The sequence below is a fragment of the Streptosporangium sp. H16 genome (genome assembly GCF_051918855.1).
GTDB lineage: Bacteria > Actinomycetota > Actinomycetes > Streptosporangiales > Streptosporangiaceae > Streptosporangium.
This window is the reverse complement of record NZ_JBPXMD010000013.1, coordinates 1-114545: the sequence shown is the minus strand read 5'-3', so window position 1 is coordinate 114545 and position 114545 is coordinate 1. Positions and strand designations below refer to the sequence as shown.

The window sequence follows — 114545 nt, the reverse complement described above, 5'->3', positions numbered from 1 at the left end:
GGGGACAGGCCGCGCCCCGACGTGATGGACCGGGGCAAACGGACGGTCGGCCTGGATCTGAAGTCCCCCGAGGGGGTGGCCGCGTTCAAGGAGCTGGCCCGCCACGCCGACGTGGTCGTCGAGGTCTTCCGGCCGGGCGTCGCCGAGCGCCTCGGCATCGGCCCGGCCGACCTGCACGCGGTCAACCCGCGCCTGATCTACGGGCGGATGACCGGCTGGGGCCAGGACGGCCCGCTCGCCACGACCGCCGGGCACGACATCGACTACATCGCCGTCTCCGGCGTGCTGTCGATGCTGGGCCGCGCGGGCGAGCCTCCCACCCCGCCGATCAACATCCTCGGCGACTTCGCCGGGGGTGGCCTCATGCTCGCGTACGGCGTGCTGCTGGCGCTGATCGAGCGGGAGCGGACCGGCGAGGGCCGGGTGATCGACGCCGCCATGGTGGACGGCGCGGCGACGCTGTTCGCGATGTTCCACCACGGCGTGCAGACCGGCGGCTGGGGCCCGCGCGGCACGAACCTGCTCGACACCGGCGCGCCGATGTACGACACCTACGAGACCGCCGACGGCCGGTACGTGGCCGTCGGGGCGCTGGAACCCCAGTTCTGGACCGAGATGGTCACCCTGATGGGCCTGGAGGACCTGCCCGACCGCGACGACAGGTCGCAGTGGCCCGCGCTCCGCGAGCGGCTGGCCGAGGCGTTCAGGTCCAGGACCCGCGCCGAGTGGGAGGCGGTGTTCGACGGCACGGACGCCTGCGTCTCCCCCGTGCTGGAGGGGGGCGAGGCCGCGGACCACCCGCACAACAAGGCCAGGGGCATGTTCGTCGAGGTGGGCGGGGTCAGGCAGCCCGCGCCCGCGCCGCGCCTGCTCGGCGTGCCCGAGCAGGACCTCTCCCCCGCCACCCGGCTGGCGGACCTGTCCTCCTGGGGGCTGCCCGACGAGACCGCGACGCGGCTGCGCGAGGCCGGGGTGCTGGCCTGATGGGCGGCGAGGCGGGCAGGGGGGCGACGGGCGACGGTCCCGCGAGCACGAAGGCGACGGAGGGCACGGCCGGCGTGGAAGACACGGCAGACACGGCAGACACGGCAGACACGGAGGGCACGGCAGGCATGGAGGGCACGCGGGACATGAGCACCGAGGACGGACCGGCGGGCACCGAGGACACCGGGGCCGCCGGGGCAGCGGGCGGGCCGGCGGGAATGGACGTTTTCGAGGCCCTCTACACGACCAGGGCGATGCGCAGGGTCAAGCCGGACCCGATCCCCGAGGAGGTCCAGCGGAGCATCCTGGACGCCGCGGTCCGCGCGCCCAGCGGCGGCAACGTGCAGAGCTGGCGCTTCCTGCTGGTCGACGACCTCGCGGTGAAGGAGCGGCTCGGCCCTCTGTACCGGGACGCGCTCGGGCGGCTCTTCGAGGGCCACTACCGGCCGATGCGCGAGAAGGCGGAGGCCGAGGGCGACACGCGGACGCTCAACGTCCTGAAGTCGGCCAAACACCTGGCCGACCACTTCGAGGGCTATCCGCTGCTGCTGTTCGCGTTCGTCCGCAACGACCCGTCCGGCGGCTCGATCTTCCCCTCGGTGTGGAGCGCGCAGCTGGCCGCCCGCGCCCACGGGGTGGGCAGCGCGCTGACCAGCGTGCTCGGCATCTTCCACGCCGAGAAGACGCTGCGGGTGCTCGGCGTGCCCGAGGGCAAGGGCTGGACCCTGGCCTGCACGGTCACCTTCGGCTATCCCACCGGGCGCTGGGGCGTCGCGCCCCGCCGCCCGGCGCACGAGGTGAGCTACCGCAACCGGTGGGGCCAGGACGTCGGCTTCGAGGTTCCCGAGCCCCTGTGGAAGCAGGAGGGCTGAGCCCGGCGCCCCAAGGCCCCCTTCCGGCGGATCAGCCTTCCCCTCAGGCTCGGCGAAACGGCCTCCCCCGGTAATTCGAAGGAACAGTCTCCTCCGAGCTTCAGCCGCCTCCCCTGAGGCACCGGCGCGTCCGATCGGGCCGCCCGGCCGGACGCGCCACCGCGAACCGGCCGGGCGGCCCGGCCCTTTTCCCGGCCCCGAACTCCCGCGCCCGGTCGGCTCCTCCGGCCCGATCGGCCCCGCTCACACCCCTCCGGCCCGACCGGCTTCTCCGCTCCGACCGGCCTGCTCACGGGGCATCCACGAGGGACTTCACGAGGAATACGCCTGCCGTAGCTGTACCTCTGTTCGTTGTAGGTGTTGATTCATATGTAGTAGATGTACTACATTCATTCACATGAGTACTGCATCACGTATCCGCACCCCGTCCCCGCCACCGGCCGCGCGGCTCCCCTGAGTCAGGAGGGTCGCCGGAATGTCAGCGGAAGACGTCTACAACCGGATCTCGGTGCTGAGGGCCGAGCGCGGCATCTCGCGCAAGGACCTGGCCGCCGCGCTGGGAGTCCACTACCAGACGATCGGCTATCTGGAACGCGGCGAGTACAGCCCCAGCCTGTTCCTCGCCATGCGGATCGCCGAGCACTTCGAAGTGCCGCTGGAAGTCGTGTTCTCCCTCAAACCGTTCCCCCGGCTCGGCAGCGGCCAGGCCGATTGACCCCCTCCCCGGCCGGAAAGCCGGGGTCTCCTTCGGAGGTATTCGATGAGCACATGGAAGGAAAGCTGGCGCCAGACCCGCGTGGAGGTCATGCAGCGCGACTACCTGCCCGGCTGGTACGCCACCCTGGGCCGCAGGCGGCTGATCGCCTCGGCGGTGGTCCTCGCGCTGACGCTCCTGTGGGCGGACGTCGCCGTCTCCTGGGCCGGCGCGCCGAGTGACGGCGCCGACCTGTCCGACTTCACGCTCCTGGCGCTCAGCATGGTCATCTACTTTCCCGCCGTCTCGCTTCTCAACGTCGCGACTCGTGGCGTCGTCGAGCTGTCCGAGCGCGACCTGGACGAGCGCCAGATAGGCGAGCGCCTGCGGGCCGTCGCCATCGCCCACCGGGTCACGATGGGCATCCTGGTCGCCGTCTTCGTCACGGCCATCGCGCTGGGCATGACGCAGGGCCGCGACTACTCCATGCCGGGAGACGCGTTCTTCGCCCTGGCACTCGCCCTGGGCCTGACGCACTTCGTGCTTCCGCTGGTCATCTCCGGCTGGCGGCTGCCCGACCCGCCCGGCGACGACGTCTGAGCCCCCAATGGGCGAACCGGCCGGAAGCGGCTCGTACGGCGGCAGGATCCCGGCACGACAAGGCACGACAGGAAGGTCCGGTACGGCCACGGGGGCCGCACCGGGCCGCTCCGGGGCCGCACCGCCCAGCGCGCCGGACGACCGGCCCGGCGGCGCCGGGAACGGTCCCGCTCAGCGCATCGGGAACGGTCCCGCTCAGCGCATCGGGGACAGCACCGCCGCGTAGATGTCGGCGCCTCCCGGGTGGTGCACCTCCACGTCGGTGGTGAAGGCCCTCGGCGGGGTGCCTCCCGACTCGGTGTGCTTCCACAACTGCTGCCACGCCTCCAGCAGGACGCCCGGCATCGGCCCGCGGGCCTCGATCTTCAACGACGGCACCCCGGGCACCCGTACCGCCACCATGCCCTCGGGCAGCGCCGCGGCGCTGCGCACCGCGACTCCGACGATCTGGGTGTAGGCACCGTGATGATCACTCTCATAGTCGGTGAGCACCGCGTAGATGTTCTCGTCGACCCGTCCCGGCACGTGGGCGAAGGCCCCCGGGGATCCCGCCCGCGCCCAGAGCGCGCCGAGCCTCCCCCGGCCCGGCTCCGCCTCGTCGGCGTTCGACGTCCGTACGGCATGACCTACGACGAGCATCTCGGGCCGATCAACCACGATCACAATGCCTCCTCATGGCCATCCACTTATTCGCGCAAACCGGATCTTAGCCTCCGGCCCGACCTGCCGGTCCTCTTCGGAGAAGCGGAAAAGGGGAACGCTCATCTTTGGCAATTCACGGGATAAGGTGGATCAACGTGAGATTTCTCAATGAGATGGCACCGGCCTACGACCTGACCTACAGCGACGTTTTCATGGTCCCGTCGCTCTCCTCCGTCGGCTCGCGGCTCGCCGTCGACCTCTCCAGCCGGGACGGCACCGGAACCACCATCCCCGTCGTGGTCGCCAACATGACGGCCGTGGCGGGACGGCGGATGGCCGAGACCGTCGCGCGGCGGGGCGGGATCACCGTGATCCCGCAGGACATCCCGATCGACGTGGTCGCCGACGTCGTCGACTGGGTCAAGAAGCGCGACCTGGTCCACGACACCCCGCTGACGCTCACCCCGCACGACACCGTCGGCGAGGCGCTCAACCTGCTGCCCAAGCGGGCCCACGGCGCGATCATCATCGTCGACTGGGACAACCGCCCGGCCGGTGTGGTCACCGAGAGCGACTGTTCCGGCGTGGACATGTACACCCAGCTCTCCCAGGTGATGTCCGATCACCTGCTCACGCTGCCCGCCGGGCTCGACCCGCGCGAGGCCTTCGACCGCCTCCACGGGGGTCGCCACCGGCTCGCCCCGGTCGTGGACGCGGAGGGCAGGCTGGTCGGCATCCTGACCAGGACGGGCGCGCTGCGCGCCACCCTGTACCGGCCCGCCGTCGACGACTCCGGCAGGCTCCGCGTCGCGGCGGCCGTCGGGGTCAACGGCGACGTGGCCGCCAAGGCCAAGGAGGTGCTCGACGCCGGGGTGGACTGCCTGGTCGTCGACACCGCCCACGGCCACCAGGAGAAGATGATCAGCGCTTTGAAGGCGGTCCGGGCGCTCGGCCCCGACGTGCCCGTCGCGGCGGGCAACGTCGTCACCGCCGAGGGCGTGCGGGATCTCGTCGAGGCCGGGGCGGACATCCTGAAGGTCGGCGTCGGCCCGGGCGCCATGTGCACCACCCGGATGATGACCGGCGTGGGCCGCCCGCAGTTCTCCGCCGTGCTGGAGTGCGCCGCCGAGGCCCGCAGGCTGGGCCGCCACGTGTGGGCCGACGGCGGTGTCCGCCACCCCCGCGACGTGGCCCTGGCCCTGGCCGCGGGGGCGTCCAACGTGATGATCGGCTCGTGGTTCGCCGGCACCTACGAGTCGCCCGGCGACACCCGCACCTCCGCCGACGGGCGCAAGTACAAGGAGAACTTCGGCATGGCCTCGGCCCGCGCGGTGCGGCTGCGCACGGCCGAGGACTCCCCCTTCGACCGGGCGCGCAAGGCACTGTTCGAGGAAGGCATCTCCACCTCCAGGATGTATCTCGATCCGGCGATGCCCAGCGTCGAGGACCAGATCGACGCCATCGTGGCCGGACTGCGCTCCTCGTGCACCTACGCGGGCGCCTCCACCCTGGAGGAGTTCCACGAGCGGGCGGTGGTCGGCGTGCAGAGCTCGTCCGGCTACACCGAGGGCATGCCGCTCCACCAGAGCTGGTGATCCACCCGCGGGAGCGCGGCGCCGCCGTACGCGTGGCGCCCGCTCTCGCCGGTCACCTCCCGCCGGTCCGCGGTGCCCTGCCATCGGGGTCGGCACGGGTGTCGGATCTGCGGTCCTCCAGGCACATCGGTCTGCTCCGGTAGCGGGTGAGCCTGTACACCGCCGCGAAGGCCGCGAGCACCAGCACCACCTCCACCACCACCACCACGATGAGCACGATCATTTCCGGCTCCTTCGTGACCCTGACACCGGTGTCCCGTCTCCCGCCTCCACTGGCGCCATCTTGTGGGAACCCTAACGGTAAGCCCTTACCAATGTCCTAATTGTACGGATTTCTTTCCCGATTCATGGAGGTTGGGCCGCCGCGGTTCCCGGATTCGCCGCCCACGGTTCCCGAGGTCCGCCACACGCGCGGTTCCCAGGGCCCCACCCGCGATTGCCGGAGTCAGCCACCAGCGGCCAGATCCCGGCGGGAGACGCGCATCGTCCCACGAACACGGGGTAGTCGGCCCGTCGAGCCATCTCCCACCCCCGAAAGGCGAGCGAACATGAACGGAACGCCCACCGGCCTGGACACGCAGGTCGTCGTGGACCGGAGGGTCCTGGCAGGCTACGACAACTACCTCGCGGCGCAGCGAACCGTGGACGGGCTCTCCGACGCGGGCTTTCCCGTCGAGAACGTGGCGATCGTCGGCAGCGACCTGAAACTCGAGGAGACCGTCACCGGCCGGATGACCAACGGGCGGGCCGCCCTCACCGGGGCCGGGAGCGGCGCGGCCTTCGGCGCCGTGGTCGGGATGTTCCTCGGCCTGTTCACCTCGACCACGCTGTCGTTCTTCGTGCTCGTGCTCTGGGCGGCCCTGTGGGGCGCGGTGATGGGCGCCGCGTTCGGGTTCATCAACCACCTGTTCACCGGCGGCAAGCGTGACTTCGCCTCGCGCAGCGCGATCGTCGCCGGCCGCTACGACGTGCTGGTCGCGGCCTCGCACATGGACCACGCGCGGGCCGTCCTGGAGTCCACCCCCGGTCCGGCCGACACCGTGGTGGTCGAGGTTCCCCCGTCCGCCGGCCTGTACGACCCGGCCGCCGCGGGGACCACCACGCCGAGCAACCCCGCTCCCCCGCGGACGCTCGCCACCGACGTCCCCCCGCAGCCGACCGCCCCCGACATCTCGGGCCGCCCGGTCTCCTCCGACCTCCCCCCGCAGCCGGTCACCCCCGACTTCGCCCCGCGAGCGGCCACCTCCGACCTTCCCTCGCACGCGGACGCCCCGGCCGGGCCCGCCACCGAGGACACCCCGGCCCCCGTGTCACCGAGCACCTCCCCGAGCGCCTCCTCGGTCACCTCGCCGGACACCGAGGAGCGCCCCGCCCCCGCACGGCCCGACACCTCCGAGCACCAGATCCCCGCTCAGCCCACCTCTCCCGACCGCTCCACCGCGTCGGCCGCCAAGGAGCGGCCCGGCTCCTGAGGCGCGTACCGGAAACTCCCGAGACACGCACGGAAAAACCCGGCGGGCGCCCCCACAGGGGGCGCCCGCCGGGTCGCGGCGGAGGCACGGCCGGGTGCCGCGGCTCAGCCCTTGACGCTGCCCGCCAGCAGGCCGCGGACGAAGTAGCGCTGCATCGACAGGAAGACGATCAGCGGGATGATCAGCGAGACGAACGCCCCCGAGGTCAGGCGTTGCCACTCGTTGCCCTTGGTTCCGGCCATCTGTGCCAGCCGGACCGTCATCGGGGCGCTCTCCGGGGTGCCCCCGGCGAAGATCAGGGCCACCAGCAGGTCGTTCCAGACCCAGAGGAACTGGAAGATCGCGAAGGTGGCGAGCGCGGGCCCGACCAGCGGGAGGACGATCGTGCGCAGGACCTTCCCGTGGCTGGCCCCGTCGACCCTGGCCGCCTCCATCAGCTCGCCCGGAAGCTCGGACATGAAGTTGTGCAGCAGGAAGACGCCCAGCGGCAGCGCGAAGCAGGTGTGCGCGAACCAGACCTGGATGAACCGGGCCGGCCCCTCCAGATCCCAGGCGGGCATCAGCTGAAGGCCGAAGACGGACACGCCCTCGGAGAAGAACGACAGCAGCGGGACGAGCGCCATCTGCAGCGGCACGATCTGCAGCGCGAAGATGCCGATGTAGATCCACTCGCGCCCGCGGAACGGCAGCCAGGCCAGCGCGTAGGCGGCGAAGGTGGCCAGGGCCAGCGGGAAGAGCACCGACGGGATCGTGATGACGATCGAGTTGATCAGGAAGCTCATCATCTGGCCGGAGGACGAGGAGGTGCCGAACAGGACCTCCTGGTAGTTCTCCAGCGTGAGCTGCGGGCTGGAGAAGAACGTCCACCAGCCGCTGTTCTTGATCTGGTCCTCCGGGCGCAGCGAGGACAGCAGCAGGCCGAAGGTCGGTGTGGTCCACAGGACGGCGATGACGATCGCGACGGCGCTGGCGACCCGGCCGCTCAGCCTCCGCCGTACGCGCTGCGGCGCGGTCGTCGTCTCGGGCCGCACCACGGTCTGGGTCAACGTGGCCATGTGGACTCCTTCGCCCGCCGCGTGCTCGCGGCGCCGGGCCTGCCTGCTCGCCCGGTCACCTGACGGCCTCTCTGCGCTGGCGGATCTGGTAGATCACGATCGGGGTCACCAGGACGAACAGGAAGACCGCGAGGGCCGCGCCCTTGCCCGTCTCCCCGTACCGGAACGCCTGGTTGTACATCTCGTTGGCGATGACGCTGGTGTCGAACTGGCCGCCGGTCATGGTGCGGACGATGTCGAACAGCTTGAGCGTGCCGATCGACTGCGTGACCAGCACCACGATCACGGCCGAGCGGATGGACGGCAGCGTCACCCGGAAGAACATCTGCAGCGGGGTCGCCCCGTCCAGCTTGGCGGCCTCGACGATCTCGGCGGGGATTCCCTTGATGGCGGCGGAGAGCACCACGGTGGCGAACCCCGCCTGGATCCAGACCATGACCACGATCAGGAACAGCGTGTTGAGCGGCGCCTCCTGGAGCCACTGCTGCGGCTCGCCGCCGAGGGCGACCGTGATCTGGTTGAGCAGGCCGATCTGGTCCTGCTCCTCTGAGCGGTAGGCGTAGACGAAGCGCCAGATGATGCCCGCGCCGACGAAGGAGATCGCCATCGGCAGGAAGACCAGCGACTTGGCGAGCGACTCGAAGCGGGTGCGGTCGACCAGGACGGCGTAGACCAGTCCGACCGAGGTCACCAGCAGCGGGACGAGCAGTACCCAGACGAGGGTGTTGCGAAGGACGGTCACCGCCTCGGGCTGGGTGAACATCCAGGCGTAGTTGTCCAGGCCGACCCACAGCTTGCCGTCACCGCTCATGAACGACAGCAGGGTGGTTCGCACGGCCGGCACGACCAGGCCGATGGCGAGGAGAAGAAGGGCGGGCAGGAGCAGGATCGTGGCGTGGGTCCACGCGCGCCGCCGCATCGGAGCGCGGTCGACCAGCACCAGGACCACCGCGACCACCACGAGGAAGGCGGCGACGCCGATCAGCAGCTGGACGAGTTTGGGCAGTTCGGCGGCGAAGTCGAAGTCCATCGGAGGATCTCCCGGAAGGATCGGGCCGGGCGACGGTCCGGCCCCGCGTCACGCGGGGCCGGACCCATCGGGATATGTCAGGACTTAGGCCAGGAGGCTTCGATGTAGTCGAGGACCGTCTTGGTGTCCTTGCCATTGATCCAGTCGGTCATGCCCTTCCAGAACGTGCCCGCGCCGACCGCGGCCGGCATCAGGTCAGAGCCGTCGAAGCGGAAGACCGTGCTCGGGTCCTGGAGCATCTCCATGGAGAGCTTGTCGATCGGGTTCTGGGCGTTGGCCGGGTCGACGCCCTTGCGCGCGGTGACGTAGGTCGCCAGCTTCATGCGGGTGGTGGGGAACTCCGCGCCGGCGAGGTAGGCCTGGACGGCCTGGACCTCGGGACGGTCGGCGAAGGCCGCCACGAACTCGCCCGCGCCGAGCACCGGCTTGCTGGCCGGGTCGTTGCCCGGCAGGTAGAAGGCGAACACGTCGCCGTCCTCGGCCACCTTGGTGCCCTCGGGCCAGAAGTTGGCGTAGAAGGACGCCTGGCGGTGCAGGGCGCACTTGCCCTCGGTGATCGGGACGCCGCCCTCCTGGAAGGCGGTGCTGGCGATCGACTTGACCGGGCCGTAGCCGCCGTTGACGAACTTCTCGTTCTTGAGGATCGCGCCGACCTTGTCGACCGCCGCGGTGACCTTGGGGTCGTTGAACGGGGTCTTGTGGCTCACCCAGTCGTCGTATCCCTCGGGACCGGCCTCCCTGAGCATGAGGTCCTCGATCCAGTCGGTGGCCGGCCAGCCGGTCGCGTCACCGGACTCGATGCCCGCGCACCACGGCTTGACGCCGGTGCCGGCGATCGTGTTGGTGAGCGTCATGAGCTCGTCCCAGGTCTTGGGGACGGCCCAGCCCTTCTCGGTGAACATCTTCGGCGAGTACCAGACGAAGGACTTCACGCTGGCGCCCAGCGGGGCGCCGTAGAAGACGCCGTCGACGGTGGCGTACTTGGCCCAGTCCTCCGACCAGCCCTCGGCGGTGAGCTTCTTGACCTCCTCGGAGGCGGGCTTGAGCTTTCCCGCCTTGGCGAAGCGCTCCAGGAGGCCCGGCTGGGGGAAGAAGGCGATGTCGGGGGGGTTGCCGCCGTCGGCGCGGACCTGGATCTGGGCCTCGAACTCGCCGGTGCCCTCATAAGTGATCTTCATTCCGACGCAGTCGGCGAACGGCTTCCACGCCTGCTCGAAGAGGTCGGCCTCCGTGTCACGGATCGGCGAGTAGATGCTGACGGTCTTGCCCTCGTGTTTGCCGTACTGGCTGAAGGCAGCGCATTCGGGAGCGGCGCTGGCGCCGCCACCCGCGGATGGCGCGGGGTCCGAGGATCCACAGGCGGTGACGACCAAAGCCAGCCCAATGGTGCCCGCCGCAAGGGCGGTGCGCCGAGGCCGAGAGAGGAGCGACATGGAACCTTCCTCCATATACACAATTGCCGGGGAGTGTGAGAGCGCTCTCTGGAAGAATTGTCTGCCCACCACGCGATGTCAAGAACTGTGATATTACGGTTACAGTTTCAATTTTCTTGACACGATCGGTGCGATACCGTGATGCTCCAGAGAGCGCTCTCACGTGACAGCCGAACAGAATGGGGCGGTGAGGACATGACCATGTCCGCCGAAAAGTCCTACGACCTTCAGGACTCCGGCGTGCTGAGGTTTCCCGAGGGTTTCGTCTGGGGCGCCGCCACCGCGGCCTACCAGATCGAGGGCGCCGCCCGGGACGACGGCAGGGGCCCCTCCATCTGGGACACCTTCTCCCGGACTCCCGGCAAGGTCCACGCCGGTCACACGGGGGACGTCGCGTGCGACCACTACCACCGCTATCCCGAGGACGTCGCGGTCATGCGCGACCTCGGCCTGCACTCCTACCGCTTCTCCATCTCCTGGCCCCGCGTGCAGCCCGACGGATCCGGCCCGGCCAACCCGCGCGGCCTGGACTTCTACGACCGCCTCGTCGACGAGCTCCTCGGCAACGGCATCACTCCCATCGTGACGCTCTACCACTGGGACCTGCCGCAGACCCTGGAGGACCGCGGCGGCTGGACCAACCGGGAGACCGCGGCGCACTTCGCCGACTACGCCGCGATCGCGCACGGCAGGCTGGGTGACCGGGTCGAGACGTGGACCACCCTGAACGAACCCTGGTGCTCGGCCTTCCTCGGCTACGCGTCGGGCATCCACGCCCCCGGTCTCGCAGAGCCCGCGCTGGGCTTCGCCGCCGCCCACCACCTGCTGCTCGGCCACGGCCTGGCCGTCCAGGCGCTGCGCGCCTCCGGCGCCACCACGGTCGGCATCACGCTCAACCTCTCCCCGGTGATCGGTGACGACACCCCGGCCGCCGAGCTCGTCGACGGCCTGCAGAACCGGATCTTCCTGGACCCGGTGCTGCGCGGGGAGTATCCCGCCGACGTCGTCGAGCGGGCCCGCCGCTTCACCGACTGGTCCTTCGTCCACGACGGGGACCTGGAGATCATCAGCGAGCCGATCGACCTGCTGGGCGTGAACTACTACCACCCGCAGACCGTGACCGCCCGCACCGGCGAGCCCGCCAACCCGGTCTACCCGGGCAGCGAGGGCATCGCCTTCGGCGGAGCCGACGCGCCGCGGACCGCGATGGGATGGCCGGTCCAGCCGTTCGGCCTGACCGACCTGCTCCTGCGGCTGTCGCGCGACTATCCGGGCACCCCACTGATCATCACCGAGAACGGCGCCGCCTTCGACGACGTCGTCGAGGACGGCGAGGTGCACGACGTCGGCCGTCTCTCCTACCTCGACGGGCACCTGCGCGCGGCGCACGCGGCCATCGAGGGCGGCGCCGACCTGCGCGGTTACCTCGTCTGGTCACTCCTGGACAACTTCGAGTGGGCCGAAGGGTACCGCAAGCGGTTCGGCGTCGTATACGTCGACTACGCGACGCAACGACGCACCCCCAAGGACAGCGCCCTGTGGTACCGCGAGGTCATACGCCGGAACGGGCTGTGAGAGCCCGGCCAACCCTGGAGAAGGTGGCCGCCCGGGCCGGGGTGTCCCGGGCGACCGCCTCGCGCGTGGTCAACGGCTCCACGCGCGTGGCACCGCAGATCCGCGACGCGGTCAACCGCGCCGTGGAGGAGCTGGGCTACGTGCCCAACCAGGCGGCGCGGAGCCTGGTCACCCAGCGGGCCGACTCCATAGCGCTCGTCTTCCCTGAGCCGGCGACCCGCGTCTTCTCCGACGACCCCACCTTCGCCGGGATCATCCGCGGGGTCAGCATGGAGATCGAGGAGGCCGACAAGCAGCTCGTGCTGATGCTCACCGGCATGACGGGCGGCTACCAGCGGGTCGAGCGCTACGCCACCAACGGCCACGTGGACGGCGTGGTCATCGCGTCCATGCACGGTACCGACCCGCTGCCGGGCATCCTCGCCAGGCGCGGGGTACCGGTGGTGTGCAGCGGCCGGCCGACCGTGCCCAGCAGCCTGCCGTACGTGGACATGGACAACGCCGGCGGCGCCGAGCGCGCGGTGCGGCACCTGATGGAGCGGGGCAGGCGGCGCATCGCCACCATCGCGGGACCACAGGACATGATCGCCGGGATCGACCGGCTCAACGGCTACCGCGCCGTGCTGCGCGACTCCGACCGCCGCTCCATCGTGGCGGTCGGCGACTTCACCCGGGAGTCGGGGGCGTCGGCGATGCGGCAGCTGCTGGCCGACGACCCGGAGATCGACGCGGTGTTCGTGGCCAACGACATGATGGCGCTGGGCGCGCTGCCGGCCCTGCGCCAAGCGGGCCGGCGGGTCCCCGACGACGTCGCGGTGGTCGGCTTCGACGACATCCCGGCCGCGTCCTACACCGAGCCCCCGCTGAGCACCGTCAGGCAGCCGACCGTCGAGATGGGACGCAGGCTCGCCCGCATGGTCCTCGACCTGGAGGAGAAGGCACAGGTGATGCTCCCCACCGAGCTGGTCGTCCGGGAGTCCACCGCGTCCTGAACACCGGCCGGACCCCGCCGCCCGGTCGTCCGGCCGCGACGACCGGGTACGTGCGCCCGGCACCCGGCCGGGGAGGGCCGGGCCGGGGACTACGAGGACGCCCGGACCACCAGCTCGGTGGACACGATCATCGGTTCGGCGGGACCGCCCTCGAAGAGGGAGAGCAGCAGGCGGACCATCGCCGCGGCCTGCTCGGCGTGCGGCGTGTGGATGGTCGTCAGCGGCGGGTCGGTGTAGCGGGCGGCCTCTATGTCGTCGTAGCCCACGATGGCGACCTCCTCGGGGATCCGCCGGCCCGCCTGGCGGAGCGCGTGCATCGCGCCGATCGCCATCAGGTCGTTCGCGGCGAAGACCGCGTCGATCTCCGGGTCGTCGGCCAGCAGCTGCCGCATCGCGACCGCCCCCGACTCCCGGGTGAAGTCGCCGACCGCGATGATCGAGCGGCGGTCGGAGTCGCGGAGCACCTCGCGGTACCCGGCCAGCCGGTCCTGCCCGCCGATCATGTCCAGCGGCCCGGCGATGGTGGCGATGCGCCGCCTGCCCCGCTCCAGCAGGTGCCGCACGGCCGCGGCGGCGCCCTCGACGTTGTCGTTGTCGACGTACGGTATCGCGACCGGCACGGCGGGCCTGCCGTAGGAGACGACCGGGACGCGCAGCCGGGTGAGCGCGACCGGCAGCGGGTCGGCGCCGTGGCTGGAGACCAGCATGACGCCGTCGACGTGGCCGCCGGCGATGTAGTGCTCCACCCGGGCGTGGCTCTCCGGCGACCCGGCCAGCAGCAGCACGACCTGCTTGTTGACGGCCTCCAGTTCCAGGCTGGCCGAGCGGATGACGGTGGAGAACATCGGGTCGTCGGAGAACACCCGGTTCGGCGACTCCGAGACGACCAGCGCGACCGAGTTGGTCGTCTGGGTCACCAGGTTCCTCGCCGCCCCGTTGGGGACGTAGCCGAGCTCGTTCACCGCGCGCATGACCAGGTCCCGGATGTCGGCGGTGACCGTGGTCTGGCCGTTCACCACCCGGGAGACGGTCGACCGGGAGACCCCGGCACGGGCGGCGACCGCCTCCAGGGTGGGTCGTCTCATCGTGTTCTTCCCCTACGGTCGGTTACAGTCCGTTACGCGTGATGACATCGCGATACCACAGCGCACTGTCCTTGAGCAGACGCCGCTGGGTGGCGAAGTCGACGTGCACGATTCCGAACCTACGCCGATACCCTTCGGCCCACTCGAAATTATCCAGCAGAGACCAGACGAGGTAACCCCGCACGTCCGCCCCGTCGGCGATCGCGGCGTGCACGGCGCGCAGGTGGCCGTCCAGATACTCGGTCCTGCGGGTGTCGTGGACGCGGCCGTCCTCCACGACGTCGTCGAAGGCCGCGCCGTTCTCGGTGATGAGCAGGCCGACCTCCGGGTAGTCGTCGGAGAGCCGCACCAGCAGGCGGGAGAGCCCGTTCGGCACGATCGGCCAGCCCATCGCGGTGGCGGGCACGCCGTCCGCGGGGCAGAACCGGATGTCCTCGCTGCCCGGCCACGCCGCGTCGGCCGCCTGGCCGGGCCCCGCCTCCACGACGCACGGGTTGTAGTAGTTGATGCCCACCAGGTCGATCGGCTGGTTGATGGTCGCCAGGTCGCCGTCCCAGATGTGGTCGAGGCCGCCGTTGCGCCCGACGATGTCGAGGAACCCCGGGGGGTGCTCCCCGCGCAGCGCCGGGTCGACGAACTGCCTGACCAGCAGGGTGTCGACCCGGCTGACCGCCTCCGCGTCCGCCTCGGAGATCTCGGCCCCCGGGTCGTCCACCTGGGCGGGGGTGATCACCGGTGACAGGTTCAGGACCAGCGAGATCTCCTCCGCACCGCCCTCGCGGAGCACCCGCGCCGCCATCCCGTGCCCCAGCAGCAGGTGGTGGGCGGCGCGGAAGGCCGCCGCGGCGTCGGTCCTGCCGGGCGCGTGCACCCCGTTGCCGTAGCCGAGGAAGGCGGCCACCCACGGCTCGTTGAGGGTCGCCCAGTTGCGGACCCGGTCGCCCAGCCGCGCGTGCACGGCCGCCGCGTACTCCTCGAAGCGGTGGGCGGTGTCGCGTTCGGGCCAGCCGCCCGCGTCCTCCAGCGCCTGCGGGAGGTCCCAGTGGTAGAGGGTGGCGTACGGCGTGATGCCCGCCTCGAGCAGCCTGTCCACCAGGCGGCTGTAGAAGTCGAGGCCGCGCGGGTTGACGGGCCCCTTGCCGTACGGCTGGACCCTGGGCCAGGCCACCGAGAACCGGTACGCGGCCAGGTTCAGCTCGGTCATCAGCCGGATGTCGTCGGCGTGGCGGAAGTAGTGGTCGCACGCCACGTCGCCGGTGTCACCCCCGACGACCTTGCCCGGGGTGCGAGAGAAGGTGTCCCAGATCGAGGGCTCGCGGCCGTCCTCCTTCACGGCTCCCTCGATCTGGTAGGACGCGGTGGCCGCGCCCCAGACGAAACCGGTGGGGAAGTCCGCACGCCCTTCCGTAAGGGTGGCCCCCCGAGTGCCGACGACGGTCATCCCTTTACCGCTCCCTGCATGATTCCTCCGATGATCTGTTTGCCGAGCAGCGCGAACACGATGACCAGTGGCAGCGTGCCGAGCGTGGTACCCGCCAGGCCGAGCACGTAGTCGTTGACGTATCCGCTGGCCAGTGTGGACAGGGCGACCTGGACCGTCGGGTCCTCCGGGGTCAGGACGACCAGCGGCCAGAAGTAGTCGTTCCAGACCGACATGAAGGTGAGCATGCCGAGCACGGCCGCCGCCGGGCGGGCGGCCGGGAGCACGACGTGCCAGAACAGGCCCCAGGTGCTGCAGCCGTCGACCCGCCCCGCCTCCAGCAGCTCGGTCGGCAGCGCCCGGGAGAGGTACTGGGTCATGAAGAACACGCCGAACGCGTTGACGAGCGCGGGCACGATCAGCGCGTACATGGTGCCGGTCCACTCCAGCTTCACCATCAGCATGTACAGCGGGATGATGCCGAGCTGGGTCGGCACCATCATCGTCGCCACGGTGAGCAGGAGCAGGGCGTTGCGGCCGCGGAAGCGCAGCTTGGCGAAGGCGAACCCGGCCAGCGTGGAGAAGAACATCACCGCGATCGCGACGGAGCCGGAGACGATGACGGAGTTGAGCATCGCCAGGGCGAAGGGGACCGTGTCGAAGACGCGCGCGACGTTGGCGAAGAAGTTGCCGCCGGGGATCAGCGGCGGCGGGACGTCGGCCAGGGCCGCGTTGTCGCGGGAGGCCACCACGATGCTGTAGTAGAGCGGCAGCATGGAGAAGAACGCCACCGCGGTCAGCGTCAGGTAGGTGAGCCTGCGGGCCGTGCTCCCGGAGCGACGGCGGACCGCGGAGACGGCGGTGTGGGCGCTCACGACAGCCCTCCCTTCCCGCGACGGGTGAGCAGGTAGTTGATGCCGGCGATCACCACGATGAAGACGAACATCATCCAGGAGATGGCCGAGGCGTAGCCGAAGTCGAGCTTGGTGAAGTTCTCGTAGATGAACAACGCGAGCGTCTGGTACTGCCGGTCCACCCCTCCGGTGATGATGTAGGAGCTGAACAGCAGCGGCTCGGCGAGGATCTGCATGGCGCCGATCGTCGAGGTGATGACGACGAAGATGATCGTGGGCTTGATCATCGGGATGGTGATCTTGCGGAGCTGGGTCATCCCGCTCGCGCCGTCGATGGTGGCCGCCTCGTACAGCTCGCGCGGCACGGCCTGCATGGCCGCCAGGAAGATGAGGGCGTTGTAGCCCGTCCACCGCCACATGATCATGGTGGAGATGGCGAAGTGGGAGCTCAGCACCCCCTCGTTCCAGGCGACACCGTCGACGCCGACCAGAGAGAACACCCAGTTGATCATGCCGAAGTCCCGGCCGAACAGCTGGCTGAAGATGACCACCACCGCGACCACGCTGGTCACGTTGGGCAGCAGCAGCGTGATGCGGAAGAAGGTCTGCGCCCGCAGCGGCCGGTTGAGCAGGTGGGCCAGCCAGATGGCCAGCAGCAGCTGCGGCGCGGTGGACAGCACCCCGATGGACAGGGTGTTGAAGGTGGCGTTCCAGAAGTAGTCGTCGGCGAGCAGCGTCCTGAAGTTGTCCAGACCGACGAAGGGATGCTCGTCCTGGAGCAGCGTCCACTCGTGCAGGCTCACCCAGGCGGTGTAGGCCAGGGGGAACAGCCCGAAGGCGGAGAACAGCAGGAAGAACGGGGCCACGTAGGCGTACGGCGAGCCCTTGACGTCGAGTTGGTGAACCAGGTGGCGGCGGAGGCGGCGAGGTCGCACCGGCCTGTTCGGTGGGACCGCCGCCAGGCGATCGGGCGCGCGGGTGGCCATGGCAGCTCCTTTCGGCGATTCGTTGGACGGCGTTTGCCGGACGGCGTTTGTCAGACGGCGTTTGTCAGACGGCGGGGGGCATGCGGCCCGTCGCGGCGGGAGCCACGCGGCTCACCGGCACGGGGGCGTGCCGCCCGCGGGGACAGCGGCACAAGCAGGTGGCCGACCGGTGCGAGACCAGCCGGCCGGGGGCGACTACTTGATCCTGCTGACGTCCTTGAGCGCCTGCGCCCAGGCCTCCTCGGCGTTCTGCTTGCCCTGGTCGACCCGCTGGAGACCGTTGCCGATCGCCTGCAGCACGTCACCGGCCTTGGGGCCCACGGGCTGGGGCTTGAGCGACTTGGCCGCGTCGGTGAAGATCTTGCCGATCGGCGCGTTGCCGAAGTACGGGTTGACGTAGTCCTTCACCGCGGGGTCGTCGTACAGGGCGGGCAGCGAGGGCAGCGCGCTGGCCTCCTTGAAGAGCTTGATCTGGCTCTCCTTACTGGTCAGCAGGTCGATCAGCGCCGCGGCCTCCTTGGGGTGCTTGCCCTGCTTGGGCAGCATCAGGTGGGTGCCGCCCTGGTTGCCGCCGCCCCCGGGCACGGCCGCGATGTCCCAGGTGCCCTCGCCGGGCTTCTGGTCCTTGATCGTGCCGGTCTTCCAGGCGGGGCAGACCATGGTGGCGAAGGTGCCCTTGGCGATGCCGGTGTTCCACGGCGGCGAGAAGGCGGCGAGGTTGGCCGACAGGCCGGCCTCGATCATCTTCACGCCCGTGTCGTACGCCTTGCGCACCTCGGGGTTGGTGGCGGCGACGATGTTGTACTGGGCGTCGTAGAAACCGACGGGGGCCTGCTCGACCATGGCGCGGAAGTGCTCGCCGGGACCGTCGGTGAACTTGGCGCCCTCCACCTTGCCGGCGACGAACTTCTTGCCCGTCTCGATGTAGGCGTCCCACGTGGGCCAGAGCGCCGAGACCTCTTCGCGGTCGGTGGGCAGGCCGGCCTTCTTGAACAGGTCGGGGCGGTAGCACATGGCCAGGCCGCCGACGTCGGTGCCCAGGCCCAGGAGGGCGGAGCCGTCGTTGGAGACGCCCAGCTTCCACTTCCAGTCGAGGTACTCGCTCTGGCGCTTGTCCAGGCCGTACTCCTTGAGGTTGTGGAATTTGTCCGGCACGGGGGTGAAGGCGCCGATGTAGCCGCCCTCGACGGCGACCACGTCCGCGGCGCCCGCGCCGGTGGTCAGCTGGGTGATGAGGTTGGTGTGGTGGTCGTTGAACTGCGCGCGGCGCTCCACGATCTCCACGTTGGGGTGGGTCTTCTTGAACTCCTCGTACAGCGGCGCGTAATGGAAGTCGCTGAACAGCCCGACGGTCAGCTTGATCTTCTCGGCCGGCGCGGAGGCCGCTCCGCCGCTCCCGGTGGTCTCGGCGTCACCACCGCCGCAGGCGGTCAGGCCCAGGGCCAGGGCGGAAACGGCGACCATCGGGGCGAGGAACCGCTGGCGTAACGTACGCATGGAACCCTCCTGGGTCCTCATAAGTGATCATGGAGAGAGCGCTCCCTGAGCAGATTGAGGCCAAGCGGGTTACGTGTCAACGGTCCCCCCGACGCCGATCGGAGCTCGTCGATCAGCTTTTCATGGAGAGCGCTCTCCCAAGGCTTTGAATGTTTCAGCAGGTCAGGTGGATTTATGGGTTGAATTTTCTCGTGAATGGAGCGCTCCCACGACGAAAGGTCACATTAAGGTCGCGTTTCCTTCATGTTCCATGACGCCGCGCCGAGCTCTTGACACTCCCCGCGGAGCGGGTCACTCTCTTTCTCAGAGAGCGCTCCCCAGTGACTCTCCCGATGGCTCCCCGCGCCGCCGGCACCCGCGGCGCCGATGACCGCCGCCCCCGTACGGGGGGATCCCGGGTGACACGTCTCGCCGCCGTGCGCGAGGCCGCCCACCCGCGCTCCTTCGAGAACGACGGCTCGCTCTTTCGAAGGGGACGACCGAAGGGGACGACGCGGAAGCCACCCCGGCCCCATGTCTCTCGTGGCGGCGCCGGACCCCGTAGAGTCGTCCGGCCGGTCGGAAATCGACCGGCGCGTATCCAACCAAGGAGAACCACGTGGCACTGGAGAAGCCGGAGATCGACTTTCCGGAAGGCGCCCCGCCCTCGGAGCTGGAGATCGTCGACATCGTCGTAGGGGACGGCCCGGAGGCCGAGGCGGGGCACCAGGTCACCGTGCACTACGTCGGCGTGGCCTTCTCGACGGGCGAGGAGTTCGACGCGTCGTGGAACCGCGGCGACGCCTTCCAGTTCCCGCTGGGCGGGGGCCGGGTCATCGCGGGCTGGGACCAGGGTGTCGCGGGCATGAAGGTCGGCGGCCGCCGCCGCCTCACCATCCCGCCGCACCTCGGCTACGGCAACGCCGGCGCGGGCAACCGCATCAAGCCGGGCGAGACGCTCATCTTCGTCGTGGACCTGCTCGGCGTGAGCTGACGCCCCGGGGCGAGACGGCACGGGCGGGCCTCACCGGCGACGGGTGGCCCGCCCGACGTGTTCCGTCACTCCCCCGCGCCCTCCCGGAAACGCGGTGACTCCGAAAAGCAGCGCCTCACCTCACCGAAATGCCGCTTGTAGCTCTTAAGCTGGCCATTGTGTTGTTGATCGACCTCGCGCGCACCTCGGCGGCCGTGACCGCCAGCTCCGCCCGGCTGGCGAAGACCGCCCACCTCGCGGAGCTGCTCGGCAGGGTCGAGCCGGACGAGGCGGAGATCGCCATCGCCTACCTCTCCGGGGAGCTGCCGCAGCGCAACGTCGGCGTGGGCTGGACGAGTCTGCAGGATCCGCCCGAACCCCGGCTGGCCGCCACCGCCACCCTGCGCGGGGTCCACGACCTCCTCGACCGGATCAAGGCCCTGGTCGGCCCCGGCTCGCAGAACGCGCGCAGGACGCTGGTCGCCGAGCTGTTCGGCGCCCTCACCCGCCAGGAGCAGGTCTTCCTGTCGCGGCTGCTCCGGGGCGAGCTGCGCCAGGGCGCGCTCGAGGGAGTGATGGTCGAGGCCGTGGCGAAGGCCGCCGGGGTGCCGGCCGCCGAGGTCAGGCGGGCGCTGACGCTGCGCGGCTGGCTTCCCGCCGTCGGCGCCGCCGCCCTCGGCGGCGGGATCGAGGCACTGCGCGCCTTCCGCCTGGAGGTCGGCCGCCCGGTGTCGCCGATGCTCGCCCAGAGCGCCACCTCCATCGCGGCCGCGTTCGGCAAGCTCGGCGGGCCGGTCGCCGTCGAGTGGAAGCTCGACGGCGTCAGGGTCCAGGCGCACCGCTCGGGCGACCGGGTCACCGTCTTCACCCGCGCCCTCGAGGACATCACCGCGCAGGTGCCCGAGCTGGTCGAGGCGATGAGCACCCTGGCCTCCCGCGACCTGGTCCTCGACGGCGAGGTCATCGCGCTGCGCGCCGACGGCCGCCCCGAGCCCTTCCAGGTCACCTCGGGCCGCGTGTCCAGCCGCACCGACGTGCCGCGCGCGAGAGAGAGGACCCCGCTGAGCGTCTTCTTCTTCGACGCGCTGCGGGTCGACGGCGCCGACCTGCTCGACCTGCCGGGTGAGGCGCGCCACGCGGCCCTGGCCGCCGCCGTGCCCCCGGAGCTGGTGACCCCCCGCCTGGTCACCGGAGACGTCGCGGACGGCGAGGCGTTCTTCAAGGACGTGATCAGGAGCGGCCACGAGGGCGTGGTGGTCAAGTCGCTCCTGGCGCCCTACGCCGCCGGGCGGCGCGGAGCCGGCTGGATCAAGGTGAAGCCCCGGCACACGCTCGACCTCGTCGTCCTGGCCGCCGAATGGGGGAGCGGCCGCCGCGAGGGAAGGCTCTCCAACCTGCACCTGGGCGCCCGCGACCCGCTGACCGGCGGGTTCGTCATGCTCGGCAAGACCTTCAAGGGCCTGACCGACGAGCTGCTCGCCTGGCAGACCGACCGCTTCCTCGGCATCGCCGAGGGCCCCACCGACGGCTGGACGGTCACCGTCCGCCCCGAGACGGTCGTCGAGATCGCCTTCGACGGCGTGCAGCAGTCGAGCCGCTATCCCGGCGGCATGGCGCTGCGCTTCGCCAGGGTCATCCGTTACCGCACCGACAAGACGGCGGACCAGGCCGACACCGTCGACATGGTCCGCTCCCTCATGCTCTGACGTCCCGCCACGCGGTCGCCCGTTCCCGAAACGCCGCGCTCGCCGGCTCCCGGGACACCGGCGTCGCCGGCTCCCGGGACGCCGCGGTCGTCATTTCACGAGACGCAGCGTGAGGGGGTACCGGAAGTCACCGTCACCCGCCGCGGCCACGGCGCCGACCACGGACAGGACCACGCCGCCGATCCAGAGCAGGGGCGTCAGGACGAAGCCTATGAACGTGATCGCCAGCACGATGGTGGCCGCGAGCATCGTCAGCTGGAAGTTGAGCGCCTCGACCGAGTGGGCCCGGACGTAGGGCGAGGTCTTGCCCGCGGTGAGCATCATGACCGCCGGGCCGATGACGGGAAGGCCGACCAGCGGGAGCAGGTGGGACGCCATCGCGCCCAGACGCTCTCCTCCGGTTTCACCCCGCCTGCCGAGGCGGCCGTGATGACCGTACGCGGCCGGAACCCGGCCCATGACGGGCGGGTAGGTCACGGGCCGGGCCGGATGCGTGCCGTACAGCTCGTTCATGATCGGGACGAGGTCACCGTGGACGCGGGCCGTCATCGCCCGCTCCAGCCTGTCGTCGAACTCGAGCTTGTCGAGCCTTCCCTCCGCGTAGGCGGCCTGGACGTGCTCGACCACCCGCTCACGATCCTGGTTGCTGACCCGAAGCCCCGCGTGGCCGGGCTGAGGACCTGTCGCAGGCACTCCCCCGTGCCCCGGGCCCGCTGGTGTCGCTGTGCCTGCCATGAGACCGATACCCTTTCGTCGCCGCTTCGACCTCAATGCTCGTCCAGATTGTCGGCCCCGTATATCAGGATGAACCCCCATAAGCCCCTGAGACCCATCCCTGGCCTTCCGCCATGGAACGAGCAGGAGAGGTATACAAGGAAATATGAGATGGCGAGATCGCTATGGGTTGAGGCGCCTGCGCGGGCCGAGGATCGCCAAGTTCGACCGCGCCACGACCGACGCCGACGTCGAGTCCCTCATCGCCTTCGCGAAGTCGCGCCGGGGCGTCGAGTTCTACGTCGAGCCCGAGACCTTCGCGACGAACACCACGGCGGTGGCCGTCGCCGACGACGGTGAGTGGACCCGGCGCAGGGTCGGCTCCCCCGCGGTGATCCGCAAGGTGGCCCGTGACCTGGCCCTGCCGGTCTACGACGTGCAGCTGACCGGTTATCCCCCCCGGATGAGGGCCTACAACGAGCGCCAGAAGCGCGCGGAGGGCTGAGCCGGGAGACCGGCCGCCCCCGTCGCCCGCCACCGGGAGAGCACGGTGACCCGGTGGCGCGAGAACACGAGGAACCGGCGGCCGCCTCGCGTCCGGGGTCGCCGGACTCCTCCGGCCACGCGGCCGAACGCCCGCGGGGTGACCCGGCCGGCCGGATCCGGCGGACCCGGGAACGGTGGATGTTCGCGCCGGGCGCGCGGGCGGCATCGGCCCGCCGGCCCAGGGCGCGCGCCGTGACGTGCCCCTCCCGTCCCGCGCGACGCCCCTGGTCGGAGCGGCCGGGCAGGGGCGATCACAATACGCGCCGCGGAACGCCGCACCGGAGTGCGGGCGTCCGGGGATGTCTGCCGCGTAATCTTTTTCTTCCCTTCAGGTGAGTACCCTCCGAAGGTTGAGGACCGCGATCATGAGTCGCTATGTAAAACAGGAATTATACGTATTTGTACGTTTCATGTTGGTGCATGGTATGCGCTGAAGAGTGATGCCGATGGATTTCAAGATTCTTGGACCGATCGAAGTGCGGACGGCCAATGGGCAGCCGATCGCCCTCGGACGGCGCAAACAGCGGGTGTTGCTCGCCGCCCTGCTGCTCAATGCGGGCAAGGCGATCCCCACCCGCCGAATGCTCGACTGGTTGTGGAGTGAACAGGCTCCCGCCAACGCCGAGTCGAACCTCTACACCTATATCTCCGCGCTGCGCCGGGCGCTTGGTTCGCCTTCCCGGATCGAGGCGGGCTCCAACGGCTACGTGCTCCGGGTCGCTCCCGGTGAAACAGACGTGAGATTGTTCGAAGAACTCGCCGCTCAAGGACGTCTGATGTTATCCGAAGGGAGAAATGACGTCGCGCTCGAACGGTGCACCCGGGCCCTGGGCCTCTGGCGCGCCGAGGCGGTTCTGGAGGGGTTGTCCCTGCCCGAGCCGTTGCGCGGCGAGGCGGCGCGGTTGGAGCGGCTGAGGGCGACCGTCGTGGACGCCTCGCTGGAGGCCCGGCTGGCGCTGGGCCAGCACGGCGAGGTGCTCGCCGATCTGGAGGCGCTGACGCGCAGGGATCCGCTGAACGAACGGCTCCGGGCGCAGCTCATGCTCGCCCTGTACCGTTCCGGCCGCCGGGCCGACGCGCTCGCGGTGTACCAGCGCGCGCGGGAGATGCTCGCCGCGGAGCTGGGCGTCGATCCCGGCCCGGACCTGATCCGCATGCACCAGCAGATCCTCATCGACGACTCCGTACTGGCGGCGCCGTCACCGTCGGTCATCGCCCGCAGGGTGTTCGCCCCGGCCGAGCTCCCGATCGACTCGGCCGCCTTCACCGGGCGGGCCGCCGAGATCTCACGGCTGCGGACGGCGCTGATCTCCGCGGGCCCGGGCCGGATCGCCGTCTCCGCGGTCGCCGGAGCGGCCGGGATCGGCAAGTCGGCGTTCGCCGTGCACGTCGCCCACCAGATCGCGGACCGGTTCCCCGACGGGCAGCTCTACGTGAACCTGCACGGTTCCACCCCCAACGTCAAGCCGCTGAACCCGGCCGAGGTCCTCGCCCGCCTGTTACGCTCCCTCGGCGGCGACGACGCGGCCGTGCCGACCGAGGTGGACGAGGCCGCCGCGCGGTTCCGCTCGCTGACCGACGGCAAACGCCTGCTGTTCCTGTTCGACAACGCCCGGGACGCCGCGCAGGTACGGCCGTTGCTGCCCGCGAGCCCCACCTGCTGCGTGCTGATCACCGCCCGGAGGATGCTGACCTCTCTGGACGCCGTCACGCATCTGCGCCTCGACGTCATGGCCGAGGACGAGACGACCACCCTGCTGAGCCGCCTGATCGGCGAGGAGCGCGTCGCCGCCGACCCTCGGGCGGCGCGCGCGATCGTACGGCTCTGCGGCGGCCTGCCGCTGGCGATCAGGATCGCCGCCGCCCGGCTGATCGCCCGGCCGGGCCTGTCGCTGCGGGTCCTCGCCGCCCGGCTCGCGGTCGAGGACCACCGCCTGTCCGAGCTGCAGGCCGACGACCGGGCGGTCCGGGCCTGTTTCATGGTGAGTTACCGCAGCCTGGAGGCCGAGCACTCCCGTATGTTCCGGCTGCTGGGCCTGCTCGGCGGGTCCGACATCAGCGTCGCGGTCGCCGCGGCGCTGGCCGACCGCTCGGAGGAACAGACCGCGGATCTCCTGGATCATCTCGCGGACGTCCAGCTCCTCGAGGCCCGCGACGTGGACCGGTATCGCATGCACGACCTGCTATGCCTGTTCGCCCGCGAACGGACCCGGCAGGAGGAGACCGAGGACGAGCAGGTGCAGGCCGTACGGCGGGCGCTGCACAGCTCCCTCCTCATCGCGTGCACTCTCGGTGACGTGTGCAACCGGCGAACCAGGCGGGACGCCAAGTTCGGCCGCCTGGCGCTCGGCCGCTTCGGCATGCCGCCCGACGGCTGCACGGCCGATCCCCGATGGCTCAACGCCAAGATGGCCGACCTGATCTCCACCGCGCGCCAGGTGCCCGGCGCGGCGGGGGACGGCACCGGCCTGCCGATCTCCCGCGGCGTCGTCCGGTACCGGCCGTCGTACGGGTGGGGCGGCTAGGGACACCGGGGCTCCCCCGGGGAGTCGCCGGTCCGGCGGCGGAGCGTCCGGGGACCGCGGAGGCGAGATCGCCACGCCGGCCGCGCCGGAAGTCACCGCTCGCCGAGTGGGAGCGCTCCACCCGATCGGCGGCGACGAGAATGAGCGATCGGGACCGGCTAAAAACATTACACGCCGGAAATAACTCGCACGCCCATCGGCCGTAATCCCGGGAATTTACACGCTGGAAATATTCCCATACCCACCCGCCGTAATCGCGGAATCCGGTATGCCCGAAATCATCGTCACACGTGAACGCGACGCCCGCGGGTTCTCCGAAAGACGAAATCCCGAGCCGGCGCGTCACATCGCCCTTTTCCGCTCGCGGTTCATCGCGTCACGGCATCGACCTATACAGATTTGTATGGTGCGAGGTATAGCCGCATTTAACACCATTAGCGAGATGTCTCTCGTCTTCTCATACCTCTAGAGAGAAGGCCGGCACCTTGCGCAGGAAGACCCAGGGGCCGGCCGGTGACAGCGGCGGCGCTGCCGCAGGAGCCCCATGGGCACCCACCTCGCGACGATTGCCATCCTCGGACCGAACTCACCTGTGACGCCAGCAGCTGCAAAATCGCGGAAAGACGCCAGGAAAGGGCGAACGTGTCGGAGCTAATCGGCATCGATGAGTGCGAAAACCTTACCGTGAAACAGGTCCAGAACCTGTACGGGAAGTACGTCAGCCGCAGTCAGGTCAACCTCATGACCTCGTTCGGCTTCGGCCGCGAGCTCGCCGAGCGCGCCGAGGGCGCCTGGATCTGGACCCGTGACGGCCGCCGGATCCTCGACGTCACCGGCGGGGTCGGCGTCCTCAACCACGGCCACAACCACCCGCGCATCCTGGCGGCCCGGCGCCGCTTCGCCGAGGCCAAGCGTATGGAGGTCCACAAGGCGTTCTTCTCGCCGTACGTGGCCGCGCTGAGCCACAACGTGGCCACGCTGCTGCCCGGCGACCTGAACATCTCCTACTTCCCGAACTCGGGTGCCGAGGCCAACGAGGGCGCCATCAAGATGGCGTACAAGTATCACGGCGGGCGGCGCAACACCATCCTGCGCTCCGACATCAGCTTCCACGGCAAGACCCTCGGGGCGGGGAGCCTGACCGGGTCGTCGGAGAACTCGTTCCGGTTCCCCGGACTCCCGGGGATCGTCGTCCACCCGTACGGCGACCTCGCGGCCGTGCGGGCGGCGGTCGACGCCGCGCGCACCCCCGACGGGAAGTGCGACGTCTACGCGATCATGGTCGAGCCGTTCAGCGCCTCCAGCATGCGCTCCTGGTCGGAGTCGGACCTCCGCGAGCTGCGGCGGCTCTGCGACGAGCGCGACATCATCATGATCTTCGACGAGGTGTACACCGGCTGGGGCAAGACCGGCAGCCTCTTCTACTTCATGCGCTATCCGGACCTGCTGCCCGACATCCTCGTCTACTCGAAGTCGCTGGGCGGCGGGAAGGCGTCGATCGCCGGGTACACCGCGCGGGAGCCCATCTTCCGCAAGGCGTACGACCGGCTCTCCGACGTCATCCTGCACAGCACGACCTACTACGGGTTCGGCGAGGAGACCGTCACCGCGATCGAGGCGATCAACGTGATCGTCGAGGAGGACTTTCCCGCGCGGGCGCGGCAGATCGAGCGCATCCTGAAGCCCGGCCTGGAGAACATCCAGAAGCGCTACCCGGACGTGGTCGGCCAGGTGACCGGCACGGGGGCACTGTGGGGGGTGTTCCTGACCGGCGGGCCCAAGGTGCTCGACCTGGCAGGAAAGCTGGTGCCCGGCTTCTCCGGCGACCCGCACTTCCGTACCAAGCTGATCACCCTCTCGGTGATCGCCGAGCTCTACAGCGAGCACGACATCGTGTCGTACTACAGCCCGAACGTCGAGAACCCCCTCGTCGTCGCGCCGACCCTCGCCATCGAACCCGACGACGTCGAGTACTTCGTGCAGAGCCTCGACAAGACCCTGGCCAAGGGCCTGCCGCGGCTGCTCGCCCGGTTCGTGCGGGAGAAGGTGGGATCGCGGTGGCCTCTCGGGTCGTAGTGACCGGCAGCGCCGGGATGCTCGGCGGCAACCTGGTCCGGCGGCTCGTGCTCGCGGGCCACGAGGTGGTCGGCGTGGACCTGCGCCCGCCGTCCGACCCGGACCCGGGATGGAGCCACCGGGTCGGCGACGTGCGCGACGTCGCGCTGATGGCCGAGGCGATGGCCGGGGCGGACGCGGTCGTGCACTGCGCCGGCGCGCTGCCGAGCTATCCGGCGGAGCAGATCCAGAGCCTGATCGTCGGGGGCACGCACAGCGTGCTGGAGGCCGCGCGCCGGGCCGGGGTGGAGCGGACGGTCCACATCTCCTCCACCGCCGTGTACGGGCTCCCGAAACTGGTGCCCACCCCGGAGGAGCATCCGCGCGAGCCGGTCGACCCCTACACCAGGGCCAAGACCGAGGCGGAGGAGCTGGCCGACAAGTATCGGGCCGGCGGGATGTGCGTGCCGATCCTGCGCCCCAAGACCTTCCTCGGCCCCGGCCGGATGGGCCTGTTCGCGATGCTCTTCGAGTGGGCCGAGGAGGGCCGGAACTTCCCGGTCCTCGGCCGCGGGGACGTACGCATCCAGATGCTCGCCATAGAGGACCTGGTGGACGCCGTGGCCGGCGTCCTGACGGCACCGGCGGACGTCGCGAACGACACCTACAACCTCGCGGCCGCGGAGTTCGGCACGCTGCGGGAGGACTTCCAGGCGGTGCTCGACACGGCCGGGCACGGCAGGCGCGTCGTGTCGCTGCCCGTCCGGCCGGCCCTGGCCGGGCTCCGGCTGCTGGAGCGGACCCGGCTGTCCCCGGTGTACGGGCGGCTGGTGCACAAGCTGCTCGCCGACTCCTACGTCAGCATCGACAAGGCCAGGGACCGGCTCGGCTTCCGGCCCCGGCTGTCCAACCGGGACGCGATCCTCCGCACGTACGCCTGGTGGCGGGAGCATCGCGCCGCCGGCTCACCGCGGGGCGCAGGCCAGACCAGCCGCGACGCGTGGCGGCAGGGCGCGCTGTCACTGGCGAAAGTCTTCTTCTGAAGTGACGGGAAAAGCATGTACGTCGTCGAATCGGCAGACATTCCAGAACTCCCGCGGCCCAGGGGACCTGCCTCTGACCAGAAAGCGGAAGCCCGGCCGCGCCTGGTCACGGACCTCTTCAGGCTGATACGGCCCTCGCACGCGGCCAAGGCGATCCTCCTCGTCCCGCTCGCGCTCATCGACACCTCCCTGTGGAACCTCGCCACGGTGGGCGAGATCCTCCTGGCCACGGTCGCGTTCATCCTGGCCTCCTCCGCCGTCTACGTCGGCAACGACATCGCCGACCGGCACCGTGACCTGCACCATCCCGTCAAGCGGCACCGTCCCGTCGCCGCCGGTCGCGTGGGGATCAGGGTCGCCTACGCCTACTGCGCCGGCCTGCTCGCGCTGCTCACCGCCGTCATCGCCCTCACCCCGGGACCGTACTGGCCCATCGTGGCGTACCTCCTGATCAACATCGCGTACAGCCGCTATCTCAAACACGTCCCGCTGGTCGACGTGGGCACGATAGCCGTCTGTTTCGTCCTCCGGGTCGTCCAGGGGTACGAGGTGGCCGGAGGACGGGCCGCCGCCTGGCTGCTGGTCACGGTGTTCTCGATGTCCCTGCTGCTGCTCATCGGCAAGCGGCGCCAGGAGCTGAAGAGCGGTGCCGCGCACCGGCCGGCGCTCCACGGCTACTCGATGGAGCTGACCAACTGGCTGCTGCAGATCGCCTCCGTGCTCGCCCTCGTCTCCGGCCTCATCTACCTGCGCGAGGAGGGCCCGTTCGGCCCCCAGTACGGCCAGACGGCGATGCTGCTGTCCACGCCCTTCGCGCTCTTCGCCCTCTTCCGCTACCTGCAGATCCAACTGATGGACGAAGGCGGCGGTGACCCGGTCCGGATCCTGCTGCGGGACCGTGTCATGGTCGCCAACTCGATGTTGTGGGCCGCCACCCTGGGGGTGACGCTCGTGCTCGCCCACCAGCCCGTCCCGTTGTGAGAGCGACACGGAAGGAAAGCATGGAAGTCCGCATACTGGGCCCGGTCGAGGTGACCGCCGACGGCCGGCGCGTTCCCCTGGGGCCACCGCAACGACGTGCGGTGCTGGCCGCCCTCGCGGTCGACGTCAACCATCCCGTGCCACTTCAGACGTTGATCGACCGGGTCTGGAATCTTCCACCGGACCGGGCCACGGATTCGCTGTACGCCCACATCGCACGCCTGCGGCAGGCACTGGCGGGAACCGCGGTCGCCATCGAGCGACGCGGCGGCGGCTACGTACTGGAGGCCGACCCCGACCGGGTGGACGCCCACCGGTTCCACCGTCTGGCGAAACAGGCGCAGACCCATGCCGGCGACGACTCCGCCCGGGCCGCGCTGCTGGCCGAGGCGATGGAACTGTGGCGCGGCTCGCCGCTGACCGGCATCTCCGGAGACTGGGCCTCCCGGATGCGCTACAGCATCGAGCAGCAGTTCGTCGGCGCCGTCGTCACCTGGGCGCAGGCACACCTGCGGCTGGGACGGCCCGACGCGGTGGTCACCGAACTCACCCCCCTCGTTCCCCGCTACCCGCTCGTGGAGCCGCTCGCGAGCATGCTGATGCGCGCGCTCTGCGCCCTGGGACGCACCGCGGAGGCGGTGGCCCAGTACGCGCGCCTGCGCGGGTACCTGGCCGACCACCTGGGCATCGAGCCGGGGCCGGAGCTGCGCGCGCTGCACCAGGAGATCCTGCGCGGCGACCACGACCTGCCGGTCTGGGCGGCCCAGGAGGTGGTCCTGGCCGGCGCCCACCACGCCGTCGCCGGCTGGGCACCACTCGGGCAGCCGCCGAGCTGGACCCGCCCCGCGGCCCACGTGCCCGACCGGGTGCTGTCCAGGCCCTGACCGTTCTCCCGGAGCCCCCCCCCGGAGCCCCTGGAGCCCTCGCCCCATCTTCTCCGGATCACCCGCTCGTCGAGATGACCAGGCGTTGCCCGCTGTGGTCGGAAAGGCCCTCCGACCGCACCAGCCCGTACCGGTGCACGGTGACGTCCGGCGTGGTGAACGCCCAGTCGATCCGCCACAGCGGCCATCGGTCGTCCCAGGAGGTGGGGTAGAGCGATTCGAGCACCGGGGTGGCGTCGACCAGCCGGTCCGGCAGCAGGCGCAGGATGCCCATCGCCGGTGAGGCGTTGAAATCCCCGGCCAGCACGGCCGGGTGCGGATTCCTCTCCACGTCGGCCGCGAGCGCGCGGAGGTTGGCCTGCCGCCGCTCGTGCTGGGTCCGGTTGAGGCGGCGGGGGTCCGGGCCCGGCGGGAACGCGTGGACGGGGGAGTTGACGTGCGTGTTGTAGAACGAGATGGTCTTCCCGCCGTCCCCGCTCTCCCCGCTCTCCCCGCCGACGCGTACGTCCGTGCGCAGCGTCTTCACCGCGGAGAAACCAGGCAGGCCCGGGTCGGGGGGCAGCACCGCGTCGCGTTTCTCCGACACCCACGGGCGGAGGTCGAGCCCCCGCTCCAGGACGATCGGGAACCGGGAGACCGTCACCATCTCGCTCGCCGCGGCGATGTGATAGCCGGGAAACTCCCGGCGCAGCCTGGCCAGGTCGTCCACCCGGATCGCCTTCGAGTCCGGGCCGAAGTAGATGTACTCCTGCAGGAGATACACGTCCGCCTTCTGGTCGTGCAGATACCGGTAGAAGTCGTCGACGTCACGCGCCGGCGTGCCGGTGGGCGGTGGCATCGTCTCCCCGCCCACCACCATGTCCCAGTACAACGTGTTCCAGGAGAACACCGTGATCGCGGCCGGCGGGGCGGGCGGGGGGCGGTGCCACAGGGCGGCGGGGTTGAGCCCGCTCAGTCCTCCGCCGAGCACCAGGGAGGCGAGCGTCACCGCCACGATCCACCCCCGGGCCCGGCGTGCCGGCAGCACCACCGCGAGCAGCAGGACCGGGACGACCGCGAAGGCGAGCGGCGGGACGAGCTCCGGTGCCTGCCACCACCACACCCGGCCGGACAGCACGCGATGGAGCACCACGAACACCAGCCAGGCGGCCGGCGCGGACAGCAGCGCCCACGTCCGCCGACGCGACCACCGGACCGGCCCGGGCCCGGCGGTCGCGGTCACCACCCGCGTATCGGTCATCGACGGCGGCCGGGTCCGGGACGCACGCGTGGCGCGGGCGGGCACCGACGGGCCGTCACGTCGCCGCCTCCCCGGCGGCCGAGGGCCGCACGAGCAGGTCGGAATCGTAGAGCCGGCGGAACCTGGCGGAGCAGAACCACTGCACGACCCCGGCCGCCACCCCGGCCGCGATGGTCACGTTAACCACGAAATGCACCGTACCGTAGTAGAGCAGGAAGAGCGGGCCGCGCCGCCGCAGCACGAACCGGTACATGCCGAGGTCCGCCAGGATCGACACGGCCAGGGCGAGGGCCGGCAGCGCGGCGCCGGCCGGGCCGAACGCCACCGCCGGCAGCGTGGCCACCGCCGCCAGCGCGGCGAGGCTGCCGCCGGCCCGGTTCGAGGTCTCGAACCCGCGGGCGAAGCGCTTGCGCCGGGCGTACAGCGGCACCCGGGCGCGCCCCCGCTTGAACAGCTTGCGCAGCAACTTGGCCAGCTCGTCGTCGTGGTCGTGCCGGGAGCGCACCGCCGAGGTGAGCACCATGTCGTACCGCTGGGTGAGGCGGTGGCCGTAGTCGACCTCCTCGGTCTCGCGCAGCCGGGTGTTGAACTCCCCGACCTCGTCGAACACGTGGCGGGGCATCGCGACCATGGCCGGGAAGAGGAACGAGATGGGGCCCTCGGAACTCGCCGTCCAGTAGTAGTACTGCAGCGCCCGGTACTCCTCGACGAGACTGTCGCGGATCAGCGGCTCCGGGTCGTGGATGCTGCACACCGCCCCGAGCCGCGGGTCGGCCGCGAGCATGCCCACCGCTACCTCGACGGCGTCGGGGTAGGCGGCCACGTCGGAGTCGACGAACACCAGGATCTCGCCACGGGCGTGGTTGGTGCCGAGGTTGCGCGCGCCGGCCACCCCCAGGTTGCGCTCGGTGTGGACGACCCGGACACCGAGCCGCTCCGCGACCGCGACGGAGTCGTCGGTGCTGCCGTCGTCCACCATGATCAGCTCGATCGGCCGGTACGTCTGCTCCTGCAGGGCGCGCAGGCACAGCTCCAGGGAGCCGGCGTAGTTGTAGTTGGGCACGATCACCGACACCAGCGGACCGTCCATCGCTCACGCTCCCATCGCCGGCGCGGACGTCTCCGGCATGTCGTAGGTGTGCCGGAACCGGCTGGACAGCACGCACTGCGCGGCACCCACGAACACCGCCAGCGCGACGGTGACGTTCACCAGGAAGTGGATCGCGGTGAAGTAGACGGTGAACGCCGCACCGGCGTAGCCCCAGACAAAGCGGTACATCCCCAGGTCGGAGGCGATGGAGCCGATCAGCAGCACGAGCGGCACGAGCAGCCAGAGCGGGCCGAACAACACCGGCAGCGGCGCGGTGACCACCGCGAACAGGGCGGCGAGCGAGCCCCAGCCGCGGCTGCTGTTGGTCGGGCCGCCGTTGAAGTCCGGCCGGCGCAGGTACAGCGGGATGTGCAGGCGCGCGCGGTGGAAGAACTTCGACAGCACCACGCTCAGCTTGTCGTCGTGGTCGTGTGCGCCCCTGATCGCGGTGTCCAGCACGATCCGGTAGCGCTGGGTGATCCGGTGGCCGTAGTCGGCGTTCTCGCTGTGGCGCAACGCCGGGTTGAGCGGGCCGATCTCGTGGAAGACCCTGGTCCACATCGCGAAGATCGCCGAGTAGATCGTGGTGATGTCGCCCGCGTCACCGGAGATCCAGTAGTGCAGCTGGAGGCTGCGGTACCGCTCCACGCGGCTGTCGGGGATCAGCGGCTCCGGCTCGTAGGTGCCGCACACCACCCCCAGCGTGGGATCGGACGTGAGCAGCGCGACCGCGTTGCCGACCGTGTCGGGAGTGAGCGCCACATCCGAGTCGAGGAAGAACAGCACCTCCCCGCGCGCGTGCTCGACGCCGAGGTTGCGCGCCGCCGGCGCCCCGATGTTGGTGTCGGTGACCAGCACCCGCACCCCGTGCCGGTGAGCTATCTCCACCGAGTCGTCGGTGCTCCGGTCGTCGACGACGATCACTTCGATGTGCGGATAGTCCTGCCGCTCCAGCGCGCTCAGGCAAAGGTCCAGCGTACGGGCGTAGTTGTAGTTGGGAATGATGACCGAGACCAGTGGCCGCTGCTCATCCATGGTCGATGACCCCTTCGGGTTGGCGGGCGCCCGCCGGCCGGGAGGGGACCCGCCCGGCGGACGCTCGCACGCGTTGGTCTGTTCCGATGCTTGTCAGCGCTGCTTGTCTCCCGCCGGCGCCGGTTCCGGTGTGGGCTCCGGCTCCGGTTCCGGTGTCGATGCCGAGGCCGGGGTACGCCGGATGACGACCTCGGCCACCGCCAGCGCCGCCGCTCCCAGCGCCACCTCGCCGACCGTGGAGACCAGCCGGCTGGCCACCGCCACCACCGCGGCCGCCGGCGCGGGCAGCACCACCGTCAGGGCGGCGGTCAGCACCGCCTCGCGGACACCGATCCCGTCGGGCAGCACGACCGTCAGCATCCCGACCGTCGTGGCCAGGGTGAACGCGCCCACGCACAGTCCCAGGGACGGCAGCGGGTCGGCTCCCATCGCGACCGCCAGCAGCCACAGGTGCAGGCCGGTGACCAGCCATGACACCGCCTGCGCGACGACCGCGAACCGTATCCCGCGCGGCGAGGCCGACCTGGCCGGGTCCGGCCGGCGCAGTACCCGCAGCACCAGGTGCGCGCCGTGGTTGACCAGCTGCGGCCGTACCAGCACGACCACGATCAGCACCGTCGCCACCGCCACCAGCCACGCCACCTGGGTGCCGAGCATGTGCACGCCCGCGAGCAGCCCGATCGTGAGGCCGGTCAGCAGGACCAGGCTCATGCTCAGCGCCGCCGTGCCCATCAGCCGCCCGAAACCGACGCCGTTGGCCGTGGCCACCTTGGTCGCGGCGATCAGGCCCGGCACCTTCCCCGGCACGTACTTGCTCAGGAACGTCACGAAGAAGACGCGCGCCACCCGCGGTTCGCCGACCGGCGGGCCGAGCTCGAACAGCACCGCCCGCCACGCCAGGTAGCCGAACCCCAGCCCGGCCATGCTGATGATCAGCGCGCCGGCCAGTAGCAGGCCGATCCGCCCGCCGTCGCTCCTGGCGAGCATGACGGAGACCACGCTCCAGTCCTGCCCGGCCAGTGCCGCCGCCACCGCGCCCACCAGGACCAGCGCGAACGCCGCGATCAGGGCGCGCACGAGCGCGCGGGGCGGGCGCCACGACGGGCGCCACGGCCGGCTCTCGGTCACTCGGGCGCACCGGCCGGGGAGACCGGGGTCAGACCGGTCTTGGCCGGGTGCCCCTGGCGGCGAAGCAGCTCGTAGACGAGCCGTGGCAGCCCCGCACCGGCTCCGAGGAAGAACGCCGTGTGGTAGCAGAACTGCATCACGGCCATCTGGAACGCGAAGCCCGCGCCCCGGTGGCGGTGGGAGTATCGGAGGAAGTCACGGTTCACCGTCACGAAGGCCGTCAACAGCAGCGCGAGCACCACCAGCAGCCACGGCGCGAGGAAGACGAACGGCAGCGTGAACAGGCTCAGCGCCGCCGAGACGGAGGAGATCCGCGGCGGCAGGCGGCGGGTGCGGGGATCCGGGCCGATCATGTCCAGCCGGAACCCGATCGTGTCGTCGTCGTACAGCCGCCGCGCCCGCAACATGATCACCGGAAGGGTGCTGGCCCTGACGAACCGCTCCCACATGCACTCCCAGAACCGGTCGACGTCGTCCGCCCTGGTGACCACGGTCGCGGTCACCACCAGCCGGTACCTGGACGGCACCCGGTTGCCGAACTCGAAGTCCTCGCCGTCGCGCAGCCGCTCGTCCAGCCCGCCCGCCTCGCGGTAGACCGTGCGCGGGATCAGCGAGTTGGACAGGAACGTGGACACCGCCCGCTGGCGGTCGAAGTGCTCGGAGAAGACGCGGTATCTCTCCACCAGGCCGTCGTCGTACAGCGGCTCCTTGTCGTAGATCCCCTGGACCATGCCGCAGTCGGGCGTCTCCCGGTAGGCCCGCACCGCGTTCTCCACGGCGTCCGGGGCGAGCGCCGTGTCGGAGTCCACGAAGAACAGCAGGGGCGCGCCGCTGGAGTCGACCCCGGTGTTGCGTGCCGCCGACGGTCCCTGGTTGGTCGGCAGCTCGACGATCGTGCACGGGAACTCCCGCGCGATGTCCAGTGAGCCGTCCGTGCTGCGGTCGTCGACCACGATCACCTCGGCCGGGGGGTACGTCTGCGCGTACACCGCCTCCAGGCAGGCTCGGAGAGTCTTCTTCTTGTTGTAGTTCGGCACGATGACCGCGACATCCTCGGGTCGCGCGGTCGCCGGTTCCGTCATGTCAATTCCTTCCACGGCTCAGTAGCCGACCGATAGAACCGTTTGCTGAGGACGGTGGTCGGACAGTCCGGCGGCTCCGGGCATCTCGTAGCTGTGCACGACGACGTCCGGTGTGGTGAGCACCCAGTCGATCCGCCAGAGCTCGGCGGTTCCGGCGAGGTAGGTGGCCGGGTAGAGGGACGGCAGCGCCTCGGTGGGGTCGACCAGTTTCTCCGGCAGCAGCCGGAGCATCCCCATCGCCGGGGTGGTGTTCAGGTCACCGGCGAGCACCACCGGGTGGTCGTTGGCCTCGATGTCCGCGCGAAGCGCCCGGTAGCTCGCCTCCCGCCGGCTGTGGGCGTACTGGTTGGAGGCGCGGGCCTCGCCGTCGTACAGCCGCCATCCGGTCGGGGGCTGGTTGATCTGCGTGTTGTAGAAGGAGACGACCGTGCCGTTCACCTGGATGTCGGTGCGCAGCGTCTCGACCGTGTAGGAGTCCGGCCAGTCGCGCATCACCTCCGGCACCGCCTTCTGGTCGCCGGGCAGCCACGGGGTCATGTCGAGCCCGCGTTGCCCGGCGATGGGAAGCCGGGAGAGCGTGATCAGCTCCCCGGAGGTCGCGACCTCGTACCCCGGGAACTCGCGCCGTAGCTCTGCCGTCTTGTCGATGCGGAGTGCCATGTCGGCGGTCCACTTCGACGCCATCATGTCCCCCGCCGAGGTGTCGACGTAGAGATACTCCGCGAGCAGGTAGACGTCCGCGTCCATCTTCCGCAGGTAGTCGTAGAAGCCGGGCGAATAGTTGTTTCCGTCGGAGGTGCGCCAGTCCTGGTCCCAGAACTCGGTGTTCCACGTCACCACCTTGACGGCCCCTGGCGGCGCGGGCGGCGGGGTGTACCAGAGGGTCGCCACGTTGATCCCGCTCTGTCCCGCGCCGAGCACCAGGGTGACCACCAGCACCGGGATGACCCGCCGGCGGACCGGGCGCGCCAGCGGCGCCACCACCAGCACCAGCGACGGCACCAGCACGAACATGAACGGCGGCATCAGGTCGAGCGGGGCCCACAGCGAGGTGCGGCCGCTCGCCAGCAGATGCGCGACCACGAACAGCAGCCACCCCGTGGTGGCGGTCACCACCAGCCGGGTGCCCAGGCACCACCGCCGCCGCGGCCGGACGAACCGGCCGAGGCGAGCCCATCGGCCGGCCGGCTTCTCCGGGGGGACATCCGTGGGCTGATCCTCGGTCATGATGTCCCGGTCGACCATCAGCACACCACCTCGGCACGTAGGTCAGGCCGGCGAGAGCCATTGACGATCCGCAGTCACTTCCAGCGGCACCTCAACGTACTGACCGGTTCTTGTCGCTTCCTTGTCGTCCGCGCCGCGGACCGCGCAGGCCTCGGCCCCGGACCGCGCAGACCGCGCAGGCCCGTACAAGCCACGTAGGCCGCGCAGGCCGCGCAGGCCCGTACAAGCCACGTAGGCCGCGCAGAAAGGGAACCGTATGCCATGGCGGACCGCACGACAAGAATGAGACAAGCCATCGCGGCTAGCGTGAACGGGAAGCAAGGCGGTCGGAGGCCGGGCGACGAGCCACGGCCGGTCGACCGAAGACCCACCGGGGCTGCCCGCCCTGATCATCGGCCGACACCCGGCGGTTCGGAAAGAGCGGCCTTCAGCCAATGGAGCGACCTGTGAATCGAGAACGCCCGCTAGTCTCGGTCATCATCCCCAGCTTCAACCGATCCCACGTGTTGCGTCTGTGCCTGAGCGCGCTGGAGAAGCAGACCTACTCCCCCATCGAGGTCATCGTGGTGGACGACTGCGGCACCGAGGACGCGGCGGAGGTGGCGAGGTCGATGGGCGTCACCGTGCTGCGCACCGAGGTGAACAGCGGGGCCTCGACCGCGCGCAACCTCGGCGCGGAACACTCCCACGGCGAGATCCTGCTCTTCCAGGACGGCGACATCGCCCTCGACCCGGACGCCGTGGAGAACGCGGTGAACATCCTCCAGGCCGAGCCCAGGCTGGGTGCCCTGGGAGGCATCCTGCACCCCGAGCCGCTGGCGGCCCGGACCCTCCCCGCGCAGTATCGCGCGCTGCAGATGTATCACTGGTGGATGCCGACCGACCGTCCGACCCTTGAGCTGCACGCGGCCGTGCTCGCCGTGTCGGCCGAGGTGTTCAAGGAGATCGGCCCCTTCAATCCGCATCTGAGCGACACGGTGTCCGCGGACTACCGTTCCCGGCTGATGCGGAAAGGCTACGAGGTGCGCATCACCGCCGCCGTCTGTGGCCGGGCCGACCACGACTCCACGATGCGGATGATCCTGAGCAAGGTGTTCCGGCGCGCACGGGTGAGCGCGAGGGAGTGGACCCGGGGCGAGACGCCGGGCGACTCCGTGCCGCGCGCGTTCGGCGGTGTCCTGCTGGTCGCCGCCGTGCCGGCGCTTCTGCTGCCCCTGCTGGCCGGCCCGGTCGGCGCCCTCGCGTCGCCGCTGCTCGTCGCCGCCGCCGTGGTCCTCGACGGCAGCACCTACCGACGGGTGTTCGCCCGCCGGGGCCTCCTCTTCGGCCTCTACTTCAGTGCCGTCCACCTTCTGGTCACCCTCGTGGGAGCGACGGGAGCGGGAGTCGGCGTGCTCCAGCGTCTCCTGCAGAGAGGGCGGCCGAGCGTTCCCTGGGTCCCCCGGACCGGTGACCTGAACAATCAATGACGCGTCGGCGTGGCGGCCTCCTCGCGTCCGAGGCCGCCTGGCTCCTCCAGCAGCGCGGCCATCGGGAGCAGCCAGGCCATCCGGGGACTGCCCATCTCCTGGTCGAGCTCCTCGGGGCTGGGCATCCTGTCGTCGAGCACGTGGGGCGGGACCAGATGGTGGATCGCGTGCGCGAGCAGGTTGGCCATCGAGTATCCGGGGTCGGCCTCGTGCGCCCGGGTGAGGGCGACGCCCGCCAGCGCGGAGTCTCCCCGCCGCCAGGCGACCAGGCCGAGTAACGAGGCCACCGGAGGCACGAACCTCGGCTCCAGCCTCCGGGTGAGGTCGTGCCAGAGCTTGAGATGCGCGTCGTGGCTCTCGTCGGTGACCAGCGCCCACGCCTCGTCACGGATCCTGATCACCGCCAGGTCGAGCCCCAGCCTGGCCGCCTGCTCCTCGCCGAGCCGCCCTCCGGAGGCGTAGGTGGCGATCGCCTCGCGAACCCTGGCCATGCCGTCCGCGACGAACTCCGCCGCGAACCCGTCGGCGTCGTGGCATCCGGCGAGCCTGCCGCGCATCTCCTCCGTGAGGCGGCCCGTCGCCTCGCGGATGGCCTCCCGCGCGGGCCCGGTGACCGGGTCGAGCGAGCGCTCCAGGGTCTGCCTGTCCGGCAGGGCGACCAGCCCGTGCAGGACCGCCTCCGCCGCGACCGCGCCGGCCCGTCGCTCGTACGGCATGCCGTCGGCCGAGCAGCAGTCGGTCCGTGAGCATCCGTACGACCAGTAGCGGCCGTCTTCCACCCGGAGCGCGTCGACGACGGTGAGCTCGCTCCGGCGGAACAGCGCCACGGCCTCGTCGACGGCCGGGGTCACCAGCGGTCCGGCACCGTAACCGACCACGACGACCTGGGTGACGCCCTCCTTCCCGAGGAGCGGGACGATCCGGCCGAGGCCGCCGGGCCCCAGGGGCAGGTCCCACCGGACGGTGAGATGCAGCCTGCCCCTGGACGGGCTGCCGGTGATGCCGATGACGACCAGGCTGTCGGCGGGGTGGAACCCCAGCAGGTAGGGAACGGCGCCCAGGACGTCCTCCGTGGAACCGAGCAGGAGCCGGGGCGGCGAGGCGAGCGGAGAGGACGAGTGCGGCGGCTCGAGCGAGACCGGGAACGGTGGAGACGGCGATCCAGGCGGGACCGGAAGCGGCGGCTCAGGCGAGGCCGGGGGTGGAGCCTCGGGCAGGGCCGGGGACGGTGCAGGCGGCGATCCGGACGAGACCGGGTGCGGCGGCTCAGGCGGGGCCGGGGGCTGAGAGGACGAGGGCTCGGGCGAGGCCGGTGTGTCGGGTGTCATGTCCCGAAGCCTCGCCGGAACCGGGCCACCGCCTCCGCACCGAACCCCTTTCTGTGGAAAGCCCCTTGGCCGTCCACAGGTGAACGGTCAAGAGGCGTGGGAATTCCTCAGACACCCCTGTCGACGCGCGGGCTCCCGTCCGTCCTGCCCGCCGGGAGGACGGGCGGCGCCAGGCGGGTGCGGACCATGATGGCCGCGCCCGCCACGGCGGCGGGCATCGCGATCACCGCGACGAACGGGATGAGGAAGAGCAAAAAGAGCAGGACCCCGAAGCCGAGCGCGGGGGCCTTGTTCCCCCTGAGCAGGCCGAAGCGCCTCTTGCGCGCCAGCCCCCTGCGCTCGAGGGCCAGCGTGGTCAGCTCGATCGTGAGGAAGAAGCCCGAGACCAGGGCGCCCAGGACCGGCACCACCGTCTGCCCGATCACCGGCACGAACCCGAGGAAGAACAGCGGGATCGTGAACAGCAACAGCCAGCCGAGGGTGACCAGGCTGTCCCTGACGGATCGGGGGATCGACTTCCACAGCGGGAGCTCGTAGCCGGTCGGCACCTCCCCGTAGGTCTCCTCCACCTTCTCGGAGAGCTTCTCGTAGAAGGGGTCGCCCAGGATGAGGGTGATCGCCGTGAAGGTCACCACGGACAGGACCACCCCCGCGCCGAAGAGCGCCAGCCCGACCAGCGCCCGCAGCGCGGTCCGCGCCGCCTCGCCCCATCCGTCGGCGAACGGCGTGCCCCACGCGGCGATGTCCAGCGCGTTCGTGCCGAGGAAGTAGAGGCCGGTCGCGTAGAGGGCGAACGCGATCAGAGCCGGGATCAACCCGAAGAGCCACCAGCGCGGGTAGCGCGCGACCCAGCGCAGTCCCTGGAAGAAGAACCCGATGCCGTCCAGAAAGGAGCGGAAATGACCCATGGCGGAAGATTATCGGGATCGGACGTCACCTGGGAGGGCACGCCCGACGGCACCGGGAGACGCCGGAGGAACGCCTCCGAAAGCCGGGCACCGCCTGGCGGGCACGCAGGCGGCGGGCGTCAGGGACGCTGCCAGAGGCCGGGGACGGAGACGCCGAGAGCGCCGAAGAGGCGGCGGAGCAGGGGCAGGGAGATGCCCAGGACGTTGCCGTGGTCGCCGTCGATGCCGTCGACGAACCAGCCGCCCCGGCCGTCCAGCGTGAAGGCCCCGGCGACGTGGAGAGGCTCGCCGGTGGCGACGTAGGCGGCGATCTCGTCGTCTCCGGCGGTGCCGAAGCGCACGACCGTCGCGCCCACCTCCGCCACCTCACGCCCGTTCGCGACGTCGATGACGCAGTGGCCGGTGAGCAGGCGGCCCTCGCGTCCGCGCATGTCGCGCCAGCGGGCGACGGCCTCCTCGGGGGAGGACGGCTTGCCGTAGGCCCGGCCGTCGAGTTCGAGCATCGAGTCGCAGCCGATGACCAGCCCGTCGGTCAGATCACCGGCGACCACGGTCGCCTTCGCGCGGGCCAGCGCGAGGCAGAGCTCGCTCGGGCTGTCGGCGGTGACGGCGTCCTCGTCCACACCGCTGACGATCACCTTGGGATCGAGTCCGGCGCTGCGGAGCAGGGCGAGGCGGGCGGGAGAGGCGGAGGCGAGGACGATCTGGGTCACGGCGACCGAGCCTAGCGCGACCCCGATCCGCCACAGGCACACGGCCCACGACAGAACGACCGATCCACCGCAGAAAGCCCGACCCATCAAAGAAAGCCCGATCCATGACAGAGCGCCCGATCCACGACGGGCGCCCGGAGGTCAGGCGTGCGGCGGGGGCGGGAGCCGCGGAGGCGGTTCCGAGGAGGGAAGCCCGGGAGCGGTGTTCACCGGGAGCCCGGCGGCGGCGTAGGCCAGGGTCTCGTTCTCCAGCAGGGCGGCGGCGATGCCGTCCAGGCGGCTCCGGTTCTCCGCCAGGACGGCCAGGGCGACCTCGTAGCACTCGTCCACGATGCGCCGTACCTCCTGGTCCACCGCGGCGAGGGTGTCCGGGGCGGCGGCGGGCAGGATCGCCCCAGATCCACGCGCCGGCCAGCAGCAGGATCGGGACCAGGGAGAGCAGGAGGTTCGACAGGAGATTCCCGCCGACGGGCTCGGCCCTGATGTTCACCTTCGTCGCGAGGAGCTGCTGGTAGAGCCCGGTCCGGTCGGCGAAGACCGGCAGCTCCGTGGAGAACTTGTCGTACGTGACGTTGTCGCTGTCGGGGTCGCGGGCCGCCTTCCTGAGGGTGCCCTGGATCGCGGTGCCCGTGGCGTAGACCTCCTTGACGTTCCCCGCCCTGACCTGCTGGGTGAACTGGGTGTAGGAGATCGGCTCGGTGGGCTCCTCGAAGAACGAGGAGACGATGAAGAATCCCGCGTAGACGATGACCATGGTCATCAGGAAGCGCACCCAGTTGAACCTCGTGCGCTGCGGGGTGGGCGACCCGCCGCCGTCGGGCAGGCCCTCGGACCGCCAGGGCTTGGACCCGCTCCCCTGGTCGGGCGTGTCGGGGCCGGCCCCCTTGCGTTCCTGAGACGCCGGTCGGTTCACGACTTCCCCCTCGACGGCTCGGGGGAGTCGGCCTGGACGGGCGTCCCGGAGGCGCGCCCGGCGAGCGGGCGGGAGGTCGTCACGCGTGCGGCGGCGAAGCGGCCGGCCGTGAAATTCCCCCGAGTTTCACCAGGTCACACGGACAAGGCGATTCCTGCCCAGGCGGGGCTCACTTCAATCTGAGGGAGGAGACCGCGGTGTTGATGGCGCGCCAGTACTTGCTCTGGGTGTCGGGGATCGTCGCGAAGAGCATCGCGGGCTTGGCACCCGAGATCTCGGTGACGGCGACGGCGGCCATGGAGGAGCGCGCCTTGCCCTTCAGCTTGTACTTCACCCGGTAGGCGAGCAGCCAGCCGTCCTTGATCGGCTGCGAGGCGGTCCAGGTGATCTTGCTGCCCTTGGGGTGGTGGTTGAGTGTCCACCGGGCGGCCAGCAACGCGGTGTCCCTGGGCTCCTTCTGCACCAGGATCGGCACCGGGCAGCTCACGAGCATCGCCCGGTGAGCGGCGCCCTTCACCTTCGGCAGCACCTGCTTGGTGGAGAACGGCGACGCGCCGAAGACCTTCCAGGGCTTGCCCAGGCGGACCAGCGACACGCCCGACTTGTCGTCCTGGACGCGTCGCTTGCTCTTGTCCGCCTTGCCGGGGAGGCGGCCGAGCCGCTTGTCACGCGGCATGTCGGGCACCCGGGGATCGGCGAGGGCCGCGATGACGGCGCTGCGGTCGGGCGCCGGCTCCGAGCCGTCGGGCGGCGAGGAGGGAGCGGCCGTCTCGGCGGTGCTCTCCGAAGGGGACGCCGACGCGGAAGGGGTCTCCGAGGGGGACGCCTGCTCCGACGCCGAGGCGGACGGCTCCGTCACCGGGACGGACGGCTCCGCCGACCCTGGACCGGGCGAGGGTGGCGCGGCAGATGGCGCGGCGATCTGCCCCGTCTTTCCCTCACCCGGTTGATCTGGGGAGCTCGAGGAGACGAAGCCGACCACCGCCGCGACCGCGGCCAGGATCACCGCGAGGCCGACGGCCAGGATGCGGTAGATGACGCGCATCGGCATGTCGCCGATACGGGACCGCTTCACGGGGGAATCCGGTAGCTTCGGGGGGCTCTCAGCCACGATTCTCGGCATCTCCGACGTGGCCGCCTCCGCGGTCACGTATGTCGGCGCGGGACCCGTCTCCCGGGTCCCCTGAGTCCCACCCAACCCATCGAGCACGATCGGGAGCGTACGACAAATCCGGTTTTCCCGTGCGGGATCCCCATCACACTTCGGGAACGAGTACCTTCCCCATCCTTGCGCGAAACACCCTCCGATCACCGGCTCGAGCCGGTCATCCGCCGATCATCGGCCGTCCCCGCGCAGCCACGGGGCGTCCGCGACGACCGTGCGGGAGCCCGGCTCGATCTCGGTGAACCCGGCGTCCCTGACCACCGGCAGGCCCGAGGCGACCAGCCCCGCCCACGCGGCGGGATCGGCGGTCCTCACCGAGGCCGCCAGGCCCTTGTCCCGCCACGCCCGCCTGGCGTCGTCCCCGCTCGCCTGCCAGGCGAGCTGGGCGGCGTGCCCGGCCTGGGCCATGGCCTTGCCCGCCGACATCGTCAGCCCGGGGTTGAGCCACAGCACCACGTCCCCTGGCGATCCCGGCTCGGAGGGGTCGGCGAGCTCGGTACCGGACACCTGAAGCCTGGAGAGGTCCCTGGGCCAGCCGTCCAGCGGGACCGGCGGGTGGACGCGGACCTCGGCGGTGCCGGAGGTGACGGTGACACCGGGCAGGTCGAGCACCCGACGCCACTCCGCCCCGCGCGCCCGCCGGACGACCTTCCTGAACCGGCTGCCGTCCCAGTCCCGTACGGCCTCGGCCCACTCGCCGCCGTCGAGGGCGCGCGGGTCGTCGAGCAGTGCCAGCACGGCCAGGGCCGCCGCCTCCAGGGCGTCGGTCCGCGCGGGCGGCGCGGAGCGCTCGATCCGCACCACGAGCGGGAGGACCTTCCGGTCCCGGTCCCCGTCCCTGTCTCCGCCCTCGCCGTCCCCGCCGCCCGTCGCCGCTGTCCCGTCTCGTTCTCTCACGCCTTCAAGGATGCCTGCTCCGCGGTGGTGGCCTCACCGGTGCCGGACGTCACCGTGACGGGGTTCCCGGTGACGGGCTTCCTGGCGATGGCGATCGACATGACGGCGGCGGCGAGGCAGAGGAAGCCCGCGGCGTACCAGGCGAGGTCGTAGGCGCCGAAGTGGTCGCGGGTGACCCCCGCGGCGACCGCGGCGATCGCGGCGCCGACCTGGTGGGAGGCGAAGACCCAGCCGAACACCACGGCACCGTCGGGACCGTAGATCTGGCGGCACAGGGCGACGGTCGGCGGGACCGTGGCCACCCAGTCGAGGCCGTAGAAGATGATGAAGACGAGCATGCTGGGTTCGGCGGTCGCCCCGAACAGGCTCGGCAGCGCCATCAGCGACAGGCCGCGCAGCCCGTAGTAGGCGCCGAGGAGAACGCGAGAGTCGACCCGGTCGCTCAGCCAGCCGGACGCGACGGTGCCGACCACGTCGAAGATCCCGACCAGGGCGAGCAGCCCCGCGGCGACCGGCGCGGCCATGCCGTGGTCGTGGGCCGCAGGGATGAAGTGGGTGCCCACCAGGCCGTTGGTGCTCATCCCGCAGATCGCGAACCCTCCGGCGAGCAGCCAGAAGGGACGCGTACGCGCCGCGCTCCACAACACGCCGAGGGCGCGTGAGGCGGCGCCTCCGGCCCGCGCCGGCCGGACGGCCGGGGGCGCGGCGGGATCGGCGCCGAGGGCGGTGGTGCCCACGTCCTCGGGACGGTCACGCAGCAGGAACCAGACCAGGGGGACCACGACGAGGGCGGCGACGGCGACCGTGACGGCGGCCGCCCGCCAACCCCTGTCCGCCGCCAGGTGCGCGAGGACGGGCAGGAAGACGAGCTGCCCGGTGGCGCCGCCCGCCGTGAGCACGCCGGTGACGAGGCCGCGGTGGCGGACGAACCAGCGTTCGGTGAGGGTGGCGGCGAAGACCAGGGCCATCGAGCCGGTGCCGAGACCGACCAGCACGCCCCAGCACAGGACGAGCTGCCAGGGGGCGTTCATCAGGATGGTGAGCCCGCTGCCCGCGGCGACCAGCAGCAGGGCGTACGTCACCACCCTGCGCATGCCGAAGCGGTCCATGAGGGCGGCGGCGAAGGGCGCGGTCAGCCCGTACAGCACAAGGTTGACCGAGACGGCCAGTGAGATCGTGCCCCGGGACCAGCCGAACTCCTCCTGGAGCGGTGTGATCAGCACGCCGGGCGTCGCCCGGAACCCGGCCGCGCCGAGGATGGCCACGAACGCGACTCCCGCCACGATCCAGGCGCGGTGCAGCGTGCGTTCGGGCGCCCGAGGGGTCGTTGTCATGCGCTCCATAATCGAGGGGCGACCCGCGGGCCCACGAGTGGCCCGAGCGCCAATAACCGTAAGAATCAGGCCACGGCGTCTTCTTAGGGCATGGCCGTGACCCGAACCGATGAGACGGCTATCTCACATATTGGGTAAATTCGCTCAAAGGTTATGTTTTTCCTATTCTCCTCATCTGAGGGTCTCGCGTTCGGCATGGTCATGGGGGGACGCGACGCCCGTCCGGGTCCCGCCCGGCCGCACGAAGTGACGATGCTCGACCGGTACGGGGACAGACCGGGGACCGGGTGATCGAAGGAGTGGTGCCGTGTTCCACGCACGAAGGCCGGGAAGGTTCCTGGCACTGCTCGCGAGTGGCGCGCTCCTGCTGGGCGCCTGCGCGGACACCGGCCCGGCGGACGACCCCGCGGCCTCCGGCTCGGAGTCGGCCCTGCCGAGCGAGACCATCACCTACGCGTACGAGCAGGAGTTCCACTCCTACAACAACAACACCACCGCCGAGAACGCCACGCGCAACGCCGCTCCCCTGCAGCGGGTACTGACGGGCTTCTGGTTCTACGGCGACAAGGGCGCGATCACCCCCGACAAGGACTTCGGGACGTACGAGAAGGTCTCCGACGACCCGCTGAGCGTCGAGTACACCATCAACGACAAGGCGGTCTGGTCGGACGGCACCCCGATCGACTGCGACGACGTCATGCTGTGGTGGGCCTTCCGGTCCGGCAAGGTCAGGGGCTTCGCCTCCGCCGACACCACCGGCCTGCGGGACACCAGGATGCCCGACTGCCAGAAGGGCGGAAGGAAGTTCACCCTGGTCTACGACAAGCCGTTCGCGGACTGGGTGGCCGGGGGTCCTGGCGCGACCGAGATGATGCCCGCCCATGTGATCGCCAAGCAGGACGGCCTGTCCGAGGAGGAGTTCATCGCGGCGGTCAGGAAGGGCGACTCCAAAAGGATCGAGAAGGGCATCACGTTCTTCAACGACGGCTGGGTCTCCGAGGGCAGGCTGCCCGACGCCGAGCTGATCCCGTCCTCGGGGCCGTACAAGCTCTCCAAGCTGGACGCCGGGCAGCGGCTGACCCTGGTCGCCAACGACAGGTGGTGGGGCACCCCGGCCGCGACCCCGACGATCGTCGAGCGCTTCATCACCCTCGACGAGCAGGCCCAGGCGCTGCAGAACCGCGAGGTCCAGATCGTCGAGCCGCAGCCGGGGCCCGACGTGCTCAGGCAGCTGCAGTCGCTGCGCGGCGTGGAGGTCGGCGTCTTCGAGAAGTACACCTACGAGCACCTGGACTTCAACTTCGACTCCAGTCCGTTCAGGGACAGGAGGCTGCGCGAGGCGTTCGCCAGGTGCGTGCCCAGGCAGCTCATCGTCAGCACCCTGATCGGGCCCGTCTCACCCACCGCCAAGCCCCTGCAGGTCCGTACCGTGGCCCCGTTCCAGGCCAACAGCGCGAGGGTCGTCGCGGCCAGCGGCAGCGCGGACGTGTACGCGCGGCAGGACATCGCGGGCGCCAGGGCGCTGCTGCGGGAGGCGGGCAAGACGGGCCTGGAGGTCAGCATCGGCTACCAGACCCCGAACCCGCGCCGCACCGCGGCGGTGCAGCTCATCATCGACGCCTGCAACAAGGCCGGTTTCAAGGTCGTCGACAAGGGTTCGGAGGACTTCCTCGGCACCGTGATGCCGGCCAACGGCTACGACGTGGCCCTGTTCGCCTGGTCGGGCTCCGCCCTGGTCAGCGGCTGGGCCTCCAACTTCACCTCGCCGGGAAAGTGCGACGCCCGGAACAAGGGCAACAACAACGGCTGCTACTCCAGCAGGCAGGTCGACCGCCTCATCGCGAAGCTGAACTCGACGGTGGACCTGGCCGCCCAGGACCCGATCATCGGCGCGATCGAGAAGCGGCTCTGGAGCGATCTGGCCACCATCCCGCTGTTCCAGCACCCGGGCCTCAGCGCGTGGGACGAGACGCTCCAGAACGTCGTCCCCAACCCCGCGCAGTCGACCATCACCTGGAACATGGACAAGTGGAAGCTGTCCTAGGGAGTCCGGAACGGGCCCGTACCTGACATCAAATGGCAGGTACGGTCGCCAGGATGGGCGCGAGACCCGGAATTCCACAAGGGAGCCCCACATGCCTCGCGCCACAGGAACCTTCACCATCGACAGCTGGGACCCGCAGCCCTACGACGAGGCCGAGGGGGCCACGCTCTCCCGCGTCCACATCACCAAGACCTTCGGCGGCGACCTGGCCGGCACCAGCACCACCGACATCATCACCGCGATCTCCCAGGTCGAGACGTCGGCGGCCTACGTGGGCTTCGAGCGTTTCACCGGCACCGCGCACGGCCGCAAGGGCACCTTCGTGCTCCACCACACGGCCACGGGCCACGCCGGCGAGTCGGCGCTGAGCTGGACGATCCTCCCCGACTCCGGCACCGGCGAGTTGCTGGGCATCCGGGGCGGCGGCCAGATCGTCAACGACGACGGCGCCCACTCCTTCCACCTCGACTACGAACTGGGCTGAGCGAGCCTGACTGAGCGAGCCGGGCTGAGAACGTCCTCCCCCGCGCGCGCCGGCGGCCCACAGGCGCCGCGCGGGGGTGCCCCTCCCCCACCGCCGAGGCCGGCGATCCGGCCGCCCGACATCCGAGACCGGTGCCCACATCCCGGTCACCCACGCCGGCGTTCACGGACCGGCATTCACGGCCGCTTTGACCCCTTGTCACGTCCCGCGTCGAGACAGTTGAGAAAGCTGCTTCCCGGCCGTTGACGTGCCCGTAGCACGTATGTAACATTTGGCCAACGTCATGCAAGAATATTGCAATCCTTTGTTCACTTTCTTGCTATTCCTCGCAACTCTCCAGGGATGCACTGCGTCGTGCACCTGCCCCCCATTACGTGCGCGGTGAAGGCGGTGAAAGCGCAGCCTTCACGCCTCGGTCCTGCCGTGCCCGACGAGAGAAGAAGAGCGCGAATGAGAATGCTGTACAGACCGTTACGGCTGGTGGCGACCATGGTCGCCGCCGCCGGCCTGCTCCTGGTGGGGTCAGTCGTCCCGGCCTCCGCCGCGGCCGGACCAAATCTGTCGCCGGGCAAGGCGACCCTGGCGAGCAGCTCCACGGGTGGGCAGGCGGTGTCCGCCATCAACGACGGAAACCAGTCCACCTACTGGGAAAGCGCCAACAACAGCTTCCCGCAGTGGGCGCGGATCGACCTCGGCACCGCCACGAGCGTCGACCAGATCGTCCTGAAGCTGCCCCCGCTGACCGTCTGGCAGACACGCACCCAGACGCTCTCGGTCCAGGGCGGCGCCGACGGCAGCACCTTCAGCACGGTCGTCGCCTCGGCGAACTACACGTTCAACCCGGCGACCGGCAACACGGTCACGATCAATTTCGGCGCCGCGACCCACCGCTACTGGCGTGTCGACATCACCGCCAACACCGGCTGGCCCGCCGCGCAGATCTCCGAGTTCGAGATCTACGGCGCCTCCACCGGCGGCGACGACCAGAACCCGTCGGCCCCCGGCAACCTCACCTTCACCCAGCCGGCCACCGGTCAGATCAGGCTGGCCTGGAACGCCTCCACGGACAATGTGGGCGTCACCGGGTACGACATCTACGCCAACAACCAGCTGCGGGGCAGCGTCGGCAACGTGCTGACCTACACCGACACCCAGCCGGCGTCGGCGACCGTGACGTACTTCGTACGGGCCAAAGACGCGGCGGGCAACCAGTCGGCCAACAGCAACTCCGTGACCCGCAACGGCACCGGCGACCCCGGCTCGAACCTGGCCATCGGCAAGGAGATGGTCGCGTCAGGCCACGTGCACTCGTTCGTCGCCGCCAACGCGAACGACAACAACCTGGCCACCTACTGGGAGGCCAACTCCGGCGCGTTCCCGAACACGCTGACCGCCAGGCTCGGCGCCAACGCCGGCGTCAGCTCGGTCGTGGTGAAGCTCAACCCCGACTCCGCGTGGGGCACCCGCACGCAGAACATCCAGGTCCTGGGCCGTGAGCAGAGCGCCACGGGCTACACCAACCTGGTGGCGGCGCAGAACTACACGTTCAACCCGGCCTCCGGCAACACGGTGACGATCGCTTTCAACGCCAGTGTCGCCGACGTCCAGCTGAGGTTCACCAGCAACAGCGGCGCGCCCGGCGGGCAGGTCGCCGAGTTCCAGGTCTTCGGCGTCCCGGCGCCGAACCCCGACCTCACGGTCACGAACCTCTCGTGGACCCCGGCCTCCCCGAGCGAGGCCGACGCGATCACGCTGTCGGCCACGGTCAGGAACGCGGGCACCGCGGCCTCCCCCGCGGACAGCGTCAACCTCAACCTCGACGGCACGCTCGCCGGCACCGTCGCCGTCCCCGCCCTGGCCGCCGGTGCCACCGCCACGGTGACCCACAACATCGGCACCCGCGGCGAGGGCAGCTACACGGTCAGCGCCAGGGTGGACGCGGACAACTCGGTCTTCGAGCAGAACGAGGACAACAACACCCTCACCGCGTCGTCACCGCTGGTGGTCGCGCAGGCCCCCGGCCCCGACCTGCAGGTCCTCGGCGTCACCTCCAACCCGCAGAACCCGGCCGTCGGGGCGCCGGTCACGTTCACCGTGGCGGTGAGGAACCGGGGTACCGCCGCGACGGGCGCGACCACGGTCACCCGCGTGGCGGTGGGCGGCACCACGCTCAACGGCAACACCGCGTCGATCGCCGCGGGCGCGACGGCCAACGTGGCCGTCAGCGGAAGCTGGACCGCCACCAGCGGCGGCGCCACCATCACCGCCACCGCCGACGCGACCAACACCGTCACCGAGACCAACGAGAACAACAACACGTTCTCGCAGTCGATCGTGGTCGGGCGCGGGGCGGCCGTCCCGTGGGTCGAGTACGAGGCCGAGGCCGCCAACTACCAGGGCACCCTGCTGGAGACCGACCCGCTGCGCACCTTCGGGCACACCAACTTCGCCACCGAGTCCTCGGGCCGCAAGTCGGTGCGGCTGAACAGCACGGGTCAGTTCGTCGAGTTCACCTCGACCAACCCCTCCAACTCGATCGTGGTCCGCAACTCCATCCCGGACGCGGCGGGCGGCGGTGGCATCGAGGCCAGCATCAGCCTCTACATCAACGGCACCTTCTCCAGGAAGCTGACCCTCTCCTCCCGCCACAGCTGGCTGTACGGGAACACCGACGGCCCCGAGGCGCTGTCGAACACCCCCCAGGCCGACGCCCGGAGGTTGTTCGACGAGTCTCACGCGCTGCTCTCGCAGACCTACCCGGCCGGCACCAAGTTCAAGTTGCAGCGCGACGCGACCGACACGGCCTCGTTCTACGTCATCGACCTGATCGACCTGGAGCAGGTGGCGCCGCCGGCGAGCCAGCCGGCCGGTTGCACCTCGATCACGAACTACGGCGCGGTGCCCAACGACGGGCTCGACGACACGGCCGCCATCCAGCGGGCGGTGACGGACGACCAGAACGGCGTCATCAGCTGCGTGTGGATCCCGGCGGGCCAGTGGCGCCAGGAGCAGAAGATCCTCACCGACGACCCGCTGAACCGGGGTCAGTGGAACCAGGTGGGCATCAGCAACGTCACGATCCGCGGCGCGGGCATGTGGCACTCCCAGCTGTACACCCTGACCGAGCCGCAGGACGTGGTGGGCGGCATCAACCACCCGCACGAGGGCAACTTCGGCTTCGACATCGACAGCAACACCCAGATCTCCGACATCGCCATCTTCGGCTCGGGCCGCATCCGCGGCGGAGACGGCAACGACGAGGGCGGAGTGGGCCTGAACGGCCGGTTCGGCGAGAACACCAAGATCACCAACGTGTGGATCGAGCACGCCAACGTGGGTGCCTGGGTCGGCCGCGACTACGACAACATCCCGGCCCTGTGGGGCCCCGGCGACAACCTGCTGTTCAGCGGCATGCGCATCCGCAACACCTACGCCGACGGCATCAACTTCACCAACGGCACGCGGAACTCGCGGGTGTTCAACTCCTCGTTCCGCAACACCGGTGACGACGCCCTGGCGATCTGGGCCAACCAGGCGGTGAAGGACCGGGTCGTCGACAACACGCACGACAACCACTTCGTCAACAACACCATCCAGCTGCCCTGGCGGGCGAACGGCATCGCGATCTACGGCGGTTACGACAACTCCGCCGAGAACAACCTGATCTACGACACCATGAACTACCCGGGCATCATGCTGGCGACCGACCACAGCCCCCTGCCCTTCTCGGGGACCACGCTGCTCGCCAACAACGGGCTGTACCGCACGGGTGGCGCCTTCTGGAACGAGGACCAGGAGTTCGGGGCGATCACGTTGTTCCCGCAGGGCAGTGACATCACCGGTGTCACCATCCGCGACACCGACATCTCCGACTCGACCTACGACGGCATCCAGTTCAAGACGGGCGGCGGCAACATGCCGAACGTCGCGGTCACCAACGTGAAGATCGACAAGTCCAACAACGGGGCCGGAATCCTGGCCATGAGCGGCGCCCGCGGCAACGCGGTCCTGACGAACGTGACCATCACCAACTCGGCCGACGGCAACATCGTGAGGCAGCCGGGGACGACCTTCGTGATCACCGGCAACTGATCCTTCCGGTGAACGCCCCGATGCCCCCTCATCCGGGGGCCGGTGCCTGAAAGACGACCAGCCATGTGGCGTGCTCCCCGGGAAACACCTGGGGAGCACGCTCATGGCTGGTCTGTCGATCCCGGTGAATCCCCCGCGATCCCTCCGGACGAACGAGGAAGGGGCCCGCCGGGAGCAGGCTTTCCGCCTGCGAACAGCGAACCCCGATCACCGAAGTGGACCTGATGCCTGCTCACTCGAACACCTCCGCCGCAAGGGGCAGACCCGCCTCACGTGCCCACGGCTAACCTGTCGCGCCGTAAGGGCGTGTCACGGCGAACACGTCCACCATCCGTTCCAAGCCGTCGAAGTCCTTGGGGTTGGCGGTGAACAGCGGCAGCTCATTGCTGGCGGCCGTCGCGGCGATCATCAAGTCAGCGGTCCGGCTTCGCGGTTGCCGGCCCTGCGCGTACACGACGGCGCAGATCTGCCCGAACATCCGGGCCGCCCCGGCGTCGTACGGCAGCGGGTCGCCGAAAGCCGCTTCGGCATACTGCAGCACCGCGATCCTTCCCGCCCGCTTGACCGGATCATCGGTGGCGTACGGACCACGCGACAGCTCGCCGAGCGTGACGGCGGTGATCGCCGACTCAGCCGGCAGCTCGGCGGGGTCGAAGAGCTTGAAGGCGGCCACGATATTGGTGTCCAGCACGCCTCGCTCGTGCCGGATCACAGACCGGTCCCGTCGAACGGATCGCGTAGTTCGTCATCGATCACCGTGTCCAGATCGGCCCGCACCTGGTCCCAGTCGACAGCCGGAGCGGTGGCGAAGACGGCTTGCGCCTCGGCCGTGGGAACGAACCGGCGGCGCTTGATCGGCTTCACCTCCGCGAGCGGCTCACCGTTGATCGTCAAGATGTATCGCCTCCCCTCGCGCAGGCCGCGCGTGATACTGCCGGAGTCGTTGACGAACTGGCGCACGCTCACCTCGGTCGGGCGAGGCCTCGGAGCATCCATGACTCAATCGTACCTCGACGTACCACGGCGTACCACGGTCGATGGGAAGATCCCCTTCCCCGGGCCGGAAGCAGGCTATGCCTGCGAACAGCGGACCCCAGTCACCACATTCGGGGGGTTCCGGGGGGTCGCTCCCCCAGATAAACGACGAAGGGGCCCGCGGGAAGCAGGCTATGCCTGCGAACAGCGGACCCCAGTCACCACATTCGGGGGGTTCCGGGGGGTCGCTCCCCCAGATAAACGACGAAGGGGCCCGCGGGAAGCAGGCTATGCCTGCGAACAGCGGACCCCAGTCACCGAAGTGGAGCTATGGGGATTCGAACCCCAGACCTCCTCCATGCCATGGAGGCGCGCTACCAGCTGCGCCATAGCCCCTCGGGTGTAACCGATGTCGCCGGGCCCGGCCCGGCGACCACGCCAGTGTATAGGAAATCACCCCGCACCCTGTAACCGTGGCGCCCTCGCCCCCCGTCCCCGCTCACGGTCCGGTCGCCTGCAGGGGACCGGCGGCACGGGCCTCCCACGGGGCCGGCTCACGGGGAGCCGGCCCACCCGATCATGGTTCGCGCGTACGGGCGACGCGGGTGCGGGCGCCTACCGGAGCGACGCGGCCTTCTCGATCAGTTTGGCGAGCTCGGTCACCGCCGGGTCCTCGGTGGACGCGGCCAGGCGGGTGGCGTGGGCGGCGAGGTCGTCGGGTTCGGCTCCGGCGATCCCCTCCCCGGTGCGGAGATACTCCGCGAAGCCCGCGGCCACCACGTCGACCTGGAACCTCGGCGTGGGCCCCTCCCACGGCGAGGCCGCCAGGTCACCCACCTCCAGGGAACGGGCGGCTTCCGCGGGGTCGCGGGTGTCGGGGTCCTGCCAGCGCACGGTGGCGGTGGCCAGCTGTCCCGACGCCCCGCCGCGCAGCCGGACCTCGTACAGTGCCGTCACCGAGTGGCCGGGGCCGATCTCGCCGCCGTCCTTGCTGTCGTCCCGGAAGTCCTCGGTCGCGATCTGCCGGTTCTCGTAGCCGATCAGGCGGTAGGACTCCACGGCCGAGGGGTTGAACACGACCTGCGCCTTGGCGTCGCGGGCGCGCAGGTCGATGTTGGTGGCGAGCTGCTCGACGAAGACCTTTCGCGCGTCGTCGACGGAGCTGACGTAGACCGCGGCGCCGTCGCCGTTGTCGGCGAGCTGCTCCATCAGCTCGTCACCGTAGTCGCGGCCGACGCCGACACACAGCAGGGTGATCTTCTTGCCCGCGGCGTCCGCGACCCGGTCGAGGATGCCCTGCCAGGTGGTGTCGCCGGCGTTGGCCAGGCCGTCGGAGAGCAGGATGACACGGTTGACGGCCACCGGCCTGAAACCCGCCGCGGCCTCGGCGTAACCGCTGGTCAGCCCCGCCTCCAGGTTCGTCGACTGCTGGATGGCGAGGCGTTCGACGGCGGCGTGGAGCTTCTCCTTCTCGGTCGCCGGGGTCATGGAGAGGACGACGTCCGCCTGGTCGCTGAAGGCTACGAGGGAGACGTGGTCGCCGGGCCCGAGCTGGTCGACGAGCTTGTGCAGCGCATCCCTGACCAGGTCGAGCCTGCCGGGTTCGACCATCGAGCCGGACACGTCCACCACGAAGGTGAGGTTCGCCGGGCGCCGGGCCTCCGCGCTCGCCCTGCGGGTCTGCAGGCCGACGCGGAGCAGCGCGGTGCCGTTCCCCGGCGTGCGGGCGCCGTCCATGTGCACGGTGAAACCGTCGTCCTTGGGCTCCGCGTAGTCCTGCGCGAAGGAGTTGACGAACTCCTCCGGCCTGACCTGACCCGCCTCCGGCAGCCTGCCCTCGGTGATGGCCCGCCTGCTGTAGCCGTACGAGGCGGTGTCCACGTCGAGGGCGAAGGTGGAGATCTGCTCGGCGGAGGTATCGCGCCGCCGGGTGGCATCGGCCTCGGGCGCCTCGCTCCCGATGGTGGCCCGGGCTTCGGCCTCGTTCTCGGCGGTGTCCTTTCCGGCGGCGGGCGGACGACCGTCCGGGGGCATGGACGGGACCCCCTTCCCGGATTCGGGCATCGGCTGGCCGGCGGATTCGACGGCGCCCGAACCTCCGCAGGCGGCGGCGAACATCAGGGCGAACAGGGCGAGCACGGCGAGGACGATGGCGAGCGGACGTGACTTCATGTCGCCTCCTAGGGATGCGGGTCATCCCGTACGACGACTCCCCCCTCCGGTCCGCCGGGAGCTTGACCCAAGCGAGCGCAAACCGTGTTCGGCGCGTGATCAGGATTTCCAGGCCGGGTCCCGCCCACCGAGCCCTAGGAGCTGTTCGGAGTTCGGATCTAGGTGAGGCCCGGTGGCGGGCCTTACGTGGGAAGTGCGAGAACGGTGGTCGACCAGGTGGGCTCGGGCCGCTCCGATAATCCTTTTCGAGTGTTCACATAGGGCATTCCAGATGAATTACTAAATACGTGGCGTATGGTGCGCAAGTGCATCCTCCGCAACAGCCTCCCCCCATGGGTCCGCCACCCGGACGGCGGCCAGGCTCACCTCCGCCGCCCAGGATGAGCGGCAAGAGCGTGGCGATCATCATCGTCACCGCGCTCACCGCGCTCACCGCGGTGGTAGGCGTAATCGGCCTACTGGGCGGCCTGGCCACCCTGCCAGGCGACGGTGCCGAGAAGGCCGTGGCGAAGCCAGCAGCTTCGACGCCGACGCCTGCCAAGGCGCTTTCCACGGTCGATGACGCCGAACCAAGCATGGAACCGACGCCCACCCCCGACCCATCGACGCCCACACCCGACCCGTCAGCGTCGGCACGCGAAGCCGTGTTCACGGCCTCGGTGAAGCAGCAGAAAGCGCTGAAGGACGCCGATTCCTACAAACTGGGGCGGCTCGGCTGGAACATATGCAAGGCGCTGGAGCAAGGAAAGGGCTTCGCTGAGGCTGCGGCCCTCGGCACCAGCGGGTTTGACCTGAATACGTCTGAGTACATAACGAGGGTCGCCATCGTCAACCTTTGCCCCCACCAGCGGGACAAAATTCCCGTCTAGGAGCTGCTCAAAGTTCGGATCATGTGGTTGAGGTGAGGAGCTTCAGCCACATAACCGAGCCTCGGAGGTAGAGCCCGGCCTCGTAGCTTTCCGGGGCTTTGTCGTAGCGAGTGGCCAGACCGCGCCAGGTCTTGATCTTCTGAAAACAGCGTTCGACGGTGTTGCGCTGCCGGTAGTGCTGCGCATCGAAGCCGACGGGCCGCCCGCCTGCTGAACCTCTCTTCTTCCGGTTGGCCCGCTGATCACTCTTCTCCGGGATGACCGCGGTGATCCCGCGGCGGCGCAGATAGACACGGTTGGCCTTGGAGGAGTACGCCTTGTCCGCGGCCACCGCAGCAGGGCGGGTCCAAGGCCGGCCGATCGGACCGGGAATGCGGATCTTGTCCAGGACGGTAATGAACCGCAGGCAGTCAGCGGCTTGGCCAGGCGTGAGCACGAAAGCCAGCGGCAACCCGGAGGCGTCGACCGCGGCATGGACTTTGCTGCTTAACCCGCCTCGGGATCGGCCAAGCCCGGCAGCCTGTTCCCGGGCCTTGCGTCGCCGCCGCCTGGCGCCATGATCCTGGCCCGACGACGCATCCGCGCCAGCCGCGCCGTCCGCGCCGGGTGTGACCTGCGGCGCATCACCCGCAGCACCGGCGGCTGCTCCAGCGCATCCAAGGTCTCCCCGGCCACCGCCAACCCAGCCGACTCCTGATGCGCCCGCACGATCGTGGAGTCCACGCTGACCAACTCCAGCCCGACCTGCCCGCGCGATGCGGCCTCGGCGAGCAGCGCGTCCATCAGATCCTGGAACACCCCGGCTTTGGCCCAGCCGTTGAATCGGGAGTAGAGCGTGGACCACGGCCCGTAGCGTTCCGGGACATCACGCCAGCCGGATCCGGTGCGAAAACGCCACAAGATCCCGTTGAACTGATCACGCACCCGCCGTGGCAGCGGTCCGGTGGCCGCCACCGGCAGATACGGCTCGATCAACGCCACTCAGCATCCGTCACATCAAAGCGCGCCACGTCCGAGTTCTACCAGCCACAGCCAGCCCGCCACCGGGCCTCACCTAGTGCCGCGTCAGGCAACGTTCACCCTGTCGACCACCTCGCGGAGCCGTTCGTCGGCGGCGTGCTTGTTCCGCCAGATGATGTAGCGGCGGATCATGCTGCCCTGCTCCTTATGGCTGGCGTGGTCGGTGCCGTCGAGGGCGAAGTAGCGCAGGGCGGCGAACTGGGCCTCGATGCGGTTCAGCCAGGAACTGTTGGTCGGGGTGTAGGCGAGCTCGACGTTGTTGACCGCGGCCCAGTCGCCGACCCGGATGTCCTTCCTGGTGGTCAGGTGCGGGGAGAAGTTGTCGAGCACGATCGCAATGCGGGTCTCGGGCGGGTAGAGGCTGCGCAGGTAGCGGCAGAACTCCAGGAACCTCGTGCGGTTCTTCCTCGGCTTGATGTGGCCGTAGAGCTTGTCCTTGCCCAGGTCGTAGGCAGCGAACAGGTGGCGGACCCCATGAGGGCGAATGTAGGTCGCCCGCCGGCGGGGCCGGGGGTCCCGGCCGGGGTCTTTGTGCCGTCCTCCGCGTTCGGCCCACTGTCGGCCCGGGTGGGGCTGAAGGTTGAGCGGCCCGAACTCGTCCAGGCAGAAGACGACGTCGGGCTCGCCCTCCTCGGGTATGACCTCGCCGTCGGCGATCGCGTAGAGGTGCTCAACACGGGCCTTCTTGGCCGCGTAGTTCGGGTCACGGGAGGTCTTCCAGGTCTTCACGCGTTGAAACGACACGCACTCCTCGCGGAGCAGGACCCGTAGGCCCTCGTGGCTGATGTCGTCGACCACCCCCTCTGCGACCAGAAAGTCGGCCAGCTTGGCCAGGCTCCAGGTCGAGAACGGCAGGCGGTGCTCAACCGGCCTGGACTTGGCGATCTTCCTGATCTCCCGGCGCTCGGGCAGGGTGAAGCTCCTCGGCCGCCCGCCCCGGTACTTCGGGTAGAGCGAGGCGAAACCGTCGGCGTTGAAGTTGTGGAGCACGTCGCGGACCCGGTCGGCGCTGGTGAACGTCACCTCGGCAATTTTCGCCACGGACATGCCCTGCACGGACAGCAGCACCATTTGGGCCCGCCGCCAGGTCACCATCGATCCCGTGCCGCGCCGCACGATCCGCAGCAGACGAGCACCCTCGCCGTAATCGATCTCCCGCACCCGTACCCGCTCGGCCATGCCGAACAGTCTGGCCCGAACGCGCTGGCCAAAAACGACTTCTGGCCAGCGCGTTCGGCCATTGCGATTTCATGTCAGCCCAGATGCCGGGTGAAGAACCTCAGCGAGCTGTCCACTTCGAACGACGGCACATCCCCGTGCTTGCCGGGGTTGGCGTGCAGCGTCTTGTGAGCCGAGGCCAGGGCGTCGAACAAGGCCAGGCCCTGCTCCCGCGGCACCATCTGGTCGTCCCACTGGAGCAGGAACTGCACCGGCACGGTGATCCGCGCGGCGTCGTCGGCCAGCCCGTGCCCGCCGAGCAGGCCCAGCACCGCGGCGCGGATCCGGGGCTCTGCGGCGATGAGCGGGATGCCGAGCCCGCAGCCCATCGACATGCCGCAGTAGCCCACCGGGCCGACGCCGACCTGGTCGAGTCGCTGGACTGCGGTCAGGACCGCCTGCCAGTCGGTGACGGCCTGACCGGCCAGATAGCTGTGCATGCCGGCGACCAGCGCGCCCGGATTCTCGCCGGCGGCCATGCCGACCCGCATTTCGGCCACGATCCGGCCGAACTCCTCGTCCTTGGGGCGGTCGCCGTGGTTGGGTGCGTCGATCGCGACGACCGCGAAACCCTCGGCGGCGTAGCGGCGCGCGTGGGACACGGTGCCGGGGGCCATCTTGTGCTGCCCGCCGCCATGGCCCAGCAGAATCAGGGGACGAGTACTGCAGGCGCCTTCCGGTGTCCACAGCACACCGGGGATCTCGTCGAGGGTGAAGAACTGCTCGGTGACGCCGTCTGACGACGTCTGGGAGGTGAAGCGCATCAGCGTTTAAGCCTTTCGGGATGCCTTGCGCGGGCACTCCCTAGACCATGCAGGGGAGGGAGCCCCGACCTGTCGCAGCGTTGATCGGTCTCACCTCCTCGAATTCGCAGTGGTGCACGGTGACGCCGAAGGTACCACAAAGATCATCGCCCGCGCCTCATCGGGGCGAACGTTGCCTGACGCGGCACTAGATCCGAACTCCGAACAGCTCCTAGTGCCCGCTCGAACGGCGAGGCGTCCTCCGCCACGGGTACCTCCTCCCCGAAGACTCCCGTTCGCCGTCCCCGCGGCGCCGTCCCCGCGGCGAAGCCGGCCACGGCCGCACCGGTCGGCGCACCGATGACGGCGCGTGACAGCATCTCGTTCATAACGGGCATGCTGTCGGCCGGACTCACAGCTGTCTTGAAAAGACGCGACATATGATCCTGCACCATGCGCGTGTATCTCGGCCTCGCGGCCAAACACCCGGAGGCCGGTATACCGGAGACGATGCTGCACACCGTCAGGGGCGCCATCGACGGCGCGTTCCCCGTACCGCCCGAGGTCATCAGATCCCGGGAGTGGCACCGTCCCGGCATCGCCATGTTCGCCTGGACCAACGAGCCGGACGACTCGCGGTGGCCTCCCCTGCTGGAGACCGGGCACGACCGGGTGACCGGGGTGAACGGCTACCTGGCCGCGCCTGACGACGTGAACCGGCTGGCGGGCATGCCGACCCTGGACACCGAGGCGGTCGGCGGCTGCTTCTCGGCGTTCAGGGCGACCGAGGACGAGCTGTCGGCCGCCACCGCGATCCACCGGGTCTGCCCGGTCTACTACGCAGAGACCCCCGACGTGCACGTGATCGGCAGCCGGGCGCTGCTGGTCCACCTCGCGGGCTGCGGCGAGCGGGTCGAGTGGGACGTGCTCGCGCTGCAGTCGATGGTCAGGCAGGGATACTTCCTGTCGGACGAGACGCCCTACCGCGGGGTGAGCGCGCTGCCGCCGTCCTCGTCGGTGACCGTCAGGGGCGGCCGCCGTACGACCACCACGACCCCGCTCCCCTCCGCCGTCCCCCCGCCCACGTCGCGCAGGGGGAAGAAGGAACTGGTCGGCGAGCTGGCGAGCGCGCTGCTGGCCACGGTGGAGCCGCTGCGCGCGGCTGGGGAGCCGGTGAACCTGGCCCTCACCGGCGGCAGGGACAGCCGCCTGATCGCCGCGACGCTGCATGCGGCCGGTATCCCGCTGCGCGCGACCACCAACGGCCTGGACACCCACCCCGACGTGATCATCGCCGGGCGGGTCGCCCGCGCGCTCCGCGTCGAGCACACCGTCATCCCCCCGGCCCGCGCCGAGAAGAAGGATGCGATCGTCGTCGAGCACCCCCTCGCGCGGTCCTACGAGACGCTGCGCGCCTGCGAGGGCATGACATCGGCGTACGAGTCGATCGTCGGCTACCTCCCCTACAGCGCCAAGCCCACCATGTCCGGGCAGAGCGGGGAGATCCTGCGTGCCGGGGGCCTGCTGCTGCTCCAGACCGACCTGAGCGAGAAGGCGCTGCGCCGCCGGGTGGACGTGACCTTTCTGCGGGACCCGGCGCTGTTCACCGAGGAGGCCAACGAGCACGCCCGCGAGCTGGCCGGGCCCTGGCGGGAGCGGGCTCCGCTGGAGGCGCTCGACCACATGTACATCTCCTACAAGGTCGGCCGCTGGCACGCGGGGGCGCGGGCGGGCTCGCTGCGCAGGGGCGACCAGATCTGGCCGTTCCTCGACAACCGGGTGGTCCGCGCCGCGCTGGGTCTCGACCAGACCTGGCGGCTGTCGGAGGAGGTCATCTACGAGCTGCTCGGTGTCCTGGCCCCTTCGCTCAGGAACATCCCGGTCGAGGGCAAGCCGTGGCGGTTCAGCGTCGGAAAGCGCTACTACCCCTGGCAGCGCAGGCCGCAGGTGCTGACCGCGCCGAAGACCGGCGGCGGTGGCTGGAACTGGCGGACCAGCCCCGGCGTGGAACTGACCGGCCTGATGCGCGACCACGTCCTCGGCCGCCTGGACCTGCTGGCGCCCATCGTCAGGCCCGACGAGGTGCGCAAGCTGTTCGCCGAGCCCGTCCTGAAGAAGCCCAACCAGGCCTGGCACCTCTACACCGTGGCCACCATGCTGGGTGGCGAGTACCCCGGCAAGGAGCCCCAGGGCCTGCCGAGGGTCCACATCCCCATCCCGTCGTGACGGGGCGCCACCGACTGGTCGTGGCTGGCCGCCGACCTCGGTTACAGCGACCAGTCCGACTTCACCCGCGACTTCACCGCCGTGATCGGCATGCCCCCACCGCGTACGCCCGCCGCCTGGCGGAGTGACGTCAGCAGGCGCAGGCGATACCGGAGACCGGCGCGGTCAGGGCGTCGACGGGACGGCGGGACACACCCGCGGCGGTCTCGACGGGGAAGCCCTCCCTGGCCCAGTACTCGAAGCCGCCGAGCATCTCCTTGACCGGGTAACCGAGTCCGGCGAACTCCAGCGCGGCCCGGGTGGCGCCGTTGCACCCCGGCCCCCAGCAGTAGGTCACCACGGTCACCCCCGCGGGGACGACCGAGCGGGCGCGGGCGGCGATCAGCGCGGTGGGCAGGTGGACGGCTCCCTGGACGTGGCCCTGATCCCAGCTCTCCTGACTCCGGGAGTCGACGACGACGATGTCGCCGACCCCGGAGGCCAGGTCGGCGGCGACGTCGGACACGTCGGTCTCGAACGCCAGCCTGGCTGCGAAGTGCGCCAGCGCGTCGACATTCCCCGCTGCGGGTGTCGCGGTGACGGCGGAGGAGGAACGAGCGGTGACAGACATGCGTGACCTTTCGGGTAAGGGGGCGAGGACCGCGGTGGGGCGACGGTGCCGCCATGATGTCCGGGCCGGGCGATGGTGCCGGTCGGGATGCCCGGCACGGGCAATGGTGCCGGTCGCGATGCCAGTGCCGACAGTGGCACGAATGCCGCTTATCGCTAATATCTCGCCATGTTCGTCCCGTCGCCGGTGTCCCGCGCCACGCACCGCACCGTCTCCGCGCTCGCCTTCGACGGCATGTCTCCCTTCGAGCTGGGCTGCGTGGTCGAGATCTTCGGCATCGCCCGCCCCGAGCTGGAGATCCCCTGGTACGAGCTGTCGGTCTGTGCCGAGAGCCGCACAGATCTGCGGGTCACGGGCGGGTTCACGATGCGGGTGGAGCACGGCCTCGACGTGCTGGCGGCCGCGGACACGGTGATCGTGCCCGGGGTGGCGGACGTCCACGGCGAGGTGTCCCACGAGGTGGTCGCGGCACTGCGGAGGGCCCGCGACCGGGGGTCGCGGATCGTGTCCATCTGCTCGGGAGCGTTCGCGCTGGCCGCCGCGGGACTGCTGGACGGCAGGGAGGCGACGACCCACTGGAGGTACGCCAACCTGCTCCAGCGAAGGTTCCCGCGGGTCAAAGTCGATCCGGACGTGCTCTACGTGGACGGCGCGGACGTGCTGACCAGCGCGGGCAGCGCGGCGGGGCTGGACCTGCTGATCCATCTGGTGCGCAAGGACTACGGGCCGGGCGTGGCCAACGAGGTCGCGCGAAGACTCGTCATCCCCCCGCACCGGGATGGGGGGCAGGCTCAGTTCATCCAGGCCGCGGTCACCCCGGTGGAGGACGGTGTCGCCATGGCGGCCGCGATGACCTGGGCGCTGGAGCACCTCGCCGAACCCATCACGATCGCCGCCCTCGCCGAGGCCGCGCACATGTCCCGGCGTACGTTCATCAGGCACTTCGGGCGGCAGACCGGAACGAGCCCGCTGCGATGGGTGATCTCCCAGCGGATCACGGCCAGCCTGGCGATGTTGGAGTCCACCTCCGTCTCGGTGGAGGAGATCGCGTCCGCGGTGGGCTTCGACAGCGCGGCGACCTTCCGCCACCACTTCACCCGGGCGATGCGCACCTCCCCCTCCGCCTACCGGCGGGCCTTCCGCGCCTCGGCAGCACCGTCCGGCCAGGTGAGCCCGCATGGAGCCGGGCACCGAACCAGGGCACCGGATCCGGCCACGGAACTTTAGCGCGAAACAATTCCTTAGCGTAATTTACCCTTTATCTCACCGTGGTGCCCTTATCCGAATAATCAGGACAAGGGCACCATTAGTATTTTATAAAGAGACCTAAATCTGTGGAACGCAAAGAAACGCGTACCCTCCATCAAGCTTCCATTCTGGATTCGAACCATACTTCTCCCGCCTATCCCCCGGAGGCTTCAAGAATGGCCGCACAGCGTTTTCTCTCAATAGGAAGGGAGAGACAACGCACGTGGCTACTTTCATGAAACGGACCCTTGCGGGCGGCGCGCTCGCCGGGGCCGTCCTTCTTTTGCACTCCCCTGTCCCAGTTTCAGCCGATTCGCAACTTCAGATATCGGCGCTGGCTCGTCACGACGGAATCCAACCCACTGGAAGCATGCAGGGCGACCCCTGCCCCGTACTGCTCTCCAGCATTTGCACGAACTTCATCGCCCTGCCCACCGTGATCCGTAGCAGGGACGTCGTAACCACCGGAACGATCATCCATGGCGGGGTACGCCCGACCGCGAGCGATGCGATTTACATCCCGCTGTGCAGGTGGCTGGGTCTGCCCATCTTCCTTTGCCGGATCCCTGACGGAATTCAGGGCCCAGCCGGTCCCGCAGGTCCCAGGGGCCTGACGGGTCCCCGAGGTCCCGCTGGACCGGCAGGCGCCGACGGCGCACCCGGACCGGAAGGACCCGCAGGACCTGAGGGACCCGCAGGCGCCGACGGCGCACCCGGACCGGAAGGACCCGCTGGACCGGCAGGCGCAGACGGCGCACCCGGGGCCGATGGCGCACCCGGACCCGAAGGACCCGCAGGACCTGAGGGACCCGCAGGACCGGCAGGCGCCGACGGCGCACCCGGACCCGAGGGACCCGCTGGACCGGCAGGCGCAGACGGCGCACCCGGACCCGAAGGACCCGCAGGACCTGAAGGACCCGCAGGCGCAGACGGCGCACCCGGACCCGAAGGACCCGCAGGACCTGAGGGACCCGCAGGCGCTGACGGTGCCGATGGTGCACCCGGACCCGAGGGACCCGCAGGCGCAGACGGCGCACCCGGACCGGAAGGACCCGCAGGACCCGCAGGCGCAGACGGCGCACCCGGACCCGAAGGACCCGCAGGACCTGAGGGACCCGCAGGACCGGCAGGCGCCGACGGCGCACCCGGACCGGACCCGCAGGACCTGAAGGACCCGCAGGACCCGCAGGCGCAGACGGCGCACCCGGACCCGAAGGACCCGCAGGACCTGAAGGACCCGCAGGACCCGCAGGCGCAGACGGCGCACCCGGACCCGAAGGACCCGCAGGACCTGAAGGACCCGCAGGACCCGCAGGCGCAGACGGCGCACCCGGACCCGAAGGACCCGCAGGACCTGAAGGACCCGCAGGACCCGCAGGACCCGCAGGCGCAGACGGCGCACCCGGACCCGAAGGACCCGCAGGACCTGAAGGACCCGCAGGACCCGCAGGACCCGCAGGCGCAGACGGCGCACCCGGACCCGAAGGACCCGCAGGACCTGAAGGACCCGCAGGACCCGCAGGCGCAGACGGCGCACCCGGACCCGAAGGACCCGCAGGACCTGAGGGACCCGCTGGACCGGTAGGACCTGAAGGGCCCGCAGGACCTCAAGGCCCGGTCGGACCGCAGGGTCCCATCGGACCGCAAGGTCCCAGTGGAGGGACGACAACCGCTACCCAGGTTGTCGGTTACCCGGTCGTCTCCGCCCATATTGTCAGGGCGCCGATTGTCAGCGCCCCGCTCGTCTGGGCTGCTCACACAGGTATCTGCACGCCTGTGAGGGTCTGCTGAGGTTTTCCAGGGGCCTCGTGGAAACAGGTCGATTGACGTGCCCCGGCCCGGCGGTTTACTCCGAAGGTCCATAGGACCGGGAAAGTAAAACTCGGGAACGGCCGTGCGGTGCAGGTGGCCGTCAACTGAAACACGGAGAGGTGCGGGGCATTACGCCCCGCACCTCTTCGCCTGTCCGAGGCTCTGTCCGAAATTTTCTAATACGGATTTCACGACCACGCGGGCCGCCCCGCGTTCACCGGCCCGCGAAACGGTGGAACCGAGCAGCCGGACGCGCACCGCTCCGTCCATGCCTCCGTCCACGCCGGTCACGCAACATGACCCCTGGACAACAGAAAGTTTTCCTACATGATTAGTTGGGTACCGGTTCCGGCTACGAGTTCAGGAGTTCACCGTGGCGCTTATCCAGCCTGACCCCACCTTCTACCCGTCGGCCCGCGAGGCCATGGCGGCCCCGAAGGAGGAGCTCGCCTACGTCGCGTTGCTCGCCACGAGCGGTGACGACCGGCCCGACGGGCTCGCCACCATCAACCTGTCGAACGGGTCGATCGCCGACGTGCACGACATGTCCGTCCCCGGCGACGAGCTCCACCACTTCGGCTGGAACGTGTGCAGCGCGGCCCTGTGCCCGTACGCGCCGCATCCGCACGTGGAGCGGCGCTACCTGGTCCTTCCCGGCCTGAGGTCCAGCAGGATCTACATTTTCGACGTCAAGGACGATCCCTGGTCCCCCAAGCTCGTCAAGACGATCGAGCCAGAGACGATCTTCGAGAAGACCGGATACAGCCGCCCGCACACCGTCCACTGCGGCACCGACGCCATCTACGTCAGCGCGCTCGGCAACGTGGACGGCGACGCGCCCGGCGGTGTGTTCACGCTCGACCACGACACCTTCGAGCCCAAGGGCCGCTGGGAGGCCGACCGGGGTTCGCAGCGGCTGCACTACGACTTCTGGTGGCACCTCGGGCACGACACGATGATCACCAGCGAGTGGGGAACGCCCAACCAGATCGAGCCGGGGCCCTCACTGGAGCTTCTGGTCGGCCGGCAGTACGGCCACAGGCTGCACGTCTGGGACCTGGCCAAGCGCAGGCACCTTCAGGAGATCGACCTGGGCGACCAGCACCAGATGGCCCTGGAGCTCCGGCCCGCCCACGACCCGACCAAGACCTACGGCTTCGTCAACAGCGTGATCAACGTCGAGGACCTGTCGGCCAACATCTTCACCTGGTACTTGGAGAACGGCGTCTGGAAGGCCCGCAAGACGATCACGATCCCGGCCGAGCCCGCCGACCCCGACCTGCTGCCCGAGCCGCTCAAGCAGTTCCGCGCGGTACCACCGCTGGTCAGTGACATCTCGCTGACCCTCGACGACCGGATCCTGCTCGTCTCCGCCTGGGGCACCGGCGAGCTCAAGGCGTACGACGTCTCCGACCCGTTCGCGCCGCGCGAGACCGGCTCGGTCCGGATCGGCGGGATCGCCGGGCGCGGCGCTCACCCGGCAGCTCCGGGCCTGGCGCTGAACGGGGGGCCGCAGATGGTCGAGGCCAGCAGGGACGGACGGCGCGTCTATTTCACGAACTCGCTCTACCGCTCCTGGGACGACGTCTTCTACCCCGACGGCATCTCGGGCTGGATGGCGAAGGTGGACGTCGCCGACGACGGTTCGATCGCCCTCGATCCGGGTTTCTTCGTCGACTTCGCCTCCGACGGCCGGCGTGCGCACCAGATCCGCCTGCAGGGCGGCGACTCCTCCTCCGACTCCTACTGCTTCCCGTGACCCCGGCCGAGGGCCCGCCGGCCACCGCCGCCTTCCCACTCTCCGCGAGGCGTGCCCGATGGATCTGATGCCCCTGCTCATCCTGGCCGGGCTCGGCGCCTTCCACGGCCTGAACCCGGCCATGGGCTGGCTCTTCGCGGTCGCGCTCGGACTGCAGGAGCGCTCGCGCGACGGGGTGCTGCGCGCGCTGCCGCCCATCGTGCTCGGCCACGCGGGCTCGGTGCTGGCCACGCTCGGGCTGGTGTCGGCGGCCCGGCTGACCGCCCCGCCCAAAGCGGTCTCGTACGGCGTGGCGGCCGTGGTGTGCGGGTTCGGCCTCTGGCGGCTGCTGAGGCGGCGCCATCCCCGCTGGGTCGGCATGAAGGTGACGAAGTGGCAGCTGGCCGGATGGTCGTTCCTGATGGCCACCGCCCACGGGGCCGGGCTGATGGTGCTCCCGGTCACCCTGCACGGCGGGCACGGCGGACATGGGGGCCACAGTGGCCCCGGTGGCCCCGGCGGCCCCGGCGGCCACGAAGGGCACGACGCCGCCGCGCTGGCCTCGCAGAGCCTGCTGGCGACCGGGGTGCACACGATGGCCATGCTGGTGACGACCACCGTGCTGGCCCTGGTCGTCTACGAGCGGCTGGGCGTGGCGGTGCTCCGCAAGGCGTGGTTCAACCTCGATCTCGCCTGGGCCGTCGCCCTCATCGGCGCGGGCGCCTTCGCCGCGCTCACCTGATGCCGCCCGTCGGGCGAACCGAACGCCGCGCGAACCGGGTGAACCGCCCGTCGGCGGCGTACGTCTCAGGAGCATGCGCCGACTGTTACCCGCACTGCTGGCCGTCGCCGCCCTCTCGGCGTGCGCCATGACCGAATCCAGCGCGATCACCGCGAAGGGGGTGAAACGGGAGGTCCCGAAGAACCCCCCGGTCGCGGAGACCGTACGCGGTCTGACCTCCTTCGGGCACGCCCTGTTCGCCGCGACCGCGAAACCCGGGGCCAACGCCGTCCTGTCGCCTCTGAGCATCGGTTACGCCTTCGGCCTGGCGAGGGCGGGGGCCGCCGGAGACACCGCCACCGAACTCGACGCGGTCTTCGGCTTCCCCTCCGAGGGGCCGCACACCTCCCTCAACGCGCTCACCCGGCAGATCGTCACGACCGACGACCCGCCTCCCCGCACCGAGCCGGACGCGGAACGGGACGCCCAGGAGCGCACCCCCGAGCCTCCGACCGTGGGCATCGCCAACGAGTTGTTCACCCAGGAGGGACTGAGCGTCAAGCCCGAGTTCCTCCGTACGCTCGCGGCGCAGTACGGCACGGGCGTGCGCCAGGTGGACTTCGCCGGGAACGCCACCGAGGTCATCAACGCCTGGGCCGAGGAACGGACGGCCGGGCGGATCAGGAAGGTGTTCGACGACCTGCCCGCGAGGACCAAGCTGGTCATCGCCAACGCCGTCTACCTCAAGGCCGACTGGACGACGCCGTTCACCGACCCGCCGGAGGAGGGCGCCACCTTCACCCGCGCCGACGGTACGACGACACGCACGGCCCTGATGCGCCGCGAAGGTTTCCTCCCCTACGCGGCGGGGTCCGGCTGGCAGGCCGTGGAGCTGCATTACGCCGGAGACGAGCTGGCCATGTGGGTCCTCGTGCCGCGAGCGGGCGGCTCCCCCGCCGACCTGCTCTCCCCCGCCGTGATGGCGGAGGTGGCCGCCGGGCTCGCGGAGCGGCCGGTGCGGCTCGCCATGCCCCGATGGGACTTCTCCACGAGCCTGGACCTGGCCGAGCCGCTCGCGAAGCTGGGGCTGCGGGGGACCGACTACTCGGGGATCACCGACGGGGCCCGTCTCGACCAGGCGGTCCATCGCGCCAACGTCGCCGTGGACGAGTGGGGTACCGAGGCCGCCGCCGTCACCGGCCTCGCGTTCGTCGTGTCGGGCCCGCCCCCGCCGGAGGCCGAGGTCCGCGCCGACCACCCGTTCGCCTTCGCGATCGTCCACCGGCCGACGCTGACCCCGCTTTTCATCGGCCAGGTCAGCGACCCGTCCGCGAGAAACTGAGCCGGCCCGCCCGGCGAGAGGTGACCGCGAAAGCCCGAACCCCGGCGAGAGATGACCGCGAAGGCCTGGCCGCCCGGCGGAGGCCGCGAAGACCCGGCTCCGGCGGGCTCAGCCGGAGAGGGTGAGCAGGCCGTTGTCCACCACGGCCCGGCCGAAGGTGCGCGCGAGCTCGGCCAGGCGGGCCAGCTCGTCGTCGGAGAGCGCGGCGTACGCGGGCAGCGCCAGCTCGTCGGTGCGGTCCTCGATCCGCTGCCTGAGCGCCGCGCCCTCCTCGGTGAGCCCGTCACCGGCCAGCAGACCGCGCCCGCGCAGCCCCTCCTCGGCCGCGGTCCACTCCTCCTCGGGCCAGTCGCGGCTGAACTTGAGGAACACCGTGGGGACGTGCCCGGTCGCGGCGTGCAGGACCAGCGCGTCCAGCGGGCCGACGCCCTCGGTGAGCAGCGTCGCGACGTGCCCGTCACCCCGGAACTCGCGAAGCAGCGTCTGAGCGTGCCAGAGCCGCAGGAGTGGCTCCGAGGGCCAGGGCAGCGCGGCGTGCGCGGCGAACAGCGGGCGCCCCTGGAGGTGCTCGCATGCCCTCTCCGCCGCGCGGACGGCGAGTTCCGTCGTCTCGGCGAGGGTGTCGATCTCGTGGACACCGGCCCGGCGCAGGGCTGCTCCGGCGGCTTCGAGACGGGCCGCGAGCAGCTTCTCCGGCGTCGTGACCTGCCACGCGGCGGGAAGCGCGCGCCGTACGAGGGCGGGATGGAAGTTGTAGAAGGTCGCGATGACCAGCTCGGCGGAGGCGGTGCCGAAGGCCGCGGCGCGGGAGGCGAAGTAACCCGCCCGGCTGTCGAGGCCGAGCGCGGCGTAGCGCTCGGTGGCCTCGGGCACGAAGTAGATCATTCCGTGGACGGGCTCCAGGCGGCGCCAGGATTGACGGGCCAGCTGGACGTCGGTCATCACGCCTCCGGGGAGTCGACGGAACGGCCGGCGGCCGGGGTCTCCGGCCTCGCGCCGGACGAAGCCGATGTCCCCTTCGAACCGACCAGTTGGTATCTGAAAACCTATTCCTACCCGCAAGTAGCCGTCAACGACGGCATCTGGTCGCGGCGGCGGGACGGCCGTTCGTCACGGGGCGCGAGCCGGAGCGCACGGGGGTGACCCGGCGGAGGCGAGGTCCGGGGGGTTGCGGCTGACACGGTGTCAGCCCCTATACCTAAGAGCACCATGTTCAGTATCGGAGAGTTCTCCCAGCTCGGCCAGGTGTCGGTGCGCATGTTGCGCCACTACGACGCGATCGGCCTGCTCCGGCCCGCCCATGTCGACCCGGCCAGCGGACACCGCTTCTACCGGGCCGACCAGCTGTCACGGCTCAACCGCGTCATCGCCCTGAAGGACCTCGGTCTCACCCTGCGCCAGATCGGTTCGATCCTGGACGAGCGGGTCGACGCCGCGGAGCTGTACGGGATGCTGCGGCTGCGTCGCGCCGAGCTGGAGGAACGGATCGCGGCGGACACGGCCCGGCTCGTCCGGGTGGAAGTACGGCTCACGACGATCACCAAGGAAGGTCACATGCACCCCGAAGAGGTTCTTCTCAAGTCGATCCCCTCGACGCGCGTGGCGGAGCTCACCGCCGTCGCGGCCAGCTACGACGGCGAGGACATCGGCCCCGTCATCCAGCCGCTCTTCGCCGACCTGTGCCGGCGCGTCGACGCCGCCGGGGTGAAGGTCACCGGATACGGCATCGCCCGCTACGAGGCCGAGGCCGACGGCCGGGTGACCGTGCACGCCGGGCTGGAGGTCGCCGCGGAGACGAGCGACGAGTACGACTTCGCGGTCGTGGACCTGCCGGAGGTCGAGCAGGCCGCCACGATCATCCACCGCGGCCCGATGGAGCAGGTGGGGCCGACGTTCCAGACGCTGGCCCACTGGATCGACGAGCACGGCTACCGCGGTGTCGGGCTGGCCAGGGAGGTCTCCATCGACTGTCCCGAGGGCGACTACGACAACTGGGTGACCGAACTGCAGATGACGGTCATGCGGGCGTGACGGCCAGGCGGGCGGCGACGCCACGGGCCGCGTCCACACGAACGCTCTCGCCGTGATGACCACGGACAACGAACGCGGGGGCGGCCGCCACCCGCGGACGACGTGACGACGTCACGCGTCCGTGGTGACCAGGTCGCCGAGGCGGCGGACGTTCTGCTGGAGCTTGCGCCTGAGCATGCGTTCGAGCATGGGAGCGCGCAGGCGCAGCAGACCGGGGAGCTTGAGCCGGAACCACACGGTCACCCGGCACCGGTCGTCACTCAGGGGCACGACCGACCTGCCGCCCTCGACGTCTATCCCCGAGGTCCCCAGCCAGAAGAACTCCCTGCCGGGCACCACCGAGGTCACCAGGCCGCTGATGTAGAAGCCGCGTCCGGCGAAACGCATGGTCTCATCGGTGGTGGTCCCCGGGACGACGAGACCCGGCGGGTCGGGCGCCATCGTGGTCACACCCGCACGCCACCGGGGATCCTGGCCGAAGTCGGCGACGATCCGCCATATCTCGGCCGCGGGACGGTCTATGTCGATCGATGCCCTCAACTCGATCACAGGCCGTACACGATCCCTGTCAGCCGCTCGGACGCCGCCCGCGGGCGGGCCTGGACGGCGGTCACCTGGGCGGTCTCCGGACCGGGACCGGTGTCGGCACCGATGGCGGGCACGACCCGCCGCGACCGGTCGGGAACGTCGGCCTCGGTCCAGCGGTCACCGGCCATCGACCTGCTCTTTCCCATTAAGCGAAATTAGTCAACAAACCATATCCAATCCGCATTTGTCAGGAATGTTAACTAAAAGGGGTTTTCGGGGTCGGTCCGGCAGCCGTGTCCGCACCCGGCGTACCGGCCGTGCGCGGTGACCCGCGATCACGGCCGGTCAGAGCCGGCGGGCCGGGATCACGCCTGGTCGGAGTCGGTGGAGTCGGGAACGCGGATGGTGATGCCGCCGGGCACGACCTTGGCCTTGAGTTCGGTGACGGTGCCCTTGGCGCCGCCGTCCAGTTCGTAGGTCATGGGGGTGGCGAACGTGGCGCTCACCTTGCGCGCCCGGGACATCCGGACGAACGGCGACTCGTCGGACCGCCCCACGCTCATCCTGCCGAGCACGCGTGCCCACTGGATCGGCCCCTCGGCGGTGGTCACGCCGATCTCCAGCCATCCGTCGTCGGGGCGCGCGTCGTCGAACGCCTCGATGCCGCCGGTGATGGTGCCGACGTTGCCCAGCAGCAGGCAGCTCGCCTCACCCTCGAACCACGTCGCACCGTCGATCTTGACCTCCATCCGCACGAGCTCCCCCCGGACGTGGCGCAGCCCCGTCCAGACGTACGCCACGCGCCCCAGGCGGTCCTTCAGCCCGCGGTCGGCGTCCTCGATCATCGCCGCGTCGAATCCGACCCCGGCCATGACGGCGAAGTGCTCCCCGTTGACCTTGCCGAGGTCCAGCTTCCGGCTCTCGCCGTGGAAGGCGATGTGCACGGCCTTAGGCAGATCCTCGGGAATGCCCAGATTCTGCGCGAAGAGGTTCGCCGTCCCCGCGGGAAGGATGCCGACCGTGACACCGGAGCCCGCGAGCGTGTCCACGCAGCGCTGCACCATGCCGTCGCCACCCCACACCAGAACCAGGTCAGCCCCCTCCTCCAGCGCCTTCTTCGCCTTCTTCGGCGCCTTCTTGCTCTTGGGCACCTCGTACCAGAGCAGCTTGCCGACCCCCTCGTCGGCGAGGAGCCTGCGCAGCTCGTCCAGCCCTCCGCCGAACGTCTTCTTCTGGTGGGCGATCACCGCGACCGTGCCGACCTTCTGCTTCCGGGGCAGCATCTGACCTCCTGTAACACCACGTCGGATACGTCGAACAGCACCGCGTCGGATACCTCGACGGCTGCCCTCACCCCGGGGCGGCAAACGTCACCCCCTCACTCCGGGAACGGGTGCCCGCACCGCGCACGCCCAGTTCGCGCCCCGTTTCCTCCATTCACCGAGCGCTCCCCCAGTTCGGCCAATCGGTGAGGAACAGATCCCAGGAGTCACTATCGTCACACCTATGGAGCAACTGGCGTTCGCCTCGACCACCCTGGTCAACTTCAAGGACGGGACCTACCGCTGGGTGGATGTGAAGCACTTCCGCCTCGCCACCCAGCAGGACGACGAACCGCTGCTCACCGCGCTGCTCTCCCACCAGCTGTACCGGGACGACTACCTGGGCTCCGACTCCTGGAAGGACGGCGGGCCGGTGCACGGCCCCTACCGCCTCGACGCGCTCTCCGCCGCCTCGTTCGAGGAGGTCGACCAGGAGTCCGCCTGCGCCACGATCCGCACCTGGGCAGGCAGGTACGCCGACCTCCCCGAGACGATCGCCCACGATCTTGAGGCCGAGGTCTACCCGCTGATCCGCGCGGCCACCTCCCGCTACCGCCTCCGCGACCTCGACGAGACGGCCCGCGACGACGACCTGGGATGGATTCTCGGCGAGTTCCACGAACTCATCATGATCGACCGGAACGAGGACTCCCTGACCGTCATCGTCGCCTCCGACGACTGACCCGATCCCCGGACGGTGGATCCTGCCCACCGCTCCGCCCTGTACCGGCAGGATCACCGTCCGGCCGGATCGCTCCAGACGGATGAGGCGCCTGTTGGCGGTTCTGTCACCCGTGAGATACGCACGGCCAATGCGCTGGATTCACGGTCGAAGAGACCAAGCCGGGCTCACGGGCCAGGAATCGCAAGGTTCCGGAACCGCCCAGCCGACGAGGCAGCCCCCTGAGCGAAGCGAAGCGGGGGGCGTGGGGGCGAAGCCCCCACCCCGGGGGGCCCGGGGGGTCGCCCCCCGTGTGAACGACGAAGGGGCCCGCGGGAAGCAGGCTATGCCTGCGAACAGCGGACCCCAGTCACCGAAGTGGAGCTATGGGGATTCGAACCCCAGACCTCCTCCATGCCATGGAGGCGCGCTACCAGCTGCGCCATAGCCCCTTGCGATGCAGATGAAATCCTAACCGACTCGGGACAGTCCTCGCGCCTTCATTCCGGTCACGAGCGCGACGGCGGCGGAGCCCACGGCGCTCGCGGTGATGATGCCGAAGGAGATCACGTACGCGTCGCGAGAGGGGACGGAGGTCCCGGCGATGGTGACGGAGGTGAGGAGGGCCGAGGTCGCGGCCCCGGAGACGCTGCCGCCGATGGAGCGAACCAGGGAGTTGATGCCGCTGGCGATGCCGCTCTGGTCCATGGGCACGTGCTGCACGGCGAGCGCCCCCAGCGCGGCGTAGCCGATGCCGAATCCCAGTCCCTGCACGGCGTTGGAGCCGATCAGGTGGAGCACCGAGTCGTTGAAGACGGTGAACCAGCCGAATCCGGCCGCGCACAGGCCCGCGCCGAGGGCGAGGGAGTAGGCGGGGCCGAGCCGGATGAAGAGGCGGCCCGCCATGAAGGAGGCGAGCAGCATGGTCACGGTGCTGGGCAGGGCGTAGATGCCGACGTCGAGGACCGACCCGCCGAAGCCGTACCCGGCGGACGGGGGCGTCTGGATGAAGCTGGAGACCAGGGTGAAGGAGCCGAACATGGCGAAGCCCAGGAGCATCGAGGCCAGGTTGGCCGGCAGGGACTGGCGGCCGACGAGCAGGTGCAGCCGGATCATCGGCGCCCGGAGCCGCATCTGGCTGAAGACCCACGCGGCGCAGAACAGGACCGCGCCCGCGAACAGCCCGACGACGGTTCCCGAGCCCCAGCCCCAGTCGTTGCCCTTGGAGATCGCCAGCAGCAGGCAGACGAGCCAGACCGACAGCAGCGCCGCGCCGACGAGGTCGGGACGGCCGCCGGCTCCGGCCCCGCCGTCGTGAGCGCTGAGCGCGATGAGGACGACCGCGGCCGCCGCGAGTCCCGCGGTGATCCAGAAGACCGGGTGGTGGCTGGGGGTGCGGTCGGCGATCAGGCCGGTGACGATCATGCCGAGGCTGCCGCCGACGCCCATGGTGGCGCTGACCACCCCGATGGCCGTCATCACCCTGGCGGGCGGGAAACCGTCCTTGATCATGCCGATGGCCAGCGGGATCAGCGCGGCCGACGCCCCCTGCAGGGCTCGCCCGGCGATCAGCACGGGGAGGGTGTCGGACAGCGCGCAGACCACCGAGCCCAGGATGAGCAGGCCTACGGTGAACAGGATCATCCGCTTCTTGCCGTACATGTCGCCGAGGCGTGACAGCAGTGGCGTGGCCACCGCGGCGGCGAGCAGCGAGGCGGTGAAGACCCAGGTGACCTCGGCCACCGACGCGCCGAAGGTGACCATCAGCCGGGGCAGCAGCGGGATGACCACGGTCTGCTGGACGGACACGACCATCCCGGCCATGGAGAGCGCCACCAGGGTCAGCCAGAGGTGTCTGCCCTGCCGCGTGGTGCCCGGTTCGGCAAGGGTCGTTCCCGTCACTGCCCGCTCCTCCGCTGTCGACTTCCGCCCTCGCATGGTAGAGGGTCGCTGTAAACAACCGTTTACCGGGTCGTGTCACATCGGGGGGTCGTGATACGTCTGTCTCCCTATGGCCGTTGAGCGTTTCGAAGAGCACCGCGACCTGCTCACCGGGGTCGCCTACCGGATCCTGGGCAGCGTGACCGACGCCGAGGACGTCGTCCAGGAGGCGTGGCTGCGCTGGTCGGCGGTGGACGTCTCCCGGGTGGAGGACGACCGGGCATACCTGGTCAAGGTCGTGACGCGACTCTCCATCGACCGGCTGCGGCGGGTGAGGGCCCGGCGTGAGGCCTACGTCGGGTCGTGGCTGCCGGAGCTGATCGTCACCCCGGACGTGGCCGAGCACGCCGAGCTGGCCGACTCGGTGGAGCTGGCGCTCCTCGTGGTGCTGGAGACCCTGTCCCCGCTGGAGCGCGCGGTGTTCGTGCTGCGGGAGGCGTTCGGCATGCCGTACGCGGAGATCGGCGAGATGGTCGAGCGCAGCGAGGCGGCGACCCGGCAGCTCGCCCGGCGCGGCAGGGAGCACGTCCAGGAGGGCAGGCCGAGGTTCGAGGTGGACCGGGGGCTGCGGCGCAGGCTCGCCGAGCGGTTCGCCGAGGCGGCCGTGGGCGGTGACCTGGGGGCGCTGACCGCGATGCTCGCCGAGGACGCGTCGCTGGTCAGCGACGGCGGCGGCAGGGCGAAGGCCCCGCTGCGGACCATCACCGGCGCGGGCAGGGTGGCGCGCTTCCTGTCCTCGATCACGTCCGGGGACCGTCCGCGGGCCTTCATGGAGAGCATCGGCGCCGAACCGGTCTCCGGCTTCGGCGTGGAGGTCGCTGAGGTGAACGGCGGACCGGCCGTGGTGGTGACCGCGGACGGCCGGCCGGTCACGGTGTTCTCCCTGGTCGTCGAGGACGGCCTGATCAGGACCATCTTCCTGGTGGCGAACCCGGAGAAGCTCTCCCATCTCTGACGTTCCCCTCGGGGAAGACCGGGCGGGGATGTCACGAACGGCGTCCTTCGATCCGTCGTACGGGCATGACACGAGAGACGCGACAGATCAGCATCGTCGGCGGCGGGCTCGCCGGCCTCACCGCGGCCATCGCGTGCGCCGAGGGCGGCGCACGGGTCACCCTCCACGAGGCGCACCGGGAGCTGGGCGGCCGGGCCCGCAGCACCGCCGCGCCGTACGTCGCCAATGAGGGCACCCACGTCTTCTACTCCGACGGCGAGCCATGGCGCTGGCTGGCGGCCAGAGGGCTGGTCCGGCCATACACCAGGCTCACGCCGGGCATGCTCGCCAGGAGCAGGTTCCGCCACGGCGGCCGGCTGTCGGGCATGCCGCCCTGGTCGCTGGCGAAGGCGCTCGCCAGGCGGCGGCTGCGGGCACCGGTGGACGAGGACTTCGGAACCTGGGCCACCCGCCATCTCGGCGAGGAGGGCATGCGGGCCGCCGCCGGGCTGGTCGGGGTGATCACCTATGACGCGGACCCGGGGCGGCTGTCGGCAGCGTTCGTCTGGGAGCGGGTGCTGCGGGCGACCGCGCCGAGGTATCCGGCCCCGCGCTACGTCACCGGCGGCTGGGGGCAGGTGATCGACCGGATGGCCGTCCACGCGCGCGGCCTGGGCGTGCGGATCGAGACCGGCTCGCGGGTGGACCGCCTGCCCGAGGGCGACCCGGTGATCGTGGCGACCTCGCTGGACGCCGCCAGGACACTGCTCGGCGACGAGTCGCTGCGCTGGGAAAGCGGTAAGGCCGTCCTGCTCGACCTCGGCGTCCGCGCGAGCGCCGGCGACCTCTTCCTCGTCTCCGACCTGGACGAGGGAGGCTTCATGGAGCGGTACAGCCTGCCGGACCCCTCGCTCGCCCCGGACGGGCACAGCCTCTGCCAGCTGCAGATGCCGGTCAGGCCGGGCGAGACGAAGGCGGAGGCGATCTCCAGGGCGGAGCGGGTGGCCGATCTCGGGCTTCCCGGCTGGCGGGAGCGGACGACCTGGCGGCGGGAGGCCACGTGCAACGGCCGCACCGGCGCCCTGGACCTGCCGGGGGCCACCTGGCGGGATCGGCCCGCGATCGACCGGGGGGACGGCGTCTGGCTGATCGGTGACGCGGTGGCGGCTCCCGGCCTGCTCAGCGAGGTCTCCTCGCACAGCGCCCTGATCGCGGCGGAGGCCGCCCTGCGGGCCGTCTCCGGGGCGGGCCGCGCTCGAAGCCGCGCCTGACCCCGTGACCGCGGGGCCGCGTGACCGCAGGGCCGTCGGTCGGGTGGCCGTGGGGCGGGTGGCCGGCCACCCGACGCCCCGCGCCCTACGAACCGCCGGCGTACGGACCGGTGGTGGTGCGCATGGTCAGCTCGGAGCCGTCGGCGGACAGGTCCAGGGCCACGGTGATCGTGCCGAGCTCGGCGGTGCTCGACAGGTGCGTCCCCCCGCACGGGATGGAGACCTCGGCCTCGGGCAGGGCGCAGTGCCAGGTGCGCCGGGCGGTCAGTTCCGGGCCCGGGGTGTCGATCCTGACGGCGGCGTCGGCCGAGATCCACGTCGTGAGCCGGTCGCCGACCAGGCGGGCGATCTCCGGGAGCTCCTCGGCCAGCCCTTCGGTGCCGAAACCCTTGCGGCGCAACGACCTGCCCAGCCGGTAGACGTCGTGGCTGCCACCGGGAAGGATCCGCGAGGAGGCGATGGCCGCCTGGTCGAAGTCGGGGTGGCCCAGCCCGTCGGCGGGCACCTCCTTGCGCCACCGTCCGGCCAGCGCCGCGTTGAGCGCGAGCGCGGCGAGGTGGCAGGCGGTGTGCCCCGCCGAGAGCGCGCGGCGGCCCGCGGCGTCGACCACCAGCTCGACCTCACCGCCGGGCCCGGAGGCTGTGAAACCGTCGCCGGCGAGCTCGCCGTCCGCGACGGGTTCGGCGGTGACGTGGACGACCAGCCAGTGCCAGCCGGGGGTACCGCGGCGCACCGGGATGTCCGCGCCCAGATGGACGGTCTCCTCACCCTCGGCCACGGCTCCGGTGACGCAGTCGGTCACCGCGAGCCCGCCGATGGTGCCCGCGTCGGCCGGCTGGTCGGGCCAGGTGTGGTCCAGCGGGTGGAAAGGGGTCTCGGCCACGATGGTCCCGTACCCGTCCCCGACCGGCACGGTGGCGACGACGGCCGAACGCCCCCTGACCTCTCCGCCCGGGTAGGTGACCCGCGTCGAATCCGTGATGGGCATCGCCCCATTATGCCGGTACGGCTTGCGCCGCCCCCGCAGGGGCGCAAGCCGTACCGGTCCACGGTGGATCAGCGCGCGAGGGCCGGCTCGTCCTCCAGGTAGCCCGGACGGCCCGCGTACCAGCCGGCCACGAACTGGGCGGCGACCACCGCGAACAGCAGCAGGAACGGCAGCGTCCAGCCACCGGTCGACTCGTGCATGACGCCGACGACCAGGGGCCCGGCACCCGCGATGAGGTACCCGGTGCTCTGCCCGAAGGCCGACAGCGCGGCCGTCGCCTCGGAGGTGCGGGTGCGCATGGCGAGCATGGTCAGCGCGAGCGGGAACGATCCCATGCCGATGCCGACCAGGCTGGCGAAGGCCCAGGCCAGAGCGGAGGGCCCGAGCCAGAGGCCGAGGAAACCGGCGGCGTAGAAGACGACGAAGGCGGCCACCGCGGGCCTCTGGTCGGAGAACCTCGACGCGATCGAGGGCACGACGAGCGAGACCGGGATGCCGATCGCGGTGAAGACGCCCAGCACCAGACCCGCCTGCGCGGTGGTGTAGCCGCCGTCGGTGAGCATCTTCGGCAGGAAGCCGAACATGATGTAGGCGACCATGCTCTGGGTGCCGAAGTAAGCGGCGACCGCCCAGGCCAGCCTGCTGCGGAGCAGGACGCGGGCACCCGTTCCCGCGCTCGCGCCGTGCCGCTCCGGCTCACTGCGCGAGAGCGCAAGCCACGGAATGGCGGCGACGGCGGCGAACGCCCCCCACACCCCCAGGGCAACGTGCCAGTTGCCGTCGGTGGCCCGCTGGATGGGCACGGTCGCGGCGGCCGCGAGCATCGTGCCCACCGCCAGGGCGGTGGTGTAGACGGTGGTCATGGTCCCGGCCCGGCCGGGGAAGTGACGCTTGATCAGGCTGGGGATGAGCACGTTGCCCACCGCGCCGCCCGACAGCGCCAGAGCGCTGCTGTAGAGGAAGACCTCGGCCGAGCCCACCATCGATCGGACGAGCAGGCCCGCGCCGAGGACGATGAGGGCGAAGAGCAGCAGGCGGTGCTCTCCGACCTTCCTGGCCAGCGCAGGGGTCACCGCGCCGACCGAGGCGAAGATGAGCACGGGGAGCGTTGTGAGCAGCCCGGCTCCGACGGCGGTCATGCCGAGACCAGAGGTGATCTGGTCGAGAACCGGCCCGACGCTCGTGACGGCGGTACGCAGGTTCAGCGCCGCGAGAACGATTCCCAGCACGAGCAACCAGGCGAGAGAGCCTGTCGTTCCACCGGTGCGGCCCCTGGTCTGATGGGTGAGCACGCTCATGCTGGTTCCAGTCCTCCTCAGTGGTTTCATCCAATCGTAGGATGATTGGCTGACCCCGACTGTAACAGGAGCGAAACCTTGATTTGTTCCTGACCGCATGCACCGGATCCGAACGGGCGCGAATCGCTGACAACATGGAAGCCGGGCCACGTCCCTGTTTACAGAACGTGACCCGGCTCTCTTACGCACCGGTATGGCGCCCCGGCTTCCGGATGCCCAGAATCCCGGACGGTTCGGGCACCGGGCGCCGGGGCGACGCCACCGGGCGTACCTGCGCCGAGCGCGCGGCCCGGAACCGGCCGGCGCCGGACGCGCGTCTCGAACGAGGATCTACCGCCCGGTCAGGGCGGCAGGGCTTCAGGTGGGCGGCCCCGGCGGGCGGGCGTCAGATGCGCGGACCCGGGGAGGGCGGCGGCTCCTCGCCGAGCCCGCGACCGGCCGGGGGCAGCGGCGTGCCACCGGGCGGGGGAAGCCCCGGGTCCGACGGGTAGGACTGGCCCGCCGTACGCGGGGGCGGCGAGGGCACGGCGTCGTCGAGTCCGTAGCCGCCTCCCACCCCGGTGCGGGGCGCATCCGGGTCCCGCCGGCCCAGCCTCCCGGCACCGGCATCGTCACCGCGCTCGTGCGGGCCGGGCACGTCGCCGCGCCACGCGCCGGTCTCGCCGCCGCGCGACTCGATGAAGGTCTTGAAACGCTCCATGTCGCCGCGGACGCGCAGGCGGACGATCTGCAGCCAGTCACCGACGGTCTCGACGAACCCCTCGGGGTCGTACTCCATCTGCAACGTGACCCGGGTGGTGTCGGGGCCGAGGTGGTGGAAGGTCACCACGCCCGCCTGGTGCGGCCGCTCGACCGACTTCCAGGCCACCCGCTCGTCGGGGTGCTGCTCGGTGATCTCCGCCTCGAACTCCCGGTGAACCCCCGCGATCTCGACGACCCATGCCGTACGCGTGTCGCTCAACTGCTTGACCGACTCGACGCCTTCCATGAACTCGGGAAAGCTCTCGAACTGGGTCCACTGGTTGTACGCGGTCCGAATCGGGACGTTGACGTCAACGGACTGTTCAATCGTGCTCACGACCGTGCCTCCCTTGTGGTGCGGTTCGGGAGGCACACATGCCCGATGAGATCCGGGCCTAACTAGCGGCGCCGCAAAAGCCAGTAAAGCCCCAGGACAGGAAGAACAAATGGGATGAATAGGTATCCGCTTCCATAACCCGACCAAACTGTGGCGCGAGGGAAGGCCTCGGGGTCGGCCATGCTGAGCGTGCCCACGACGAGCACCCCGGCCAGCTCGACACCGCAGGCGACCAGTGCCAGGGTCCTGTTCCCCCTGGCCAGCGCCACGGTGAGCACGACGTAGACGGCGGCGGCGAACGCCGACAGCGAGTAGGCCAGCGGGGCCTCGTGGAACCGGGTGGCGATCTGCACGGCGGCGCGGGCTCCCGCGGCGAGGGCGAACACCCCGTAGAGCGCCACCAGCGCGCGTCCGGGCCCGGTACCGATCGCCGGCTCGCTCACGGCAGTCCCTGCCAGACCTGGAGCATCCGCCCGACCATGCCGGGAATCGCGAAGCCCGCCACGGCGATCACCGCGGGACCCCAGCGCGAGCGCTCGCCGACCCCCCAGAACGCCGCCGCCGGCGGGATCACCAGGCTGCCCGCCAGATAGCCGATGAGCGTGGCCGTCTCCGTGGGCCCCTCGCCCCTCACCAGCGCGGCGATCACGAACCCGGCCTGGACGAGCAGGCCGAGTTCCAACACCCCGAGCGCTACGAGGAGCGTTCTCCCCATCGCCCTGTTCCTCGCCGTGGTGACGAGGCCGAAGATCCCGATCACCAGCGACAGCAGGATCAGGCCGGTCGCGAGCGGGCCGATCATCGTGACCTCAGGACATCGAGAAGCATGGGCAGAAGGGTACTGCCCGGCCCCCTCGCCCCCCGCGCCGCGCCACGTACTCTGGGGCCGTGGAGAGGATCCTGGTCAGTGCCTGCCTGATGGGGCGGAGGGTCCGTTACGACGGGGCCGCCAAGACGAGCGGCGACGCGCTGCTGGCCGCGTGGCGGCGGGAGGGACGGCTCGTCCCGTTCTGCCCCGAGGTGGAGGGCGGCCTGCCCGTCCCGCGTCCGGCCGCGGAGATCGAGGGCGGAGCCGGGGGCGAGGCGGTGCTGGCCGGGACGGCCCGGGTGCTGACCGCCGGGGGCGCCGACGTCACGGAGGCCTTCCTGGCCGGCGCGCGGGCGGCGCTCGCCGCCGCGCGGGCCCACGGTGTGAGGGTGGCGATCCTGAAGGAGGGCAGCCCCTCCTGCGGCAGCCTGACCGTTTACGACGGCGCCTTCGGCGGCCGGCGGGTGCCCGGCCACGGGGTCACCACAGCCCTGCTGGAACGGCACGGCGTCGCGGTCTTCGGCGAGGACCGCGTCGCCGAGGCCGCCGCGCGCCTGCGCGATCTCGGCGACCGGCCCCCCGGACCCGCGTGAGAAACACCCCCCGACCTCCGCGACCGGCCCCCGGACCCGCCCGAGGAACACCCCACGACGGAGCACCCCACGACCTCCGCGACCGACACCCCGGCCCTTCCGAAGAGCACCCCCGCGATCCCGGCGCTCCCGCGCACCGGTCCTAGTACTCCCACAGGTCGGTGCGGTTCTCCCCTCCGATGCAGAAGACCGCCGAGCCGTGCTGTCCCTGGACGAGGTCGACCCGGATCCAGCCGGTGGCCGAGGCGACCTTGGCCTCGTAGCCCGCGTTGGGGGCGGCGGCGATCAGGCGGCACACGCCGTCCTCGATGGCGAACGAGACCGAACCGCCCTTGACGTTCACCACGCGCAGGTTCTCGGTGGAGATCGACTGCGTCCTGGTGGCCGTCGCCTTGGGCGCGGCGGACGAGGAGGGGGCGGGGGCGGCCTGGGTCGCGGCGGGCCTGGACGGGGACGCCGACGGCCCGGGACGGGAGAGCCCGGTCTCCCGCGCGCGTACCGGCGTCGCGGCGGTCCTCGACGGGGAACGGCCCGGTCGCGGCCCGGCGGTCTCCCGCCCGGACGGGGTGGTACGGGGCGCGGAGGTCCGGCCGGGCGCGGCGGAGGAGGCGGTCGGCGTGCCGACGGCCTGCGGCCCCGCGGGCGCTCCCGGCGGGAGCGTCGAGTCTCCCGTACGGCCGATGGCGGCGTTCAGCGGTTCGATGCTCGCGTCGTCGAAGACCTCACTGCGGAGCACGTCACGGACGCCGAACCAGGCGACCGAGATCGCCAGGACGGTGGCCCCGCACCACACCGCTATGAATCCCAGCGTCTGCCGCATGTCGTGAATTATTACGCCATATGTCTCACTGTTCACTACCGTTACATGGCATGGCGACGGTTCTAGTGGTCGAAGACGACGAGTACGTACGATCCGCGATCATCCAGGAACTCAGCAGGCGCCAGCACGCCGTGCGCAGCGCGGGACGCGCCCTCGACGCGCTGAGGGAGATCACCCAGAACCCTCCGGACGCGGTGGTCCTCGACCTCGGGCTGCCCGACCTGGACGGGGCGGAGGCCCTCAAGATGGTCCGCAGCGTCTCCAGCGTGCCGGTCATCGTGGCCACGGCCAGGGACAACGAGGCGGAGATCGTCCGCCTGCTCCAGGCGGGAGCCGACGACTACCTGGTCAAACCGTTCTCCGGCGACCATCTGAACGCCCGTCTGGACGCCGTGCTGCGCCGGGCGCGGAGCGCGACCCCGCCCGCGGTACTGTGCGTCGGCGCGCTGTCGGTGGACCTCAACCGGCGCGAGGCCGGGCTGGACGGCGCCGCGCTCACCCTCACCAGGCGCGAGTTCGACCTTCTCGCCTACCTCGCCGCCCGCGCCGACCGGGTGGTCTCCCGCAAGGAACTGCTCACCGAGGTGTGGCAGCAGTCCTACGGGGACGACCAGACGATCGACGTCCACCTGTCCTGGCTGCGGCGCAAACTCGGCGAGAGCGCCTCCTCCCCCCGCTACCTGCACACCGTGCGCGGCGTGGGGGTCATGCTGATCACACCGCCGTGAGGCGGACCCTGGCCCTGCTCACCGTCGCGGGAACCTCGATGGTCGCCCTGGCCTTCCTGATACCGCTCGGGCTCATCGTCAGGGAGATCGCCCACGGCCGGGCCATGGCAGAGGCGGAGCGGCAGGCGTCTGCGCTGGTCCCGGTGCTGGCCATCACCGTCGATCCGGACCGGCTGACTCACGCGCTGCTCAGCACCGGCGCGCGGGACCGGATCGCGGTCCACCTGCCCGGCGGCGGCTCGGCCGGCACCGTCAGGGCCCCCGCCGAGACCGTGGCCGCGGCCTCCCGGCTCACCCGGGCCATCACCGCGGAGATGGACACCGGCTACCTCCTGCTGCGCCCCGTCGCCCTGGACGGCGGCAGGACCGTGGTCATCGAGATCTTCATCCCGTCGGCGGACCTCACCCGGGGCGTCGCCTCGTCGTGGGCGGTGCTGAGCGGGGTGGCGGCGGTGCTCGTCGCCGGATCGCTGTTGGTCGGCGACCGGCTGGGCGTGCGCGTGGTGCGCTCGGCCCGGCGGCTGGGCCGGGCGGCGAGCGCCCTGGGCGCCGGGGACCTCAGCGTCCGCATCGAGCCCGAGGGCCCGCCCGAGCTGGTCGCGGCCGGCGAGGCGTTCAACAGCATGGCCGACCGCGTGACCCAGCTGCTGGCCGCCGAGCGGGAGATGGCCGCCGACCTGTCGCACCGCCTGCGCACCCCCCTCACCGCGCTCCGGCTCAGCCTGGACCACCTGGGACCCGAGGCCGAGCAGAGCAGGAGCGCGCTGGGCCGCCTGGAGGCCGAGGTGGACCAGATCATCGCGGCGGCCAGGCAGCCCTCCCGCGCGCCGGAACTCGTCCACTGCGACGCCGCCGAGGTGCTGCGCGAACGGCTGACCTTCTGGTCCGCGCTCGCCGAGGACCAGCGGCGCCCGTGGGAGCTGATCGGCGCCTCGGCCCCCGCGCGGGTCCCGGTCGCGGCCACCGAGCTCAGCGCCGTGCTGGACGCCCTGCTCGGCAACGTCTTCCGGCACACCCCCGAGGGCACGGCGTTCACGGCGACCCTGCACCAGGGCGCGGGCACCGTGGGCATGCTGATCGCCGACGCCGGTCCCGGCATCCCCGACCCCGAGGCGGCGCTGCGGCGCGGGGCCAGCGGGGCGGGATCCACCGGGCTCGGCCTGGACATCGCCCGCAGGCTCGCGGAGTCCTCGGGCGGCACGCTGCGAATCGACGCCTCCTCCCTCGGCGGCGCCAGGGTCCAGCTCTGGTTCCGCACCGACCGGCACGACCGGCCCCCGCGTACCGCCCGGCGCCTGGTCGGCGACCGCTGGCCGCGCAGGAACGCGACGCGCTGAGAGACCTGTCCCGGGCCGCCGGGAAGCGCGCCGTACGCCGCTACGGGGTGCCGCAGGGAAGGTTGGTTAGGTCACCCGTAAACCCACCTTAAGTAAGGCTAAAACACGCTGTTTCACCGCTCCGACTGGCCGATCATGGAGAGGAGCGCGGACGTCACCCGCGTCCACGGTTTCCGGCTCGCCCTACCGTGCCGGCCTCGCGTCCAGACGGAGGAGGCGCGGCCGGCGCGGCAAGGGCGAGCCGGGAATCCGTTTCCACGCCCTCGCCGGATAATTCGTGACATGCGCGCGAGCCGTCTCATCTCCCTGCTGATGCTCCTGCAGACCCGCGGCAGGATGACCGCCCGGGAACTGGCGGCCGAACTCGAGGTCTCGGTCCGGACCGTCTACCGCGACGTGGAATCGCTCCACTCCGCCGGCGTGCCGCTGTACGGCGACGCGGGACCCTCCGGCGGCTACCGGCTGCTCGACGGTTACCGCACCCGGCTCACCGGGCTGACCGCGGGCGAGGCGGAGTCGCTGTTCCTGGCGGGGATGCCGGGTCCCGCCGCTGAGCTCGGCCTGGGCTCGGTGGTGACGGCCGCGGGGCTCAAGCTGATGGCGGCGCTCCCGGTCGAGCTCAGGGACAGGGCCGGGCGGATCCGCGAGCGCTTCCACCTCGACGCGCCCGGCTGGTACCACGGCGCCGACGAGACCCCGCACCTGGCCGCGGTGGCCGACGCCGTCTGGAACGAGCGCCGCCTGGAGATCCGCTACCACCGCTGGAAGGCCCCCCAGGACGTGGCCCGCACGCTGGAGCCGTACGGGCTGGTCCTCAAGGCGGGACGCTGGTATCTCGTCGCGCGCGGCGGCGAGCACGTGCGCACCTACCGGGTCTCGCAGATCATGGAACTGCGCGCGCTCCCGGAGTCGTTCGAGCGGCCCGCCGGTTTCGACCTCGCCGCGCACTGGAACGGCGCCCTGGAGGAGTTCGAGGCGCGGCTCCTGCGGGGCGAGGCCGTCATCCGGCTCTCGCCGTTCGGCATGCAACGACTGCCGGACATGGTCCGCCCGGCCGTGCTGCGGGCCGCCGAGGCCACCGCGGAAGCCCCGGACCACGAGGGCTGGACGCGGCTCACGGTCCCGGTCGAGTCCCCGCGGCACGCGCTGGCGGAGTTCCTGCGCTTCGGCGCGGATCTGGAGGTCGTCGCCCCGGCGGAGCTGCGCGACCTCGTCGCGGAGACCGCGCGGGCGGTGGCCGGGATCTACGGCCGGCCCGGGACCGGGTGACCACGGCCGTTCCCAGGCCTCAAAACGACCGGCGCCGTTCCCAGACCTCGGAAGACGACCGGCGTTCCCGAGGCCGGAAACGCCGAGATCCCGCCCGATCGAGGTGATCGGGCGGGATCTCGGCGACGTCTTCGCGGCCCGTCCGGAGAACGGCCCGACGTGGAGCTATGGGGATTCGAACCCCAGACCTCCTCCATGCCATGGAGGCGCGCTACCAGCTGCGCCATAGCCCCTGGTCACCGCTTCGAGTGCTCTCGTCGCGGCGCTCGGGAAGCATATAAGGACACCCGCGTGTTCACCTAATCGACGACCACACGGCCCGCGCCCGCCACCGGGGCGCAAGCCGCGCCGCTCGAAGGTCACTCCTGGGTGACCTCGGGGTTGTCGTCGCTGCTGACCGGCTCGGGCAGGGTCCCGGCGTTGTGCTCCAGCAGGCGCCAGCCCTTGCGCGCCTCCTCCAGCACCGACCACGAGCAGTTTCCGAGGCCGCCCAGGGCGGGCCAGAGCTCCTGCGGCAGGTTCATGAGCCTGGCGATGCCGAGCCGGATCGCCGCCCCGTGCGAGACGACGACCAGCAGGCCGTCGGAGTCGACCTCCGCAGCCCAGCGGCGCACGGCCGAGGAGACCCGGTCGGCGACGTCGCCGACCGCCTCACCGCCCGGCGCCTCCCAGTTGGTGAACTCCCGGGGCCACCTCTCGGAGATCTCCTCCCGGGTGAGCCCCTCCCACTGGCCTCCGCCCCGCTCGCGCAGGTCCTTGTCGACGGTGATGTCCAGGCCGGTGACGCGGCCCAGCGCCGAGGCGGTGTCGAAGGCCCGCTGGAGATCGGAGGAGACGATCATGGTGGGGCGGAGCGCGGCGAGCAGCGAGGCCGCGCGGGCGGCCTGCGCGACCCCGGTCTCGTCAAGGGGGATGTCGCTGTGACCCTGGAAGCGGTGCTCGACGTTCCACAGCGTCTGGCCATGCCTGAGGCAGACGACGCGACGACTCACTCAGCTACCGCCCCGCGGGCGCGCTGGGCGGCGACCTGGGTCACGCTGTCCGGCAGCGCGATGGAGGGGCAGTCCTTCCACAGGCGCTCCAGCGCGTAGAAGGTACGATCCTCCTCGTGCTGGACGTGCACGACGATGTCGATGTAGTCCAGCAGGACCCAGCGGCCCTCGCGCTCGCCCTCGCGGCGGACGGGCTTGGCGTCGGCCTCAATCCGCAGCCGGTCCTCGATCTCGTCGACGATGGCGCGGACCTGACGGTCGTTGGTGGCGGAGCAGAGCACGAACGCGTCGGTGATGACGAGCTGGTCGCTCACGTCGTAGGCAAGGATGTCATCGGCCAGCTTGTCGGCCGCCGCCTCGGCGGCGAGCCTGACGAGCTGGACGGATCTGTCGGTTGCTGTCACGGTGTGGGTCAGTCCTCCTGCTAGTCGGCGCTGTCACCTATCAGGGTGCCCGATTCGGCGCTCGTTGAAGAGCCACCTTTTGAACAACGCCTATCGTGTGCCACCCGATTCCGCGCCGCAAACGAATTGGCGGCCTGATCAGGGGCGTCCTCCGCGGTCGGGACCGCGCTTGTCGATCTCGGGTGGGACGGGCACCGGCCGGGCCGTTCGACGGTCATGCCGGGTGAGCTGCGGATACTCGTCCCACGCAAACTTCCCGAATCATAGCGAATTTCATCGGAACACGTTCTCACCTGCGGCATTTCACCAGATCATCGTGATTCACCGGATTTTTCACCATCCGCCGCTCCGGCCACTCTCCGCGCCGGCCCCCGGCCCCCTTCCGGCCCTGCCGGCCCTGCCGGCCCGCCCGGTGAGAACACCGACCAGGCTCGCGCGGGTCCGCTCAGGCCCGCTCGCCAGAGGCCTGGAGATCACGATGTCACGAGGACGTACTGCCGTAGAGATGCCGCTTGTTGATGTACTGGACGATGCCGTCGGGGACGAGATACCAGATGGGTTCCCCCGAGGCCACCCGCTGGCGGCACTCCGACGACGAGATGGCCAGCGCCGGGATCTCCACCAGGCTGACCTTGCCCTCCGGCAGGCCGGGGTCGTGCAGGACGTGGCCGGGCCTGGTGGCCCCTACGAAGTGCGCGATGGTGAACAGCTCGTCGACGTCGCGCCAGCTCAGGATCTGGGCGAGGGCGTCGGCGCCGGTGATGAAGTAGAGATCCACGTCGGGTCCCCAGGCGGCGGAGATCTCCCGAAGCGTGTCGATGGTGAAGGTGGGCCCCGGGCGGTCGATGTCGACGCGGCTCACCGAGAACCGGGGGTTGGAGGCGGTCGCGATGACCGTCATGAGATAGCGGTCCTCGGCGGCTGAGACGATCTTGTCCGCCTTCTGCCACGGCTGGCCCGTCGGCACGAAGACCACCTCGTCGAGATCGAAGTGGTGGGCGACCTCACTGGCCGCGACCAGGTGGCCGTGGTGGATCGGGTCGAAGGTTCCGCCCATGACGCCCAGACGTCGCTTCCCCTTGCCGGTAGGCGCGTTCATCATGAAACGGACCATACGTGCAAGCCGTACACAGCTTTTAACCACCCCCCGCGCGTGGCAGGCGGACCCGACGTAGCATGCCGGACATGACCACCACCCCGGATCGCCACCGCGTGCAGCTTCCCGGCATCAGCTCGCGCGCCTACGAACATCCTGCCGATCGGTCCGCGCTGGTCGCCCTCCGGTCGCTCAGCGGGTTCGACACGGTGCTCAAGCAGATGTCCGGCCTGGTCAGCGAGCGCCGCCTGCGCCTGATCTACCTCGCCTCGGCCGTGCGGACCAGCGACACCCAGTTCCGAGCCCTGCACGACATGGGCCGCGACGCGGCCTACACGCTCGACCTCCACCGCATTCCCGAGGTCTACGTGCAGCAGAGCCCGCTGGCGCAGGCGAAGGCGATCGGCTTCGACGACCCGTTCATCGTCGTCACGACCGGCCTCCTCGACCTGATGGACGAGGAGGAGCAGCGCTTCGTCATCGGCCACGAGACCGCCCACATCCTGTCGGGCCACGCGGTCTACCGCACCATGCTCGACATCCTGACCCGGCTGGCTACCCGCGTGGCCTGGATTCCGCTCGGCTACATCGGCCTGCGCGCGATCGTGGCCGGCCTGGAGGAGTGGCACCGCAAGTCCGAGCTGTCCGCCGACCGTGGCGGCCTGCTCTGCGGCCAGGACTCCGACGCGGCGCTGCGCGCCCTGATGAAGCTCGCCGGCGGCTCGCGCCTGCACGAGATGAACATCGAGGCCTTCCTCGACCAGGCGCGGGAGTACGACACCGCGGGCGACGTCCGTGACGGCCTGCTCAAGGTCCTCAACCTGCTGGGCACCACCCACCCGTTCGCCGTCTCCCGCGTCGCCGAGCTCGACAAGTGGCGCCGCGGCGGCGAGTACGACACGATCATCGCCGGGGAGTACCCCCGCCGCACCGACGACGCCAACGCGAAGATCTCCGAGGAGATCAGGGCCGCCGCCCGCTCCTACCGCGACTCCTGGTCGCAGTCCCAGGACCCGTTCATCGGCGTCCTGCGCGACGTGGCCGAAGGCGCCGTCAACGCCGGAGAGCGCATCTTCAATCGCTTCTCCCGCCGCGATGGAAATTAACGGAGAGTTCCACCGAAAGGGTCCGGGCAGCTGTTCCCGGACCCTTTTCCATGCGAGCCATCCATAAGCAGGATTGTCCTGTTACCGCGTCACGAGAATGACGAAGCCGGATAACCGCACCGGCGCCCCGCCCTCCCGAGGCACCCGGGTCGCCACACCGGCCGGGGTCGCCCGGCCTCCGCCGACCCCGCCGCGGGGAAGTCCCTCCCCGCGCCGCCCCCGGACCGGACCCCCTACACGAGGAGGGCGATCGCGCGTACGGCCGCGGAGCACAGGGCGACGAACCCGCCCAGCACGGCCAGCGCGCGCAGACCCTCCTTGCGGAGCTCGACGAGCTCGGCGCCGATCCGCTCGATCTCCCTGCCGAGGATGCCCCCGCAGACGACGCCGAACACGACGCCGGCGACGGCGACCGGGGCGGGGTGCGCCCACCAGTCGGGCGGCAGCGAGCCACCGAGGGTCAGCCAGAGCGCGCACCCGGCGAGGGCCGCCGCCGGCAGCCCCGGCCACACGAGGGCGGCCAGCAGCGAGACGGCGAAGGTCAGCGGGAACCCCAGCACCCGCAGGATCGCCCGGGTCCTGACCGACTTGCGCTTCCTGACCAGCCAGTGACCGACCCACAGCGTACGGGCCAGCGTGGCGAACAACCCGGTGACGGCGAAGGTTGCCGGCGGCCAGATGGCCGTGGCCACGACGCACGGGACGGCCAGGACGGCCAGCAGGAGCAGCGCCGCGTTGCCCGCGGGCAACGGCCCCGCCCTGCCCTCGCCCCGGAGCTCTCCGGCCGCACCGCGCCTCCCCTTACCCGCCTGGCGCCGGACGGTCCTGGCCGCGGCGGCCGGGCGCCCACCGCGGGACGTCTCGGCGGCCACGGGGACCCGGCCGGTCCTGGACGCCTCACCGACCGCGGCGGCCGGACGCCCGCCACGGGACGCCTCACCGACCGCGGCGGCCGGGCGGCCGCCGCGGGACGTCTCACCCGCCACCGGGAGCACCCGCGCCGCACGAGCCGCCTCACCGGCGGGGACCGCCCGCCCGCCGCGTGGCGTGCCGTCCGCACCGGCCGGGGGCCGGGGCGCCCGCCCCGCGCCGTCCGCCGGGGCGGGCGGCCGTCCCCTGCCGGTCTCCGCCCTGGCCGCCCTGCCGCCCCTGGCGGGATCCTCACCCTTGGCGGCGGGCTTGGAGCGGCTCTCCTGCTTCCTGGCCGGGCCGGTTCTCTCCCCCGCCGGAGCCGGCGACTTCCGGACCGCCCCCACCTCTGACGGGATCACGCGGGCCAGGCGGCCCAGGCGCCCGGTGAGGAGCGCCGCGGTGGGGCGCTTGGCCGGCTCGCGGTGGAGGGCGGCGCGGATCAGCGGCAGCAGAGCGGCCGGGACGCCCTCGAGGTCGGCCTGGCCGTTGAGGATCGCGTACATCTGCGCCTCGACGGTGCCCCCGCCGAAGGTGGGGCGGCCGGTCGCGGCGAAGGCCACGGTGGCCGCCCAGGCGTGCACGTCGGCGGGCTCGCCCACGTGCTCGTCGGCGAACAGCTCGGGGGCGGCGTAGCCGGGAGTGCCCAGGAAGGTGCCGGTCAGGGTGAGCCGGGTGGCGTCCAGGACGTGGGCGATGCCGAAGTCGATGAGGACGGGCTCGTCGTCTCCGTCGACCACCACGTTGGCCGGTTTGAGGTCGCGGTGCACGACCCCTGCCGCGTGGATGATCGACAGGGCGACGGCCAGCCCCTGCGCCACGCTGAGCAGGGCACCGTCCCGCAAGGGGCCGTCGCGGCGCACCCGCTCCAGGAGAGTGTCACCCTCGATGTGCTCCATGACCAGGTAGGGCCGGTCACCGTCGAGGTCGGCGTCGACGACGCGGGCGACGTAAGGGCTCTCCACCCTGCGGAGGGCGCGAACCTCTCTCTCCAGGCGCACCCGGGCCTCGGAGCCGGCGTCGTGGACGTCGTGGAGCACCTTGAGCGCGACGTTGTCACCCCGGCGGCTGGAGGCGAGGTAGACCTCGCCCATTCCCCCACGGCCGAGACGTTCCAGCAACGTGTAGGGACCGACCCGCCCGAGACGACCCACGTGACCTCCTGCGTCGGCCACATGGGTCAGGGACCGCTGCGCCTATCGGGTCGCTCACTCCCGCTCGCTTCCCTGCTCTCCAGCCATAGGAGACCACACCATAGCGGGCGAGTGTGACGTTTTCCCGATGGCACGCCGGACTCCCGGAAAGATCCGGGAAAGCGGGACGCTCCGCGGGCACGGGGCCCGCCGGGCTCGGGTCACGCCACGGGCCGGGCGTCTCAGGGCCGGCACACCGGCCCGCGGTCCGGGTCTTCCAGCAGGCTGTCGAGTCTCGCGGTGGGTTCCGCCGACAGGTCCCGGCGTCCGGTACGGCGCCAGTTGACGTGCCCGCGGCTCTCCAGCAGCAACAGCAACCGGTCAGCACTAAAGAGGACGAGACCTATGAAAAGGAACGCAACGACGATTTCCATAGAATCCAGTCAAACCACTGGCTACCGAGATTACATGGAGCGACACGCCGTAACGCTCGGCAACCAAAGAGAGGCGCGAACGAGATCCCCGACGAACCTCTGGAGTACCGGCTACACCATAGGGCCCGGGCAGGACCCCCGCGTGCCGAACCGGGGCATCGGCGGCCCGCGTCACCCCGGAACTCCGGCGCCCGGGGCACCCGCGACACCGGGGACACCCCGGGTGCCGCCGTGCCGCGGCACACACGACACCCGGGAGGCCTCCACCGAGGAACTATCGGGAGGCGGCCTCGGGCGAGGCGAGGACCGTACCCTCGGCCGTGCGCAGGTGGCCCTCGCCGGTGTAGACCCACTTGGTCGAGGTCAGCTCCGGCAGGCCCATGGGACCGCGCGCGTGCAGCTTCTGGGTGGAGATGCCGATCTCCGCGCCGAAGCCGAACTCCCCGCCGTCGGTGAACCGGGTCGAGGCGTTGACCGCCACGGCCGCGGAGTCGACCAGCGCGACGAACCTGCGGGAGGCGCTGACCGAGCGCGTGACGATCGCGTCGGTGTGGGCCGAGCCGTACTTCCTGATGTGCGCCACCGCGTCCTCCAGCGAGTCGACCACGGCGGCGGCGATGTCCAGCGAGAGGTACTCCATCCGGAAGTCCTCCTCCTCGGCGGGCACCACGTCGCCGTACGCCGCGACGCGCGCGTCGCCGTGCACCGTGACGCCCTCCGCCGCCAGCGCCGCCAGCGCGCGCGGCACGAAGGCGTCGGCCACGGCCGCGTGCACCAGGAGCGTCTCGGCGGAGTTGCACACCGAGGGCCGCTGGACCTTGGAGTTGATCAGGATCTGGATCGCGAGGTCCTGGTCGGCGTCGGCGTCGACGTAGACGTGGCAGTTGCCCACGCCGGTCTCGATCACCGGGACGGTGGACTCCTCCACCACCGAGTTGATCAGCGAGGCGCCGCCGCGCGGGATCAGCACGTCGACCAGGCCGCGAGCCCGCATGAGCTCCTTGACCGAGTCGCGGCTCTGCCCGGGGACCAGCTGGACGGCCCCGGCGGGCACCTGGGTGCCCGCCAGCGCCTCCTGCATGATCCTAACGAGGACCGTGTTCGACGCGTACGCGCTGGACGAGCCGCGCAGCAGGGTGGCGTTGCCGCTCTTGAGGCAGAGCGCCGCGGCGTCCACGGTCACGTTGGGGCGGCCCTCGTAGATGATGCCGATCACGCCGAGCGGGACCCGGAGCTGGCGCAGCTCCAGCCCGTTGGGCAGTGTGTTGCCCCGGATCACCTCGCCGACGGGGTCGGGAAGGTCGGCGACCTGACGGACCGCCTCGGCGATCGCCCCGATCCTCGCCTCGTCGAGGCGGAGGCGGTCGATCATGTACTCGGAGATCCCGCTCTCCCTGGCCCTCTCCACGTCGAGCGCGTTGGCCGCGACGATCTCGGCGGAGGCGGCCACGAGCGCGTCGGCCATCACGCGGAGCGCGGCGTCCTTCGGCGCCCTCGGCAGCGGGGCCAGCTCGGCGGCGGCCTCTTTCGCCGCCAGGGCAACCTTCAGGAAGTCCTCGGACATCTCGCGCTCCAAAAGAACTAGTTGTGGGATTCCAGTATGACGATGTCGTCGCGGTGGATCAGCTCTCGCTCGTACTCGGGCCCCAGGGTGGCGGCCAGCTCCCGGGTGGAGCGTCCCAGCAGCTCGGGAATCTCCCCCGCGTCGAAGTTGACCAGGCCGCGCGCGACCACCCGGCCGAACGGCCCGCACAGGTCCACCGGATCGCCCGCCGCGAACTCGCCCTCGACGGAGGTGACCCCGGCCGGAAGCAGCGACTTGCGGCGGCTCACCACCGCCTCGACGGCGCCGGAGTCCAGGTGGAGACGGCCGCGGCCGGTGGTGGCGTGGGCCAGCCAGAGCAGGCGGGTGCCCGGGTGGCGCCCGCCGGGGTGGAAGTAGGTGCCGACGTCGGTTCCCGCGAGGGCCTGGGCGGCGTGCGCGGCGGCGGTCAGCACCACGGGCACGCCCGCCCCTGTGGCGATCTTGGCGGCCTGGACCTTGGTGATCATGCCTCCGGTGCCGACCGCGCCGCCCTTTCCGAGCTCGACCCCGACGAGGTCTTCCGGCCCGCGTATCTCGGCGAGCCTGCGGGCACCGGGACGGCGGGGATCGCCGTCGTAGAGGGCGTCCACGTCCGACAGCAGCACCAGCGCGTCGGCCCGGGTCAGGTGGGCGACCAGCGCGGCGAGCCGGTCGTTGTCGCCGAAGCGGATCTCGTCGGTGGCCACGGTGTCGTTCTCGTTGACCACCGGGACGATGCCCAGCTCCAGCAGCCGGGCCAGCGTGCGCTCGGCGTTGACGTGGTGCGAGCGGCGCATCATGTCGTCGGCGGTGAGCAGCACCTGGCCGACCCGCAGGCCGTACCGGGCGAAGGAGGAGGTGTAGCGGGCCACCAGCACGCCCTGGCCGACCGAGGCGGCGGCCTGCTGGGTGGCGAGGTCGCGCGGCCTGGCGGGCAGGCCCAGCGGGCCGAGCCCCGCCGCGATCGCACCGGAGGAGACCAACACGATCTGGGTGCCCGCCTTCCGCCGGGCGCCCAGCACGTCGACCAGGGCGTCCACCCGGTCGACGTCGATCATTCCCTGCGGGGTGGTGAGCGAGGACGAACCCACCTTCACGACGAGGCGTGAAGCCGTACGGATCCGTTCGCGCGCAGAGTCCACGACACGCACCTCTCGAAGATGATCACTTGGAAGATCAGGCTATCCGAACCGCCCGGACAGGCGGGGCCGGGAGCGGCACCGCCGGGACGATCCCGCTAACCGAGCCGGTTGTCAGAGCCGCGCGGCCCCTGGCGCACGGCCTCCGCGTTGAGCGTCGGCTGCCAGTCGAAGATGTAGCCGCTCTCCATGGAACCGATGATCACCTCGGCCCCGGCCTTCGCACCGGCCTTGGTGAGCTCCTCCTCGACACCGAGCCGCTCCAGGCGGTCCGCCAGGTAGCCCACGGCCTCGTCGTTGGTGAAGTCGGTCTGGCGGATCCACCGCTCCGGCTTGACGCCGGTGACCTGGAAGGTGCGCTCGTCGACCCTGCGGACGGCGAATCCCGCGTCGCCGTGCTGCTTGGGCCTGATGACCAGGCGGGTCGGCTCCAGGACGGGAGCGGCGGCCCTGGCGGCGGCGACCATCTCGCCCATGGCGTAGGTCAGCTCCTTGAGCCCGTCGTGGGTGGCCGCGGAAATCGTGAAGACCCGCAGGCCCCGCTCCTCGAGCATCGGCCGCACGATGTCGGACAGCTCGCGGGCGTCGGGCACGTCGGACTTGTTGAGCACCGCCAGGCGCGGCCGGTCCTCCAGCTTGCCGTACGCCGCCAGCTCGGCCTCGATGGCCTCGTAGTCGCTGATCGGGTCGCGGCCCGGCTCCATCGTGGCGCAGTCGATCACGTGCACGAGCGTGTTGCAGCGCTCGACGTGACGCAGGAACTCGTGCCCCAGACCCTTGCCCTGCGAGGCGCCGGGGATCAGGCCGGGCACGTCGGCGACGGTGAAGATGGTCTCGCCCGCGGTGACCACCCCGAGGTTGGGGACCAGGGTGGTGAACGGGTAGTCGGCGATCTTCGGGCGGGCGGCGGAGAGCGCGGCGATCAGGGAGGACTTGCCCGCGCTGGGGAAGCCGACGAGCGCCACGTCGGCGACGCTCTTCATCTCCAGCATGACGTCGACCTCGTCACCGGGCTCGCCGAGCAGCGCGAAACCGGGGGCCTTGCGCTTGGCGGAGGCCAGGGCGGCGTTGCCGAGCCCGCCGTGCCCGCCCTCGGCGATCACGTAGCGGGTACCCGCGCCGATCAGGTCGATCAGGACCTCGCCGGTGTCGGCGTTCTTGACCACGGTGCCGTCGGGCACCGGGATGATGATGTCGCCGCCGTTGGCGCCGTCGCGGTTGGCGCCCTGCCCCTGCTTGCCGTTGTCGGCCTTGCGGTGCGGGCGGCGGTGATACTCCAGGAGGGTCGCCGTGTTGGCGTCGACCTCCAGGATCACGTCACCGCCCCGGCCACCGTTGCCCCCGTCGGGGCCCCCCAGCGGCTTGAACTTCTCCCGATGGACAGAGGCGCAGCCGTTTCCCCCGTCACCGGCCTTGATGTGCAGGACCACCTGGTCCACAAAGTCCGGCATGTCTACTTTCCTACCTCTATCTACGGGAACTTCTGCTGAAAACACGAACAGGGGTGGACCGCATGAATGCGATCCACCCCTGCCGTAACGTCTGTCGGCGCGAATCTACTCCGCGACCGGGACGATGCTCACCGCGCGGCGCCCGCGCTTGACACCGAACAGAACGTGGCCCGCGGCCAGCGCGAACAGCGTGTCGTCACTTCCACGGCCGACGTTGTCGCCGGGGTGGAAGTGGGTGCCGCGCTGACGAACGATGATCTCGCCGGCGTTGACCAGCTGACCGCCGAAGCGCTTCACACCGAGCCGCTGGGCGTTGGAGTCGCGGCCGTTCCGAGTGGACGACGCGCCCTTCTTGTGTGCCATCTCGCAAAACTCCCGAAACTCAGGCCTGGTCGATGCCGGTGATCTTCACCTGGGTGTACCGCTGGCGGTGACCCTGGCGCTTCTTGTACCCCGACTTGTTCTTGTACTTCAGAATCCGGATCTTCGGACCCTTGGTCTCACCGAGAATCTCGGCGGCAACCGTGAACTTGCCCGCCTCGGTGGTCACGTCGCCGTCGTTGACGACGAGGACCGTCGGCAGCGAAACCGTGGAACCGACCTCGCCGGCGACCTTGTCCACTTCAAGGACGTCACCGACGGAGACCTTCTGCTGCCTGCCGCCGCAACGAACGATCGCGTACACCGCGGAACCCTTCTTCTGACTGCTTGCTCGCTGGATGCTGCGCCCCGCATCCGGCTGTGGTCATTGATGACGTACCGGGTAGGCGCGCGAACAGGGCGCGCCATGAGCGCACCGGTTCACCAGGGTACCGGATTGACGGTGTCCTGGTCGAACCGGGCGGAACGTCGGGGGTGCCGGTCTTCGGCCCCGTCCCTGTGCGGGACGGGGTCTAATCGGCCGGCCTGGCCTTGCGGGAACGTCTCCGCCCCCGGCCAGAAGCCTGTGCTGCCTGACCGTCCTCGTGCTGGACTCCGTCAAGCGCATCGGTCACCGTATCACGGCCTGAGGGGTCACCGGCCGCCACCGCGTGGTTACCGTCCTTGCCGAGCTTCTCCGCGACGGCCTTCTCCACGGCCATCTTGCCCTGGGTGCCGCGCGGCTCGGGCTTGCCCTCGACCGGTTCGGACGAGACGTGCAGGCCACGGCCGTTGCAGCACTCACAGACGGTCGAGAAGGCCTCCAGGAGGCCCTGGCCGACCCGCTTGCGCGTCATCTGGACCAGGCCCAGGGAGGTCACCTCGGCCACCTGGTGCTTGGTACGGTCGCGGGCCAGGCACTCCAGCAGCCGCCGCAGCACCAGGTCCCGGTTGTTCTCCAGCACCATGTCGATGAAGTCGATGACGATGATGCCGCCGATGTCGCGCAACCTGAGCTGGCGGACGATCTCCTCGGCCGCCTCCAGGTTGTTGCGGGTGACGGTCTCCTCGAGGTTGCCGCCCTGGCCGGTGAACTTGCCGGTGTTGACGTCGACCACGGTCATGGCCTCGGTCCTGTCGATCACCAGCGAGCCGCCGCTGGGCAGCCAGACCTTGCGCTCCATCGCCTTGGCGATCTGCTCGTCGATCCGGTACGCGGCGAAGACGTCGCCGCCCTCCTCCCACCTGCTGAGGCGGTCGGCCAGGTGCGGGGCGACGTAGCGGACGTACTCGTCGACCGTCTCCCACACGTCGCCCGCGACGACCAGCGAGGCGAAGTCCTCGTTGAAGACGTCGCGGACCACCCGGACGGTGAGGTCGGGCTCGGAGGAGAGCAACTCGGGCGCGCTCGCCGACTTGGCCTTGCGCTGGATGTTCTCCCACTGCGCCGACAGCCGGGCCACGTCGCGGGCCAGCTCGTCCTCCGACGCGCCCTCGGCGGCCGTACGGACGATGACCCCCGCGTTCTCCGGCATGACCTTCTTCAGGATGCTCTTGAGGCGGGTGCGCTCCTTGTCGGGGAGCTTGCGGCTGATGCCGGTCATCGAGCCGTCGGGCACGTAGACCAGGTAACGTCCCGGCAGGCTGATCTGGCTCGTCAGGCGGGCGCCCTTGTGGCCCATCGGGTCCTTGGTGACCTGCACCAGCACCGACTGGCCCGACTTCAGCGCCACCTCGATCCGCTTGGGCTGTCCTTCCAGCCCGGCGGTGTCGAAGTTCACCTCGCCGGCGTACAGGACCGCGTTGCGGCCCTTGCCGATGTCAACGAACGCCGCCTCCATGCTCGGCAGGACGTTCTGCACCTTGCCGAGGTAGACGTTGCCCACGTACGACTGGCTCGCCTCGCGGTTGACGTAGTGCTCGACGAGGACACCGTCCTCCAGCACCGCGATCTGGGTGCGCCCACCGGTGCGGCGGACCACCATCATGCGCTCGACGGACTCCCTGCGGGCCAGGAACTCCGACTCGGTGATGATCGGCGGACGCCTGCGGCCGAGCTCGCGGCCCTCGCGGCGGCGCTGCTTCTTGGCCTCCAGGCGGGTCGAGCCGCGCACGCTCTGCACCTCGTCCACCGAGGTGCTGCGCCCGGCGCGGGGCGCGCGGATGCGCACCACCGTGTTCGGCGGGTCGTCCGGGACGTCGCCGGGCTCGTCGGTGCCCCTGCGCCGCCTGCGACGACGCCGGCGCGAGCTGCCGCTCTCCGAGTCGTCGTCCTGCTCGGCCTCTGACCGCTCCTCGTCGTCCTGCTCTGCCTCGGTCTCCTCGGACTCGTCGAGGTCGCGCGCCTTGCCGCGGCCCCGGCCGCCCCTGCGGCGCCGCCGCCGGCGGCCGCTGCCGTCGTCGTCGCCGTCGGAGTCGTCGTCCTCGATCTCCTCGGCGAGCTCGGCCTTCTCGGCCCTGTCGACCTTCTCGGCCCTGTCGACCTTCTCGGCCCTGTCGGCGTTCGGCTCGGCGGGCTCGGGCTCCGGCTCGGCGGGCTGGACCGGCGCGGGCCGCGTGGCGGGCTGAGCGGCCCGCTGCGGGTCGGGGGCCTGGAACAGCGGCTGGAACACCGCGGCGGGCGCCTGGAAGGTCACCGAGGGAACCTCGGAACGTTCCTGGCCGGCCAGCCCGAAGGGGTCGGCGAACAGGACGGACCGCTCCTCGACGATGTCCTCGCCCGCGGGCTCGTCGTCGAGCGGCTCGTCGGCGGGCAGGTCGAGCAGCAGCTCCGCCTCGACCTCCTCCGCCTCCTCCGCGTCGGCCGGGGACACGTCGGGGACGCTCCGCTCGGCCTGCGGCGCCTCGCGCGGGGCGGCCTTCTTGCGCGTACGGGTGCGCTTGGCGGGAGCGGCGGGCGCCTCCTGGGGCGCGGGCTCGGCTCCGGTCTCGGCCTCGGCGAAAGGCTGGGGGACGGCGAAGGGGTCCGGCACGGCGGGCGGCGTCACCGCGGGCGCCGCGGGCGCCGTCGTCTCCGCGACCGGCGCGGGCCCCGCCTCGGCGGGCTCGACGGGCTCGGCGACCGGCTCGGCCGGCGACTTCTTCGCACGGCTACGCCGTGTGGTGGTGGTCGTGCCGTCCGCCACGGCCGTCTTGCGCCTGCTGGCACGCTTGGGGGCCGCCACCGCGGGCTCCGGCGCCTCGGCCGGTGGCTCCGCCGCGGGTGCGGGGGCCGCGGGCGGCGCGGAAGGCGCGGTCTGCGCGGGTGGGGCCGTGACCGCGGGTGCCGGCTCCGGCTCCTCCGGCGGAGGTCCGGCGGGCCGGCTCGCCGCCCTGCGGCGGGTCGCCGGTGGCCGGGTGTCTTCTGTTGTCGTATCCCCGCCAGGGGTGTTCACCCCGGCGATGGGCTCGTTGTCGAGCATGCGGGCGCTCTCCCGTTCAGCTCCCGGGCGCGTCTCCGCGCCGCGCGGGAGCTCTCGTCTCTCACTGTCCGCCAGGCCTGGGGCCCGGCGCCAAGTCCTATATGTCGCCGCCGACGTGCCTGCCCACCGGTTCCGCTTCGCCGCCGCGCGTGATGTCGCGGTCCAGGCCGAACGGATCGGCGGGCTCACCGGTGTGAACGTCCAGCGGGCCCTGCGCCAGCCTGGTCACCTCGGGGGGCACCGGCGGCGCGAAGTCAGCCACAAGACGCAGTCCAGTGAGAACGTCGTCGGGTCGAACGGCAGGAGTTTCGTGCCGTACAACCATGCGAAGTATGACACATGGCTGACTGGACGCCTGACCTGCTGTTGTCTCAGTTCTCTCAAATACCCCGAGGCTCAGCACCGCTTCACGTGCGTCGAAGCGTCGCATCCCCTTCTTCGTAAGGCGTTCGACCTCGATGTGGTCCGTGGCGACGAATTTCTCGGCCGCGGCCCCGGCGAGGGCGAGATCGGCTCCTGGCAGCCGCAGCTCCCACGCCGAGCACTCCATCTGGTCGGCCAGGCTCGCGGAGCCCGCCTCGACGACGTCGAGCACGTCGAGACCGGGCGGCAGCGAGGCGTCCAGGGCGGCTCGCAGCCGCTCGGGGTCACACTCGCGCGTCACGCTGATCTCGAAGTATTCGGCCTCGCTGGCGACCCCGGTGGGGGCGGCCGCTCCCACGTAGGAGATCTTCGGGTGGGGCGAGAAGCCCGCGCTGAACGCCACCGGGACGTCGGCTCTCCGGACCGCCCGTTCGAGGGCCCTGGTGATGTCGCGGTGACTGGTGAAGCGCAGGCGGCCGCGCTTGGCGTAGCGCACGCGCAGGCGCTGCACCACGGGCGCGGGCGGCGGCCCGTCGGGAGCGGGTTTCAGGGTGGTGTCGTCCTTCCCAAGTCGTGGTCGTCGTTTCGGGGGCGGTGCTCACGCACCGCCCACCTCAGACAACCGTCAGTGGCAGCAGCTTCTTCCCGGTGGGCCCGATCTGGATCTCGGTCCCCATCGTGGGGCAGACGCCGCAGTCGTAACACGGGGTCCAGCGGCAGTCCTCGACCTCGACGTCGTTGACCGCGTCCTGCCAGTCCTGCCAGAGCCACTCGCGGTCGAGACCGGCGTCCAGATGGTCCCAGGGCAGGACCTCGTTCTCCTCGCGCTCGCGCGTGGTGTACCAGTCGACGTCGACGCCGACCTCGGCGGCGGCGTCCATCCAGCGCTGGTAGGAGAAGTGCTCGCTCCAGCCGTCGAACCGGCCGCCCCCCGCCCACACCTCACGGATGACCTTCCCGACCCGGCGGTCTCCCCGGGAGAGCAGGCCCTCCACGATCGAGGGCTTGCCGTCGTGGTAGCGAAGGCCGATGGCACGTCCGTAGTCCCGGTCGCCGCGCAGGGCGTCCTTCAAGGCCTTGAGCCTGCGGTCGACCGTCTCGTGGTCGGCCTGGCCGGCCCACTGGAACGGGGTGTGCGGCTTGGGAACGAAACCGCCGATGGAGACCGTGCAGCGGACGTCGCGCGACCCGGTGGCCTCGCGGCCCGCCTTGATGACCTTCTTGGCCAGGTCGGCGATGCCCTGGACGTCGGCGTCCTCCTCGGTGGGCAGGCCGCACATGAAGTAGAGCTTCACCTGCCGCCAGCCCTGGGTGTACGCGGTGGTGACCGTCCTGATCAGGTCTTCCTCGGTGACCATCTTGTTGATCACCTTGCGCATCCGCTCGGAACCGCCCTCGGGAGCGAACGTCAGGCCCGAGCGGCGACCGTTGCGGGAGAACTCGTTGGCCAGGTCGATGTTGAAGGCGTCGACCCGGGTCGAGGGCAGCGACAGGGAGGTGTTGGTGCCCTCGTAGCGGTCGGCCAGCCCCTTGGCGACCTCGCCGATCTCGGAGTGGTCGGCCGAGGAGAGCGACAACAGGCCGACCTCGTTGAAACCGGACGCCTTGACGCCCGCCTCGACCATGTCGCCGATCGTGGTGATCGAGCGCTCCCGCACCGGACGGGTGATCATGCCGGCCTGGCAGAACCGGCACCCCCGGGTGCACCCGCGGAAGATCTCCACGCTGAACCGCTCGTGCACGGTCTCGGCCAGCGGGACCAGCGGCTTCTTGGGGTAGGGCCACTCGTCCAGGTCCATCACGGTGTGCTTGTGGATCCGCCACGGCACGCCCGACCTGTTGGGCGCGACGCGCTGGATCCGGCCGTCGGCGTGGTAGTCGACGTCGTAGAACTTCGGCACGTAGACCCCGCCGGACTCGGCCAGCCGCATCAGCAGCCCGTCGCGCCCGCCGGGCCTGCCCTCGGCCTTCCACTCGCGGATGACCTCGGTGATCGCGATGGCGATCTGCTCCCCGTCGCCCAGCACGGCGGCGTCGAGGAAGTCTGCGATCGGCTCGGGGTTGAACGCCGCGTGACCGCCGGCCAGCACGATCGGGTCGTCCTCGCCCCGGTCGGCCGCCTCCAGCGGGATGCCCGCCAGATCCAGCGCGGTCAGCATGTTGGTGTAGCCGAGCTCGGTCGAGAAGGAGAGCCCGAGCACGTCGAACGCCCGTACGGGCCGGTGCGCGTCGACCGTGAACTGGGGCACGCCCTCGGAGCGCATGAGCGCCTCGAGGTCGGGCCAGACCGCGTAGGTCCGCTCGGCCAGCGTCTCCGGCAGCTCGTTGAGGATCTCGTAGAGAATCTGGACGCCCTGGTTGGGCAGCCCGACCTCGTAGGCGTCCGGATACATCAGCGCCCAGCGGACCGTGGCCTCGTCCCAGTCCTTGACGGTCGAGTTGAGCTCACCTCCGACATACTGGATCGGCTTCTGCACCCTGGGCAGGAGCGCTTCCAGGCGGGGAAACAGCGACTCGACAGACATGCCTTCAAGAATATCCGCCTGGAGAGGGTGCCACAGGCGGTCGTCGCCCGCTCACGGCGAGCCGGGCCGGTGACGCGGCTCCTCACGGGCGGTGCGAACGCCGCACGCGGCACGGGTGCGGAAACGGTCATCGGAGCGGCTGCCTGCGCATGTGGATCGCCTGGAGCAGGCCGAAGGCGATCATATTGGCGAAGGTGGCGGTGCCGCCGTAGGAGACGAACGGCAGGGGAAGGCCGGTGATCGGCATGATCCCGATGGTCATCCCGATGTTGACGAACGACTGGAAGGCCAGCCAGCACACGATCGAACCGGCCACCAGCGCGCCGAACCGGTCGTCACACTCGCGTGCGATCCGCACCCCGCGCACCAGGATCACCCCGAGCAGCGCCACCACGGTGACCGAGCCGAGGAAACCGAACTCCTCCCCCGCCACCGTGAAGATGAAGTCGGTGTGCTGCTCGGGCACGAAACGGCCGGTGGTCTGGCCACCCCCGAACAACCCCTTGCCGAACACCTCCCCCGACCCGATCGCGATCAGCGACTGGGTGCTGTTGTAGCCGACGCCGCGAGGATCGCTGGCCGGGTTGAGGAACGCGGTGAACCGGGCGATCTGGTACGGCTCCAGGACGTCGAGGAACCACACGGCCACCCCCGCGCCGACCACGCTGAGGGTGAGCCCGGCGATCCAGCGCTTGCGGACCCCCGCCACGACGATCGTGCCGGCGGTAATCACCCCGATGACCATCGTGGTGCCCAGATCGGGCTGGAGCATCACCAGGCCCATGGTGAACATGGACACCACCAGCGCGATCACGACGTCGAACCCGCGTGGCCGGTCGGTGCCCCTGACGGGCTGGGTCAGCAGCATGGCGAGCATCAGCACCAGGCCGAGCTTGGCGAACTCCGACGGCTGGAACGCGAAACCGCCGCCCAGCATGATCCACGAGTGGGCGCCGTTCACGGTGCTGCCGAGCGGCGTGATCACCAGGATCAGCCCGACCAGCGTCGCGCCGTAGATCAGCGGCGCGAAGACCCGCAGCGCCCTGTGGTCCACCATCGCGGCCGTACCGGCCAGCACGGCACCGATGACGAGGTTGAGGATGTGCTTCTTGACCAGCCCCGTGGAGCCGGCCGCCCACGTCCTGGTCGACGACCAGACCAGCATCGTGCCGATCACCGCCAGCGCGGCGACGGCGACCAGCATCAGCCCGTCCATCCGGCCCACCGTGGAGGCGGCCGCCACCGTCCGGCCGGCCAGGGACGCCCTCGGCGGCGCGGCCGCCCGGTTCACGCCGCCTCCCCGGCGGACGTCACCACCGGCGCCCCCGCGAGCCCCACCGCGGACACCGCGGCGGAGACCATGGCGGGCACCGCGGCGGGCACGCCCGTGGACGCCCGCGCGAATGTTCCCTCCCGCACAGGCACAGGCGTCATCGAGGTCGTCATCGCGACACCGTCCCGTCCTTGGCGATCACCGGGAGCGCCCTCGCCGGGCGCCCGCCCGGCAGGACCGAGGAGGACGGCTTCCCGTCAGGCTTGAAGCCGTAGATGCCCTCGTAGATCTTCCGTACCGCCGGAGCCGCGGTCTGACCGCCCATCCCGCCCTGGGACACCATGGCGACGATCACGAACCGCGGCTTGTCCGTCGGGGCGAACGAGGCGAACCAGGACGTGTCAGCCTTGCCGTAGACCTCGGCGGTGCCGGTCTTCCCACCGATCTTGACCTTGTCCATGGGGAACCCCGAGAAGGCCCCGGCCGCGGTGCCGTCGGAGGCGACCTCGCTCAACGCGCCCTTGATGTAGGCCCGCTCCTCCCGCGTGATCGGCAGTTTGCCCACCACCGGCACCTTGATCTCCTTGACCTTGGTGCCGTCGGGACGCACCAGTGCCCAGCCCACCCTGGGGCTGCGCAGCTTGCCGTCCCCGACCAGCGCCGCGTAGGCCGCCGCCAGCTGCAGCGGCGTCACCAGCACGTCGCCCTGCCCGATGGAGAAGTTGGCGGCGTCACCCGGCCGCCACTGGAATCCCTCCAGGCAGTTCTCGTACGCCAGCCGCTTGAGGAACGCGGCCCTGCTGGGACTGCTCTTGGCCACCTCCGGATAGCCGGTCTTGGACCGCCTGCAGTTGTCCTCCTTGGTCACCGCCCAGAGCGCCTTCTTCCACGCCCGGTCGGGGATCCTGCCCGGCGACTCGCCCGGCAGATCGATGCCCGTGGGGCGGCCGAACCCGTAGGCGCGCGCCATGTTCGCCATCGGCTCCTTGGGCCTCCCCTTGGGATTGAGCCCGCCGTCGCGCAACCACTGCTCGTACGCCGCCCGGTAGAAGATCGTGTCGCACGACTTCACCAGCGCCATGTGCAGGTTGAGAACGCCCAGCCCGATGCCGCGGAAGTTGTTGAACGGCCGGTCGCCGACCATGAAGGACCCCGGGCAGTCATACTTGCCGTGCAGCGGGTAGCCGTCCCTGAGCATCGCCGACACCGACGACACCTTGAACGTCGAACCGGGCGCGAACTCGCCCTTGATCGCCCTCGACACCAGCGGCTTGCCGGTCTTGCCGGACAGCAGGCGCTGGTACTCCGTCTCGGAGATGCCCCCGCTCCAGACCGCCGGATCGTACGTCGGCGCGCTGGCCAGCGCGATCACCCGGCTGGTCCTCGCGTCCAGCACCACCGCCGCCGCCCCGTCGGCCTTGGGCGCGCCCTTCATCGCCTCGGCCAGCGCCTTCTCGGCCAGGGTCTGCACCCTGGCGTCGATGCTGGTGATGAGCGTGTCGCCCGGGATCGGCGACACGTGCCGCTCCACCCCGATGACCTTGCCGAGCCGGTCGACCTGCACCCGCCGCATCCCCGGCGTCCCCCGCAGCGGCACGTCGTAGACCGACTCCAGGCCGTCCCTGCCCATCAGGTCGACCCCGGAGAACGCCGCCCTGAGCCCGTCGCGCCTGTCCAGCTCCTCCTGCGTGATCGGCTGCAGGTAGCCGAGCGCCTGCGCGCCCGCGCCCTTGCGCGGATACTCCCGCACCGCCTGCACCTCGGCCGTGACCCCGGGGAACTCCTCCTGCCGCTCCAGGATCTGCAGGGCCTCGCGCGTGGTGACGTCGACGTCGATGGGGATCGGCTGGTACGGGGACCCCGGCCAGCAGGGACGGGCGATCCCGGGGCCGCACGCCCTGATCCGCTCCCGCAGCTCGGTGGGACGGCGTCCGAGCACGCCGGCCAGCCTCTGGAGCACCTCCTCACCGTTGCCCGCCATCCGGTTCAGGCGCGTACGGTCGACCGAGACCACCAGCGTGGTCCGGTTGCGCACCAGCGGACGGCCCGTCGCGTCGAGGATCTGCCCGCGCACCGCGGGAACGACGACGTCACGCGTGCGCGTCTCGGTCGCGGCCTTCACGTACTCCGTACCGCGCACCACCTGCACCTGCCAGAGCCTTACGGCGAGCAGCGCCAGCATCGACACCACCAGCACCTGCACCACGACCAGCCGCCCCCGCATCAGGCCCATGCCCCATCCTCCCCGCGCACCCGGCCGAAACCCCCGGCCCCCGACCTGCCCGGCCTCCCGCTCCCCTCGCGGCGAGACCCGCCGCGACCCCACGGCGTACGAGGCCGCGTACGAGGCCTCATAGGCGACTCCGCATGACGTGCCGGGGCACCCGGATGGGGCGCGACTCCGGCCCTCGGACGAGCCTTCGCACCATCCACACCACGGGTGGCGCGGCGAGCAGGTTGTAGGCCATCGCCTGCGGCAACACCGTCGTCAGCATGGAGACCCCGGTCCGCGGATCCCCCACCAGCGCGCCTGTCACCAGGGCGACCACGGGGCCGGCGACCGCGCAGGCCATCGCCGCGAGGGGCTCCGCGCCCGGCCGGCTCTCCACCGCGCGTCCCGCCATGAAGCCCATGAGGCAGAGCACGAGCGCGTTGTGCCCGAGCAGGTGCGCCGCCGGTGGCAGCAGGTCGCTGACGAGCCCGGCGGCGAAGCCCATGACCGCCCCCGCGGCGGCCCCGCGCGCCAGCGCGTACCCCACCACGGCGAGCAGAACCAGATCCGGTGCGGCATGCCCGGGCAGCGGCAGCCTGTTGACGACGGTCACCTGGACGATCATGATCCCTAGGAGCAGCAGCACGAAGGCCGCGTTGCGGCCCATCCCGTCAGGCCCCCTCTCGCCGGCCGCGAGGAGCCTCCGCCTCACGCGGGCCGGAGTCGGGTGAGCGTGGCGTGGACCGCTCCGGCGTCGAGGCCTTCGTCTCGCGCGGACCGGGCGGGAGCACCGCGTCACGCGGGTCGCGGTGCGGCGCCCGTACCACCACGCCGACCACGTCCAGCGCGGTGAGATCGGCGGACGGCCGCGCGTACGCGATGCGGGTCAGCTCACCCGGCGTGGCCTCCACCCGCTCCACCACCCCGATCGGCACCCCCGCCACGTACGGCGCGCCACGCTGGGAGCCGAAACTTACGATGCGGTGGCCCGGGGTGATCGGCGCGGTCGAGTCGAGCAGCCGGAAGCGGACCAGGCGGCCGTGCTCCCCCACGCCGTGTACCACCCCGATCTCGTTGCTGCCCTCCAGCCGGGCCCCGGCCGCCGAGGCGGGGTCGCTGAGCAGGACCACCGTCGAGGTGGACGGGCCCACCTGGACCACCCTGCCGACCAGGCCGTCGGCGTTCAGCACGGTCATCTCCGGGCGCACCCCGTCGGCGCGTCCCACGTCGAGTTCGACGGCATCCTCGAACCCGGGGGCGCCGCGCCGGGCGATCACCTGGGTGGGCAGGATCCGGTATCCGCCGGTCCCCGCGACACCGAGCAGCCTGCGAAGCTCCCGGGATCGCCCCCGATCGAGGCTCTGTGCCGCCAGGTCGTGCCTGAGCCGCTGGTTCTCCGCGCGCAGCCGCTCGATACGAGCGCGCGCCGAGGGAGCCCCGGCCATCGTCTCGAAGAACTCGCCGACCGGCCGCACGAGCCCCGCCCCCGCGCTCTCCGCGGCGCCGAACAGCGTCGTTCCGGCCGTCCTGAGCGGACCGAACGGCGACTCCGTGACCGAACGATGGTCGATGGTCACGAGCACGAGTGCGGCGGCCAGCAGCAACCCCAGGTTGACCCGTGCCCGGCGGGTGTCCTTCATCAGTGCCGCGGCTCGGGAACCAGGACCTGCTGCAAGGCGTCGAAGTCCTCGACGCACTTGCCCGAGCCGAGCGCGACGGAGTCGAGGGCGTTGTCGACGAGGTGGATCGGCATGCCGGTCTCGGCCTTCAGCCGCTCGTCCATGCCCTTGAGGAGCGCCCCGCCCCCGGTGAGGGCGATCCCGCGGTCCATCAGGTCTCCGGAAAGCTCGGGCGGGCACTTGTCGAGCGTCGTCTTGACCGCGTCGACGATCACGTTCAACGGCTCCTCGATGGCCTTGCGGATCTCCGCGGCCGACACCACGATCGTCTTGGGCAGGCCGCTGACCAGGTCGCGGCCCCGGATCTCGGCGTGACTCTCCTCGGGGAGCATGCACGCGGAGCCGATGGCCATCTTGATCTCCTCGGCGGTGCGCTCGCCGAGCATGAGCGAGTGCTCCTTCTTGGCGAAGGCGATGATCGCCTGGTCCATCTCGTCGCCACCCACCCTGATCGACTGGCTGGTGACCACGCCACCCATCGAGATGATCGCCACCTCGGTGGTGCCACCGCCTATGTCGATCACCATGTTGCCGGTGGGCTCGTGCACCGGGAGCCCGGCGCCGATCGCGGCGGCCATGGGTTCCTCGACGATGTAGACCCTGCGCGCCCCCGCCTGGTAACCGGCCTCCTTGACCGCTCGCTGCTCGACCCCGGTGATCCCGCTCGGCACGGCGATGATGATGCGCGGCTTGGCGAAGTGGCGGCGCTTGTGCACCCGCTGGATGAAATAGCGCAGCATGCGCTCGGTGACGTCGAAGTCGGCGATGACGCCGTCCTTGAGCGGGCGGATGGCCACGATGTTGCCGGGAGTGCGGCCTATCATCCGCTTGGCCTCGATACCAACAGCCACGATCTTCCCCGTCGCGGTGTTGATCGCTACGACGGACGGCTCGTTGAGCACGATCCCGCGACCTCGCACGTACACGAGGGTGTTCGCGGTGCCGAGGTCGACCGCCATGTCACGGCCCAGAAAAGCAAGATTGCTGCCCATGAGGAAGGCCGGCCTCCTTCCGTCAGGTCGTCGGCGAAAACTACGGAACGCACTCGAATCGTAACGTGACGTACCCACCATTGAGCGCAATGAGGCGGCCTGCCGCAGCAAAATCTTGGGTTGGCCGAATACACCGGGCCCCGCCGTCCACAAGGACGGCGGGGCCCGGCAAACGCGGCGAAAGCGTGCGTTCAGAAGCGATCCGGGAAGAAGATCTTGATCTCCCTTGCGGCGGACTCGGGAGAGTCGGAACCGTGGACGACGTTCTCGCCGATCTCCAGGGCGTGGTCGCCGCGGATGGTGCCGGGCGCGGACTTGACGGGGTCGGTGAGGCCGGCGAGACCGCGGAAGGCCTCGATGGCGCGCGGCCCCTCGAGCACCAGCGCGACCAGCGGGCCGGAGGTGATGAACTCCACCAGCTCGCCGAAGAACGGCCGCTCGGAGTGCTCGGCGTAGTGCGCCTTGGCGGTGTCGACGTCCAGGGTGCGCAGCTCCAGCGCCACGACCTTCAGACCCTTGCGCTCGACGCGGGCGATCACATCGCCGATGAGACCACGTGCCACACCGTCGGGCTTGATCAGGACAAGGGTGCGCTCGGACACTGAAGTTCTCCTTTGAACATGTATGGGTCGCGGACTGCGGTAATCGCGCGAAGTTTACCGTCCTTCGCGCGATTCCCCGTGGTCGGCGAGGTCACTGGAGGACGGGCCCGTTCCCCGGGCCGTCCTCGGGCGAGGGCGCGGGCGGTGGCACCACCACGGGCGGCGCGACGACCTTCTCCTGCTCGGTCTCCGTCTCCGGCTCGGGCTCGGGGACGCGGTCGGGCTCGTGCCGGGGCCTGGGCCTGCCGCCCTTGCCCGCCCCGTGCCCGCCCCCGCTGACGGCCATGGACCCGCTCATGGATTCGGTCGCCGCCATGGGCCCGGCCTCGGGATCCGGGCGGACCTGCGGCTGTGGACCGGCCGCGGCCTCGGACCGCGGCCGCACCACCGCGTGTCTCACCTGCCCGTCCCGTTCCGGCTGCCTGCTCTGCCCGGCCTGCTTGGACTGGCCGGTCTGCCCGGTCCGCTTGGCGGGTCCAGCCTGCTTGGGAGGTCCTGACGCCGTCGCGGCCGGCCACGCGCCGCCGGCGAGATCGACCTCCCCCGCCGGGGAGGGCACCAGCCCGGAGGCGGAACCCGCGCCGGAGGAGGCGCCGGCCGTACCGGCCAGGGTGTCTCGCGCATCTCTCCCGTCCCTCGCGTCCCTCGTATCCCAGGTGCTCACCGGGGTGCCGGGCAGGAGGCGGGCCAGGACGGCGCCGAGCACGATCACCACGAGCACCAGGCCGCCCCCGATCAGCGCCCACAGATGCAGGGCGTCCACGAAACCGTCGACCAGCGCCTGCGGGGTCGTGGCCTCCTCCAGGCGGGTGACCTGGACACCGCTGCCCAGCAGGAAGCCCACGAGCACCGCGGGGAAGAACAACGACAGCGCCAGGAGCGCGGCCCCCTCGCCGCAGGAGCGCAGCGCGCCGGTGAGCGCCACCGAGGCACCACCCGCGAGCAGCGCGAACGGGAGGATCAGCGGGAGCCCACCCGGCGCGGGAAGAAACAGCCGCACGGCGCACAGGCCCGCGACCATCACCACGAGCCCGCCCGCAATGACCATGGGCATGGCCGGGTGACTCAACCGGTTCGCCAGCGCGGCGGACAGGAGGCCCACCAGCGCGGCGATCGCGAAAGCCGGCCACAGACCGGACAGGCCTGGACCTCCCAGCCCGCCGAGTTCGACGTAGGTGATCTGGGCGGCGGTCGGCAGGGCGACGACGCCGACCGCGACCATCACGTAGGCCGGCGCCCGGCCGACGGCGCCCTTCGAGGCGCCGGAGGAGGCCAGGGCCAGCAGGACGACGACGGATACCAGCGCCGCGCGGATCACCAGGTTCGGCGACCAGTCGAACGTGCTGCCCAGGGCGAGGGCCGCGACGCCCGCGGCGGGCACCACCACCCACAGCGTGCGCCCGCGTTCCGCGACGACCCGCACGGGACCGGCGCTCTCGCCCTCCTTCAGCCACAGCACCAGGTAGAGCGCGGCGAGCACGAGCGCGACCCCGGTGAGCATCGGGTACGGCTGGAGGGTGACCCGCCAGGAGTCGACCTGGTCGAGGGGCCACAGGGCGAGCGCCTGGGCGGCCAGGAGGCTCGCCGTCAACGCGGCCGCCCACACGGCCCTCAGGAGCACCGAACGCCCCCACACGGCCATCAAGGTGGCCGGGACCAGCAGGCCCGCACCGACCCCGTGCAGGACCCGCAGGACCCCCACCAGCGCCGTGGACCCGGCGTACCCGCCGGCCGCGTCGGCGAAGGCGAGCAGGGTCAGCCCCGCGACCATCATCGGGGCCGCCCTCATCCGGTGCACGGCCACCGCTGCCACCGGCACGGTCAGGACCATCGCGGGAAGCGCCAGCCCGTGCGCCCTGATCATCGCTATCTGCGAGATGTCCGGCGGCAGGAGGGCGGCGACCACCGAGATGGTGTTGGGGATGGCGACGATCGCCAGCGGCAGCACTACCGCGACGAGCAGCCCGAGGACGACGTCGAGCACCAGGGAGACACGGAGCGCGCGCACCAGGCCCGTGGGCCCGGTGGACACCGCCCGAGTCGGTTGGATGGGAGGGACGGCCATGTTGGCCGACTTTAGCGAGAAGTCACGCCCTCGACACGGCGAGCGACGAATATCGCTGTGATCCACAGCGCGGCGAAGATCGCTCCGAGGAAGAACATGGTCGGGACCATGAGGCCGGACGCGATGGCGAGCACCTGGATCACGCTTCCCGCGACATAGGCGAAAGGCCGCTTGAGCAGGCCTATCACCACCACGCAAAGGAGCGCCAGGCCAAGGCCGACGGTGGCCGCGACGGCCGGTTCGATCCCCTGCGTGTTGATGGCGACCGGTGTGAACAGGCCAACGACTATCGCCTCCATACCGAGCACGCTGGCGCAGAGACGCCTCATCCCCGGAGTGACCGTGATCATTTTCCGCTCCTCCAGAGTCGCCTCGGCCATGTCCCACCCGCCGTACCCGGCCGGCTCGTCCTGCTGTGCCGCCCCACTGCGTTTCGTTCTTTCACCGCGTCGTGTCCACTCGGCGCGTTCTGCCCGGGTACCACGTCTCGTCGCTCACCCTGCCCCGGCCGCTCACTGCGCTTCGTCCGCCTTGAGCAGGAGCCGTGCGTCACCGGCGGTCACCACCGACCCGGTGATCAGCACCCCCGCCCCGCTGAACTCGCCCATGGCGTCGACCAGGCCGATCGCCCGGTCGATCGCGCTGTCCAGCCGCTCGACCTGGTACACCCGGTCAAGACCGAAGATCTCCTCGGCCAGCGCGGCGAGATCGTCCACGTCCATGGACCTCGGCGAGGAGTTCCTGGTCACCACGATCTCGTCCATCATCGGTTCCAGCAGCTCCAGGATGCCCTGGACGTCCTTGTCCTCGAACACCGCCACCACGCCGATGAGCTTCGCGAAGTCGAAGGACTCCTGCACGGCGTCCAGGCTGGCCCGCATCCCCGCCGGGTTGTGCGCGGCGTCGACGACCACCGTGGGCCCCCGGCGAACCACCTCGAGCCTGCCGGGCGAACGCACCTGCAGGAACGCCTGCCGCACCAGCTCCGCGTCCAGAGGCTCGTCCCCGCCGGTCAGCGCCTCCACCGCGGCCAGCGCGCAGGCGGCGTTGCTCGCCTGGTGGGCACCGTACAGGGGAAGCAGGATGTCCTCGTACGTTCCCTTGAGCCCCTTGAGCCGGAGCAGTTGCCCGCCGATGGCGAGCTCCCTGCTCAGCACGCCGAACTCCAGCCCCTCACGTGCCACGGTGGCACCGGTCTCGGCCGCCTGCCCCATCAGCACCGAGGCCGCGGGAAGCTCCTGCTGCGCGAGCACCGCGGTCGCACCGGGTTTGATGATGCCGGCCTTCTCTCCGGCGATCGTCTCGACGTCGGGCCCGAGGTAGTCGACGTGGTCGAGGGAGATGGGCGTGATGACCGCCACGGCACCGTCGGCGACGTTGGTGGCGTCGGTGATGCCCCCCATTCCCGTCTCGATGACCGCGACGTCCACCGGAGCGTCGGCGAAGGCGGCGAACGCCATCGCGGTGAGGGTCTCGAAGAAGGAGAGCCGCCGCCCCTGGGCGTCCACCATCTCCAGGTAGGGCGCGATGTCCTCGTACACCTCGACGAAGCGCTCCTCGCTGAGCGGGGCGCCGTCCACGCTGATGCGCTCGCGCATGGAAACGAGGTGAGGGCTGGTGAAGCGGCCGACCCGCAGGTTGCGCTCACGCAGGAGCGCTTCGATCATCCGGGTCGTACTCGACTTGCCGTTCGTACCGGCCACGTGCACCACGGGATAGGAGTGCTGCGGAGAGCCGAGCAGATCCACGAGCGCGGCGATCCTGTCGAGGCTGGGCTCGAAGTTCCACTCGACGCCACGCTGCATGATCGCTTGTTCAACCGCTCGATAGTCCACGTCTCCAGCCTACTGACGTTCCGGGCGGGTCCCGGACAGGGCTGTAAAGGCTGGTGCAACGCGGACCCCGTGTCACATAAAACTCTGCAGGCCAAGAAATCCAAGCGCGAGATCACACCGGGGCGGAGGCCGCTGGGAAGGCTCCGGAAAGGACCCCGAGCAGACCCCGAAACGGTGTTAGGAAAGCTCCGGAAAGGGCCCTGAAGAGAGCCCCCCAGCAGACCCCAAAACGGGTCGCGGGCAGGCCCCGGAACGGTCCTGGAACGGGTGTCGGGCAGGTCCCGGAAAAGGGGTTCGGGAAGGGTCGCGGGCAGGGTCCCGGAACAGCCCCGGAAAAAAGGGCCGGGACATGACTAAGGGCCCCCACC

General features: G+C 70.7%; 100 protein-coding genes, 3 tRNA genes and 2 pseudogenes (1 of these 105 running past the window's edge). 36 read left to right on the top strand and 69 right to left on the bottom strand.

The window, feature by feature from the left end:
* The 4 genes from ACTOQ2_RS22635 to ACTOQ2_RS22620 all read left to right on the top strand — a co-directional run.
* Positions 1-984, top strand: the 3' portion of a protein-coding gene (locus tag ACTOQ2_RS22635) for a CaiB/BaiF CoA transferase family protein (protein ID WP_440064717.1). It extends 150 nt beyond the left edge of the window; 984 of the gene's 1134 nt are visible here — the last part of the coding sequence; its start codon lies off the left edge, out of view; it ends in the stop codon at positions 982-984.
* Positions 985-1130: 146 nt separating this feature from the next.
* Positions 1131-1856 carry a nitroreductase family protein gene (locus tag ACTOQ2_RS22630; RefSeq protein ID WP_440101933.1) on the top strand — a complete coding sequence of 242 codons (726 nt, stop codon included), beginning with the start codon at positions 1131-1133 and terminating at the stop codon, positions 1854-1856.
* A 475-nt stretch (positions 1857-2331) separates the two neighbouring features.
* On the top strand, positions 2332-2571 hold the full coding sequence (locus ACTOQ2_RS22625) for a helix-turn-helix transcriptional regulator (RefSeq protein WP_440101932.1): 240 nt from the start codon (positions 2332-2334) through the stop codon (positions 2569-2571).
* A gap of 45 nt (positions 2572-2616) precedes the next feature.
* Positions 2617-3150 carry a hypothetical protein gene (locus tag ACTOQ2_RS22620; protein ID WP_440101931.1) on the top strand — a complete coding sequence of 178 codons (534 nt, stop codon included), beginning with the start codon at positions 2617-2619 and terminating at the stop codon, positions 3148-3150.
* A 195-nt stretch (positions 3151-3345) separates the two neighbouring features.
* Here ACTOQ2_RS22620 and ACTOQ2_RS22615 read toward each other — a convergent pair whose 3' ends face one another.
* A complete protein-coding gene (locus ACTOQ2_RS22615; protein ID WP_440064722.1) occupies positions 3346-3813 on the bottom strand; it encodes a GyrI-like domain-containing protein in 468 nt (155 codons plus the stop codon).
* A gap of 134 nt (positions 3814-3947) precedes the next feature.
* Here ACTOQ2_RS22615 and ACTOQ2_RS22610 point away from each other — a divergent pair, with 134 nt between their 5' ends.
* On the top strand, positions 3948-5387 hold the full coding sequence (locus ACTOQ2_RS22610; RefSeq protein WP_440101930.1) for a GuaB1 family IMP dehydrogenase-related protein: 1440 nt from the start codon (positions 3948-3950) through the stop codon (positions 5385-5387).
* A 52-nt stretch (positions 5388-5439) separates the two neighbouring features.
* Here ACTOQ2_RS22610 and ACTOQ2_RS22605 read toward each other — a convergent pair whose 3' ends face one another.
* Positions 5440-5610 carry a hypothetical protein gene (locus ACTOQ2_RS22605; protein WP_440101928.1) on the bottom strand — a complete coding sequence of 57 codons (171 nt, stop codon included), beginning with the start codon at positions 5608-5610 and terminating at the stop codon, positions 5440-5442.
* A 325-nt stretch (positions 5611-5935) separates the two neighbouring features.
* Here ACTOQ2_RS22605 and ACTOQ2_RS22600 point away from each other — a divergent pair, with 325 nt between their 5' ends.
* Positions 5936-6859, top strand: coding sequence for a general stress protein (locus ACTOQ2_RS22600; RefSeq protein WP_440101927.1), 924 nt, complete (start codon positions 5936-5938; stop codon positions 6857-6859).
* 104 nt (positions 6860-6963) lie between these two features.
* On the opposite strand, the gene ACTOQ2_RS22595 is transcribed toward ACTOQ2_RS22600, so the two are convergent.
* The 3 genes from ACTOQ2_RS22595 to ACTOQ2_RS22585 form a co-directional block, all read right to left on the bottom strand.
* Positions 6964-7914, bottom strand: coding sequence for a carbohydrate ABC transporter permease (locus ACTOQ2_RS22595; RefSeq protein WP_440101926.1), 951 nt, complete (start codon positions 7912-7914; stop codon positions 6964-6966).
* Between the two features lie 55 nt (positions 7915-7969).
* Positions 7970-8944, bottom strand: coding sequence for a carbohydrate ABC transporter permease (locus ACTOQ2_RS22590; RefSeq protein WP_440101925.1), 975 nt, complete (start codon positions 8942-8944; stop codon positions 7970-7972).
* Between the two features lie 77 nt (positions 8945-9021).
* Positions 9022-10377, bottom strand: a complete 1356-nt coding sequence (locus ACTOQ2_RS22585; RefSeq protein ID WP_440101924.1) for an ABC transporter substrate-binding protein — start codon at positions 10375-10377, stop codon at positions 9022-9024.
* A 195-nt stretch (positions 10378-10572) separates the two neighbouring features.
* Here ACTOQ2_RS22585 and ACTOQ2_RS22580 point away from each other — a divergent pair, with 195 nt between their 5' ends.
* Positions 10573-11952 carry a GH1 family beta-glucosidase gene (locus tag ACTOQ2_RS22580; protein WP_440101922.1) on the top strand — a complete coding sequence of 460 codons (1380 nt, stop codon included), beginning with the start codon at positions 10573-10575 and terminating at the stop codon, positions 11950-11952.
* Positions 11949-12944 carry a LacI family DNA-binding transcriptional regulator gene (locus ACTOQ2_RS22575; protein ID WP_440101921.1) on the top strand — a complete coding sequence of 332 codons (996 nt, stop codon included), beginning with the start codon at positions 11949-11951 and terminating at the stop codon, positions 12942-12944. Before ACTOQ2_RS22580 ends, ACTOQ2_RS22575 begins: the two co-directional genes overlap by 4 nt.
* Before the next feature lie 89 nt (positions 12945-13033).
* Here ACTOQ2_RS22575 and ACTOQ2_RS22570 read toward each other — a convergent pair whose 3' ends face one another.
* The 5 genes from ACTOQ2_RS22570 to ACTOQ2_RS22550 all read right to left on the bottom strand — a co-directional run bounded on the left by ACTOQ2_RS22570 (position 13034) and on the right by ACTOQ2_RS22550 (position 18786).
* Positions 13034-14029 carry a LacI family DNA-binding transcriptional regulator gene (locus ACTOQ2_RS22570; RefSeq protein ID WP_440072461.1) on the bottom strand — a complete coding sequence of 332 codons (996 nt, stop codon included), beginning with the start codon at positions 14027-14029 and terminating at the stop codon, positions 13034-13036.
* A gap of 22 nt (positions 14030-14051) precedes the next feature.
* Positions 14052-15470 (bottom strand): GH1 family beta-glucosidase, encoded by a 1419-nt coding sequence (locus tag ACTOQ2_RS22565; RefSeq protein ID WP_440101920.1) that lies wholly within the window; start codon positions 15468-15470, stop codon positions 14052-14054.
* On the bottom strand, positions 15467-16324 hold the full coding sequence (locus ACTOQ2_RS22560) for a carbohydrate ABC transporter permease (protein ID WP_440072459.1): 858 nt from the start codon (positions 16322-16324) through the stop codon (positions 15467-15469). The genes ACTOQ2_RS22565 and ACTOQ2_RS22560 overlap by 4 nt, the downstream gene beginning before the upstream one ends.
* Positions 16321-17289: a carbohydrate ABC transporter permease gene (locus ACTOQ2_RS22555; protein WP_440101919.1), complete on the bottom strand. Its 969-nt coding sequence runs from the start codon at positions 17287-17289 to the stop codon at positions 16321-16323. The genes ACTOQ2_RS22560 and ACTOQ2_RS22555 overlap by 4 nt, the downstream gene beginning before the upstream one ends.
* Positions 17290-17484: 195 nt before the next feature.
* A complete protein-coding gene (locus ACTOQ2_RS22550; protein WP_440101918.1) occupies positions 17485-18786 on the bottom strand; it encodes an ABC transporter substrate-binding protein in 1302 nt (433 codons plus the stop codon).
* Positions 18787-19384: 598 nt separating this feature from the next.
* On the opposite strand from ACTOQ2_RS22550, the gene ACTOQ2_RS22545 reads away from it, so the two are divergent.
* Together ACTOQ2_RS22545 and ACTOQ2_RS22540 are read left to right on the top strand one after the other, a co-directional pair.
* Positions 19385-19759, top strand: a complete 375-nt coding sequence (locus tag ACTOQ2_RS22545) for an FKBP-type peptidyl-prolyl cis-trans isomerase (RefSeq protein WP_362682223.1) — start codon at positions 19385-19387, stop codon at positions 19757-19759.
* A 158-nt stretch (positions 19760-19917) separates the two neighbouring features.
* The gene (locus ACTOQ2_RS22540; protein WP_440101916.1) at positions 19918-21444 is read left to right on the top strand and encodes an ATP-dependent DNA ligase; all 1527 of its coding nucleotides are present in this window, start codon (positions 19918-19920) and stop codon (positions 21442-21444) included.
* A gap of 90 nt (positions 21445-21534) precedes the next feature.
* On the opposite strand, the gene ACTOQ2_RS22535 is transcribed toward ACTOQ2_RS22540, so the two are convergent.
* On the bottom strand, positions 21535-22179 hold the full coding sequence (locus ACTOQ2_RS22535) for a DUF1707 and DUF4870 domain-containing protein (protein WP_440101915.1): 645 nt from the start codon (positions 22177-22179) through the stop codon (positions 21535-21537).
* A gap of 145 nt (positions 22180-22324) precedes the next feature.
* Between ACTOQ2_RS22535 and ACTOQ2_RS22530 the strand changes: the two genes are divergently transcribed.
* The 6 genes from ACTOQ2_RS22530 (at position 22325) to ACTOQ2_RS22505 (ending at position 30192) form a co-directional block, all read left to right on the top strand.
* A complete protein-coding gene (locus ACTOQ2_RS22530; protein ID WP_440072454.1) occupies positions 22325-22663 on the top strand; it encodes a hypothetical protein in 339 nt (112 codons plus the stop codon).
* A gap of 487 nt (positions 22664-23150) precedes the next feature.
* Positions 23151-25229, top strand: coding sequence for a BTAD domain-containing putative transcriptional regulator (locus tag ACTOQ2_RS22525; protein ID WP_440101913.1), 2079 nt, complete (start codon positions 23151-23153; stop codon positions 25227-25229).
* 684 nt (positions 25230-25913) lie between these two features.
* Entirely contained in the window at positions 25914-27305 is a 1392-nt protein-coding gene (locus ACTOQ2_RS22520) for an aspartate aminotransferase family protein (protein WP_440101912.1), read from the top strand.
* Complete coding sequence (locus tag ACTOQ2_RS22515) at positions 27287-28327, top strand: NAD-dependent epimerase/dehydratase family protein (protein ID WP_440101910.1); 1041 nt, start codon at positions 27287-27289, stop codon at positions 28325-28327. The genes ACTOQ2_RS22520 and ACTOQ2_RS22515 overlap by 19 nt, the downstream gene beginning before the upstream one ends.
* Before the next feature lie 15 nt (positions 28328-28342).
* Complete coding sequence (locus ACTOQ2_RS22510; protein ID WP_440101909.1) at positions 28343-29308, top strand: UbiA prenyltransferase family protein; 966 nt, start codon at positions 28343-28345, stop codon at positions 29306-29308.
* A gap of 20 nt (positions 29309-29328) precedes the next feature.
* The gene (locus ACTOQ2_RS22505) at positions 29329-30192 is read left to right on the top strand and encodes an AfsR/SARP family transcriptional regulator (RefSeq protein ID WP_440101908.1); all 864 of its coding nucleotides are present in this window, start codon (positions 29329-29331) and stop codon (positions 30190-30192) included.
* Between the two features lie 58 nt (positions 30193-30250).
* Here ACTOQ2_RS22505 and ACTOQ2_RS22500 read toward each other — a convergent pair whose 3' ends face one another.
* The 6 genes from ACTOQ2_RS22500 to ACTOQ2_RS22475 all read right to left on the bottom strand — a co-directional run bounded on the left by ACTOQ2_RS22500 (position 30251) and on the right by ACTOQ2_RS22475 (position 37012).
* Positions 30251-31432: an endonuclease/exonuclease/phosphatase family protein gene (locus ACTOQ2_RS22500; RefSeq protein WP_440101907.1), complete on the bottom strand. Its 1182-nt coding sequence runs from the start codon at positions 31430-31432 to the stop codon at positions 30251-30253.
* A gap of 55 nt (positions 31433-31487) precedes the next feature.
* Positions 31488-32522, bottom strand: coding sequence for a glycosyltransferase (locus tag ACTOQ2_RS22495; RefSeq protein ID WP_440101905.1), 1035 nt, complete (start codon positions 32520-32522; stop codon positions 31488-31490).
* Positions 32523-32525: 3 nt separating this feature from the next.
* Entirely contained in the window at positions 32526-33557 is a 1032-nt protein-coding gene (locus ACTOQ2_RS22490) for a glycosyltransferase family 2 protein (RefSeq protein ID WP_440101903.1), read from the bottom strand.
* Between the two features lie 93 nt (positions 33558-33650).
* Complete coding sequence (locus tag ACTOQ2_RS22485; protein WP_440101901.1) at positions 33651-34685, bottom strand: lysylphosphatidylglycerol synthase domain-containing protein; 1035 nt, start codon at positions 34683-34685, stop codon at positions 33651-33653.
* The gene (locus ACTOQ2_RS22480; RefSeq protein WP_440101900.1) at positions 34682-35767 is read right to left on the bottom strand and encodes a glycosyltransferase family 2 protein; all 1086 of its coding nucleotides are present in this window, start codon (positions 35765-35767) and stop codon (positions 34682-34684) included. Before ACTOQ2_RS22480 ends, ACTOQ2_RS22485 begins: the two co-directional genes overlap by 4 nt.
* A gap of 18 nt (positions 35768-35785) precedes the next feature.
* Positions 35786-37012 (bottom strand): endonuclease/exonuclease/phosphatase family protein, encoded by a 1227-nt coding sequence (locus ACTOQ2_RS22475; protein WP_440101898.1) that lies wholly within the window; start codon positions 37010-37012, stop codon positions 35786-35788.
* A 428-nt stretch (positions 37013-37440) separates the two neighbouring features.
* Here ACTOQ2_RS22475 and ACTOQ2_RS22470 point away from each other — a divergent pair, with 428 nt between their 5' ends.
* Positions 37441-38463: a glycosyltransferase family A protein gene (locus ACTOQ2_RS22470; protein WP_440101897.1), complete on the top strand. Its 1023-nt coding sequence runs from the start codon at positions 37441-37443 to the stop codon at positions 38461-38463.
* On the opposite strand, the gene ACTOQ2_RS22465 is transcribed toward ACTOQ2_RS22470, so the two are convergent.
* The 8 genes and pseudogenes from ACTOQ2_RS22465 to ACTOQ2_RS22430 form a co-directional block, all read right to left on the bottom strand.
* Positions 38457-39791, bottom strand: a complete 1335-nt coding sequence (locus tag ACTOQ2_RS22465; RefSeq protein WP_440101896.1) for a DUF4192 domain-containing protein — start codon at positions 39789-39791, stop codon at positions 38457-38459. The two genes, ACTOQ2_RS22470 and ACTOQ2_RS22465, sit on opposite strands and share 7 nt — an antisense overlap.
* A gap of 107 nt (positions 39792-39898) precedes the next feature.
* Positions 39899-40699 (bottom strand): EI24 domain-containing protein, encoded by an 801-nt coding sequence (locus ACTOQ2_RS22460; protein WP_440101894.1) that lies wholly within the window; start codon positions 40697-40699, stop codon positions 39899-39901.
* Positions 40700-40818: 119 nt separating this feature from the next.
* Complete coding sequence (locus ACTOQ2_RS22455) at positions 40819-41412, bottom strand: Maf family protein (RefSeq protein ID WP_440101893.1); 594 nt, start codon at positions 41410-41412, stop codon at positions 40819-40821.
* A 141-nt stretch (positions 41413-41553) separates the two neighbouring features.
* On the bottom strand, positions 41554-41799 hold the full coding sequence (locus ACTOQ2_RS22450) for a hypothetical protein (protein WP_440102083.1): 246 nt from the start codon (positions 41797-41799) through the stop codon (positions 41554-41556).
* Positions 41800-41893: 94 nt separating this feature from the next.
* A pseudogene (locus tag ACTOQ2_RS22445) lies at positions 41894-42166 on the bottom strand (ATP-dependent metallopeptidase FtsH/Yme1/Tma family protein); the annotation flags it as partial.
* Between the two features lie 328 nt (positions 42167-42494).
* Positions 42495-43400 carry a hypothetical protein gene (locus ACTOQ2_RS22440; protein WP_440101891.1) on the bottom strand — a complete coding sequence of 302 codons (906 nt, stop codon included), beginning with the start codon at positions 43398-43400 and terminating at the stop codon, positions 42495-42497.
* A 261-nt stretch (positions 43401-43661) separates the two neighbouring features.
* On the bottom strand, positions 43662-44387 hold the full coding sequence (locus tag ACTOQ2_RS22435; protein WP_440101889.1) for a peptidyl-tRNA hydrolase: 726 nt from the start codon (positions 44385-44387) through the stop codon (positions 43662-43664).
* Entirely contained in the window at positions 44384-45721 is a 1338-nt protein-coding gene (locus tag ACTOQ2_RS22430) for an MFS transporter (protein ID WP_440101888.1), read from the bottom strand. The genes ACTOQ2_RS22435 and ACTOQ2_RS22430 overlap by 4 nt, the downstream gene beginning before the upstream one ends.
* A 307-nt stretch (positions 45722-46028) precedes the next feature.
* On the opposite strand from ACTOQ2_RS22430, the gene ACTOQ2_RS22425 reads away from it, so the two are divergent.
* The 3 genes from ACTOQ2_RS22425 (at position 46029) to ACTOQ2_RS22415 (ending at position 52341) form a co-directional block, all read left to right on the top strand.
* Positions 46029-47765: an ABC transporter family substrate-binding protein gene (locus tag ACTOQ2_RS22425; protein ID WP_440101886.1), complete on the top strand. Its 1737-nt coding sequence runs from the start codon at positions 46029-46031 to the stop codon at positions 47763-47765.
* 91 nt (positions 47766-47856) lie between these two features.
* A complete protein-coding gene (locus tag ACTOQ2_RS22420) occupies positions 47857-48249 on the top strand; it encodes a DUF3224 domain-containing protein (RefSeq protein WP_440101885.1) in 393 nt (130 codons plus the stop codon).
* Between the two features lie 450 nt (positions 48250-48699).
* Positions 48700-52341 (top strand): CARDB domain-containing protein, encoded by a 3642-nt coding sequence (locus ACTOQ2_RS22415; RefSeq protein WP_440101883.1) that lies wholly within the window; start codon positions 48700-48702, stop codon positions 52339-52341.
* A gap of 283 nt (positions 52342-52624) precedes the next feature.
* Here ACTOQ2_RS22415 and ACTOQ2_RS22410 read toward each other — a convergent pair whose 3' ends face one another.
* From ACTOQ2_RS22410 to ACTOQ2_RS22395, 4 genes are all read right to left on the bottom strand, one after another.
* Positions 52625-53053 carry a type II toxin-antitoxin system VapC family toxin gene (locus ACTOQ2_RS22410; RefSeq protein WP_440101881.1) on the bottom strand — a complete coding sequence of 143 codons (429 nt, stop codon included), beginning with the start codon at positions 53051-53053 and terminating at the stop codon, positions 52625-52627.
* The gene (locus ACTOQ2_RS22405) at positions 53050-53301 is read right to left on the bottom strand and encodes a hypothetical protein (protein ID WP_440101880.1); all 252 of its coding nucleotides are present in this window, start codon (positions 53299-53301) and stop codon (positions 53050-53052) included. Before ACTOQ2_RS22405 ends, ACTOQ2_RS22410 begins: the two co-directional genes overlap by 4 nt.
* 338 nt (positions 53302-53639) lie before the next feature.
* Positions 53640-53712: transfer RNA gene (locus ACTOQ2_RS22400), tRNA-Ala, on the bottom strand.
* A 219-nt stretch (positions 53713-53931) separates the two neighbouring features.
* Positions 53932-55488, bottom strand: coding sequence for a YfbK domain-containing protein (locus ACTOQ2_RS22395; protein ID WP_440101878.1), 1557 nt, complete (start codon positions 55486-55488; stop codon positions 53932-53934).
* Between the two features lie 395 nt (positions 55489-55883).
* Here ACTOQ2_RS22395 and ACTOQ2_RS22390 point away from each other — a divergent pair, with 395 nt between their 5' ends.
* A complete protein-coding gene (locus ACTOQ2_RS22390) occupies positions 55884-56357 on the top strand; it encodes a hypothetical protein (protein WP_440101877.1) in 474 nt (157 codons plus the stop codon).
* A 19-nt stretch (positions 56358-56376) separates the two neighbouring features.
* On the opposite strand, the pseudogene ACTOQ2_RS22385 reads toward ACTOQ2_RS22390, so the two are convergent.
* From ACTOQ2_RS22385 to ACTOQ2_RS22375, 3 genes and pseudogenes are all read right to left on the bottom strand, one after another.
* Positions 56377-57367, bottom strand: a pseudogene (locus ACTOQ2_RS22385) (IS5 family transposase).
* Positions 57368-57422: 55 nt separating this feature from the next.
* Positions 57423-58556 carry an IS630 family transposase gene (locus ACTOQ2_RS22380; RefSeq protein WP_440101875.1) on the bottom strand — a complete coding sequence of 378 codons (1134 nt, stop codon included), beginning with the start codon at positions 58554-58556 and terminating at the stop codon, positions 57423-57425.
* Positions 58557-58630: 74 nt separating this feature from the next.
* Entirely contained in the window at positions 58631-59359 is a 729-nt protein-coding gene (locus ACTOQ2_RS22375; RefSeq protein ID WP_440101874.1) for a dienelactone hydrolase family protein, read from the bottom strand.
* 432 nt (positions 59360-59791) lie between these two features.
* Here ACTOQ2_RS22375 and ACTOQ2_RS22370 point away from each other — a divergent pair, with 432 nt between their 5' ends.
* A complete protein-coding gene (locus ACTOQ2_RS22370; RefSeq protein ID WP_440101872.1) occupies positions 59792-61564 on the top strand; it encodes an asparagine synthase-related protein in 1773 nt (590 codons plus the stop codon).
* Positions 61565-61694: 130 nt separating this feature from the next.
* Here the strand turns inward: ACTOQ2_RS22370 and ACTOQ2_RS22365 are convergent, their stop codons facing one another.
* Positions 61695-62174, bottom strand: a complete 480-nt coding sequence (locus ACTOQ2_RS22365) for a rhodanese-like domain-containing protein (protein WP_440101870.1) — start codon at positions 62172-62174, stop codon at positions 61695-61697.
* Positions 62175-62342: 168 nt separating this feature from the next.
* On the opposite strand from ACTOQ2_RS22365, the gene ACTOQ2_RS22360 reads away from it, so the two are divergent.
* The 5 genes from ACTOQ2_RS22360 to ACTOQ2_RS22340 all read left to right on the top strand — a co-directional run bounded on the left by ACTOQ2_RS22360 (position 62343) and on the right by ACTOQ2_RS22340 (position 69035).
* Positions 62343-63401 (top strand): helix-turn-helix domain-containing protein, encoded by a 1059-nt coding sequence (locus ACTOQ2_RS22360; protein ID WP_440101868.1) that lies wholly within the window; start codon positions 62343-62345, stop codon positions 63399-63401.
* A 788-nt stretch (positions 63402-64189) separates the two neighbouring features.
* On the top strand, positions 64190-64591 hold the full coding sequence (locus ACTOQ2_RS22355) for a hypothetical protein (protein WP_440101866.1): 402 nt from the start codon (positions 64190-64192) through the stop codon (positions 64589-64591).
* Positions 64592-65607: 1016 nt separating this feature from the next.
* Positions 65608-66993 (top strand): selenium-binding protein SBP56-related protein, encoded by a 1386-nt coding sequence (locus tag ACTOQ2_RS22350; RefSeq protein WP_440101864.1) that lies wholly within the window; start codon positions 65608-65610, stop codon positions 66991-66993.
* A gap of 58 nt (positions 66994-67051) precedes the next feature.
* Complete coding sequence (locus ACTOQ2_RS22345; protein ID WP_440101863.1) at positions 67052-67714, top strand: hypothetical protein; 663 nt, start codon at positions 67052-67054, stop codon at positions 67712-67714.
* Between the two features lie 73 nt (positions 67715-67787).
* On the top strand, positions 67788-69035 hold the full coding sequence (locus ACTOQ2_RS22340) for a serpin family protein (RefSeq protein ID WP_440101861.1): 1248 nt from the start codon (positions 67788-67790) through the stop codon (positions 69033-69035).
* Between the two features lie 108 nt (positions 69036-69143).
* On the opposite strand, the gene ACTOQ2_RS22335 is transcribed toward ACTOQ2_RS22340, so the two are convergent.
* A complete protein-coding gene (locus ACTOQ2_RS22335; RefSeq protein ID WP_440072421.1) occupies positions 69144-69977 on the bottom strand; it encodes an SCO6745 family protein in 834 nt (277 codons plus the stop codon).
* Between the two features lie 267 nt (positions 69978-70244).
* Here ACTOQ2_RS22335 and ACTOQ2_RS22330 point away from each other — a divergent pair, with 267 nt between their 5' ends.
* The gene (locus ACTOQ2_RS22330; RefSeq protein ID WP_440101859.1) at positions 70245-71066 is read left to right on the top strand and encodes a MerR family transcriptional regulator; all 822 of its coding nucleotides are present in this window, start codon (positions 70245-70247) and stop codon (positions 71064-71066) included.
* A 111-nt stretch (positions 71067-71177) separates the two neighbouring features.
* On the opposite strand, the gene ACTOQ2_RS22325 is transcribed toward ACTOQ2_RS22330, so the two are convergent.
* The 3 genes from ACTOQ2_RS22325 to ACTOQ2_RS22315 form a co-directional block, all read right to left on the bottom strand.
* Positions 71178-71615 carry an SRPBCC family protein gene (locus ACTOQ2_RS22325; RefSeq protein WP_440101857.1) on the bottom strand — a complete coding sequence of 146 codons (438 nt, stop codon included), beginning with the start codon at positions 71613-71615 and terminating at the stop codon, positions 71178-71180.
* The gene (locus tag ACTOQ2_RS22320; RefSeq protein WP_440101855.1) at positions 71612-71800 is read right to left on the bottom strand and encodes a hypothetical protein; all 189 of its coding nucleotides are present in this window, start codon (positions 71798-71800) and stop codon (positions 71612-71614) included. Before ACTOQ2_RS22320 ends, ACTOQ2_RS22325 begins: the two co-directional genes overlap by 4 nt.
* 159 nt (positions 71801-71959) lie before the next feature.
* Positions 71960-72877 (bottom strand): diacylglycerol/lipid kinase family protein, encoded by a 918-nt coding sequence (locus ACTOQ2_RS22315; RefSeq protein ID WP_440101854.1) that lies wholly within the window; start codon positions 72875-72877, stop codon positions 71960-71962.
* A gap of 223 nt (positions 72878-73100) precedes the next feature.
* On the opposite strand from ACTOQ2_RS22315, the gene ACTOQ2_RS22310 reads away from it, so the two are divergent.
* Entirely contained in the window at positions 73101-73598 is a 498-nt protein-coding gene (locus tag ACTOQ2_RS22310) for a hypothetical protein (RefSeq protein WP_440101852.1), read from the top strand.
* A 358-nt stretch (positions 73599-73956) separates the two neighbouring features.
* Here ACTOQ2_RS22310 and ACTOQ2_RS22305 read toward each other — a convergent pair.
* Both ACTOQ2_RS22305 and ACTOQ2_RS22300 read right to left on the bottom strand, forming a co-directional pair.
* Positions 73957-74029 (bottom strand) — tRNA-Ala (locus ACTOQ2_RS22305).
* A 19-nt stretch (positions 74030-74048) separates the two neighbouring features.
* Positions 74049-75479 carry an MFS transporter gene (locus tag ACTOQ2_RS22300; protein ID WP_440101850.1) on the bottom strand — a complete coding sequence of 477 codons (1431 nt, stop codon included), beginning with the start codon at positions 75477-75479 and terminating at the stop codon, positions 74049-74051.
* Positions 75480-75588: 109 nt separating this feature from the next.
* Between ACTOQ2_RS22300 and ACTOQ2_RS22295 the strand changes: the two genes are divergently transcribed.
* On the top strand, positions 75589-76473 hold the full coding sequence (locus tag ACTOQ2_RS22295; RefSeq protein ID WP_440101849.1) for an RNA polymerase sigma-70 factor: 885 nt from the start codon (positions 75589-75591) through the stop codon (positions 76471-76473).
* Positions 76474-76538: 65 nt separating this feature from the next.
* Entirely contained in the window at positions 76539-77723 is a 1185-nt protein-coding gene (locus ACTOQ2_RS22290) for an NAD(P)-binding protein (RefSeq protein ID WP_440101847.1), read from the top strand.
* Positions 77724-77808: 85 nt separating this feature from the next.
* On the opposite strand, the gene ACTOQ2_RS22285 is transcribed toward ACTOQ2_RS22290, so the two are convergent.
* The 5 genes from ACTOQ2_RS22285 to ACTOQ2_RS22265 all read right to left on the bottom strand — a co-directional run bounded on the left by ACTOQ2_RS22285 (position 77809) and on the right by ACTOQ2_RS22265 (position 81889).
* Positions 77809-78711 carry a metal-dependent hydrolase gene (locus tag ACTOQ2_RS22285; protein WP_440101845.1) on the bottom strand — a complete coding sequence of 301 codons (903 nt, stop codon included), beginning with the start codon at positions 78709-78711 and terminating at the stop codon, positions 77809-77811.
* A gap of 68 nt (positions 78712-78779) precedes the next feature.
* The gene (locus tag ACTOQ2_RS22280; protein WP_440072411.1) at positions 78780-80009 is read right to left on the bottom strand and encodes a CynX/NimT family MFS transporter; all 1230 of its coding nucleotides are present in this window, start codon (positions 80007-80009) and stop codon (positions 78780-78782) included.
* A gap of 385 nt (positions 80010-80394) precedes the next feature.
* Positions 80395-81087: an SRPBCC family protein gene (locus tag ACTOQ2_RS22275; RefSeq protein WP_440101843.1), complete on the bottom strand. Its 693-nt coding sequence runs from the start codon at positions 81085-81087 to the stop codon at positions 80395-80397.
* A 62-nt stretch (positions 81088-81149) separates the two neighbouring features.
* Positions 81150-81530, bottom strand: coding sequence for a hypothetical protein (locus ACTOQ2_RS22270; RefSeq protein ID WP_440101841.1), 381 nt, complete (start codon positions 81528-81530; stop codon positions 81150-81152).
* Positions 81527-81889: a hypothetical protein gene (locus tag ACTOQ2_RS22265; protein ID WP_440101839.1), complete on the bottom strand. Its 363-nt coding sequence runs from the start codon at positions 81887-81889 to the stop codon at positions 81527-81529. Before ACTOQ2_RS22265 ends, ACTOQ2_RS22270 begins: the two co-directional genes overlap by 4 nt.
* Positions 81890-81975: 86 nt before the next feature.
* Here ACTOQ2_RS22265 and ACTOQ2_RS22260 point away from each other — a divergent pair, with 86 nt between their 5' ends.
* Positions 81976-82488 carry a DUF523 domain-containing protein gene (locus ACTOQ2_RS22260; protein WP_440101838.1) on the top strand — a complete coding sequence of 171 codons (513 nt, stop codon included), beginning with the start codon at positions 81976-81978 and terminating at the stop codon, positions 82486-82488.
* 142 nt (positions 82489-82630) lie between these two features.
* Here the strand turns inward: ACTOQ2_RS22260 and ACTOQ2_RS22255 are convergent, their stop codons facing one another.
* Positions 82631-83308, bottom strand: coding sequence for a hypothetical protein (locus tag ACTOQ2_RS22255; RefSeq protein ID WP_440101836.1), 678 nt, complete (start codon positions 83306-83308; stop codon positions 82631-82633).
* Positions 83309-83358: 50 nt separating this feature from the next.
* On the opposite strand from ACTOQ2_RS22255, the gene ACTOQ2_RS22250 reads away from it, so the two are divergent.
* The 3 genes from ACTOQ2_RS22250 to ACTOQ2_RS22240 all read left to right on the top strand — a co-directional run bounded on the left by ACTOQ2_RS22250 (position 83359) and on the right by ACTOQ2_RS22240 (position 86642).
* Entirely contained in the window at positions 83359-84036 is a 678-nt protein-coding gene (locus ACTOQ2_RS22250) for a response regulator transcription factor (protein ID WP_440072403.1), read from the top strand.
* A complete protein-coding gene (locus tag ACTOQ2_RS22245) occupies positions 84033-85373 on the top strand; it encodes a sensor histidine kinase (protein WP_440101834.1) in 1341 nt (446 codons plus the stop codon). The genes ACTOQ2_RS22250 and ACTOQ2_RS22245 overlap by 4 nt, the downstream gene beginning before the upstream one ends.
* 282 nt (positions 85374-85655) lie before the next feature.
* On the top strand, positions 85656-86642 hold the full coding sequence (locus ACTOQ2_RS22240) for a helix-turn-helix transcriptional regulator (protein WP_440101833.1): 987 nt from the start codon (positions 85656-85658) through the stop codon (positions 86640-86642).
* Positions 86643-86802: 160 nt separating this feature from the next.
* Here ACTOQ2_RS22240 and ACTOQ2_RS22235 read toward each other — a convergent pair.
* The 4 genes from ACTOQ2_RS22235 to nadD all read right to left on the bottom strand — a co-directional run bounded on the left by ACTOQ2_RS22235 (position 86803) and on the right by nadD (position 89140).
* A tRNA-Ala gene (locus ACTOQ2_RS22235) sits at positions 86803-86875 on the bottom strand.
* 126 nt (positions 86876-87001) lie between these two features.
* Complete coding sequence (locus ACTOQ2_RS22230; protein WP_440072400.1) at positions 87002-87634, bottom strand: histidine phosphatase family protein; 633 nt, start codon at positions 87632-87634, stop codon at positions 87002-87004.
* The gene (gene rsfS, locus ACTOQ2_RS22225) at positions 87631-88038 is read right to left on the bottom strand and encodes a ribosome silencing factor (RefSeq protein ID WP_350973855.1); all 408 of its coding nucleotides are present in this window, start codon (positions 88036-88038) and stop codon (positions 87631-87633) included. The genes ACTOQ2_RS22230 and rsfS overlap by 4 nt, the downstream gene beginning before the upstream one ends.
* A 481-nt stretch (positions 88039-88519) precedes the next feature.
* Positions 88520-89140, bottom strand: a complete 621-nt coding sequence (gene nadD / locus ACTOQ2_RS22220) for a nicotinate-nucleotide adenylyltransferase (RefSeq protein WP_440101831.1) — start codon at positions 89138-89140, stop codon at positions 88520-88522.
* Positions 89141-89214: 74 nt separating this feature from the next.
* Here nadD and ACTOQ2_RS22215 point away from each other — a divergent pair, with 74 nt between their 5' ends.
* Positions 89215-90240 (top strand): M48 family metallopeptidase, encoded by a 1026-nt coding sequence (locus ACTOQ2_RS22215; protein WP_440101830.1) that lies wholly within the window; start codon positions 89215-89217, stop codon positions 90238-90240.
* A 233-nt stretch (positions 90241-90473) separates the two neighbouring features.
* Here the strand turns inward: ACTOQ2_RS22215 and ACTOQ2_RS22210 are convergent, their stop codons facing one another.
* The 20 genes from ACTOQ2_RS22210 to ACTOQ2_RS22115 form a co-directional block, all read right to left on the bottom strand.
* Positions 90474-92303 carry a protein kinase domain-containing protein gene (locus tag ACTOQ2_RS22210; protein WP_440101828.1) on the bottom strand — a complete coding sequence of 610 codons (1830 nt, stop codon included), beginning with the start codon at positions 92301-92303 and terminating at the stop codon, positions 90474-90476.
* A gap of 221 nt (positions 92304-92524) precedes the next feature.
* Positions 92525-92716 carry a hypothetical protein gene (locus ACTOQ2_RS22205; protein ID WP_440101827.1) on the bottom strand — a complete coding sequence of 64 codons (192 nt, stop codon included), beginning with the start codon at positions 92714-92716 and terminating at the stop codon, positions 92525-92527.
* Positions 92717-92990: 274 nt separating this feature from the next.
* Complete coding sequence (locus ACTOQ2_RS22200) at positions 92991-94280, bottom strand: glutamate-5-semialdehyde dehydrogenase (protein WP_440101826.1); 1290 nt, start codon at positions 94278-94280, stop codon at positions 92991-92993.
* Between the two features lie 17 nt (positions 94281-94297).
* Positions 94298-95422 (bottom strand): glutamate 5-kinase, encoded by a 1125-nt coding sequence (gene proB, locus ACTOQ2_RS22195; protein WP_440101825.1) that lies wholly within the window; start codon positions 95420-95422, stop codon positions 94298-94300.
* A gap of 95 nt (positions 95423-95517) precedes the next feature.
* Positions 95518-96870, bottom strand: coding sequence for a GTPase ObgE (obgE, locus tag ACTOQ2_RS22190; protein WP_440089249.1), 1353 nt, complete (start codon positions 96868-96870; stop codon positions 95518-95520).
* Between the two features lie 105 nt (positions 96871-96975).
* Complete coding sequence (gene rpmA / locus ACTOQ2_RS22185; RefSeq protein ID WP_030924780.1) at positions 96976-97233, bottom strand: 50S ribosomal protein L27; 258 nt, start codon at positions 97231-97233, stop codon at positions 96976-96978.
* Positions 97234-97252: 19 nt separating this feature from the next.
* Complete coding sequence (rplU, locus tag ACTOQ2_RS22180; RefSeq protein WP_030924785.1) at positions 97253-97555, bottom strand: 50S ribosomal protein L21; 303 nt, start codon at positions 97553-97555, stop codon at positions 97253-97255.
* 208 nt (positions 97556-97763) lie between these two features.
* Positions 97764-100631, bottom strand: a complete 2868-nt coding sequence (locus ACTOQ2_RS22175; RefSeq protein WP_440101824.1) for an Rne/Rng family ribonuclease — start codon at positions 100629-100631, stop codon at positions 97764-97766.
* Between the two features lie 97 nt (positions 100632-100728).
* Positions 100729-101508, bottom strand: coding sequence for a TIGR03936 family radical SAM-associated protein (locus ACTOQ2_RS22170; protein ID WP_362847973.1), 780 nt, complete (start codon positions 101506-101508; stop codon positions 100729-100731).
* A 100-nt stretch (positions 101509-101608) separates the two neighbouring features.
* On the bottom strand, positions 101609-103519 hold the full coding sequence (locus ACTOQ2_RS22165; protein ID WP_440072392.1) for a TIGR03960 family B12-binding radical SAM protein: 1911 nt from the start codon (positions 103517-103519) through the stop codon (positions 101609-101611).
* A 127-nt stretch (positions 103520-103646) separates the two neighbouring features.
* Positions 103647-104810 (bottom strand): rod shape-determining protein RodA, encoded by a 1164-nt coding sequence (gene rodA, locus ACTOQ2_RS22160; protein WP_440101822.1) that lies wholly within the window; start codon positions 104808-104810, stop codon positions 103647-103649.
* Positions 104807-104953, bottom strand: coding sequence for a hypothetical protein (locus ACTOQ2_RS22155; RefSeq protein WP_440101821.1), 147 nt, complete (start codon positions 104951-104953; stop codon positions 104807-104809). The genes rodA and ACTOQ2_RS22155 overlap by 4 nt, the downstream gene beginning before the upstream one ends.
* Positions 104954-104961: 8 nt before the next feature.
* Complete coding sequence (gene mrdA / locus ACTOQ2_RS22150) at positions 104962-107025, bottom strand: penicillin-binding protein 2 (RefSeq protein WP_440101820.1); 2064 nt, start codon at positions 107023-107025, stop codon at positions 104962-104964.
* Positions 107026-107143: 118 nt separating this feature from the next.
* A complete protein-coding gene (gene mreD / locus ACTOQ2_RS22145) occupies positions 107144-107671 on the bottom strand; it encodes a rod shape-determining protein MreD (protein ID WP_440101819.1) in 528 nt (175 codons plus the stop codon).
* A gap of 4 nt (positions 107672-107675) precedes the next feature.
* On the bottom strand, positions 107676-108644 hold the full coding sequence (mreC, locus tag ACTOQ2_RS22140; protein ID WP_440072388.1) for a rod shape-determining protein MreC: 969 nt from the start codon (positions 108642-108644) through the stop codon (positions 107676-107678).
* Complete coding sequence (locus ACTOQ2_RS22135; protein ID WP_436764047.1) at positions 108644-109675, bottom strand: rod shape-determining protein; 1032 nt, start codon at positions 109673-109675, stop codon at positions 108644-108646. The genes mreC and ACTOQ2_RS22135 overlap by 1 nt, the downstream gene beginning before the upstream one ends.
* Before the next feature lie 191 nt (positions 109676-109866).
* Positions 109867-110277, bottom strand: a complete 411-nt coding sequence (gene ndk / locus ACTOQ2_RS22130) for a nucleoside-diphosphate kinase (RefSeq protein WP_362869443.1) — start codon at positions 110275-110277, stop codon at positions 109867-109869.
* A gap of 91 nt (positions 110278-110368) precedes the next feature.
* Positions 110369-112342, bottom strand: coding sequence for a hypothetical protein (locus tag ACTOQ2_RS22125; RefSeq protein ID WP_440101817.1), 1974 nt, complete (start codon positions 112340-112342; stop codon positions 110369-110371).
* 11 nt (positions 112343-112353) lie between these two features.
* Positions 112354-112692 carry a DUF4233 domain-containing protein gene (locus tag ACTOQ2_RS22120; protein WP_362847994.1) on the bottom strand — a complete coding sequence of 113 codons (339 nt, stop codon included), beginning with the start codon at positions 112690-112692 and terminating at the stop codon, positions 112354-112356.
* A gap of 162 nt (positions 112693-112854) precedes the next feature.
* Positions 112855-114147: a bifunctional folylpolyglutamate synthase/dihydrofolate synthase gene (locus tag ACTOQ2_RS22115; RefSeq protein ID WP_440102082.1), complete on the bottom strand. Its 1293-nt coding sequence runs from the start codon at positions 114145-114147 to the stop codon at positions 112855-112857.
* Between the last annotated feature and the right edge of the window lie 398 nt (positions 114148-114545).

Coding starts and splice junctions, on each gene's coding strand:
- ACTOQ2_RS22120 (WP_362847994.1), bottom strand. CDS start 112,692: ATGATCACGGTCACTCCGGGGATGAGGCGTCTCTGCGCCAGCGTGCTC.
- ACTOQ2_RS22590 (WP_440101925.1), bottom strand. CDS start 8,944: ATGGACTTCGACTTCGCCGCCGAACTGCCCAAACTCGTCCAGCTGCTG.
- ACTOQ2_RS22605 (WP_440101928.1), bottom strand. CDS start 5,610: ATGATCGTGCTCATCGTGGTGGTGGTGGTGGAGGTGGTGCTGGTGCTC.
- ACTOQ2_RS22165 (WP_440072392.1), bottom strand. CDS start 103,519: ATGTCTGTCGAGTCGCTGTTTCCCCGCCTGGAAGCGCTCCTGCCCAGG.
- ACTOQ2_RS22365 (WP_440101870.1), bottom strand. CDS start 62,174: ATGTCTGTCACCGCTCGTTCCTCCTCCGCCGTCACCGCGACACCCGCA.
- ACTOQ2_RS22310 (WP_440101852.1), top strand. CDS start 73,101: ATGGAGCAACTGGCGTTCGCCTCGACCACCCTGGTCAACTTCAAGGAC.
- ACTOQ2_RS22595 (WP_440101926.1), bottom strand. CDS start 7,914: ATGGCCACGTTGACCCAGACCGTGGTGCGGCCCGAGACGACGACCGCG.
- ACTOQ2_RS22580 (WP_440101922.1), top strand. CDS start 10,573: ATGACCATGTCCGCCGAAAAGTCCTACGACCTTCAGGACTCCGGCGTG.
- ACTOQ2_RS22250 (WP_440072403.1), top strand. CDS start 83,359: ATGGCGACGGTTCTAGTGGTCGAAGACGACGAGTACGTACGATCCGCG.
- ACTOQ2_RS22475 (WP_440101898.1), bottom strand. CDS start 37,012: ATGGTCGACCGGGACATCATGACCGAGGATCAGCCCACGGATGTCCCC.
- ACTOQ2_RS22215 (WP_440101830.1), top strand. CDS start 89,215: ATGCCGGACATGACCACCACCCCGGATCGCCACCGCGTGCAGCTTCCC.
- ACTOQ2_RS22495 (WP_440101905.1), bottom strand. CDS start 32,522: ATGGACGGTCCGCTGGTGTCGGTGATCGTGCCCAACTACAACTACGCC.
- ACTOQ2_RS22530 (WP_440072454.1), top strand. CDS start 22,325: ATGAGATGGCGAGATCGCTATGGGTTGAGGCGCCTGCGCGGGCCGAGG.
- ACTOQ2_RS22420 (WP_440101885.1), top strand. CDS start 47,857: ATGCCTCGCGCCACAGGAACCTTCACCATCGACAGCTGGGACCCGCAG.
- ACTOQ2_RS22535 (WP_440101915.1), bottom strand. CDS start 22,179: ATGGCAGGCACAGCGACACCAGCGGGCCCGGGGCACGGGGGAGTGCCT.
- ACTOQ2_RS22205 (WP_440101827.1), bottom strand. CDS start 92,716: ATGGAAATCGTCGTTGCGTTCCTTTTCATAGGTCTCGTCCTCTTTAGT.
- ACTOQ2_RS22465 (WP_440101896.1), bottom strand. CDS start 39,791: ATGACACCCGACACACCGGCCTCGCCCGAGCCCTCGTCCTCTCAGCCC.
- mrdA (WP_440101820.1), bottom strand. CDS start 107,025: ATGGGCCTGATGCGGGGGCGGCTGGTCGTGGTGCAGGTGCTGGTGGTG.
- ACTOQ2_RS22570 (WP_440072461.1), bottom strand. CDS start 14,029: ATGAGACGACCCACCCTGGAGGCGGTCGCCGCCCGTGCCGGGGTCTCC.
- ACTOQ2_RS22430 (WP_440101888.1), bottom strand. CDS start 45,721: ATGACAACGACCCCTCGGGCGCCCGAACGCACGCTGCACCGCGCCTGG.
- ACTOQ2_RS22115 (WP_440102082.1), bottom strand. CDS start 114,147: ATGCAGCGTGGCGTCGAGTGGAACTTCGAGCCCAGCCTCGACAGGATC.
- ACTOQ2_RS22510 (WP_440101909.1), top strand. CDS start 28,343: ATGTACGTCGTCGAATCGGCAGACATTCCAGAACTCCCGCGGCCCAGG.
- ACTOQ2_RS22265 (WP_440101839.1), bottom strand. CDS start 81,889: ATGATCGGCCCGCTCGCGACCGGCCTGATCCTGCTGTCGCTGGTGATC.
- ACTOQ2_RS22460 (WP_440101894.1), bottom strand. CDS start 40,699: ATGGGTCATTTCCGCTCCTTTCTGGACGGCATCGGGTTCTTCTTCCAG.
- ACTOQ2_RS22565 (WP_440101920.1), bottom strand. CDS start 15,470: ATGACCGTCGTCGGCACTCGGGGGGCCACCCTTACGGAAGGGCGTGCG.
- ACTOQ2_RS22335 (WP_440072421.1), bottom strand. CDS start 69,977: ATGACCGACGTCCAGCTGGCCCGTCAATCCTGGCGCCGCCTGGAGCCC.
- ACTOQ2_RS22345 (WP_440101863.1), top strand. CDS start 67,052: ATGGATCTGATGCCCCTGCTCATCCTGGCCGGGCTCGGCGCCTTCCAC.
- nadD (WP_440101831.1), bottom strand. CDS start 89,140: ATGATGAACGCGCCTACCGGCAAGGGGAAGCGACGTCTGGGCGTCATG.
- obgE (WP_440089249.1), bottom strand. CDS start 96,870: ATGCCGGACTTTGTGGACCAGGTGGTCCTGCACATCAAGGCCGGTGAC.
- mreD (WP_440101819.1), bottom strand. CDS start 107,671: ATGGGCCGCAACGCGGCCTTCGTGCTGCTGCTCCTAGGGATCATGATC.
- ACTOQ2_RS22375 (WP_440101874.1), bottom strand. CDS start 59,359: ATGCGCTTCACCTCCCAGACGTCGTCAGACGGCGTCACCGAGCAGTTC.
- mreC (WP_440072388.1), bottom strand. CDS start 108,644: ATGAAGGACACCCGCCGGGCACGGGTCAACCTGGGGTTGCTGCTGGCC.
- ACTOQ2_RS22340 (WP_440101861.1), top strand. CDS start 67,788: ATGCGCCGACTGTTACCCGCACTGCTGGCCGTCGCCGCCCTCTCGGCG.
- ACTOQ2_RS22240 (WP_440101833.1), top strand. CDS start 85,656: ATGCGCGCGAGCCGTCTCATCTCCCTGCTGATGCTCCTGCAGACCCGC.
- ACTOQ2_RS22135 (WP_436764047.1), bottom strand. CDS start 109,675: ATGGGCAGCAATCTTGCTTTTCTGGGCCGTGACATGGCGGTCGACCTC.
- ACTOQ2_RS22555 (WP_440101919.1), bottom strand. CDS start 17,289: ATGGCCACCCGCGCGCCCGATCGCCTGGCGGCGGTCCCACCGAACAGG.
- ACTOQ2_RS22480 (WP_440101900.1), bottom strand. CDS start 35,767: ATGACGGAACCGGCGACCGCGCGACCCGAGGATGTCGCGGTCATCGTG.
- ACTOQ2_RS22125 (WP_440101817.1), bottom strand. CDS start 112,342: ATGGCCGTCCCTCCCATCCAACCGACTCGGGCGGTGTCCACCGGGCCC.
- ACTOQ2_RS22630 (WP_440101933.1), top strand. CDS start 1,131: ATGAGCACCGAGGACGGACCGGCGGGCACCGAGGACACCGGGGCCGCC.
- ACTOQ2_RS22380 (WP_440101875.1), bottom strand. CDS start 58,556: ATGGCCGAGCGGGTACGGGTGCGGGAGATCGATTACGGCGAGGGTGCT.
- ACTOQ2_RS22550 (WP_440101918.1), bottom strand. CDS start 18,786: ATGCGTACGTTACGCCAGCGGTTCCTCGCCCCGATGGTCGCCGTTTCC.
- ACTOQ2_RS22280 (WP_440072411.1), bottom strand. CDS start 80,009: ATGAGCGTGCTCACCCATCAGACCAGGGGCCGCACCGGTGGAACGACA.
- ACTOQ2_RS22295 (WP_440101849.1), top strand. CDS start 75,589: ATGGCCGTTGAGCGTTTCGAAGAGCACCGCGACCTGCTCACCGGGGTC.
- ACTOQ2_RS22320 (WP_440101855.1), bottom strand. CDS start 71,800: ATGGGAAAGAGCAGGTCGATGGCCGGTGACCGCTGGACCGAGGCCGAC.
- ACTOQ2_RS22525 (WP_440101913.1), top strand. CDS start 23,151: ATGGATTTCAAGATTCTTGGACCGATCGAAGTGCGGACGGCCAATGGG.
- ACTOQ2_RS22155 (WP_440101821.1), bottom strand. CDS start 104,953: ATGACGCCTGTGCCTGTGCGGGAGGGAACATTCGCGCGGGCGTCCACG.
- rpmA (WP_030924780.1), bottom strand. CDS start 97,233: ATGGCACACAAGAAGGGCGCGTCGTCCACTCGGAACGGCCGCGACTCC.
- ACTOQ2_RS22585 (WP_440101924.1), bottom strand. CDS start 10,377: ATGTCGCTCCTCTCTCGGCCTCGGCGCACCGCCCTTGCGGCGGGCACC.
- ACTOQ2_RS22625 (WP_440101932.1), top strand. CDS start 2,332: ATGTCAGCGGAAGACGTCTACAACCGGATCTCGGTGCTGAGGGCCGAG.
- ACTOQ2_RS22500 (WP_440101907.1), bottom strand. CDS start 31,432: ATGACCGATACGCGGGTGGTGACCGCGACCGCCGGGCCCGGGCCGGTC.
- ACTOQ2_RS22505 (WP_440101908.1), top strand. CDS start 29,329: ATGGAAGTCCGCATACTGGGCCCGGTCGAGGTGACCGCCGACGGCCGG.
- ACTOQ2_RS22200 (WP_440101826.1), bottom strand. CDS start 94,280: ATGTCCGAGGACTTCCTGAAGGTTGCCCTGGCGGCGAAAGAGGCCGCC.
- ACTOQ2_RS22620 (WP_440101931.1), top strand. CDS start 2,617: ATGAGCACATGGAAGGAAAGCTGGCGCCAGACCCGCGTGGAGGTCATG.
- ACTOQ2_RS22415 (WP_440101883.1), top strand. CDS start 48,700: ATGAGAATGCTGTACAGACCGTTACGGCTGGTGGCGACCATGGTCGCC.
- ACTOQ2_RS22255 (WP_440101836.1), bottom strand. CDS start 83,308: ATGCGGCAGACGCTGGGATTCATAGCGGTGTGGTGCGGGGCCACCGTC.
- ACTOQ2_RS22355 (WP_440101866.1), top strand. CDS start 64,190: ATGGCGCACCCGGACCCGAAGGACCCGCAGGACCTGAGGGACCCGCAG.
- ACTOQ2_RS22175 (WP_440101824.1), bottom strand. CDS start 100,631: ATGCTCGACAACGAGCCCATCGCCGGGGTGAACACCCCTGGCGGGGAT.
- ACTOQ2_RS22330 (WP_440101859.1), top strand. CDS start 70,245: ATGTTCAGTATCGGAGAGTTCTCCCAGCTCGGCCAGGTGTCGGTGCGC.
- ACTOQ2_RS22315 (WP_440101854.1), bottom strand. CDS start 72,877: ATGCTGCCCCGGAAGCAGAAGGTCGGCACGGTCGCGGTGATCGCCCAC.
- ACTOQ2_RS22360 (WP_440101868.1), top strand. CDS start 62,343: ATGTTCGTCCCGTCGCCGGTGTCCCGCGCCACGCACCGCACCGTCTCC.
- ACTOQ2_RS22370 (WP_440101872.1), top strand. CDS start 59,792: ATGCGCGTGTATCTCGGCCTCGCGGCCAAACACCCGGAGGCCGGTATA.
- ACTOQ2_RS22290 (WP_440101847.1), top strand. CDS start 76,539: ATGACACGAGAGACGCGACAGATCAGCATCGTCGGCGGCGGGCTCGCC.
- ACTOQ2_RS22600 (WP_440101927.1), top strand. CDS start 5,936: ATGAACGGAACGCCCACCGGCCTGGACACGCAGGTCGTCGTGGACCGG.
- ACTOQ2_RS22395 (WP_440101878.1), bottom strand. CDS start 55,488: ATGAAGTCACGTCCGCTCGCCATCGTCCTCGCCGTGCTCGCCCTGTTC.
- ACTOQ2_RS22490 (WP_440101903.1), bottom strand. CDS start 33,557: ATGGATGAGCAGCGGCCACTGGTCTCGGTCATCATTCCCAACTACAAC.
- ACTOQ2_RS22285 (WP_440101845.1), bottom strand. CDS start 78,711: ATGCCCATCACGGATTCGACGCGGGTCACCTACCCGGGCGGAGAGGTC.